109 protein-coding genes, 7 tRNA genes and 1 pseudogene (2 of these 117 cut by a window edge) are annotated in these 113861 nt (G+C 63.7%); 53 read left to right on the top strand and 64 right to left on the bottom strand.

Annotated features, from left to right (window positions below; translation table 11 throughout):
- The 7 genes from C513_RS0100260 to uvrC all read right to left on the bottom strand — a co-directional run.
- Window positions 1-375, bottom strand: the 5' portion of a protein-coding gene (locus C513_RS0100260) for a response regulator (RefSeq protein WP_018714022.1). The gene continues 288 nt to the left of window position 1, outside the view; the window shows 375 of its 663 coding nt (coding positions 1-375); its start codon is at window positions 373-375; its stop codon lies beyond the left edge, outside the window.
- 61 nt (window positions 376-436) lie between these two features.
- Window positions 437-1237: an SDR family oxidoreductase gene (locus C513_RS0100265; protein WP_018714023.1), complete on the bottom strand. Its 801-nt coding sequence runs from the start codon at window positions 1235-1237 to the stop codon at window positions 437-439.
- 319 nt (window positions 1238-1556) lie between these two features.
- Window positions 1557-1632 (bottom strand) — tRNA-Val (locus C513_RS0100275).
- 8 nt (window positions 1633-1640) lie between these two features.
- A complete protein-coding gene (locus C513_RS0100280) occupies window positions 1641-1949 on the bottom strand; it encodes an HU family DNA-binding protein (RefSeq protein WP_018714025.1) in 309 nt (102 codons plus the stop codon).
- Between the two features lie 150 nt (window positions 1950-2099).
- Entirely contained in the window at window positions 2100-3194 is a 1095-nt protein-coding gene (locus C513_RS0100285; protein WP_018714026.1) for a tartrate dehydrogenase, read from the bottom strand.
- 12 nt (window positions 3195-3206) lie between these two features.
- Complete coding sequence (gene pgsA / locus C513_RS0100290) at window positions 3207-3773, bottom strand: CDP-diacylglycerol--glycerol-3-phosphate 3-phosphatidyltransferase (protein ID WP_018714027.1); 567 nt, start codon at window positions 3771-3773, stop codon at window positions 3207-3209.
- 63 nt (window positions 3774-3836) lie between these two features.
- Complete coding sequence (uvrC, locus tag C513_RS0100295) at window positions 3837-5867, bottom strand: excinuclease ABC subunit UvrC (RefSeq protein WP_051084360.1); 2031 nt, start codon at window positions 5865-5867, stop codon at window positions 3837-3839.
- 46 nt (window positions 5868-5913) lie between these two features.
- Here uvrC and earP point away from each other — a divergent pair, with 46 nt between their 5' ends.
- Complete coding sequence (gene earP / locus C513_RS0100300; RefSeq protein ID WP_026320375.1) at window positions 5914-7011, top strand: elongation factor P maturation arginine rhamnosyltransferase EarP; 1098 nt, start codon at window positions 5914-5916, stop codon at window positions 7009-7011.
- Between the two features lie 20 nt (window positions 7012-7031).
- Here the strand turns inward: earP and coaBC are convergent, their stop codons facing one another.
- The 5 genes from coaBC to C513_RS0100325 form a co-directional block, all read right to left on the bottom strand.
- A complete protein-coding gene (gene coaBC, locus C513_RS0100305; RefSeq protein ID WP_245552777.1) occupies window positions 7032-8282 on the bottom strand; it encodes a bifunctional phosphopantothenoylcysteine decarboxylase/phosphopantothenate--cysteine ligase CoaBC in 1251 nt (416 codons plus the stop codon).
- An 11-nt stretch (window positions 8283-8293) separates the two neighbouring features.
- Complete coding sequence (aroQ, locus tag C513_RS0100310) at window positions 8294-8761, bottom strand: type II 3-dehydroquinate dehydratase (protein ID WP_018714031.1); 468 nt, start codon at window positions 8759-8761, stop codon at window positions 8294-8296.
- Window positions 8762-8815: 54 nt separating this feature from the next.
- The gene (locus C513_RS0100315) at window positions 8816-10072 is read right to left on the bottom strand and encodes a Y-family DNA polymerase (protein WP_018714032.1); all 1257 of its coding nucleotides are present in this window, start codon (window positions 10070-10072) and stop codon (window positions 8816-8818) included.
- Between the two features lie 78 nt (window positions 10073-10150).
- Window positions 10151-10597, bottom strand: a complete 447-nt coding sequence (gene rnhA, locus C513_RS0100320; RefSeq protein ID WP_018714033.1) for a ribonuclease HI — start codon at window positions 10595-10597, stop codon at window positions 10151-10153.
- 35 nt (window positions 10598-10632) lie between these two features.
- The gene (locus C513_RS0100325) at window positions 10633-11454 is read right to left on the bottom strand and encodes a class I SAM-dependent methyltransferase (RefSeq protein ID WP_018714034.1); all 822 of its coding nucleotides are present in this window, start codon (window positions 11452-11454) and stop codon (window positions 10633-10635) included.
- 27 nt (window positions 11455-11481) lie between these two features.
- On the opposite strand from C513_RS0100325, the gene gloB reads away from it, so the two are divergent.
- Window positions 11482-12288 carry a hydroxyacylglutathione hydrolase gene (gene gloB / locus C513_RS0100330; RefSeq protein ID WP_018714035.1) on the top strand — a complete coding sequence of 269 codons (807 nt, stop codon included), beginning with the start codon at window positions 11482-11484 and terminating at the stop codon, window positions 12286-12288.
- Between the two features lie 42 nt (window positions 12289-12330).
- Window positions 12331-14409 (top strand): transglycosylase SLT domain-containing protein, encoded by a 2079-nt coding sequence (locus C513_RS12310; RefSeq protein ID WP_083927321.1) that lies wholly within the window; start codon window positions 12331-12333, stop codon window positions 14407-14409.
- Window positions 14410-14429: 20 nt separating this feature from the next.
- Here C513_RS12310 and C513_RS0100340 read toward each other — a convergent pair whose 3' ends face one another.
- Entirely contained in the window at window positions 14430-14873 is a 444-nt protein-coding gene (locus C513_RS0100340; RefSeq protein WP_018714037.1) for an HIT family protein, read from the bottom strand.
- A gap of 109 nt (window positions 14874-14982) precedes the next feature.
- Between C513_RS0100340 and C513_RS0100345 the strand changes: the two genes are divergently transcribed.
- Together C513_RS0100345 and C513_RS0100350 are read left to right on the top strand one after the other, a co-directional pair.
- Complete coding sequence (locus tag C513_RS0100345) at window positions 14983-15555, top strand: YceB family lipoprotein (protein ID WP_018714038.1); 573 nt, start codon at window positions 14983-14985, stop codon at window positions 15553-15555.
- 83 nt (window positions 15556-15638) lie between these two features.
- A complete protein-coding gene (locus C513_RS0100350; RefSeq protein ID WP_018714039.1) occupies window positions 15639-16241 on the top strand; it encodes a class I SAM-dependent methyltransferase in 603 nt (200 codons plus the stop codon).
- Window positions 16242-16337: 96 nt separating this feature from the next.
- Here the strand turns inward: C513_RS0100350 and C513_RS0100355 are convergent, their stop codons facing one another.
- Together C513_RS0100355 and C513_RS12315 are read right to left on the bottom strand one after the other, a co-directional pair.
- Window positions 16338-20294: a DUF3683 domain-containing protein gene (locus C513_RS0100355; RefSeq protein WP_026320377.1), complete on the bottom strand. Its 3957-nt coding sequence runs from the start codon at window positions 20292-20294 to the stop codon at window positions 16338-16340.
- A 154-nt stretch (window positions 20295-20448) separates the two neighbouring features.
- Window positions 20449-20778, bottom strand: a complete 330-nt coding sequence (locus C513_RS12315; RefSeq protein WP_018714041.1) for a hypothetical protein — start codon at window positions 20776-20778, stop codon at window positions 20449-20451.
- Between the two features lie 71 nt (window positions 20779-20849).
- Between C513_RS12315 and hemA the strand changes: the two genes are divergently transcribed.
- The 6 genes and pseudogenes from hemA to paeA all read left to right on the top strand — a co-directional run bounded on the left by hemA (window position 20850) and on the right by paeA (window position 26649).
- Complete coding sequence (gene hemA / locus C513_RS0100365; RefSeq protein ID WP_026320378.1) at window positions 20850-22136, top strand: glutamyl-tRNA reductase; 1287 nt, start codon at window positions 20850-20852, stop codon at window positions 22134-22136.
- Window positions 22133-22771 carry a DUF805 domain-containing protein gene (locus C513_RS14075; protein ID WP_018714043.1) on the top strand — a complete coding sequence of 213 codons (639 nt, stop codon included), beginning with the start codon at window positions 22133-22135 and terminating at the stop codon, window positions 22769-22771. The genes hemA and C513_RS14075 overlap by 4 nt, the downstream gene beginning before the upstream one ends.
- Window positions 22772-22850: 79 nt before the next feature.
- Window positions 22851-23954, top strand: coding sequence for a peptide chain release factor 1 (prfA, locus tag C513_RS0100375; RefSeq protein ID WP_018714044.1), 1104 nt, complete (start codon window positions 22851-22853; stop codon window positions 23952-23954).
- A complete protein-coding gene (gene prmC / locus C513_RS0100380) occupies window positions 23951-24802 on the top strand; it encodes a peptide chain release factor N(5)-glutamine methyltransferase (protein WP_018714045.1) in 852 nt (283 codons plus the stop codon). Before prfA ends, prmC begins: the two co-directional genes overlap by 4 nt.
- Window positions 24803-24904: 102 nt before the next feature.
- On the top strand, window positions 24905-25237 hold the full coding sequence (grxD, locus tag C513_RS0100385) for a Grx4 family monothiol glutaredoxin (protein ID WP_018714046.1): 333 nt from the start codon (window positions 24905-24907) through the stop codon (window positions 25235-25237).
- A gap of 115 nt (window positions 25238-25352) precedes the next feature.
- Window positions 25353-26649: pseudogene (gene paeA, locus C513_RS13500) on the top strand (polyamine export protein PaeA).
- 3 nt (window positions 26650-26652) lie between these two features.
- Here the strand turns inward: paeA and C513_RS0100395 are convergent.
- The gene (locus C513_RS0100395) at window positions 26653-27306 is read right to left on the bottom strand and encodes a DUF1345 domain-containing protein (RefSeq protein ID WP_018714047.1); all 654 of its coding nucleotides are present in this window, start codon (window positions 27304-27306) and stop codon (window positions 26653-26655) included.
- A gap of 87 nt (window positions 27307-27393) precedes the next feature.
- On the opposite strand from C513_RS0100395, the gene C513_RS0100400 reads away from it, so the two are divergent.
- A tRNA-Ile gene (locus tag C513_RS0100400) sits at window positions 27394-27470 on the top strand.
- 56 nt (window positions 27471-27526) lie between these two features.
- Here the strand turns inward: C513_RS0100400 and C513_RS0100405 are convergent.
- Window positions 27527-27790 carry a BrnA antitoxin family protein gene (locus tag C513_RS0100405; RefSeq protein ID WP_018714048.1) on the bottom strand — a complete coding sequence of 88 codons (264 nt, stop codon included), beginning with the start codon at window positions 27788-27790 and terminating at the stop codon, window positions 27527-27529.
- Between the two features lie 16 nt (window positions 27791-27806).
- Window positions 27807-28091 (bottom strand): BrnT family toxin, encoded by a 285-nt coding sequence (locus tag C513_RS0100410; protein ID WP_018714049.1) that lies wholly within the window; start codon window positions 28089-28091, stop codon window positions 27807-27809.
- Window positions 28092-28473: 382 nt separating this feature from the next.
- Here C513_RS0100410 and C513_RS0100415 point away from each other — a divergent pair, with 382 nt between their 5' ends.
- From C513_RS0100415 to C513_RS0100425, 3 genes are all read left to right on the top strand, one after another.
- The gene (locus tag C513_RS0100415; protein ID WP_018714050.1) at window positions 28474-31254 is read left to right on the top strand and encodes a class I SAM-dependent DNA methyltransferase; all 2781 of its coding nucleotides are present in this window, start codon (window positions 28474-28476) and stop codon (window positions 31252-31254) included.
- Between the two features lie 92 nt (window positions 31255-31346).
- Window positions 31347-33434: a DEAD/DEAH box helicase gene (locus C513_RS0100420; RefSeq protein ID WP_018714051.1), complete on the top strand. Its 2088-nt coding sequence runs from the start codon at window positions 31347-31349 to the stop codon at window positions 33432-33434.
- Window positions 33431-34615, top strand: coding sequence for a GIY-YIG nuclease family protein (locus C513_RS0100425; RefSeq protein ID WP_156815996.1), 1185 nt, complete (start codon window positions 33431-33433; stop codon window positions 34613-34615). Before C513_RS0100420 ends, C513_RS0100425 begins: the two co-directional genes overlap by 4 nt.
- A gap of 192 nt (window positions 34616-34807) precedes the next feature.
- Here C513_RS0100425 and C513_RS0100430 read toward each other — a convergent pair whose 3' ends face one another.
- From C513_RS0100430 to C513_RS0100460, 6 genes are all read right to left on the bottom strand, one after another.
- Window positions 34808-36220: a GntP family permease gene (locus C513_RS0100430; protein ID WP_018714053.1), complete on the bottom strand. Its 1413-nt coding sequence runs from the start codon at window positions 36218-36220 to the stop codon at window positions 34808-34810.
- A gap of 312 nt (window positions 36221-36532) precedes the next feature.
- Window positions 36533-36862, bottom strand: a complete 330-nt coding sequence (locus C513_RS0100440) for a thiosulfate oxidation carrier complex protein SoxZ (protein WP_018714054.1) — start codon at window positions 36860-36862, stop codon at window positions 36533-36535.
- Window positions 36863-36875: 13 nt separating this feature from the next.
- Window positions 36876-37367, bottom strand: a complete 492-nt coding sequence (locus C513_RS0100445; RefSeq protein WP_018714055.1) for a thiosulfate oxidation carrier protein SoxY — start codon at window positions 37365-37367, stop codon at window positions 36876-36878.
- Window positions 37351-38688: an FAD-dependent oxidoreductase gene (locus tag C513_RS0100450; RefSeq protein ID WP_026320381.1), complete on the bottom strand. Its 1338-nt coding sequence runs from the start codon at window positions 38686-38688 to the stop codon at window positions 37351-37353. The genes C513_RS0100445 and C513_RS0100450 overlap by 17 nt, the downstream gene beginning before the upstream one ends.
- A gap of 139 nt (window positions 38689-38827) precedes the next feature.
- On the bottom strand, window positions 38828-40120 hold the full coding sequence (locus tag C513_RS0100455; protein ID WP_018714057.1) for an NAD(P)/FAD-dependent oxidoreductase: 1293 nt from the start codon (window positions 40118-40120) through the stop codon (window positions 38828-38830).
- The gene (locus C513_RS0100460; protein WP_018714058.1) at window positions 40117-40485 is read right to left on the bottom strand and encodes a c-type cytochrome; all 369 of its coding nucleotides are present in this window, start codon (window positions 40483-40485) and stop codon (window positions 40117-40119) included. The genes C513_RS0100455 and C513_RS0100460 overlap by 4 nt, the downstream gene beginning before the upstream one ends.
- A 222-nt stretch (window positions 40486-40707) precedes the next feature.
- On the opposite strand from C513_RS0100460, the gene C513_RS0100465 reads away from it, so the two are divergent.
- Window positions 40708-40785, top strand: a tRNA-Arg gene (locus tag C513_RS0100465).
- Window positions 40786-40851: 66 nt separating this feature from the next.
- On the opposite strand, the gene C513_RS0100470 is transcribed toward C513_RS0100465, so the two are convergent.
- On the bottom strand, window positions 40852-42066 hold the full coding sequence (locus C513_RS0100470; RefSeq protein ID WP_018714059.1) for an MFS transporter: 1215 nt from the start codon (window positions 42064-42066) through the stop codon (window positions 40852-40854).
- 56 nt (window positions 42067-42122) lie between these two features.
- On the opposite strand from C513_RS0100470, the gene C513_RS0100475 reads away from it, so the two are divergent.
- A tRNA-Arg gene (locus C513_RS0100475) sits at window positions 42123-42200 on the top strand.
- Between the two features lie 65 nt (window positions 42201-42265).
- On the opposite strand, the gene C513_RS0100480 is transcribed toward C513_RS0100475, so the two are convergent.
- Window positions 42266-43588, bottom strand: coding sequence for an MFS transporter (locus tag C513_RS0100480; RefSeq protein ID WP_018714060.1), 1323 nt, complete (start codon window positions 43586-43588; stop codon window positions 42266-42268).
- Between the two features lie 158 nt (window positions 43589-43746).
- A complete protein-coding gene (gene hrcA / locus C513_RS0100485; RefSeq protein WP_018714061.1) occupies window positions 43747-44766 on the bottom strand; it encodes a heat-inducible transcriptional repressor HrcA in 1020 nt (339 codons plus the stop codon).
- 31 nt (window positions 44767-44797) lie between these two features.
- Between hrcA and C513_RS0100490 the strand changes: the two genes are divergently transcribed.
- From C513_RS0100490 to rapZ, 3 genes are read left to right on the top strand one after another with little or no spacing between them, the layout of a single operon-like run.
- Window positions 44798-45706, top strand: coding sequence for an NAD kinase (locus C513_RS0100490; protein WP_018714062.1), 909 nt, complete (start codon window positions 44798-44800; stop codon window positions 45704-45706).
- Window positions 45707-45708: 2 nt separating this feature from the next.
- Window positions 45709-47394, top strand: a complete 1686-nt coding sequence (gene recN / locus C513_RS0100495; RefSeq protein ID WP_018714063.1) for a DNA repair protein RecN — start codon at window positions 45709-45711, stop codon at window positions 47392-47394.
- A 16-nt stretch (window positions 47395-47410) separates the two neighbouring features.
- Window positions 47411-48307, top strand: a complete 897-nt coding sequence (rapZ, locus tag C513_RS0100500) for an RNase adapter RapZ (RefSeq protein ID WP_018714064.1) — start codon at window positions 47411-47413, stop codon at window positions 48305-48307.
- Here the strand turns inward: rapZ and mutY are convergent, their stop codons facing one another.
- Together mutY and mutM are read right to left on the bottom strand one after the other, a co-directional pair.
- Window positions 48308-49402 (bottom strand): A/G-specific adenine glycosylase, encoded by a 1095-nt coding sequence (gene mutY, locus C513_RS0100505; RefSeq protein WP_018714065.1) that lies wholly within the window; start codon window positions 49400-49402, stop codon window positions 48308-48310.
- Window positions 49399-50238 carry a bifunctional DNA-formamidopyrimidine glycosylase/DNA-(apurinic or apyrimidinic site) lyase gene (gene mutM, locus C513_RS0100510; protein WP_026320385.1) on the bottom strand — a complete coding sequence of 280 codons (840 nt, stop codon included), beginning with the start codon at window positions 50236-50238 and terminating at the stop codon, window positions 49399-49401. Before mutM ends, mutY begins: the two co-directional genes overlap by 4 nt.
- Window positions 50239-50395: 157 nt before the next feature.
- On the opposite strand from mutM, the gene C513_RS0100515 reads away from it, so the two are divergent.
- From C513_RS0100515 to pth, 7 genes are all read left to right on the top strand, one after another.
- Window positions 50396-52315: a tetratricopeptide repeat protein gene (locus C513_RS0100515; RefSeq protein WP_018714067.1), complete on the top strand. Its 1920-nt coding sequence runs from the start codon at window positions 50396-50398 to the stop codon at window positions 52313-52315.
- Between the two features lie 4 nt (window positions 52316-52319).
- Entirely contained in the window at window positions 52320-52847 is a 528-nt protein-coding gene (locus C513_RS0100520) for a lipoprotein insertase outer membrane protein LolB (protein WP_018714068.1), read from the top strand.
- Entirely contained in the window at window positions 52844-53704 is an 861-nt protein-coding gene (gene ispE, locus C513_RS0100525) for a 4-(cytidine 5'-diphospho)-2-C-methyl-D-erythritol kinase (protein WP_018714069.1), read from the top strand. Before C513_RS0100520 ends, ispE begins: the two co-directional genes overlap by 4 nt.
- Window positions 53705-53746: 42 nt before the next feature.
- Window positions 53747-53823, top strand: a tRNA-Gln gene (locus C513_RS0100530).
- Window positions 53824-53912: 89 nt separating this feature from the next.
- Window positions 53913-54881, top strand: a complete 969-nt coding sequence (locus tag C513_RS0100535) for a ribose-phosphate pyrophosphokinase (protein ID WP_018714070.1) — start codon at window positions 53913-53915, stop codon at window positions 54879-54881.
- A gap of 102 nt (window positions 54882-54983) precedes the next feature.
- Window positions 54984-55598 (top strand): 50S ribosomal protein L25/general stress protein Ctc, encoded by a 615-nt coding sequence (locus tag C513_RS0100540; RefSeq protein WP_018714071.1) that lies wholly within the window; start codon window positions 54984-54986, stop codon window positions 55596-55598.
- A 91-nt stretch (window positions 55599-55689) separates the two neighbouring features.
- Entirely contained in the window at window positions 55690-56262 is a 573-nt protein-coding gene (pth, locus tag C513_RS0100545) for an aminoacyl-tRNA hydrolase (protein ID WP_018714072.1), read from the top strand.
- 6 nt (window positions 56263-56268) lie between these two features.
- Here pth and C513_RS12325 read toward each other — a convergent pair whose 3' ends face one another.
- Together C513_RS12325 and C513_RS0100555 are read right to left on the bottom strand one after the other, a co-directional pair.
- On the bottom strand, window positions 56269-56511 hold the full coding sequence (locus C513_RS12325; RefSeq protein ID WP_018714073.1) for a hypothetical protein: 243 nt from the start codon (window positions 56509-56511) through the stop codon (window positions 56269-56271).
- A 38-nt stretch (window positions 56512-56549) separates the two neighbouring features.
- The gene (locus C513_RS0100555; RefSeq protein ID WP_026320386.1) at window positions 56550-56807 is read right to left on the bottom strand and encodes a YfhL family 4Fe-4S dicluster ferredoxin; all 258 of its coding nucleotides are present in this window, start codon (window positions 56805-56807) and stop codon (window positions 56550-56552) included.
- 108 nt (window positions 56808-56915) lie between these two features.
- Between C513_RS0100555 and C513_RS0100560 the strand changes: the two genes are divergently transcribed.
- From C513_RS0100560 to C513_RS0100575, 4 genes are read left to right on the top strand one after another with little or no spacing between them, the layout of a single operon-like run.
- Window positions 56916-57875 (top strand): ABC transporter permease, encoded by a 960-nt coding sequence (locus C513_RS0100560; RefSeq protein ID WP_018714075.1) that lies wholly within the window; start codon window positions 56916-56918, stop codon window positions 57873-57875.
- The gene (locus tag C513_RS0100565) at window positions 57872-58753 is read left to right on the top strand and encodes an ABC transporter permease (RefSeq protein WP_018714076.1); all 882 of its coding nucleotides are present in this window, start codon (window positions 57872-57874) and stop codon (window positions 58751-58753) included. Before C513_RS0100560 ends, C513_RS0100565 begins: the two co-directional genes overlap by 4 nt.
- Before the next feature lies 1 nt (window position 58754).
- Entirely contained in the window at window positions 58755-59735 is a 981-nt protein-coding gene (locus tag C513_RS0100570) for an ABC transporter ATP-binding protein (RefSeq protein ID WP_018714077.1), read from the top strand.
- Window positions 59732-60517, top strand: a complete 786-nt coding sequence (locus C513_RS0100575; RefSeq protein ID WP_018714078.1) for an ATP-binding cassette domain-containing protein — start codon at window positions 59732-59734, stop codon at window positions 60515-60517. The genes C513_RS0100570 and C513_RS0100575 overlap by 4 nt, the downstream gene beginning before the upstream one ends.
- A gap of 4 nt (window positions 60518-60521) precedes the next feature.
- On the opposite strand, the gene C513_RS0100580 is transcribed toward C513_RS0100575, so the two are convergent.
- Together C513_RS0100580 and C513_RS0100585 are read right to left on the bottom strand one after the other, a co-directional pair.
- Entirely contained in the window at window positions 60522-62069 is a 1548-nt protein-coding gene (locus C513_RS0100580; protein ID WP_018714079.1) for an ABC transporter substrate-binding protein, read from the bottom strand.
- Window positions 62069-62767: a histidine phosphatase family protein gene (locus C513_RS0100585; protein ID WP_018714080.1), complete on the bottom strand. Its 699-nt coding sequence runs from the start codon at window positions 62765-62767 to the stop codon at window positions 62069-62071. The genes C513_RS0100580 and C513_RS0100585 overlap by 1 nt, the downstream gene beginning before the upstream one ends.
- An 81-nt stretch (window positions 62768-62848) precedes the next feature.
- Here C513_RS0100585 and C513_RS12330 point away from each other — a divergent pair, with 81 nt between their 5' ends.
- The 8 genes from C513_RS12330 (at window position 62849) to C513_RS0100625 (ending at window position 70156) form a co-directional block, all read left to right on the top strand.
- Window positions 62849-64054: a GspE/PulE family protein gene (locus C513_RS12330; RefSeq protein WP_018714081.1), complete on the top strand. Its 1206-nt coding sequence runs from the start codon at window positions 62849-62851 to the stop codon at window positions 64052-64054.
- Window positions 64038-65234 carry a type II secretion system F family protein gene (locus C513_RS0100595; RefSeq protein ID WP_018714082.1) on the top strand — a complete coding sequence of 399 codons (1197 nt, stop codon included), beginning with the start codon at window positions 64038-64040 and terminating at the stop codon, window positions 65232-65234. Before C513_RS12330 ends, C513_RS0100595 begins: the two co-directional genes overlap by 17 nt.
- Complete coding sequence (locus C513_RS0100600) at window positions 65231-66076, top strand: prepilin peptidase (RefSeq protein WP_018714083.1); 846 nt, start codon at window positions 65231-65233, stop codon at window positions 66074-66076. Before C513_RS0100595 ends, C513_RS0100600 begins: the two co-directional genes overlap by 4 nt.
- 80 nt (window positions 66077-66156) lie before the next feature.
- Window positions 66157-66792: a dephospho-CoA kinase gene (coaE, locus tag C513_RS0100605; protein WP_018714084.1), complete on the top strand. Its 636-nt coding sequence runs from the start codon at window positions 66157-66159 to the stop codon at window positions 66790-66792.
- A complete protein-coding gene (zapD, locus tag C513_RS0100610) occupies window positions 66789-67544 on the top strand; it encodes a cell division protein ZapD (protein WP_018714085.1) in 756 nt (251 codons plus the stop codon). Before coaE ends, zapD begins: the two co-directional genes overlap by 4 nt.
- A gap of 12 nt (window positions 67545-67556) precedes the next feature.
- A complete protein-coding gene (locus C513_RS0100615) occupies window positions 67557-67802 on the top strand; it encodes a DNA gyrase inhibitor YacG (protein WP_018714086.1) in 246 nt (81 codons plus the stop codon).
- Window positions 67803-67847: 45 nt separating this feature from the next.
- Complete coding sequence (gene nadB, locus C513_RS0100620) at window positions 67848-69524, top strand: L-aspartate oxidase (protein WP_018714087.1); 1677 nt, start codon at window positions 67848-67850, stop codon at window positions 69522-69524.
- Window positions 69524-70156 (top strand): LysE family translocator, encoded by a 633-nt coding sequence (locus C513_RS0100625; protein WP_018714088.1) that lies wholly within the window; start codon window positions 69524-69526, stop codon window positions 70154-70156. The genes nadB and C513_RS0100625 overlap by 1 nt, the downstream gene beginning before the upstream one ends.
- 15 nt (window positions 70157-70171) lie before the next feature.
- Here the strand turns inward: C513_RS0100625 and sstT are convergent, their stop codons facing one another.
- The 15 genes from sstT to C513_RS0100700 form a co-directional block, all read right to left on the bottom strand.
- Window positions 70172-71380, bottom strand: coding sequence for a serine/threonine transporter SstT (gene sstT / locus C513_RS0100630; protein WP_018714089.1), 1209 nt, complete (start codon window positions 71378-71380; stop codon window positions 70172-70174).
- A 239-nt stretch (window positions 71381-71619) separates the two neighbouring features.
- Window positions 71620-72489 (bottom strand): carboxylating nicotinate-nucleotide diphosphorylase, encoded by an 870-nt coding sequence (gene nadC, locus C513_RS0100635; RefSeq protein WP_018714090.1) that lies wholly within the window; start codon window positions 72487-72489, stop codon window positions 71620-71622.
- Window positions 72490-72499: 10 nt separating this feature from the next.
- On the bottom strand, window positions 72500-73636 hold the full coding sequence (gene nadA / locus C513_RS0100640) for a quinolinate synthase NadA (protein ID WP_018714091.1): 1137 nt from the start codon (window positions 73634-73636) through the stop codon (window positions 72500-72502).
- A 99-nt stretch (window positions 73637-73735) separates the two neighbouring features.
- Window positions 73736-74209 (bottom strand): NUDIX domain-containing protein, encoded by a 474-nt coding sequence (locus C513_RS0100645; RefSeq protein WP_018714092.1) that lies wholly within the window; start codon window positions 74207-74209, stop codon window positions 73736-73738.
- Window positions 74206-75090 (bottom strand): ATP-binding protein, encoded by an 885-nt coding sequence (locus C513_RS0100650; RefSeq protein WP_018714093.1) that lies wholly within the window; start codon window positions 75088-75090, stop codon window positions 74206-74208. Before C513_RS0100650 ends, C513_RS0100645 begins: the two co-directional genes overlap by 4 nt.
- Window positions 75091-75208: 118 nt before the next feature.
- On the bottom strand, window positions 75209-75661 hold the full coding sequence (gene rplI / locus C513_RS0100655; RefSeq protein WP_018714094.1) for a 50S ribosomal protein L9: 453 nt from the start codon (window positions 75659-75661) through the stop codon (window positions 75209-75211).
- A 17-nt stretch (window positions 75662-75678) separates the two neighbouring features.
- Window positions 75679-75954 carry a 30S ribosomal protein S18 gene (rpsR, locus tag C513_RS0100660; RefSeq protein ID WP_018714095.1) on the bottom strand — a complete coding sequence of 92 codons (276 nt, stop codon included), beginning with the start codon at window positions 75952-75954 and terminating at the stop codon, window positions 75679-75681.
- Between the two features lie 21 nt (window positions 75955-75975).
- Window positions 75976-76326, bottom strand: coding sequence for a primosomal replication protein N (gene priB, locus C513_RS0100665; RefSeq protein ID WP_018714096.1), 351 nt, complete (start codon window positions 76324-76326; stop codon window positions 75976-75978).
- A 20-nt stretch (window positions 76327-76346) separates the two neighbouring features.
- Window positions 76347-76718, bottom strand: a complete 372-nt coding sequence (gene rpsF, locus C513_RS0100670) for a 30S ribosomal protein S6 (RefSeq protein ID WP_018714097.1) — start codon at window positions 76716-76718, stop codon at window positions 76347-76349.
- A 138-nt stretch (window positions 76719-76856) separates the two neighbouring features.
- Window positions 76857-77309, bottom strand: a complete 453-nt coding sequence (locus C513_RS0100675) for a carboxymuconolactone decarboxylase family protein (protein WP_026320390.1) — start codon at window positions 77307-77309, stop codon at window positions 76857-76859.
- Window positions 77310-77445: 136 nt separating this feature from the next.
- Complete coding sequence (gene ppsA, locus C513_RS0100680) at window positions 77446-79839, bottom strand: phosphoenolpyruvate synthase (protein WP_018714099.1); 2394 nt, start codon at window positions 79837-79839, stop codon at window positions 77446-77448.
- A gap of 249 nt (window positions 79840-80088) precedes the next feature.
- Window positions 80089-80574, bottom strand: coding sequence for a copper resistance protein NlpE N-terminal domain-containing protein (locus C513_RS0100685; protein WP_083927324.1), 486 nt, complete (start codon window positions 80572-80574; stop codon window positions 80089-80091).
- Between the two features lie 101 nt (window positions 80575-80675).
- On the bottom strand, window positions 80676-82103 hold the full coding sequence (gene thrC, locus C513_RS0100690) for a threonine synthase (RefSeq protein ID WP_018714101.1): 1428 nt from the start codon (window positions 82101-82103) through the stop codon (window positions 80676-80678).
- 1 nt (window position 82104) lies between these two features.
- Window positions 82105-83430 carry a homoserine dehydrogenase gene (locus C513_RS0100695; protein ID WP_018714102.1) on the bottom strand — a complete coding sequence of 442 codons (1326 nt, stop codon included), beginning with the start codon at window positions 83428-83430 and terminating at the stop codon, window positions 82105-82107.
- 36 nt (window positions 83431-83466) lie between these two features.
- Window positions 83467-84699, bottom strand: a complete 1233-nt coding sequence (locus C513_RS0100700) for a pyridoxal phosphate-dependent aminotransferase (protein WP_018714103.1) — start codon at window positions 84697-84699, stop codon at window positions 83467-83469.
- Window positions 84700-84824: 125 nt separating this feature from the next.
- On the opposite strand from C513_RS0100700, the gene C513_RS0100705 reads away from it, so the two are divergent.
- The 4 genes from C513_RS0100705 (at window position 84825) to pabB (ending at window position 89881) form a co-directional block, all read left to right on the top strand.
- Entirely contained in the window at window positions 84825-85205 is a 381-nt protein-coding gene (locus C513_RS0100705) for an Mth938-like domain-containing protein (RefSeq protein WP_018714104.1), read from the top strand.
- A gap of 204 nt (window positions 85206-85409) precedes the next feature.
- Window positions 85410-85898, top strand: coding sequence for a peroxiredoxin (locus C513_RS0100710; protein WP_018714105.1), 489 nt, complete (start codon window positions 85410-85412; stop codon window positions 85896-85898).
- 239 nt (window positions 85899-86137) lie between these two features.
- On the top strand, window positions 86138-87973 hold the full coding sequence (locus C513_RS0100715; RefSeq protein WP_026320391.1) for a PhoH family protein: 1836 nt from the start codon (window positions 86138-86140) through the stop codon (window positions 87971-87973).
- A 3-nt stretch (window positions 87974-87976) separates the two neighbouring features.
- Window positions 87977-89881, top strand: a complete 1905-nt coding sequence (gene pabB / locus C513_RS0100720) for an aminodeoxychorismate synthase component I (protein WP_018714107.1) — start codon at window positions 87977-87979, stop codon at window positions 89879-89881.
- 3 nt (window positions 89882-89884) lie between these two features.
- On the opposite strand, the gene dnaB is transcribed toward pabB, so the two are convergent.
- A complete protein-coding gene (gene dnaB / locus C513_RS0100725; protein ID WP_026320393.1) occupies window positions 89885-92311 on the bottom strand; it encodes a replicative DNA helicase in 2427 nt (808 codons plus the stop codon).
- A 258-nt stretch (window positions 92312-92569) separates the two neighbouring features.
- Here dnaB and C513_RS0100730 point away from each other — a divergent pair, with 258 nt between their 5' ends.
- The 7 genes from C513_RS0100730 (at window position 92570) to C513_RS0100760 (ending at window position 99491) form a co-directional block, all read left to right on the top strand.
- Window positions 92570-94369, top strand: a complete 1800-nt coding sequence (locus tag C513_RS0100730; RefSeq protein ID WP_018714109.1) for a nitrite/sulfite reductase — start codon at window positions 92570-92572, stop codon at window positions 94367-94369.
- 8 nt (window positions 94370-94377) lie between these two features.
- Window positions 94378-94788, top strand: coding sequence for a DUF934 domain-containing protein (locus C513_RS0100735; RefSeq protein WP_018714110.1), 411 nt, complete (start codon window positions 94378-94380; stop codon window positions 94786-94788).
- Window positions 94785-95540 (top strand): phosphoadenylyl-sulfate reductase, encoded by a 756-nt coding sequence (locus C513_RS0100740; protein WP_018714111.1) that lies wholly within the window; start codon window positions 94785-94787, stop codon window positions 95538-95540. Before C513_RS0100735 ends, C513_RS0100740 begins: the two co-directional genes overlap by 4 nt.
- A gap of 33 nt (window positions 95541-95573) precedes the next feature.
- The gene (cysD, locus tag C513_RS0100745) at window positions 95574-96509 is read left to right on the top strand and encodes a sulfate adenylyltransferase subunit CysD (protein WP_026320395.1); all 936 of its coding nucleotides are present in this window, start codon (window positions 95574-95576) and stop codon (window positions 96507-96509) included.
- Window positions 96509-97861, top strand: a complete 1353-nt coding sequence (locus tag C513_RS0100750) for a sulfate adenylyltransferase subunit 1 (RefSeq protein ID WP_018714113.1) — start codon at window positions 96509-96511, stop codon at window positions 97859-97861. Before cysD ends, C513_RS0100750 begins: the two co-directional genes overlap by 1 nt.
- 144 nt (window positions 97862-98005) lie before the next feature.
- Window positions 98006-98335 carry a ferredoxin FdxA gene (gene fdxA / locus C513_RS0100755; RefSeq protein WP_018714114.1) on the top strand — a complete coding sequence of 110 codons (330 nt, stop codon included), beginning with the start codon at window positions 98006-98008 and terminating at the stop codon, window positions 98333-98335.
- Window positions 98336-98423: 88 nt separating this feature from the next.
- Window positions 98424-99491: an NAD(P)/FAD-dependent oxidoreductase gene (locus tag C513_RS0100760; protein ID WP_018714115.1), complete on the top strand. Its 1068-nt coding sequence runs from the start codon at window positions 98424-98426 to the stop codon at window positions 99489-99491.
- On the opposite strand, the gene thiD is transcribed toward C513_RS0100760, so the two are convergent.
- From thiD to pgeF, 6 genes are all read right to left on the bottom strand, one after another.
- Window positions 99492-100331, bottom strand: a complete 840-nt coding sequence (gene thiD, locus C513_RS0100765; protein ID WP_018714116.1) for a bifunctional hydroxymethylpyrimidine kinase/phosphomethylpyrimidine kinase — start codon at window positions 100329-100331, stop codon at window positions 99492-99494.
- Between the two features lie 114 nt (window positions 100332-100445).
- A tRNA-Asn gene (locus C513_RS0100770) sits at window positions 100446-100521 on the bottom strand.
- Window positions 100522-100565: 44 nt separating this feature from the next.
- A tRNA-Asn gene (locus C513_RS0100775) sits at window positions 100566-100641 on the bottom strand.
- A 161-nt stretch (window positions 100642-100802) separates the two neighbouring features.
- On the bottom strand, window positions 100803-101540 hold the full coding sequence (phbB, locus tag C513_RS0100780) for an acetoacetyl-CoA reductase (protein WP_026320396.1): 738 nt from the start codon (window positions 101538-101540) through the stop codon (window positions 100803-100805).
- A gap of 99 nt (window positions 101541-101639) precedes the next feature.
- Window positions 101640-103397, bottom strand: a complete 1758-nt coding sequence (locus C513_RS0100785; protein ID WP_018714118.1) for a PHA/PHB synthase family protein — start codon at window positions 103395-103397, stop codon at window positions 101640-101642.
- Between the two features lie 154 nt (window positions 103398-103551).
- Window positions 103552-104364, bottom strand: coding sequence for a peptidoglycan editing factor PgeF (gene pgeF, locus C513_RS0100790; protein ID WP_018714119.1), 813 nt, complete (start codon window positions 104362-104364; stop codon window positions 103552-103554).
- A 105-nt stretch (window positions 104365-104469) separates the two neighbouring features.
- On the opposite strand from pgeF, the gene C513_RS14220 reads away from it, so the two are divergent.
- Entirely contained in the window at window positions 104470-105066 is a 597-nt protein-coding gene (locus C513_RS14220; RefSeq protein WP_076342687.1) for an NUDIX hydrolase, read from the top strand.
- A 51-nt stretch (window positions 105067-105117) separates the two neighbouring features.
- On the opposite strand, the gene glmM is transcribed toward C513_RS14220, so the two are convergent.
- From glmM to C513_RS0100815, 4 genes are all read right to left on the bottom strand, one after another.
- The gene (glmM, locus tag C513_RS0100800) at window positions 105118-106458 is read right to left on the bottom strand and encodes a phosphoglucosamine mutase (RefSeq protein ID WP_018714121.1); all 1341 of its coding nucleotides are present in this window, start codon (window positions 106456-106458) and stop codon (window positions 105118-105120) included.
- 95 nt (window positions 106459-106553) lie between these two features.
- Window positions 106554-107468, bottom strand: a complete 915-nt coding sequence (folP, locus tag C513_RS0100805; protein ID WP_018714122.1) for a dihydropteroate synthase — start codon at window positions 107466-107468, stop codon at window positions 106554-106556.
- A 73-nt stretch (window positions 107469-107541) separates the two neighbouring features.
- Window positions 107542-109500, bottom strand: a complete 1959-nt coding sequence (gene ftsH / locus C513_RS12340; RefSeq protein WP_051084361.1) for an ATP-dependent zinc metalloprotease FtsH — start codon at window positions 109498-109500, stop codon at window positions 107542-107544.
- Window positions 109501-109638: 138 nt separating this feature from the next.
- A complete protein-coding gene (locus tag C513_RS0100815; protein WP_018714124.1) occupies window positions 109639-110307 on the bottom strand; it encodes an RlmE family RNA methyltransferase in 669 nt (222 codons plus the stop codon).
- Between the two features lie 50 nt (window positions 110308-110357).
- On the opposite strand from C513_RS0100815, the gene C513_RS0100820 reads away from it, so the two are divergent.
- Together C513_RS0100820 and C513_RS0100825 are read left to right on the top strand one after the other, a co-directional pair.
- Window positions 110358-110831 carry a YhbY family RNA-binding protein gene (locus C513_RS0100820; RefSeq protein WP_018714125.1) on the top strand — a complete coding sequence of 158 codons (474 nt, stop codon included), beginning with the start codon at window positions 110358-110360 and terminating at the stop codon, window positions 110829-110831.
- A gap of 5 nt (window positions 110832-110836) precedes the next feature.
- On the top strand, window positions 110837-111571 hold the full coding sequence (locus tag C513_RS0100825; RefSeq protein ID WP_018714126.1) for a hypothetical protein: 735 nt from the start codon (window positions 110837-110839) through the stop codon (window positions 111569-111571).
- Between the two features lie 72 nt (window positions 111572-111643).
- Here C513_RS0100825 and tatC read toward each other — a convergent pair whose 3' ends face one another.
- From tatC to C513_RS0100850, 5 genes are all read right to left on the bottom strand, one after another.
- Window positions 111644-112432 carry a twin-arginine translocase subunit TatC gene (tatC, locus tag C513_RS0100830; protein WP_018714127.1) on the bottom strand — a complete coding sequence of 263 codons (789 nt, stop codon included), beginning with the start codon at window positions 112430-112432 and terminating at the stop codon, window positions 111644-111646.
- Between the two features lie 59 nt (window positions 112433-112491).
- The gene (gene tatB / locus C513_RS0100835; RefSeq protein ID WP_018714128.1) at window positions 112492-113040 is read right to left on the bottom strand and encodes a Sec-independent protein translocase protein TatB; all 549 of its coding nucleotides are present in this window, start codon (window positions 113038-113040) and stop codon (window positions 112492-112494) included.
- A 30-nt stretch (window positions 113041-113070) separates the two neighbouring features.
- Complete coding sequence (tatA, locus tag C513_RS0100840) at window positions 113071-113307, bottom strand: Sec-independent protein translocase subunit TatA (RefSeq protein WP_018714129.1); 237 nt, start codon at window positions 113305-113307, stop codon at window positions 113071-113073.
- Window positions 113308-113382: 75 nt separating this feature from the next.
- Window positions 113383-113742 (bottom strand): histidine triad nucleotide-binding protein, encoded by a 360-nt coding sequence (locus C513_RS0100845; RefSeq protein WP_026320398.1) that lies wholly within the window; start codon window positions 113740-113742, stop codon window positions 113383-113385.
- A 70-nt stretch (window positions 113743-113812) separates the two neighbouring features.
- Window positions 113813-113861 carry the 3' portion of a DUF4870 family protein gene (locus C513_RS0100850; protein WP_018714131.1) on the bottom strand. It continues 389 nt past the right edge of the window, so 49 of the gene's 438 nt are visible here — the last part of the coding sequence; its start codon lies beyond the right edge, outside the window — the gene reads right to left on this strand; its stop codon occupies window positions 113813-113815.

A 113861-nucleotide genomic window follows, 5' to 3' on the forward strand; every position in this document is an offset into this window, starting at 1 on the left:
CGGTTGCGGGCGGCCAAAGCTGCGGCGCAGCAAGGCGCGCAGACGCGCCGTGAGTTCGCCCACTTCGAATGGCTTGATCAGGTAATCGTCGGCACCGGCATCCAGCCCCTGGATGCGGTCACTGGTGGCATCGCGCGCGGTCAGGACCAGCACCGGCACCGCCTGCTGGCGTTCGCGCAGGCGGCGCAACACGTCCAGCCCGTCCATATCGGGCAGGCCCAGATCCAGTATCGCCAGGTCAAAGCGTTCATGCGTCAACGCATGCAGCGCGCTGCGCCCGTCCTGCACCCAGTCCACGGTATAGCCTTCGGGCTTGAGGGCGACGCGGATGCCTTCGCCAAGAGCAGGATCATCTTCAACAAGCAGCAGGCGCATGGTGGGCAGCAACAAAAGGGGAAACTGCCCGCCAGTATAGGACTGTCAGCGGCTGCGCGGATCAGGACACGACGCGCGACGGCCCGGCCTCCTGGCGGATTTGCGGCAGTTTCTTGCGCATGGCCTTGTCAACAACGCCGGGCAGGATCTGGTTGATGCGCACGAACAGTTTTTCCGGCCAGCCCAGATAGCGCTCGTGGCGCGTCCCCTGCATGGCCTGCAGCACCTGTTGCGCCACCCGCTGCGGCGTGTCCATGGTGCTACCAAGCTGCTCGTTCATGCGCACGGCGGCTGCCGTATGCATGCTGGTGCGGGTGGCGCGCGGAGCCACATAGCGCACCTGTACGCCGGTATCCGCCAGCTCGCGCCGCAGCGCTTCGGCGAAGCCGCGCAGGGCAAACTTGCTGGCGCAATAAGTGGCATAGCCGGGGTGACCAATGGAGCCTAGCACAGATCCCAGCAACACCACCACGGCCTGCGGTTGCTGCTGCAGCATCGGCAGCAGCCGGCGCGTGAGTTGCAGCGTGGCCGTGACATTGACGCTCAGCAAGGCCTCTATGCTCTCTTCATCCTGGGCCGCAAAGCTGATCAGCTCGTTCAGCCCCGAGGCATGCAGCAGCACGCTGGCACCACCCCAATCGCGTACCGCAGCCTCGACCGCATCGCGGCCGGCGCGTGTGGCCAGATCCGCCTCGACCGTGCGCATACGCTGCCACCGCCCTGCCGCCAGGGCATCCAGCGCCGAACGGCGGCGACCCACAATCAGCACCTGCGCCCCAGCGGTCAGCAACTGCTCCAGCAATTCCTGACCGATGCCGCCGGTGGCTCCGGTCAGCACGACACGTGCATGCTGCAGTTTCATGCGGCCAGCTCCTGCGGCAGCGGCAGAAAGCGCCCGGTCACACAGAATTCGATCCGGTAGCGCGATGCTGGCGCTTGCGTTGCGGACTGCAGGGGAAAATCCATCATCTACTCCTTCGCCCATCGGGGCTCGGGAAGGATGATGCGGATGAAGGCTTAGCGGAAGCTTAAGATCGACGCCGTTTCAGGGAAAAGCTCTGGTGCTTGGAACCTCTTTGTGGTTGCCCGAGACTCCCCCTGCCGGATGCGTTCAGACAAAGAAAAACGGCCTAGAGTTTCCTCCAAGCCGTTGTTTTCATTGCCATTTTCAATTGAAAGGGTGGTGGGTGCTGACGGGGTCGAACCGCCGACCTACGCCTTGTAAGGGCGCCGCTCTACCAACTGAGCTAAGCACCCCACGCCGATCAATTCAGGGCATCTTTCAGTCCCTTGCCGGGACGGAATTTCGGAATTCTAGCAGCTTTGATCGGGATTTCCTCGCCGGTCTGCGGATTTCTGCCTTTTCTTGCCGCGCGCTTGGCCACATCAAAGGTACCGAAGCCCACCAGAGTCACGCTGCCGCCTTTTTTAAGGGTGGTGGTCACGGCCCCTAGGGTGGCCTCCAGCGCGCGCGCTGCAGCCGCCTTGGAGATGCCAGCCTGTTTGGCGATATGTTCGATCAACTCTGTCTTGTTCACGGTAGTCCCCCGATGGTTTGCTTGTATGGAGCGCATGTCTGGAGCCTGGACGGGTGCATGGACAGTCCGGGGCATACATGCGTTACGCCACCAGGGCACAGTCGTCCTATCCGATCCATTGTAGCGAGCTTGCCCGGGGCACTCCATGTTCCATTTGGCGACGTGTCGCGTTTTCGTCGTCAGGGCTTACCCCGCCAGCAACTGCGCCACTGCCCGGCCCATGTCTTCGGTGCTTGCCAGGCCGCCGTGCAGATCCGGCGTGCGTGGCAAGCCGTTCTGCGGGTCCAGTACCTGCTCGATGGCGTGCACGATGGCATCGTGCGCCTCGCGGTGACCGAGGAAATCCAGCATCATGGCGCCAGCCCAGATCTGCCCGACCGGATTGGCGATGCCCTTGCCGGCAATGTCCGGAGCGGATCCGTGCACCGGTTCGAACAGCGAAGGAAAGCGCCGCGTCGGATTCAGGTTGGCGCTGGGTGCGATGCCGATGGTGCCGGTACAGGCCGGACCCAGATCGCTCAGGATGTCGCCAAACAGGTTGCTGGCAACCACCACGTCAAAGTAGTCGGGTCGCTGCACGAAGTGCGCCGTGAGAATGTCGATGTGGAACTTGTCCACCACCACGTCCGGATACTGCCTGGCCATCAGCGCCACGCGCTCGTCCCAGTAGGGCATGGTGATGGCAATGCCGTTGGACTTGGTGGCGCTGGTCAGGTGCCGGCGCGGGCGCGACTGCGCCAGCTCGAAGGCAAAGCGCAGCACGCGATCCACGCCCAGGCGCGTCATCACGGTTTCCTGCATCACCATTTCGCGTTCGGTCCCCTCGAACATGCGGCCGCCGATGGAGGAATACTCGCCCTCGGTGTTCTCGCGCACAATCAGCATGTCGATCTCGCCAGGCTGGCGCGGGCTGCCGTCGCGGCGCACTACTGGCGCCGTCACGCCCGGCATCAGGCGCGCCGGACGCAGGTTGATGTACTGGTCGAATTCGCGGCGGAACAGCAGCAGCGATTCCCACAACGAGATGTGATCGGGAATCTTGTCCGGCCAGCCCACGGCACCAAAGTAGATTGCATCGTGTGTGCCGATCTGCTGTTTCCAGTCTTCCGGCAGCATGCGGCCGTGCTGCCGGTAATAGTCCCAGCAGGCGAAATCGAAATGGTCGAACTGCAGGCCGATGCCAAAACGCCGGGCTACTGCCTGCAACACGCGCAGGCCTTCGGGCATGACCTCCTGGCCGATGCCGTCACCGGCGATGACGGCAATGCGGTGCGTCTTCATGGGGCAGCGCGCTCAGCGGATGCGCTGGCGGATTTCGGGAATCGCCTTGCGCATGTAGTAGACCATGGACCAGACCGTCAGCACCACCGCCAGCCACAGCAGGATGTTGCCCCAGAAACGGGTATCGATCAGGCCGAACAGCTGGCCGTTGAACAGCAGGAAGGGAATCGCCGTCATCTGCACCGTGGTCTTGAGCTTGCCGATCATGTGCACCGCCACGCTGCGCGAGGCACCGATCTGCGCCATCCATTCGCGCAGCGCCGAAATGGCTATTTCACGGCCAATGATGATGAGCGCGGCAAAGACATCGGCCCGCTGCAGGTGCACCAGCACCAGCACGCTGGCGCAGACCAGGAACTTGTCAGCCACCGGATCCAGAAAGGCACCGAAGGCCGAGGTCTGGTTGAGCTTGCGCGCCAGATAACCGTCAAACCAGTCCGTCATGGCAAAGATGATGAACATCAGCGCCGCCACCAGGTTCTGCGTCTGCTCTGCCAGCGGCAGGTAGAACACCGCCATCAGCAGGGGAATGGCCGCAATGCGCGTCCAGGTCAGGGCGGTGGGAATGGTGAGGAACATGGCTTGCAAGGGGAAACGGTATCCTGCCGATTGTGGCATGGAAACTCCGCGGCCCCGGCAGCGTCAGTGCAATGCCCGGTAGATCTGTGCTGCCAGCTCGGAAGAGATGCCCTCGACGCTGGCCAGATCCTCTTCCGAGGCCTTGGCGACACCGGCCACGCCACCAAAGCGCTGTAGCAGGCGTGCACGCCGTTTCGGGCCGATGCCGGGAATCTCCTCCAGCCGGCTGCCGCCGGTGCGCACACGGGCGCGCTTGGCACGCATGCCGGTGATGGCAAAGCGGTGCGCCTCGTCCCGGATCTGCGCCACCAGCATCAGCGCCGCCGAGTCCTGACCAAGCCAGATCTTCTCGCGGCCATCGGCAAACACCAGCTCTTCCAGACCGACCTTGCGGCCCTCGCCCTTTTCCACGCCGACGATGCGCGACAGATCCATGCCGAGATCGCCGAAGACCTCGCGCGCCACGCCGACCTGGCCCTTGCCGCCATCGATCAGCACGATGTCCGGCCAGCGCGGAGCCTGGCTGCCCTCGGCCGCTTCACCTGTTGCACCCGATTCCGCCGCCTGCTCCTGCCAGGCGCGGATCTGTTCGGCCAGCTTGCCGTAACGGCGCTGCAGCACCTGGCGCATGGCGGCGTAATCGTCACCGGGCGTGATGCCCTCGATGCCGTAGCGACGGTAGCGCGAAGGCTGCATGGCGTGGTTCTGGAACACCACGCAGGAGGCCTGGCTGGCTTCGCCGGCGGTGTGCGAAATGTCGAAACACTCGATATGCAGGCTGTCGAGTTCCTCGCGCTCCAGGCCGAGCGCCTCGGCCAGCGCACGGGTGCGCGCGCGCTGCGAGCCTTCTTCGGCCAGCAGGCGTGCCAGCTGCAGGCCGGCATTCTGCTCGGCCATCTGCAGCCAGGTGCGGCGCAGCTCACGCGGCTGGTGCACCGCAGTGATCTTGCGGCCGGCCTGGGCCGACAGCGCCTCGACCAGCGCCGGCTGCAGCGGCACGCTGGTCACCAGCACGGACGGCATGTCCGAACCCAGGTAGTGCTGCGCGACAAAGGCTTCGAGCACGGCCTGCTCCAGCTGTCCGTGCGTGGCCTCGATGCCGCCCTCCTCGCCCTCGACCAGCTTGCGCGCATCATCGAGCTGCGACGGAAAATGCGGCTTGTCGCCCAAATGGCGGCCACCGCGCACCATCGCCAGGTTGACACAGGCCTTGCCGCCCAGCACCTTGACTGCCAGGATGTCGACATCCTTGTCGGAGGTGGATTCGACCGCCTGCTGGTGCAGGATATCGCTCAGCGCCGACAGCTGGTCGCGCACCAACGCCGCCTGCTCGTATTCCATGCGTTCGGAGTGTTCCATCATGCGCTGCTGCAGCTGGCGCATGACATCGTCGGCAGAACCGTCGAGAAAGGCTTCGGCATGGGCCACATCGGCGGCATAGGCTTCCGGGCTGATCAGGCCGACACAGGGGCCGGTACAACGCTTGATCTGGTACAGCAGGCAGGGCCGCGTGCGGTTGCTGAATACCGAATCCTCGCAGGTGCGCAGCCGGAACACCTTTTGCAGCAGCTGGATGGTTTCCTTGACCGCCCAGGCATTGGGGTACGGACCAAAATAGCGGTTGTGCCTGTCGGTGGCTCCCCGGTAATAGGAGATGCGCGGAAACGCGCCGGCTTGCGGCCGGTCATCCGGCTGGCTGCCGGGACGGCTGCCGCTGAAACGCAGATAGGGGTAGCTCTTGTCATCCCGGAACAGGATGTTGTACTTGGGCTTGAGCGTCTTGATCAGGTTGTTTTCCAGGATCAGCGCCTCCGCTTCGGATCGCACCACCGTCACTTCGAGCCGGCGGATCTTGCCCACCATGAAGCCGATGCGGGTACCGCCATGGTCCTTCTGGAAATAGCTGGAAACGCGCCGCTTCAGGTGGATTGCCTTGCCGACATACAACACCTGGTCATCGGCATCGAAATAGCGGTACACGCCAGGCAGCGCCGGCAGCGCCGCCACCTGCTCCAGCACGGCGGGATCATGGCCGCTGCTGGCCGCTGGCACCGGCTGGTCCGGCTGCTGGGGTGGCTGGGAAGATGCACTCATGCCTGCATTGTAGAGTTGCCGCATGGAGATGACGGACAATGCGGACATGCCTGACACCACTGCCCTGCCCGCCCTGCAATGGGACATTTTCTGCACCGTGATCGACAACTACGGCGATGCCGGTGTCTGCTGGCGGCTCGCCAGCCAGCTGGCCAGCCGCGGCCAGCGCGTACGCCTGTGGATCGACCAGCCGCAGGTGCTGGCCTGGATGGCGCCGGCGCCGGGCGATGTGGAAGTGCGCCATTGGGCCAGCCCGCTGCCGGCTGCCGCCCTGCCCGCCACACCGGGCGACGTGCTGATCGAGGCCTTTGGCTGCCAGCTTGATGACAGCGTGCAGGCCTGGTGGGCGCAGCACCATGGCACGGACGGCGGCCTCTGGCTGAACCTGGAATACCTGTCGGCCGAGGACTATGTGCTGCGCTGCCACGGCCTGCAGTCGCCCGTCATGAGCGGACCGGCCGCCGGCTGCAGCAAGCGCTTTGTCTATCCCGGCCTGGTACCCGGCACCGGCGGGCTGCTGCGTGAAACGGATCTGCTGCAACGGCAACAGGCACTTGACCGCGCCGGCTGGCGGCAGCGCATGGGCGTGGCGGCGGACAGCCAGCTGGTGCTGAGCCTGTTCTGCTACGAACCACCGGCACTGGCGACCCTGCTGCAGCAGCTGTCGGCTGATGCCGCACCCGGCAGCTGGCTGGTGTTCCAGGGCCGTGGCCGCGTGCTGCTGGAGCAGTTGGTGGGCCACAGCCTGCCGGTGCAGCACGGCAACAGCCAGCTGCTGCCGCTGCCCTGGCTGGATCAGGCCGGCTTTGACGAGGTGCTGTGGGCCAGCGATTTCAATGCCATGCGCGGCGAGGATTCGCTGGTGCGCGCACTCTGGGCCGGCCAGCCCTTTGTCTGGCACATCTATCCGCAGGACGACGACGCCCACCACGCCAAGCTCGATGCCTTTCTGGACTGGCTGCAGGCGCCAGACGACTGGCGCGCCTTTCACCATGCCTGGAACGGCATCGGCGATGCCGCGTTGCCGGCGCTGACCCCGGCGCGGCTGGCGCGCTGGCGTGCCTGCGCGCTGGAGGCGCGTGCGCGTCTGCTGGCGCAAGCGGATCTGGTCAGCCAGCTGCTGGCACTGGCCACAGCCGGCTGAATATCCGGCCAGCCCGGGACTCAGGCGCTGCGCGTATCGGGCAGGCGACGCGCAATCTCGGCCACCAACTGCTGCGCCAGCACACGCTTGCTGGCATGCGGCAGCTCGGTGGTGCCCTCGGCATCGACCAGCAGCAAGGCGTTGTCATCCTTGCCGAACGTGGCCGGTCCGATATTGCCAACCAGCAGCGGCACCTGCTTGCGCACGCGCTTGGCCTGGGCATTGGCTTCCAGATCCTGGCTTTCGGCGGCAAAGCCGACGCAGAACAGCGCGCCATTCTGCGCCTGCGGCGTCTGCGCCACCGTGGCCAGGATATCCGGGTTCTCGACAAAGGCCATGGCCGGTACCTGGCCGCTGCCATCCTTCTTGATCTTGTGCTCGGCGGCTTCGGCCGGACGCCAGTCGGCCACGGCAGCGGTAGCCACGAAAATGCCGTACTCGGGCAGATGCAGGCGTACCGCCTCCAGCATCTGCCGGGCACTCTGCACATCGATGCGGGTCACGCCTTCGGGCGTGGGCAGGTGCACCGGGCCGGCCACCAGCTTGACCGTGGCACCGGCTTCCTGCGCCGCGCGCGCAATGGCAAAGCCCATCTTGCCACTGGAATGGTTGGTGATGCCGCGCACCGGATCGATGGCCTCGAAGGTCGGGCCGGCGGTGACCAGCACCTGCTGGCCGGCCAGCACCTTGGGGCTGAACCAGGCCACCACCGCCTGCAGCAGCTGCTCCGGCTCCAGCATGCGGCCATCGCCGACTTCACCGCAGGCCTGGTCGCCATGGCCGACGCCCAGCACCTGGGCCCCATCGGCCGCCACCTGCGCCAGATTGCGCTGCGTGGCCGGGTGGGCATACATCTCGCGATTCATGGCCGGGGCAATCAGCAGCGGCTTGCCGGCCGGTCGGGCCAGGCAGGTCAGGCTGAGCAACTCGTCGGCGCGGCCTTGCACCAGGCGCGCGATGAAATCGGCGCTGCACGGAGCCAGCAGGATCAGGTCAGCATCGCGGCCCAGGTGGATGTGCGGCATGTTGTCGGCAGTGCGCGCGTCCCACTGGCTGAGTACCACCGGGCGGCCGGACAGCGCCTGCATGGTGACCGGCGTGATGAACTGGCAGGCGGCCTCGGTCATCATCACCTGGACCGTGGCACCGGCCTTGATCAGCAGGCGGCACAGCTCGGCCGACTTGTAGCAGGCCACCCCACCGGTCAGGCCGAGCAGGATATGGCGGCCCTGCAGGTCACCGGCGGCTGGCATAACGGAACAGCTGTCCATGGAATCCTCCTTCAATCCTGCCAGTGCTGCAGGCCGTCAATGGCCATGGCATAGCCCTGCACGCCCCAGCCGCACATCACGGCGCGTGCCGCCGGCGAAATATAGGAATGGTGGCGGAAGGCCTCGCGCGCAAACACATTGCTGATGTGCAGTTCGACCAGCGGCACTGCCGTGCCCTTGATGGCATCGAGCAGGGCCACGCTGGTATGGGTATAGGCACCGGCATTCAGCACCACACCGGCCAACAGGCCTTGCGCCTGCAGGCGGCCAGCCTCATGGATGGCATCCACCAGATCACCCTCGTGGTTGCTCTGGCGGAAATCGAGCGTCCAGCCATGGCGTGCGCAGGCCTGCCGGCACAGTTGCTCGACATCGGCCAGCGTGGACGAGCCATACACCGCCGGCTCACGCGTGCCAAGCAGGTTGAGGTTGGGGCCGTTGAGCACGACCACGGTCTTGGTACTGGGTGCAGTTGTCATCAGAAGATCCTGTCTGCGGGCCGGGCCCGCCTGTCTGCGCATGATACCGCGCGCTCAGGCCTCGGTGTCCAGGTCGGGGATGCGGCTGAAGGCGATGCGCATGGGCGCATGCTCCAGTGCCTCATGGGAGGTCGCGAAATAGACGGCATTGCGGCCAAAGCGCTGGTTCAGCGCATCCACCGCTCGCAGCAAATCGTCGCGCGCACGCGGCGTGATGCCGGGCAGCTCGCCCGGATCCTCGAACAGGTCCGGCGTGTGCTGTTGCTGCGGCACCAGTCCGTGCAGCAGCACCCCGACCTGTTGCGGCACGGACACGGCACCCAGGCCGTTGCCCCAGGCCAGATCCAGCAGACGCAGCAGCGCGGCAGTGTCCCGCGTTTCCTGGAAATGCAGGTCGCGCATGGCGGTACTGGCCTCGGGCAGCATCATGCCCAGATAGCCCTGCACCCAGACCTGCATCGCCTGCGCATAAAAGCCCTGCCGACGCAAGCGCATGGCAGCCTTCTGCAGCAGGCGGTGCAGCACGGCACGTGCCGCCTCCGGATGGCGCATGGCTGGCGGCAGCACATGGGAATGGCTGATGGAACGCGCCGGGGCTTCCGGGGCCAGGTGCCATTCGCCGCGCAGCTTGTCGTACATGGCACTGCCCTCGACACTGCCCCAGACAGTGCGCAGCAGATCGCGCGGAGCGGCATACAGCTGTTCTACCGTGTGGATGCCGCAGGCCTGCAGCCGGCGCTCCAGCCGCCTGCCAATGCCGTGGATGTCGCGCAGCGCCAACGCCAGCATGCGCTGCGGCAGCTCCTCACGCGTGATGACGGTCAGGCCATCGGGCTTGTGCATATTGGAGGCCTGCTTGGCCAGCAGAATATTCGGCCCGATGCCGATGGAGACCCGGAGGCACTCGCCCAGATCGTCATGCAGACGCTGCCTGAGCTGCCCGGCCAGCCAGCGCGCGCGTTCCGGCGTACGCCAGCTGCCCGTGAGCTCGCACGCCATTTCGTCAATCGACATCACGCGCAGTACCGGCACCAGGCTGTCAACCACGGCCACGGCGCGGTGGTGCATCTGCACATACAGCTCGGGCCGCGCCTCGCGCACGATGAGCCTGGGGCAGAGCCGGCGCGCCTCGCTGATCCGGGTACCGGTGCGAATGCCGTGCTCGCGCGCCTCGTAGCTGACCGCAATGCAGCAGCTGGTTTCGGCCAGCACCGGTGCCACCACCACCGGCTTGCCACGCAGGGACGCATCCAGCTGCTGCTCTACCGAAGCAAAGTAGGCATTGAAATCAATAAAGAGGATGCGCAACATGCCGATGCAAAATGGTTACTGTACGGAATAACAGTATTCTGCACCAGATTGCACCGGCTGAATAGCATTTTTTCACGCTCAGCGGGACTGCACCTGCTCCACGCCACGATTCGCCAGCGCATCGGCTTTCTCGTTGCCGGGATCACCTGCGTGGCCCTTGACCCAATGCCAGCTGATGCGATGGATGCCGCCATGCACCAGCGCATCCAGCTGCTGCCACAGCTCGGCATTCTTCACCGGCTGCTTGCTCGCCGTGACCCAGCCTTTCTTCTTCCAGTTGTGGATCCACTCGGTAATGCCCTGGCGCACATACTGGCTGTCCAGGTACAGATCAATCTGGCAGGGCCGCTTGAGCGCCTGCAGGCCACGGATCACCGCCGTCAGCTCCATGCGGTTGTTGGTGGTCTCGGCTTCACCGCCGAACAGCTCCTTGCTGTGCGATCCGGACTGCAGCCAGACCCCCCAGCCGCCCGGCCCCGGGTTGCCCTTGCAGGCTCCATCGGTATATATGGTCACGTGTTGCATGCTTGTACTCTCCCGATGCTTCCGAAGGTCCGGGATCATACACGCCGGCGCGATGGGCCGGCCTGCTGTGCCACCGGCACCTGGCTGCGCTGGCGCTTGATTTCCTTCCAGCGCGGCTGCAGCATGCGCATGCCGCGCACGCGCTTCACCGCCGTCAGCAGATAGACCCCGCCCAGCACCGGCCACCAGCGATCGCCGGCACGCTCCATCCACTCCAGCCGCCCGAACCAGCGCGCACTGTCCATGCCGGGGCGGTAGCAGCCAAAGCGGCCCCCTTCCACCTCCAGGTTCAGCAGACGCAGCCAGTCACGCAGCCGACGATGCCCGATCAGGTCATCGACATCGGGAATAAAGGGTTCCAGCCGGCCTCCCATGCGGTGCGCCAGCATGCTGTAGTGCTGCTGCGCTCCCCACAGACTGGTCGGGTTGAAGCCGATCACCAGCAGCCGTCCCTCGGGCACCAGCACGCGTGCCACCTCGCGCAGCGTGGCGTGCGGATCGGCGCTGGCTTCCAGCGTATGCGGCAGCACCACCAGATCGACGCTGTTCTCGGCAAACGGCAAGGCTGTCGGGTCCAGGATCAGGTCAGGTTGCGGCTGCGGCACGCCGGCAGCCTGCACTTCCTGCGGCGTCAGCGTGGCCGGTTCGTCCTGCCAGCAGGCCTCCACGCCGGCCAGCCAGCGATGCTGGATACGCGAGTTGCGCAGCAGCTGCAGATACTCGCAGCCGATCTGCAGCGCATGGTAGCCAAAGCAGTCGGCCACCACCTGATCGCCATGTTCCAGTTCCCAGGCGTGCAGATATCTTCCGGCCGGCGAGCGGAACCATTGCGCAAAATCTATAATCTCTGAGGACATTTCCCTTGATCAGCCTGTTTGAACCTCATGCACCTGCTGGCGCTACCTGCTTTCGATGACAACTATATCTGGATCCTGCACGACGGCGCAGCTGCCGTGGTGGTGGATCCGGGCGATGCCGCACCGGTCATCGAAACCCTGCGCGCGCAGCAACTGGCCCTGGCCGCCGTGCTGGTCACGCACCACCATGCCGACCATGTCAGCGGGCTGGACGCGCTCTGGCAGGCCTGCGGCAACGCTGCCACGACAGTGTACCTGCCTGCCGGCGACGGCGTGCCGGCCAGTGCCCACGCCAGCATTCCGGCGTCCGCCATCCACTCCGTCCAGGGCGATGATCACATCACCCTGCTCGGCAGCGCCTTCCGCGTGATCGACGTGCCCGGCCATACCGCCGGCCATGTGGCCTATGCCAGCGACACCGTCCCCGGCCAGCCACCACTGCTGTTCTGCGGCGATACCCTGTTTTCCGGCGGCTGCGGTCGCCTGTTCGAGGGCACGCCGGCACAGATGCTCGATTCGCTCGATCGCCTGGCTGTCCTGCCCGCCAGCACCCTGGTGTGCTGCGCGCACGAGTACACGCTGTCCAACCTGCGCTTTGCACAAGCGGCCGAGCCCGGCAATGCCGAGCTGGCCCACTATCTGCAGCAGTGCGAGGCCCTGCGCGCCAAGGGAAAGCCGACCGTCCCGTCCACCATCGGACGGGAACTCCAGATCAACCCCTTCCTCCGGGTGCGGGAGCCTGCGCTACAGCAGGCCGCGCAGGCACAAGGTGCCGCCAGTACCGGCCCGGTGGACACCCTGGCAGCCCTGCGGGAATGGAAAAACCGATTCTGATTTCCTCCCCGGCTGCATCGGGTTTCCCGACACCGACTGTTCATGCCGACATTCCGATACCTGTGCGCCGCCCTCATGCTGGTCCTGCTGGCAGGCTGTGCCTCCACCAGCCAGACCTCTTCCACCGGTACCGGCCTGCGCGTCCCTGACCTCGATCGTGGCCGTACCAGCCTCGGCCTCAACAACCCGAACAACGTCTGGGATCGCCTGCGCCAGGGCTTTGCCATGCCGGATCTCGACAATGCCACCGTGCGCGACCGCGAGGCCTGGTATACGCGCAACCCGTCGTCCATCCAGCGCCTGATCGGCAGCTCCGACAAGTACATCTACCACGTGATCGAGGCACTGGAAAGCCGCAACATGCCGACCGAGATCGCGCTGCTGCCGTACGTGGAAAGCTCGTTCAACCCGCTCGCCGTCAGCAGTGCCAAGGCAGCCGGCATGTGGCAGTTCATGCCGGCCACCGGCAAGCAGTACGAGCTGCACCAGAACCTGTTCCTGGACAACCGGCGCGACGTGGTGCAGTCCACGCGTGCCGCGCTCGACTACCTGCAACGCCTCTACAACATGTTCGGTGACTGGCACCTGGCACTGGCCGCCTACAACTGGGGCGAAGGCAATGTGCAGAAGGCGATCCGCCGCAACCAGGCCGCCGGCCGTGGCACCAGCTTTTCCGAGCTGACCATGCCGCAGGAAACCCGCATGTACGTGCCCAAGCTGCAGGCCCTCAAGAACATCGTGCGCAACCCGGCCACCTTCAATACCGCGCTGCCCAATATCGCCAACCACCCGTATTTCGACCAGGTGCGCATCACGCGCGACATGGACACCAGCACGGTCGCCCGGCTGGCCGGCATCTCGCTGGAAGATTTCCGTGCCCTCAACCCTTCGCTCAACCGGCCGCTGGTGATTGCCTCGCTCACGCCCACGCTGCTGCTGCCCTGGCAAAGTGCCCCGCGCTTCCGCCAGAACCTGGCCAACGCCCGGGATCAACAGCTGGCCAGCTGGACACTGTGGACCGCCCCCGCCGACATGAGCGTGACCGAAGTGGCGCGACAGCACGACGCCGATGAAGACGAGCTGCGCAGCATCAACAGCATTCCCTCGCGCATGCGTGTGCGCCGCGGCTCCACCCTGCTGGTGCCGCGCCATGACCAGCATGCCGATGAAATCGCGCCACATGTGGCACGCAGCGGCAACATCAGTTTCGTGCCCGAAGTCGTGCTGCAAACCACCACGCTCAAGGCCGAAGCCGGAGACACGATTGCCAGCTTTGCCGAACGCTTCGGCCTGCCGGTCAGCTCGGTCGCCAGCTGGAACAATGCCAGCCCGGGCACACGTCTGAGCGCCGGCCAGGAAGTCACGGTGCAGCTGCCACGCCAGCAGGCCAGCCAGCTGCGTCAACAGCAACAGGCCCAGGCCGCCATCGAACGCCGCGCGCGTGAGGCGGAAGAACAGCGCGCCACCGCTGCCGAGCGCAGCGCCCGTGCCTCCGAACAACAGGAGCGGGCAGCGCGCAGCCAGCCGCAGACAGACACGGCCAGCACCAGCAGCCGTCGCGCTGCCCCGGCAGCAGAAACACGCGCCAGCCGGGCCACACCTCCGGCCGCCAGGACCGAAGCAGCCACAAGCACCCGCGCGAAGGCCGCTGACGACAGCCGCAAGCGCAGCAGCCAGACCGAGACCGCAGCCCCCGTCAGAGGCAAACGTAACAGCCGGCAGGAAGAAGCCGCTCCCGCCAGAGGCCAGCGTGCCGCCAGGGCAGAAGACAGCAGCGCCGACAAGCGTGCAGGTGCCGGCAAGGCGGCCAGCCGTACAAGCAGCAAGGCGGAATCCGCCGACAGCAAGAGCGGCAACCGCAGCAACACCCGGTCCGCCAAGGCTGAAGCAGAGCCCGCCAAACGCACGCCCACTACCGGCAAGCCGGTACGCGCTGCCGAGACGGCCGATACCCAACCAGCCCGAGGCAAGCAGGCGGCCGACAAGAAGCCCGCTGACAACAAGGCCGCCGACAGCAAGCCCAGCGGAAAAACTCCGGCAGCCGGCAAGCAACCCGCCGATAAAAAGTCGGCAGACAAGAAGCCCGCTACCGACAAGAAAGCTGCTGCCAAATCACGCTAAGCGCGTGATCGGGATCGATTTCAGGCAAACTGCTGCTGCAGACGCGCAGCCAGCGCCTGCTCCAGCGCGGATAGCTGTGCCCTGACCGCCGCCACACGCGCTCCGGGCGAAGGCCGCTGCACCCCGCCCCAGACCGGGCCGGGGAAATGGCTGTCCCAGTCAAAACGCGCAATCACGTGCCAGTGCAGGTGCGGTACCACATTGCCCAGCGTGGCCAGGTTGATCTTGGTCGGGCGCAGATGTTCGCGCAACAGCTGCTCCACCAGCGTGACTGCTTCCATGCCCTGCTGACGCTCGCTGACCGACAAGTCACTCCACTCTGCCACATGGCGATTCCAGATCAGGCGGTAGAACGCCGGGAACGGCGCATTGGCCGCTTCGTCCGCATGCACCAGCCGCCACTGGCGGCCCTGCCACACGATCCGGCCACCGTCCTCGCGGCACAGCACACAATCCTGTTTCATGTTGTTGTTCCTTTCCTGTTGCAGGCACATCCTGTCGCAAAGCCACGTGCCGTGCGCCTCCGGACCTGCTATCTTCGGGAATTATCGTACGCCCTTTGCTGCTCCTGCCATGCCCGCTTCCGTTTCCCGCCGCCACTGCCTGCAACTGATTCCTGCCCTGGGCCTGCTCGGACTGAGCGGCTGCTCGGCCGCTTCGCTGATCCGCAGCATTGATCTGGATGGCGATGACCTGCAGCGCAAGCTGGCCGCACGCTTTCCCATGCAGCAACGCCTGCTCGGCATGGCCGAAATCACGCTGCGCCATCCGCGCCTGAGCTTCCACCCCGACACCAACCAGATCGGCACCCGGGTGCAGGTCGATGTGCCCTCGGTCTTCGGCATCACGCCCACACTGTCCGGCACGGTGGACCTGCGCTACGGCCTGCGCTTCGAGCCCTCGGACAACAGCGTGCGCATCACCGATCTGCGCGTACAGGCGATTGATTTGCGTGATCCGGCCGGCCGCAGCCAGCTGCGCATCAGCCAGGCCGTCAGCCTGCTTGGCGAGCAGCTGTTCAGCGATTACAGCGTCTACCAGCTGAGCGCATCCGATCTGGCCAAGGCACGCCAGCTGCGCCTGAAACCCGGCAAGGTCACGGTCAAGCGCAACGGCCTGGAAATCGAATTGCTGCCCGGCAGCTAAACTAAACCCTGCAGGCCATGCCGGAATCGGCTCTCTCCTAGAATCATTTAATCAAATAATGAATTGATGCACACAGGAGAACCATGAACCATTGGGACCAGGCCTATAGCGATGTCGAGGGCTACAAGTATGGCGAGCAGCCCAACGCCTTTCTGAAGGAGCAGGCACACCGCATTCCGGCCCGGGCCCGGGCGCTGCTACCCGGAGATGGCGAAGGCCGCAACGGTGTCTGGCTGGCCGAACAGGGCCACCAGGTCTGCGCGCTCGACAACTCGGCAGTGGGTCTGGCCAAGGCCGAGGCTCTGGCACACCGCCGTCAGGTGACGCTGCAGACCGTGCTGGTGGATCTGGCCGACTGGCAGCCGGAACCCGCCAGTGCCGATGCCGTGGTGCTGACCTATCTGCACCTGCCGCCGCCACTGCGCACGCCGGTGATGCACAAGCTGGTGCAGGCGCTGAAACCCGGCGGCGTGCTGCTCCTCGAAGCCTTCCACCCACGCCAGCTGCAATACAGCAGCGGCGGCCCGAAGAACGAGGCCATGCTGTACACACTGGACATGCTGCGCGGCGACCTGGCCGCAGACATGCAGGAGTTGCTGGCAAGCGAATCGGAAATCCTGCTGGACGAAGGCCCGGGCCACCAGGGACCGGCCTACGTTACACGCTGGATCGGCCAGAAAATCTGATTTTCATCCTGATCAGGAACAAATCCTGATTTGACAGACAAAAAACAGGCCTGGCAATCGCCAGGCCTGTCTTGTCATGGGTAACGCAGAACCGGCTTACACTAGCACGCGCTCGATCCCGCCGCTGTTGGCGGCATCCACATAGTCCTTCATCCAGCTTTCGCCCAGGATCTGTTTGGCCATCTCGACCACGATGTAGTCGGTTTCCATCAGACCGTTGGGCAGATCCTCGTTGTAGCGGCTCAGACCCTGGAAGCAGCTCGGGCAGCTGGTCAGCATCTTGACCGGCTGCTTGCCCTGCGACGGTGCCAGGCCGTTGGCCTGCTGCAGCTCGGCCAGCTGGCCGGCGTTCTTGCGGATTTCCTCGGTCTTGCGGAAGCGCACCTGGGTCGATACATCCGGGCGGCTCACGCCCAGCGTACCGGATTCACCACAGCAGCGGTCGCTCTTGACCACCGCCTCGCCCAGCAGGCCCTTGACCGTCTTCATCGGATCCTGCAGCTTGAGCGGCGTATGGCAGGGATCGTGGTACAGATAGCCTTCCGGCTTCGGCAGCGTGATGCCCTTTTCCAGCAGGAATTCGTGGATGTCGATGATGCGACAACCCGGGAAGATCTTTTCGAACTGGTAATCCTGCAGTTGGTCATAGCAGGTGCCGCAGCTCACCACCACGGTCTTGATGTCCAGGTAGTTGAGTGTGGTGGACACGCGATGGAACAGCACGCGGTTGTCGGTAATCATCTTCTCGGCAATGTCGAACTGGCCGGAGCCGCGCTGCGGGTAACCACAGCAGACATAGCCTGGCGGCAGCACGGTCTGCACGCCGGCATGCCACAGCATGGCCTGCGTCGCCAGGCCAACCTGGCTGAACAGACGCTCCGAACCGCAGCCCGGGAAGTAGAACACCGCCTCGCTGTCCACCGTACTGTTCTGCGGATTGCGGATCACCGGCACATAGGCACGATCCTGGATGTCCAGCAGCGCCCGGGCCGTCTTGGTCGGCAGGCCGCCCGGCAGCTTCTTGTTGACGAAGTGGATCACCTGCTCCTTGAGCGGAGCCGTGCCGACCGAAGCCGGCGGATGCGCGGTCTGCTGCTTGCCGGCCATGCGGAACATGTCCACCGCCGCCCGCTGCGCCTTGAAGCCGACATTCACCATGGCCGAGCGCATCAGGTTGATCCTGCCCGGCTCGGTGGCGTTCAGCATGGTCATGGCCAGCGCCTTGCCGGGGCGGAAGCTCTGCTTGTCCATCTTGCGCAGCAGGTTGCGCATGTTCATGGAAACATCGCCAAAGTCGATATCCACCGGGCACGGCGCAAAGCACTTGTGGCACACCGTGCAGTGCTCGGCCACGTCCTCGAACTCGCTCCAGTGGCGCAGGCTGACGCCGCGGCGCGTCTGCTCCTCGTACAAAAAGGCTTCGGCCAGCAGCGAAGTCGCCAGAATCTTGTTGCGCGGGCTGTACAGCAGGTTGGCGCGCGGCACGTGCGTGGCACACACCGGCTTGCACTTGCCGCAGCGCAGGCAGTCCTTCACGCTGTCCACGATCGAGCCGATATCGCTCTGCTGCATGATGATGGACTCGTGCCCCATCAAGCCGAAGCTGGGCGTGTAGGCATTGGTCAGGTCGGCCAATGCCGTGGTGCCGGCATAGACGGCCCGCTGGGAATCGCTCATCACCACCGGACGCAGCAGCTTGCCCTTGTTGAAGTGGCCTTCGGGGTCGATGCGCGCCTTGTAGTCGGCAAACGGTGCCAGTTCCTCGTCGGTCAGGAATTCCAGCTTGGTGATGCCGATGCCGTGCTCGCCCGAAATCACGCCGTCCAGGCTGCGCGCCAGCGCCATGATGCGCTTGACCGCCTCGTGCGCCAGTTGCAGCATGTCGTAGTCATCGCTGTTGACCGGGATGTTGGTGTGCACGTTGCCGTCGCCGGCGTGCATGTGCAGCGCCACCCAGACACGGCCCTTGAGCACGCGCTGATGCACGGCATCGATGGCGTCGAGCAGCGGCTTGTAGGCTTCGCCCAGGAAAATCGCCTGGAACGGCTTGCGCAGCTGGGTTTTCCAGCTGGCGCGCAGGGAATGGTCCTGCAGCTCCAGGAAATGGGCATCAATATGGTCGGACCAGTCCTGCCATTGGGCGCGCACCTCGGTCACCAGTTGCCTGGCCTTGGCCACGCGGCCCGGCAGCAGGTCACGCGCATCACCGCTTTCCATGGCGGCGGCTTCGGCATCGAACTTGCCCAGCGGCAGCACCGGCTGGTCAAAAAAGGTCAGCAGTTCGTCACACAGCTGGATCTTGTTGCGCAGGCTCAGCTCGATGTTGATACGCTCGATGCCATCGGTGTACTCGGCCATGCGCGGCAGCGGAATCACCACGTCCTCGTTGATCTTGAAGGCGTTGGTGTGGCGGCTGATGGCCGCCGTCCGCTTGCGATCGGCCCAGAATTTCTTCGCCGCTTCGGGCGTGGTGGCAATAAAGCCCTCGCCGGCACGGCTGTTGGCAATGCGCACTACCTCGCTGGTGGCGCGGGCCACGGCATCCGGATCGTCACCCACGATGTCGCCAATCAGCACCATCTTGGGCAGGCCGCTGCCGCCCAGCTCACCGCTGGAGCCGCGCTGGCTCTTGGTCGCATAGCCCACGGCCTTCAGGTAGCGGTCGTCCAGGTGTTCCAGGCCAGCCAGCATCACGCCGCTGCGCTTCTGCTCCTCGAACATGAAGTCACGGATCTCGACGATGCTGGGCACGGCCAGCTTGGCGCTGCCGAAAAACTCCAGGCAAACGGTGCGGCTGTGCGCCGGCATGCGGTGCATGACCCAGCGCGCGCTGGTGATCAGGCCGTCACAGCCCTCTTTCTGGATGCCGGGCAGACCGCTGAGGAACTTGTCGGTCACGTCCTTGCCCAGACCTTCCTTGCGGAAGGTAGCGCCCGGAATATCCAGGCGCTCGGTGCGCAGCGGCGTCTTGCCATCGGCCTCGAAATAGCGCAGCTCGAAGCTGGCCACCTCGGCATCATGGATCTTGCCCATGTTATGGCCAATGCGGTGCACCTCCAGCCACTTGGCGTCGGGCGTGACCATGCGCCAGCTGGCCAGGTTGTCCAGCGCCGTGCCCCACAGCACGGCCTTCTTGCCACCGGCGTTCATGGCGATGTTGCCGCCAATGCAGGAGGCCTCGATGCTGGTGGGATCCACCGCAAACACCAGGCCGGCGCGCTCGGCCGCCTCGGCCACGCGGATGGTCACCACGCCGGCACCGGACCACACGGTAGGCACGGCATGGTCCATGCCGGGCAGCTGCACCATCTCGACCTCGGTCAGCTGGTCGAGCTTTTCGGTGTTGATGACGGCACTCTTCCAGGTCAGCGGGATGGCGCCACCGGTGTAGCCGGTACCGCCGCCACGCGGCACGATGGTCAGGCCCAGATCGACACAGCCCTTGACCAGTTCGGCCATTTCGGCCTCGGTATCGGGGGTGAGCACGACCAAGGGATACTCGACGCGCCAGTCGGTCGCATCGGTCACATGGCTGACACGGCTCAGGCCGTCAAACTTGATATTGTCCTTGCGCGTATGGCGGCCCAGGCGGCGCTGCACCTGCTGGCGCAGCTCCAGTGTCACGCCGAAGGAGCGCTCGAAGCTGTTGACCGCCTCGTGTGCCAGCCCCAGCAGCTCGGCCACGGCAGCATCACGGCGCTCGTCGTGGCCGGACTTGCCGCCACCACGGCGCTTGTCGATCTCGCCCAGGCGATGGCGCATGGCCTCGATCAGCATGGCACGGCGCTTGGGGTTGTCCAGCAGGTCGTCCTGCACATAGGGGTTGCGCTTGATCACCCACATGTCACCCAGCACCTCGTACAGCATGCGGGCGGAACGGCCGGTTTCACGCTCGCTGCGCAGTTCGGTCAACAGCTCCCAGCCATGGTGGCCCATCAGGCGTTCCACGATCTCGGCGTCAGAGAAGCTGGTGTAGTTGTAGGGAATCTCGCGGATACGCTGGCGGCCATCGGTGGCGGCCAGCAGGTTCTTGTGCATTACGGGTGCATTCATGGCGATCAGGGCCTCATGACGCATCGCGCCTGGAGCGGGCGGGACGCTGGGTGAAATCTGGCGCAAACAAGGATTTTAGTCCAAGGGGCTGCACCGGATGTCCGTGTGGATACTGCACCGCAACAAGGATGCAGCAAAAGCCGCTGCCCCGGGCTCAGCGGGGATCGGAATGATCTGTATTACTTGCGGGCACATCTGCCAAAGGCAAGGCCGGCCGGTAGCGGCGCAACAGCCAGACCTGGCAGGCCCCTGTCACCACGGCCAGCGCGATATAGGTCGTCATGGCCCCATCCCCCAGCAACACCGCCCCTGCCAGCAGCACCAGGGCACCGGCCAGGAACAGGCGCAGCCACTGCTGCCTCCAGCCCAGGGTAATGGCATGGCGGCGCGCAAACAGGCGATGCCAGAGCTGCAGCACGCTGGCCATCCAGATGGCCGGCAGCAGCAGGTTGAACAGGTGGTTGAGCAGATCGACAGGTCCCATGGTGTAGTGGCTTGTGCGACTGTTGTACGGCTGTGCAGACAGAAGCAAACAGGGATTTTATAATGCTGCGCATGTCAGTATGGGCCTTGGGCATCAACCACAATACCGCGCCGCTGGATTTGCGTGGCCGTTTCGCATTTGCCGTCGAGCAAATGGGACCGGCCCTGCATGGTCTGCGCCAGACGTTTGCGCACCATCCGGAAGCCGCCATCATCTCCACCTGCAACCGCACCGAGGTGTATTGCGCGAGTGACCGCATCGATATCGCACACACGCTGGACTGGCTGGCCCAGGCCGGCGGCGTCAGCAGCGATGCACTGCGCCAGTACACCTACACGCTGCAGAACGATACCGCCGCGCGCCACGCCTTCCGCGTCGCCAGCGGGCTCGATTCCATGGTGCTGGGCGAGGCCCAGATCCTGGGCCAGATGAAGGACGCGGTGCGCGCCGCCGAAGCCGCCGGCAGCCTGGGCACCACGCTCAACCAGCTGTTCCAGCGCAGCTTCTCGGTCGCCAAGCAGGTGCGCAGCAGTACCGAAATCGGCGCCCACAGCATCAGCATGGCCGCCGCCGCCGTGCGCCTGGCCTCGCAGCTGTTCGAGGACATCGGCAAGATCCGCATCCTGTTCGTCGGTGCGGGCGAGATGATCGAGCTGGCCAGCACCCACTTTGCCGCGCGCAATCCGAAGCAGATCGTGATTGCCAACCGCACCATGGAGCGCGGCGAGGCCCTGGCCAGCCGCTTTGGCGGCAGCGTGATGAAACTGGCCGACATTCCCGATCGCCTGCACGAGTTCGATGCCGTCATCAGCTGTACCGCCAGCACCCTGCCCATCATCGGCCTGGGAGCCGTAGAGCGCGCGCTGAAGAAGCGCCGCCACCGCCCCATGTTCATCGTGGACCTGGCCGTGCCGCGCGATATCGAGCCCGAGGTCAAGGCCCTGTCCGACGCCTACCTCTACACCGTGGACGACCTGGCCAGCGTGGTACAAACCGGCCAGGCCCAGCGCCAGGCCGCCGTGTCGCAAGCCGAGGCCATCATCGATGAAGGCGTGCGCAACTTCATGCACTGGCTGCAGCAACGTGATCCGCACTATGGCGTGGTATCGTTGATCCGTGAAGTACAGGACCAGACCGAGCAATGGCGTGCGCTGGAGCTGGCCAAGGCCCGCAAGCGCCTGGCCAAGGGCGATGACATCGACGCCGTGCTCGAGGCACTCAGCCGCGGCCTCACGCAGAAGATGCTGCACGGTGCCCTGTCCGAACTGCGCCAGCCCGATCTGGCGACCCAGGTGCACGCCAGCGATGCGGTGCGCCGTTTCTATCTCCGCAGCAACAGGAATCAAGCCAAGGCATGAGTGATACAACGCAGGACCGCATCTGGTGGTTTGCCGTCGACCAGCAGAAATCCGGCCCCTACACCCGCGCCGAATTGCAGGAGCAGGCCCGTCAAGGCCGCTTCGGCATGAACGACCATGTCTGGCACAACGGCCTGACCGAGTGGATGCCGGCGCGTGATGTCCCCGGCCTGTGGCAGTCCGCCGGACTGCAGCCGGTTGCCGATGCCGCACCGCCCCCGGCGCCAGTCGGCTGGAGCCCCTCCGCTGCCCCACTGGCCGCACAGGGCACGCAGCGCATGGGCTTTATCACCGCAGTCCAGACCTGCCTGCGCAAGTACGCCGATTTCTCCGGCCGTGCTTCGCGTTCCGAGTATTTCTGGTTCCTGCTGTTCTACTACATCGTCGCCCTGCCCGCCGCCCTGCTGCTGAGCGAGGAACAGGCCACGGCGCTGACCCTGCTGTCGGCCGTGGCCGTGCTGGCCTTTTCGCTGCCCATGTACGCCGTGGGCGCGCGCCGCCTGCACGATACCGGCCTGAGCGGCTGGTGGCAGCTGCTGCATGTGTTCAGCATCATCGGCAGCGTGATCGTGCTGGTCCTGACCCTGCGCCAGGGCGAGCCGGGCAGCAACAAGTACGGTCCGCCGCTGATCTAGCGCCGCACGCTCCCCCTGCCCCGCCTTCCAGGCCTGCCCGCGCAGGCCTGTTGTCCGATTCCCGCCGGCCCGTCTTGCCATGAAGCCCTTTCTCCGCACCCAGCTGCAGCGCTACGCCGAACGCCAGCACGAACTCGATTTCCTGCTCAGCCGCGAGGACATCATGCAGGACATGGACAAGTTCCTGGCGCTGTCGCGCGAGCACAGCCAGATCACGCAGATCGCCGGCCGCTGGCAGCGCTACCAGCAGGTCGAGACCGATATCGCCACCGCGCAAGAGTTGCTGGACGATGCCGACATGGCCGAGATGGCCGAAGAGGAAATCCAGTCCGGCCAGGCCGAGCTGGCCACGCTGGAAAACGAGCTGCAGCGCCTGCTGCTGCCCAGGGATCCGGACGCCGAGCGCCCGGCCTATGTGGAAATCCGCGCCGGCACCGGCGGTGACGAATCCGCCCTGTTTGCCGGCGACCTGGCGCGCATGTACACGCGCTACGCCGAAACCCAGGGCTGGCGCGTGGAAACCATGAGCGAATCGCCGGCCGAACTGGGCGGCTACAAGGAAATCGTGCTGCGGCTGGAAGGCCCGGACAGCAGCGATACGCATCTGGGCGTGTACGGCACGCTGATGTTCGAATCCGGCGGTCACCGCGTGCAGCGCGTGCCAGTCACCGAATCGCAAGGTCGCGTGCACACCAGTGCCTGCACCGTGGCCGTGATGCCCGAACCCGACCCGGCCCAGGCCATCACGCTCAACCCGGCCGATCTGCGCATCGATACCTTCCGCGCCAGCGGCGCCGGCGGCCAGCACGTCAACAAGACCGATTCCGCCGTGCGCGTGGTGCATCTGCCTACCGGCATCGTGGCCGAATGCCAGGACGGTCGCAGCCAGCACAGCAACAAGGCCAAGGCGCTGCAGGTGCTGCAAGCGCGCATCCAGGAGCAGGAGCGCAGCGCCCGTGCCGCCAAGGAGGCCGCGCTGCGCAAGGGCCTGGTCGGCAGCGGCGACCGCAGCGACCGCATCCGCACCTACAATTTTCCGCAGGGCCGCCTGACCGACCACCGCATCAACCTGACGCTGTACAAGCTGGCCTACGTGATGGAGGGCGACCTGTCCGAAGTGCTGCAGGCGCTCTGCCATGCGCGCGAGGCCGAACTGCTGGCCGAGCTGGAAGTCAACCAGTGACAGCCGCCACCCTGCCCAGCCTGGCCCAGGCGCTGCAGCAGGCCGCACGTGCGGGCCTGCCACGCATCGATGCGCAATTGCTGCTGCTGCACGCCATTGGCCAGGACGATGCCGACCGCGCCTGGCTGCTGGCGCATGACGAGCAGACCTTGACCGCGCAACAACTGGCGCACTGGCAACAGCTGGTGCAGCGCCGGCTGGCCGGCGAGCCGGTCGCCTATCTGCGCGGTTTTCATGCGTTTTACGGCCTGCAGCTGGCAGTGGATGCGCGCGTGCTCGATCCGCGCCCCGATACCGAAACCCTGGTCGACTGGGCACTGGAGCTGCTGCCCGGCCTGCCACAGCAGCCGCTGCTGGCCGATCTGGGCACCGGCAGTGGCGCCATTGCCTGCGCACTGGCCGCCAATGCGCCGCAGGCCGAGGTATATGCCTGCGATGCCAGCGCCGACGCCCTGCAAGTGGCGCAACACAATGCCCGCACGCTGCAATTGCCGATTCGTTTTGCCCATGGCAGCTGGCTGCAGGCCTTTGGCGACCTGCGCTTTCACCTGATCGTCAGCAACCCGCCCTATATCCGCAACGACGATCCGCATCTGGCCGCGCTCACGCACGAACCGCTGCAGGCGCTGACCAGCGGCAGCGATGGCCTGGAGGACATCCGCCAGATCATCGCGCAGGCGCCACGGCACCTGCATGCCGGCGGCTGGCTACTGCTGGAACATGGCTACGATCAGGCGGAGGCCGTACAGCAGCTGCTGCGCAAGCAGGGCTTCAGCCAGGTGCAATCGCGCCGGGATCTGGCCGGCACGGCCCGCTGCACGGGTGGCTGCCTGGAGGAGACGCCCTAAGCAACCTTGCCGATTTCAGGACACCCGAATTGGCCGATAATCTCCCCCATGCACCCAGCTTCGGGTGCGCTGTATTGAGACTTTTTTAGCAGGATTTTTCCCATGAGCGATACCCAGCAACAGATCGACGAACTGGTCAAGAGCCACCCCATTGTGCTGTTCATGAAAGGCAACGCCAGCTTCCCCATGTGCGGCTTCTCCGGCCGTGCCATCCAGATCCTGAAGGCGATCGGCGTGGACCCGCGCCAGGTGGCTACCGTCAACGTGCTGGAAGACGATGAGCTTCGCCAGGGCATCAAGACCTACAGCAACTGGCCCACTATTCCGCAGCTGTACGTGAACGGCGAGTTCATCGGCGGTTCCGACATCATGATGGAAATGTACGAAAACGGCGAGCTGCAGCAAATGGTGCAGGCCCTGCCCCAGCAGGACTGATCCCGCTGCCCCTGCCGCCTGAGCGGCGGCGGGGCCGCCTCGTGGTACGGACAGCCGGGCCGGTAGCCCGCTGCACACGCTGTCCGCTACCGGTGTGCCACCCACCCTCTCCTGTATGACGCTTGCCCAAGCCCTGTTGCTGATTGCGCTGATCCTGGCATCGGCGTTTTTTTCCATGGCGGAAATCTCGCTGGCGGCCTCACGCCGCGTCCGCCTGCGGCAACTGGCCGATGATGGCGAGGCCCGTGCCCATGTGGTGCTGGGCATTCAGGAACAGCCCGGCGACTATTTCACCGTGGTGCAGGTGGGCCAGAATGCCATCGCCATCCTGGGCGGTATCGTGGGCGAAGGCAGCCTGACACCGGTGTTCAGCCAGCTGCTGGCACGCGTGTTGCCCGCCACACAAGCCGCCAGTCTGGGCTTCGCCCTCTCCTTTCTGGTGGTGACGTCAGCCTTCATCCTGTTTTCCGATCTGCTGCCCAAGCGCATCGGCATGAACGAGCCGGAAAAATTTGCCATCCGCCTGGTGCGGCCCATGCAGCTGGTCACGCTGCTGCTGCGGCCGCTGGTGTGGTTCTACAGCAAGACGGCCGATGTGCTGCTGCGCCTGTTCGGCATGCCGACCCAGCGCGATGACCGCGTCACGCCCGATGACATCCTCTCGCTGGCCGAGGCCGGTGCCCAATCCGGCCTGCTGGCACGCAACGAGCAGCAGGTGATCGAGAACGTGTTCGAACTCGACAGGCATCACCGTGACCAGCGCCATGACCCCGCGTGACCGCATCGCCTGGTTTGATCTGGACGAACCCGATGCCATCATCCGTGCCCGCATCACGGCCGAGCCTTTCTCCACCTACCCGGTGATGGACGAGGACATGGACCGCGTGGTGGGCTATGTGGATGCCAAGGACCTGTTCCAGCGCGCCATGCGCAACGAGGCCATCCAGCTGCGCGACCCGACCCTGCTGCAAAAGGTGCTGGCCGTGCCCGACCGCCTGACGCTGGCCGAGGTGCTGGACCAGTTCCGCCAGGTGCACGAGGACTTTGCCGTGGTGGTGAACGAATACAGCATGGTGGTGGGCGTGGTAACGCTGAATGACGTGATGAGCACGGTCATGGGCGATCTGGTGTCCATGGACGAGGAAGACCTGATCGTGCGCCGTGACGACCATTCCTGGCTGATTGATGGCGTCACGCCGATCAGCGATGTGGAACGCGCCCTGCACCTCCAGGACGACCTGCCGCACGAGGGCGATTACGAGACCATGGCCGGCTTCATGATGGTGATGCTGCGCCGCATGCCGCGCCGCACCGACCGCGTGGTGTGGGGCGAATACACTTTCGAAGTGATGGACGTGGACAACTACCGCATCGACCAGGTGATGGTGACGCGGGAAACTGCACCCGAGTAAGGCTCAGAAAAAACCGGCCGCAATATTGATGGCCATGGCCAGCACGATGGCGTTGAAGGCATAGGCCAGCACGCAGTGCAGCAGGCCGGTGCGGCGCATGCGGGTGCTGGTAAAGCTCACGTCAGCCGTCTGGCCCGAGGTGGCGATCACGAAGGCGAAATAGAAGAAATCCAGATAGCCGGGCTGCCGCGTGTCCGGGAACGCCAGACCGGGCTGGCCGTGCAGGCGCTCCTGCTCGTAATAATCATGCGCGTACAACTGCGCAAACAGGGTGTGGATGAACACCCAGGCCAGCGATACCGTCAGCATCGCCAGCGCCACATGCAGCCCCTTGGCTGTGCCCTGCAACGCGCGCGCCGCTGCCATTTGCGTGACCACGGCCACCAGCGCCAGCACAATTGCCAGCAGGGCCAGCCCCAGCGCCATGCCATGGCCCTCGGCCTGCACACGGGCCCGCCGGCGGATACTGTCCACACTGGCATCGGCCTGACACATGTGCCACACCGACAGCAGATACACCACCGCCCCCATGCTCCAGGCCACCAGCACATGGGCATGCAGATCGGCATGCCAGACAAAGGGCAACAGGCCACCGGCCAACACGCCCACGGCAATGCTGGCGGCGAGTCGGGGATGGGTACGGATCAGGGTGAGCATGGCGTTATGCTACAGGAGGCGATGGGGTCGTGGCATGCCCCTGCCCTGCCATTGGCGGATACAATACGCGATTGCGTGGAACGCAGGGGGGCGTTAGCTCAGTTGGTTAGAGCAGGGGACTCATAATCCCTTGGTCGCAGGTTCAAGTCCTGCACGCCCTACCAGATGCCTTCAGGGCAAGCGCTTCTGCCGGGTGCAGCACAGCAGCACCTGCCCCGCATCACGCATGGTGTTTCACCCAGCTTTTCAATACCTCATTGATGCGCGTCTGCCAGCCAGCGCCCGTGGCCCTGAAGGCCTCCAGTACGGCGCTGTCAATGCGCAAGGTGACTTGCGTCTTGCTGCCACTGCCCGGCGGACGCCCGCGACGCAGCTGTGGCCTGACCTGCTCCCATTCGGCATCTGTGAGCGGACGTGCATCGGGGTCAACCTGAGCGGCAGTCGTGATGGCGGCATCTTCGGCTGGTGTCGGCAGTTGCAGCACTCTGCCAGTGCGGCTTTTAATATTCCGTGACATAACGGTGTACCTCTCTCAGGTTCGCTTTTCTCAGGCTGATGATGCGGCGCTCTGCAGGAGCGGCTGGTGGCCTGTCTACATAGGCTACAAAGTACAGGCGATCCTCCATGGGCACCAGGGCGCACATCCGCTTTTCTCCATAGTCTTTCCGCGAATCCTCCCAGCCCAGGGCTTCGTCCCATGCAAGTTCACCGGCTACACCCAATGCCATGCCATGCTTTTGCTGGTTGATGGCATCCTTGATCGAGTCAAACGTCAGGATTGGCATAAATTATTGTAGTTACGATTAATGGTTTGTCAAGCATTTTTTGTAGTTACGAAATAACTGTCTCTCATGACAGCATTCAGGGATCGCCTTGCTGGTCCACACCAATACGCAGTTGCGCAAGCATGGCTCTCACACATCAATATTGGATTGTATTTCATTATATTTATTAAAAATAATAATTCATTGGGTCTATATTTTTATTGTGCCGAGTTGGTGACACCGACTGACAACCTGCCATGTCATGCGGAGCCGCAGCATGAGCCATGCACAAAGCAGCCAAGGACCAACCAGCAGGAACACAGTCCACATCACCCCATGGGAACCACCGCCATGACTGCCCAACCCAGCCTCGGCGGTATGGCTGCGGTGATAATCTCCCTCCATGAACGCCGTAGAAATCGAAGCCGCCCTCTCCGACCTGGCCCTGCAGGACTTTGACGCTGCGGAGTTTCCGTTTGCGTTTCTGGCTGCGTTTGGCAACAAGGAAACTGCGCTCAAGCGCCTGCGCAGCGGCAACAACAATGCCTCGGATGTAACAGGCGGCGTTCTGCAGCGCAACAACATCCATCTGGCCGTGTGCGAGGCTGGTCAGGTAAGCCAGACCTTGCAGGCGCTACGTAGCAGCCCGGCCACGACCAGGGGCAAGGCCCGCTACATCCTGGCCACCGATGGCGACACACTGGAAGCAGAAAACCTGCTGGAAGGCGACACCATTGCCTGCGCCTACCCGCAATTTGCCGACCATTTCGGCTTTTTCCTGGCGCTGGCGGGCATTTCCACCATTCAGGAAATCAAGGACAACCCGGTCGATGTGCGCGCCACGGGCCGCCTGAACAAGCTGTACCTGGAGCTGCTGCGCGAGAACCCGGATTGGGCTGGCGAAGACCGCCGCGCTGACATGAACCACTTCATGGCTCAGCTCATCTTCTGCTTTTTTGCCGAAGACACGGGGATTTTCAGCCGAAACGGCCTGTTTACCCAGACCGTGGAGCAGATGAGCGAGCGCGACAGCAGCAACACGCATGCGGTGCTGGCAGACATCTTCCGCGCCATGAATCTGCGCCATTCGGATCGCGGCAACGACCTGCCCCGCCTGCCCGGCTGGGCCGATGCCTTTCCCTACGTCAACGGTGGCCTGTTTGCCGGTACACCACAGGTGCCGCGCTTTACCCGCATGGCGCGCACCTATCTGCTGCACGCTGGCGCGTTGAACTGGAAGGAGATCAACCCCGATATCTTTGGCAGCATGATCCAGGCCGTGGCCGATGACAATGAACGCGGCGCGTTGGGCATGCACTACACCAGTGTGCCGAACATCCTGAAGGTGCTCAATCCGCTGTTTCTGGATGAGTTGCGCAGCCAGCTGGAAGCAGCAGGCAACAACGAGCGCAAGCTGCTGAACCTGCGCAAGCGCATGGCGCGCATTCGCGTATTTGATCCGGCCTGCGGCAGTGGCAACTTTCTGGTGATTGCCTACAAGCAGATGCGCGCGATCGAGGCCGAGATCAACCGCCGCCGTCAGGAGCCCCACCTGGGCAGCGTGATTCCGCTGACCAATTTCCGCGGTATCGAACTGCGCGATTTTCCGGCGCAGATTGCCCGGCTGGCGCTGATCATTGCCGAGTTTCAGTGTGATGTGCTGTATCGCGGGCAGCAGGATGCGCTGGCCGAATTTTTGCCTCTGAATGCCGAAAACTGGATTGTCAGCGGCAACGCCCTGCGACTGGACTGGCTGAGCATTTGTCCGCCCACCGGCACCCATGTGCAACTGGTGGCGGATGATCTCTTTGAAATTCCGCTGGATCAGGCCGAAATCCACTTCGACAACGAAGGTGGTGAAACCTATATTTGCGGCAACCCACCGTACTTGGGCTCCACCTGGCAAAGCGATGAGCAAAAGGCCGATCTGGAGGCGGTGCTGGCACGCCATGCGCGACAGTGGCGCTCACTGGATTACGTGGCCGGCTGGTTCATGAAGGCTGCCGAATACGGAACGCAAACCCCGTCAGTTGCGGCCTTTGTAACGACCAACTCCATTTGCCAGGGGCAGCAGGTGCCGATTCTGTGGCCGGCCATTTTTGCCACCGGCAGTGAAATCGCCTTTGCCCATACCAGCTTCAAGTGGGCCAATCTGGCCAGCCACAATGCGGGCGTGACGGTGGCCATTGTGGGCATTTCCAGCCAGCCACCGGCAACGCGGCGCCTGTACTCCCTGCCTGCCGATGGCAACAAGGATGCTGTGGATGTCAAGGAAGTCAGCCATATCAATGCCTATCTGGTACCTGGTGCCAATGTGACAGTGAGCAAGGCCACTCGCCCCTTATGTGGTCAGGCAGACATGAACTTTGGCAACAAGCCTGTCGATGGCGGCCATCTGCTGCTGACCAGGGATGAGGTAGCAGCGCTGCAACTGACGCCCGCGCAGCGCGAACGCTTTATTCGCCGCATTTATGGTTCTGCGGAGTTTATTCGTGGGCTGGAACGTTACTGCCTGTGGATTAGCGACGAAGACCTACCGGAAGCCATGCAGATTACCACCATTGCCCACAGAATTGAAGGTGTGCGTGCAATGCGCCTGGCTAGCTCTAAAGCAGCCACCGTGACACTGGCTATTTCGCCTCATCAATTCGGAGAGGTACGCCAAACAGGGCACGAAACGCTCATAGTTGTGCCAAGCGTTTCATCGGAAAATCGTGATTATCTTCCTTGCGGCTTTGAACCCATCGGAACGCTTATCAACAACGCAGCCTTCGCCCTCTACGACGCCCCCCTCTGGAACATGGCCCTGATCGCCTCCCGCCTGCATCTGGTCTGGATCGGCGCGGTATGTGGCAAGCTGGAAACCCGTTACCGCTATTCCAACACCCTGGGCTGGAACACCTTCCCCGTCCCCCTGCTGACGGAGCAGAACAAGATCGACCTGACGCGCTGCGCCGAAGACATCCTGCTGGCGCGCGAGGTGCATTTCCCCGCCACCATCGCGGATCTGTACGACCCGGACAAGATGCCCGACAACCTGCGCCACGCCCACGAACGCAACGACGAAGTGCTGGAACGCATCTACATCGGCCGCCGTTTCCGCAACGACACTGAACGGCTGGAGAAGCTGTTTGACCTGTACACCCGGATGACCACCAGTGGCAACAAGCGCAAAGCCCGCTGACAGCCTGATGAGATGCCTGCCGGGCCACATCAGGGCGGTTTGAAGCCTCTCTTTTTTACATCCACCCATTCCTGCCCGCCTACACTCCAGACATGACCCAAGACAGCAACCCGGCCAACGCCCGCATCATCCCTGCAGTGTCCATCACCACCGCACGCACAGGCGCGTCCAGCAAGTCCAATGCCCTGGGCATGCGCCCCATGCAGGAGCGCGCCTATGCCAAACGTGGCGAGCAATACCTGCTGATCAAGTCCCCGCCCGCCTCCGGCAAGAGCCGTGCGCTGATGTTTATCGCCCTGGACAAACTGCACCATCAAGGCCTCAAACAAGCCGTCATTGTGGTACCGGAACGCTCCATTGGCAGCAGCTTTGCCGATGAACCCCTGAGCCAATTCGGCTTCTTTGCCGATTGGCAGGTCGCCCCGCAATGGAACCTGTGCAATGCACCCGGTATTGATGAACCGCGGGTAGCCAAATCCAAGGTGGAGGCGGTTCGCCACTTTCTGGCCAGTAATGACAAGGTGCTGGTTTGCACCCACGCCACTTTCCGCTTTGCAGTGGATGAACTGGGCATCGAGGCCTTTGACGACCGCCTGATTGCCATCGACGAATTCCACCATGTATCCAGCAACCCGGACAACAAGCTGGGCCAGCAACTGGGCGCATTCATTGCCCGCGACAAGGTGCATCTGGTCGCCATGACGGGCTCCTATTTCCGGGGCGATAGCGCCGCCGTGCTGACACCCGCTGACGAAGCGCGCTTTGAAACAGTGACCTACACCTATTACGAGCAGCTCAATGGCTATCGTTGGCTGAAGTCGCTGGATATTGGCTACTTCTTCTATACGCGCAGCTATGTGGAAGCCATCCACCATGTACTGAATCCGGCTTTCAAGACCATTGTCCATATTCCCAACGTCAATTCGCGTGAAAGCCTGCAGGACAAGGAACGCGAGGTCAACGAGATCATGCACGCGCTGGGGGAATGGAAAGGGGTTGATGCAGCCACCGGCTTTCATCTGGTGCAAACGCCGGAGGGCCGCATACTGAAAATTGCCGACCTGGTGGATGACAGTGACCAGGCCCGCCGCTCCAGCGTGCTGAGCGCCTTGAAAAATCCGGCGCAGAAGCACAACCGCGACCATGTGGACATCATCATCGCGCTGGGCATGGCCAAGGAAGGCTTTGACTGGATCTGGTGCGAACACGCGCTGACCATTGGCTACCGCAGCAGCCTGACCGAAATCGTGCAGATCATTGGCCGTGCCACCCGCGATGCCGAAGGCAAGGAGCGCGCCCGCTTTACCAACCTGATTGCCGAACCTGCGGCAGACCAGAGCATCGTGACGGAAGCCGTGAACGACATGCTCAAGGCCATTTCCGCCAGTTTGCTGATGGAACAGGTACTTGCGCCCCGTTACGAGTTCACGCCAAAGAATCAAGGCCCCAGGGATGGCTATGACTATGGCCCGGAGGGCTACCAGGAAGGCCGCAGCAATGTGGGGGTGAACGAGGCTACCGGCCAATACCATATCGAAATCAACGGCCTGGCCAGCCCGTCAACACCCGAGACCACGCGCATCTGCCGCGAAGATCTGAATGAAGTCATTACCAGTTTCCTGCAGGACAAAACGGCACTCGAACGCGGCCTGTTCGACCAGGAAAATACCCTGCCAGAAGACCTGACCGTGCTGCGCATGGGCAAAATCGTGCGGGAACGCTACCCGGAGCTGAGCACCGAAGAACAGGAAGCCATTCGACAGCACGCAATTGCCGCCATGAACATCACCCAGCAGGCCAAGTTGGCGCTGGCTCAGGGCGATGCCCATGGCGGCGGCAATACCGCACTGATCGATGGCGTACGCAAATTTGTCAACGTGCGTGACCTGGACATTGACCTGATCGACCGCATCAACCCCTTTGAAGCAGCCTACGCCGTGCTGGCCAGGACCATGGACGAAAAAACCCTGCGCCAGGTACAAGCCAGTATTGCCGGCAAGAAAATCACCTTGTCCGAAGAGGAAGCACGCGAGCTGGCCATGCGGGCCCTGATGTTCAAGAAGGAACGCGGACGCCTGCCGGACATTAACTCGTCCGACGCCTGGGAACAGAGGATGGCCGAAGGCGTTGCGGCACTGGCACGCTACCGCGCCAAGGCGCAACGGGAGGCTGCACAGTGAATCACATGGATGATGATGCCCTGCTGGCGGCCCTGGGGGTTGAAGTTGTACCAATCAAGGCAGAGCAACACTCCCCACGCGAAGAACGCATCATGGCGGGCTTCGAGGATATTCTGCGCTTTTACCAGGCGCATGGACGTGCTCCGGCGATGACAGAAGAAGCGGATATTTTCGAGCGCCTGTATGCGGTACGCCTGGAACAGTTGCGCAAACTGCCGGAAGCTCAGGCGCTGCTAGTGGAGATGGATACGCCTGGTTTGCTGCAACCAGGCGCCGCCACCACTGTCGATCCGGACAGCCTGGATGATGACGCCCTGCTCTCCCAACTTGGCGTGGAAACCACCTCTGACAACCCTGATGACATCAGCGTGCTGCGCCATGTGCGTTCCAGTGCCACCAAGCGCGCCGCAGAAGACATTGCGGAACGCAGCGCCTGTGATGACTTTGATCGTTTTGCCCCCCTCTTTGAACAGGCTGAACAGGAGCTGCAAGCCGGCATCCGCAAGGCACTGCGCTTTGGGCGTGATACCAGTGTGGAGCAAGGCAACTTCTTTATCGTGGGTGGACAAATGGCTTACGTGGCCGAAGTTGGGGAATCTTTCAAGGCTCCCAATGGCAAGAACGATGCCCGCCTGCGCGTGATCTTTGCCAATGGCACGGAAAGCAACCTGTTGCTACTCTCCCTGCAGCGAGCCCTGTACAAGGACGATACCGGTCGCCGCCTGAGCGAACCAGACATGGGGCCACTCTTTGGCGACGCTCCGGAACCAGACGACCTGGCAACAGGCACCATCTACGTGCTGCGCAGCCTCTCCAGCCACCCGTTTGTGGCCGAACATCGCGAGATCATCCACAAGATTGGTGTCACCGGTGGCAAAGTGGAAACCCGCATTGCCGCTGCCAGCAAGGACGCCACCTATCTGCTGGCAGATGTGGAAGTAGTTGCCACCTACAAGCTGCACAACCTCAACCGCACCCGCCTGGAAGCCATCTTTCACCGCGTCTTTGCTGCTGCGCAGCTGGATCTGATGATCGAGGACCGGTTTGGGCAGCCGGTCAGGCCCAGGGAGTGGTTTCTGGTGCCGTTGCAGGTAATTGATGAGGTGGTCGAGCGGATCAAGGACAAGTCCATAACAGGCTATGTCTATGATCCAACGAACGCACGACTGGTTTCCGCATAAGTAGCCATAAAGGGGCAATAGCATAAGCCAAAAAGCAGAGCAGCCAGCTATCGGCTGGGGCTTCATCGACAAGCGAGACCGGAGCATTGAAGCCCTGATCTGGCTTGACGTAGAACCCTTCGAGACTGAAGAGGAAGGCAGGCGGCGCGCAGCTGAGTTGCAGGCCGCAGCCCAGGACCTCATCTCACTCCATCAGAACGACCCAAACATCGTCCCCAGCGCAATCACCACCGACAGCGCCATCAGCGGAATCACGATCGTCATCGCCGCAATGTTCAGGTACGACTCCTTGTGTGTCAGCTTGCAGATCGACAGCAGCGTGATGATGGCGCCGCAGTGCGGCAGCGAGTCGAACACGCCAGCCGACATCACCGCCACGCGGTGCAGCAGGTCCGGGCTGATGCCGGCTTCGGTCGCCATGCGCAGGTAGTCGGCACCCAGCGTCTGCAGCGCAATCGACAAACCGCCCGACGACGAACCGGTGATACCCGCCAGCACGTTCATCGCCACCGCCTCGGAAATCAGCGGGTTGCTGGACACGTTCAGCACCGCATCACGGATGATGGCAAAGCCGGCCAGGCTGGCAATCACCGCGCCATAGCCCACCTCGGAAGCGGTGTTGAAAATCGGCAACATGGAACCCAGCACGCCCTTGTTGATGCTCTCCTGCAGATTGCTCCAGCGGCCGATGCTCACCAGCAGCAGCGTCACGATCGCCACCACCAACGCAATGATCAGCGCCCACATGCCGGTCTGCTTGGTCGCATCCATGGTCGGGAAACGTTCCTTGAGGAAGCTCCACTCCATGCCCGGGAAAATGCCGTAGGTGAACAGCGCGTTCACGCCAATCACCAGCACCAGCGGCAGCAACGCCAGCAGCAGCGGCATGGTCTTGTTGATGTCGCCGCCCATGTCGGCCTCGCCCACCATGCCACGCAGGCCCACTTCGTGGTCGTTGTGGTTGCCATAGCCCTCGCCGGCAACACGCGCCTTGTGTTCGCGTGAACGCAGCCACAGCATGCCCAGCGCAAACATGATCAGGCCGCCAATCAGGCCCAGGCCCGGGGCCGAGAAGGTATTGGTACCAAAATACTTGATCGGGATCGCGTTCTGGATCGAAGGCGTGCCCGGCAGCGCCGTCATGGTGAAGGTGAACGATCCCAGCGCAATCGCCGGAGCCACCAGTCGCTTGGGAATGTCGGCATCACGGAACAGCGACTTGGCAATCGGGTAAATCGCAAACGCCACCACGAACAACGACACGCCGCCATAGGTCAGGATGCCGCAGGCCAGCACCACGGTCAGAATCGCGTGCTTGCTGCCCAGCGTGCGCTCGATCCAGCGCGCAATCGAGGTCGCCGCACCCGAATCCGCCATCAATTGGCCAAACAGCGCGCCCAGCAGGAAGATCGGGAAAAACGCCAGCATGTAGTTGCCCAGCGCCCGCATGAAGGTTTCGGTATAGATCGGCAGCATCTGGCTCACATCGCCAGACAGGATCACCGCCAGCGCCGCCATGATGGGCGCCAGCAGCAGTACGGTGTAGCCACGGTATGCCAGGAACATCAGCAATACCAGTGACAAGACAATCGCAAAAGTGCTCATGAAAGGTTGTCCCCCTAGTAAAAACCCGCATTATCCCGAGCGACTTGACGGTAAGCTGACACAGCCTTGGAATCCGTACAGGATTGCTGCAGCACATGTGCTCCACGTACTTATATCACTATGTGAAATAAGTAATTTTCAAAATACGCTGCAGATTCAAAGATTTGCATGGCTGGAAGTCGACATCTGGCGATGCAAAATGCATGAAATTCTTGATTGTCGCTTTTTGCAATCATGGAAAACCCCTAGCGATGGCGCGCAAAAAAACGCCGCAGCTCCAGGCTGCGGCGCTGCTGCGACAGGCGGCAAGCTTCAGCCAGCCACAAGCACTTCGCGTGCTGCCGACTGCGTCTTGCCGGCATCATCGGTCCACACCATGTTCAGCGTACCCGACTTGCCGGCCACGAACACGAACTCGATGTAGGGGTCAATCGCCACCGAGATTTCCGGGTTCCAGACGAACAGCCGCTGGCCGCCCAGGGAAGCCTCGAACTTGTTGACGATGTTGCGCAGAATGGTCTTGCCGCCTTCATCCGAGCGCAGCCCGGTTTCCATGCGGTGCGTGGTCTGGGCGCGCACGCGCACCTTCTCGCCCTTCTTGGGCGTGGCGTTGCTGATCCAGATGCGGGGGGGTCTGATCATGGCGATTTCTCCTTTACAGGCCGCAGCTGCCCGGTGCCACTTCAATGAACTGGCGCGTCATCAGCAGGCGGCCATCGTTCATGCGTGCCAGCGCACGGATGTTCTGCGATGCAATCAGGCGCAGGCGGATAGCCGCCTCTGCCGTGCCCATGGCCGGGAAAAAGAAGAAACGGCTGGCCAGCGGCACCGGATTGCTCTCGGCGATCACGATCAGCTCCTCGCACCAGTTCTGCTCGTTGACCGGCAGCGTGATGCGCACCTTGATCGGCACCGAGGACGGGTTGTCGCCCAGCACCGGCAAGTCCAGCTTCAGGCCATCGGCCAGCGGCTTGCCGCCTTTCAGGAAGTCATTCACCAGCTTGGTCACCTGCGGGCTGACCGGGGCATCGGCGTTTTGCGCCAGCAGCACCGGCGACAGCACACCCAGCCCCGCACCTGCGGCAGCGCCCTTGATCAGCTGGCGACGCGACGGCAACGCCAGCCCATGTTCAGAACAGGAAATCATCAAATCGTCCCTTGATCCAGGCAAAGTCCTCCTTCACCATTTCCGTGGTACGCACATCGATGTCGATCTGCGTCTGGTGCACATGGCCGCTGGCCTTGTCCACCTCGTACTCGAACTTGACCGCAATTTCCTCCTGCGGTTCGCCGTTCACCATCATGAAGCACAGGTTGTCGGGCAGCACCGCCACCACTTCCTTGCCGGCCACGCGCTCGGAGATGTTGCGCGCCACGATCTTGCCAATGGCGTTGGCCACGTGGCCGCTCTTGGGGTAATAGCCGAATTGCGGCGAGATCGCGCCCATCAGGTCGCCCACGAAATACACGCGGTCATCGCTGCGCGCGGTGTAGTAGCGCGGATCCATGTCCGCCCAGCCGGTCGGCTTGCCGTCCTCGCCCTTGCCGATCAGGCCGGCCTGCCAGACCATGTCGGCCGCCTGGTGCGGCGGCATCAGGATGGCATCGTCAAAGTCGTAATCACCAGCCGCGGTGGAAATGCGCTTCTTGTACGGGTCAAGCGACTTCACGCCGGCATTCGGCACGTGCGTGATGATCTCGGGATACAGCTCCTCGAACGCCTGACGGTAGCCTTCGCCAATCGGGCCGATCTTGGGCTTGGGGTCCAGGATCAGGATCTTGCCGGGGATCTTGTTTTTCTTGATGTGCCAGGCCATCAGGCAGGCGCGCTCGTACGGCGACGGCGGGCAGCGGTGCGGCGGCGGCGGCAACGTCATCACCATGGTGCCGCCCTTGAAGTTCTTCAGCTTGGCCTTGACCGCATGCATCTTGGCATTGGGAATGTAGGCGCTGTTGAAGTGGTTGCTGGTGTAGCTAGCCGCTTCGCGGTCATCGCCAAACCAGGCCTCGAAGTTGTCGCGGATGCCGCCTGACAGAATCAGGTAGTCGTAATCCACCACGCCATGCGCGGTGCGCACCTCGCGCTTCTGGCGGTCAAAACCGTTGACCTCGGTCTGGATCAGGCGATAGCCGTACTTGTTGGCGGGATGTGTCATGTCGTGATGGACAAAGTCGGTGTTGACGATGTCCACCAGCCACTTGTTGCTCATCGGGCCGGACCAGAAGGTGGGGTTGCGTTCCAGCACCACCACATCGGCCTTGGGTATCCACTGTCGCAGGTAGCGTGCCGCGGTCAGGCCGCCCCAGCCACCGCCACAGATGACGATGCGCGGGCCACCGCCATGGCGCGGCAACAGGCGCGTTTCGGCGTTGATGATGGAGGGTGCCGCTACGGCGGACAGGGGCAAGCCGGCGGCCGCACCCAGCGCCAGGGCCGACGGCGCGGCCATGAAGGTTCTGCGTTTCATGTCAAGAATGAAGTCAAGTGCAAAAAAGGGGCGACAAGGCAGCTGGCCAGAGCCAGATTGCAAGCTTGTCGCCCCCGATGATACCGGAGTAAGCGTTTGGAGAACGTCTGCCCCTGGTATATACCCCTTCAGTTCCTCTTTACGCGCCCCAGATATCGTCCGTGATGGCGCGATACCAACCTTCGCCATACAGCGCCTCCTGGCGGCGGAAACGCGCATCGGCATCCAGCGGACTCACACCACCCGAATCCGGCATTTCGATCACCTTGTTGCCTTCGGCCTTGTAGACACCGGCCACGGAAATGCCGTAATCCGTCCCGATCAGGCTGTAGCAGGTATTGGCAAACGAGGCCTGCGGCAAGGCCTGGCCACGCAGCTGCGCGCTGATGACGGCCGCCACCAGCTTGCCCTGGGTGTTGGCAGCAAAGCCGGACTTGGGCATGGGGGCGGCAATCGTGGCGTCGCCCACCACAAACACATCCCTGACCTGGCTGGACTCGAAAGTCGCGCCGTTCACCGGCACCCAGCCACTGCCATTGGTCACACCGGCACGCTCGGCGATAAAGCCGGCCTTCTGCGGCGGAATCACGTTGAGCACATCGGCCTGGTGGATCTGGCCAAAAGCGGTTTCGACTTGGCGCTTGCGGGCATCCACGCGCACCACTTCGCCATCATCGATCTGGCCCACCCATTCGATCATGTCGCCATACAGCGCCTTCCAGCCCTGCATGAACAGCGCCTGCTTGGAGAATGCCGTCTTGGCATCGAGCAGCAGGATCTTGGATTTCGGCTTGTGCTGCTTGAAGTAGTACGCCACCATGGCGGCGCGCTCGTACGGGCCGGGCGGGCAGCGGAACGGGTTTTCCGGAATCGTCATGACGAAGGTGCCACCGTCCTTCATGGCTGCCAGCTGGCGCTTGAGCAGCTGCGTCTGCGGGCCGGCCTTCCAGGCGTGCGGCGCCAGTTCGGCGGCGGCCTCGTCATAGCCCTGCAGCTTGTTCCACTGCATGTCCACGCCGGGCGACAGCACCAGCTTGTCCCAGCGCAGCGTGGCACCGTTGGACAGTTTTACCGTCTTTGCCGTGGCATCCACCTGCTCGGCGCTGGCATGTATGACCTCGATGCCCAGCTTGCGCAACCCATCAAAGCCGTGGCCCAGGCTCTCCCACTCCTTCAGGCCGGCCAGGTACAGGTTGGAAAACGGGCAGGTATAAAAGCGCCGTGCCGGCTCCACCAGCGTGATCTTCACGTCCGGCTGGTAGCGGCGCAGATAGCGCGCTGCCGTGGCACCACCAAAGCCACCGCCCACCACCACCACATGGGCCGATGCCTGTTGCGCCCGCACCAGCGCCGGTGCGCCCAGCAGCAGGCCACCGGCAGCCAGGCCGCCCAGAATCTGGCGGCGGGAATAGCTGTTGTCATGCTGGCTCATCGCGGCACCTCCGAAAAATATTTCGCCAGACCCTGCAGCTCGGCATCGCTGTAGCCCTTCATCAGGCGCGTCATCACAGTGACGTGCGGAGCCTGGCCCGCCTTGAAATCCTGCATGCGCTGCAGCAGGAAGTGCTCGGGCTGGCCGGCAATCGAGGGAATGAAGCTGCTGGCCCGGCCATCCGTGCCATGGCAGTTGAAGCAGGTGGCGGCGGCCACGGCGATATCCTGCAGCGCAGGCTGCGCCAGCGCCGGCGCGGCCGCCGTCAGGGAAGCCGCCAGCACGGCAGCGACAGGCAGCAGACGCAGACGCGTGCTGTCCGCAGGGAGTGTTTCATTCCTGAAACGGGATGATTGCAGATCCAACTGGACACCTCATGATCATGGTTCAAACAGGAAGGCAGGTGCTGCGCACCCCACCCGCATCAGCCCTGACAGGCCGTTTGCAAGAGCATAATAGCCAACAAGCCTGTTTCGCCTTTGGGTTTAGACAATGAAGGTATATGGATATGTCTGCGCCGCATCTGGCCCCCAAAATGCAAAAAACTTGCAGGCACCAAAAAAATGCTGCTACAATGCGTGTCTTCAGCGGCTGTAGCTCAGTTGGATTAGAGTACTTGGCTACGAACCAAGGGGTCGTGGGTTCGAATCCTGCCAGCCGCACCATACAGAAACCCGTTGCAGTCCTGCTGCAACGGGTTTTTCTTTGGCCGCCTTCTGCGCGGCCCCGGCTCAGCGCATGCGTCGGCCATGCAGCCAGAGCAGGCCAAGCGCCAGCACGCTGAACAACGCCCCGGCATAAAAAGTGTAGGCCGCTCCCCAGCTATCCCACAGCAAGCCGGCCAGCACACTGGCCACCAGCATGGCGATGCCGCTCACCAGGTTGAAAAAGCCGTAGCCGGTACCACGCAGGTCAGCCGGCACCGTATCAGCCACCAGTGCTGCCAGCAGGCCTTGCGTCATGCCCAGATGCACGCCCCACAGTGCCACGCCAGCCAGCACCACCGCCCAGTGCGCACTGCTGGCCAGCACCAGATCGGCCGCCAGCAGCAGCACCAGCCCGCCAGCCAGCAAACCCTTGCGGTTGACGCGATCCGACAGCTTGCCAAACGGATAGGCCGACAGCGAATACACCGCATTCATCGCCACCATCACCAGCGGAATCAGCGCCAGCGCCATGCCGCCCTGCTCTGCGCGCAGAACCAGAAAAGCCTCGCTGAAACGTGCCAGCGTGAACACCGCGCCAATCAGCACCACCCACCAGTAGGCCCTCCCCAGCCGCCGCAGGTTCTCGCGGCGGATCGGATTGACGCGTTTTTCGCGCACCGGGCTGGCCGGTTCGCGCAAGCCGAACAGCAGCAACAGCACCGCCAGCGCGCCCGGAATCACGGCTACCCAGAACACGGCACGAAAATCGTTCGCCCACAACAGCATCAGCCCCACCGCCAGCAGCGGCCCGAGGAAGGCACCCACGGTATCGAGGGATTGCCGCAGCCCGAATGCAGCACCCCGGATCTCGGGCGGCGTCAGGTCAGCCACCAGCGCATCGCGCGGCGCGCCGCGAATGCCCTTGCCAACACGGTCCAGCAGCCGCGCCGTCAGCACCAGGCCTGAGCTGCCGGCCATGGCAAACAGCGGCTTGGTCAACGCACCCAACCCATAACCGATCACCGCCAGCCCCTTGCGCCGCCCCAACCAATCGCTCAGCACACCGGAAAACACCTTCACGATCAGCGCGGTGGCCTCGGCCAACCCCTCGATGATGCCGACCGTGGTGGCCGAGGTGGCCAGCACCGTCACCATGAACAGCGGCAGCAGGCTGTGGATCATCTCCGAGGAAATATCCATCAGCAAGCTCACCAGCCCCAGCACCCAGATGCCGGCCGGCATGCCACGCAGGCCCTGCGGTTTCACCGGCATGTCCTTGCCGCCGCCGGAACTTGTCATTTTTTTATCCAGATCTTGCAACATCAGAAATTTCCGGTATATAATTTCATCTTTCAGCGGCTGTAGCTCAGTTGGATTAGAGTACTTGGCTACGAACCAAGGGGTCGTGGGTTCGAATCCTGCCAGCCGCACCATACAGAAACCCGTTGCAGTCCTGCTGCAACGGGTTTTTCTTTGGTCGTCGCACGGGAATCGGCCTTCATGGCTGCTGCCGGTAGGAGGCCTGGCCCTGCTTCATGCCCCACCAGGACAGCACGGCCACCAGCATCAGCAGCACGGGCGAGGCATAAAACGCCGGCACAAAGCTGCCGCTGATATCGCGCACCAGGCCCCAGATCGGCGTCCCCACGGCCATGCCGATGAAGTAACCGGTGCCAAAAAACGACCAGATCTTGCCAAAGTCACGCTGCCCTACGGCGCCCGCCACCAGCAGCGGCGGCTGCACCGTGCCATTGGACATGCCGGCAGCCATGAACATCATGGCCACGAACATCAGCATGGTCGAGCTGCCATACACCATGTGCGGCAGATAGAGAAAGGTCAGTGCCTGCATGCCCAGCGACAGCAGCATCGTCGCCAGCATGCCGATGCGGTCATTCAGCCAGCCCAGCAGCGGCTTGAAGGCCAGCAGGCCCAGCGTCCAGCTGATCATCAGCATCGAGAAGAACGCCGTCTCGTCAGCCGGTTGCGCCTTCAGCGGCAAACCGGGATCGGAATAGACCGACACATCCTGCAGGTAGATCGCCAGCACCTGCGAACCGGCATGCACCATGCCCAGCACGATGATCATCGCGTACACCAGCCACAGCCAGGGTGAGCGCAGCGCCTGGCGATACAGCAGCCCCGGCTGGCTGGCCGGATCAGGCGATGCCGCGGACGGGTCGAAGCCGTGCGGCAGCAACCCCAGCTCCTGCGGGGTATTGCGCATCAGCAGCCAGGTGGACAACACCGGAATCACGCACACCACCACCGCAACCAGCAGCATGGCGCTGCGCCAGCCGGCCCCGGAAGAAATCATGGGCACCAGCAGCGACCACAGCATGCCCCCCACTCCGGTACCGCCCATCACGATACCGATGGCCGTCCCCTTGCCGCTCACGAACCAGTTGTTCACCCAGATGATGGGCACCAGCTGGAAACTCAGGCCATAGCCAATGCCGAGCACCGTGCCCGCCAAGTAGAAATGCCAGGCCTGGCTGCTGAAGGAGAACAGCACCATGCCCAGCGTCACCAGGCCGACACCCAGGTACATCATGCGCTTGGCCCCCAATCTGGGATACAGCCCCTTGCCCAGCAGCATCATCGACAGCACGATGGAAACCAGCGTGAAGGTGTAGTACCAGAGAAAAACGCCGTTATTGCCCGGAAACAGCTCCTGGATGATGTACGGATGGAAAAACGACATGCCAGACAGCACGATCGAACCGCCAATCATCACCAGGCAAGCGCCCAGCATGATGCGCCAGTGCCAGCGGCCGAAACCTTGCGAGGGGCTGCCCTGGGTGGGAGTGGAAGTCACCATGGGATTTCCTTGTTCGTATTGCGCTCTTGATGATTGTAAATTTCAACTATCAAGATGGCCAGGCCATCTGCAGACTCTCTGATCTGGCGCAAGAAACTGCTGGCCGCTGCTGCATTCTTGCCCGCAGCAACGCACTTGGCAACAGGAAAATCGGCGACTCAGCTGCGCGGGCTCAGGGCATTGCCCAGCAGGCGGGCGGTGATATCCACCACCTCCACCATGCGCGCATACGGCATGCGGATCGGGCCGATCACGCCCAGTGTGCCAACCACCTGGCCGTCCACGCTATACGGGGCCGTCACCACCGACAGCTCCTCCACCGGCACCACCTGGCTTTCGCCACCGATATAGATGTGCACGCCTTCGGCCTGGCTCGATTCGTCCAGCAGGCGCATCAGCAGCGTCTTCTGCTCGAACAGGTCAAAGGCCCGGCGCAGCTGCGACATGTCGGAGGAAAAATCGCTGACCGACAGCAGATTGCGTTCACCGGCAATCACCACATCCTGTTCGGCAGCGGATTGCATGGCTTCGGTGCTGGCCTGGATGGCGGCCTGCATCAGGCCGGCGATTTCACTGCGCAAACTTTCGACTTCAGTCTTGAGGCGCGCCCAGACCTGCTCCATGGCCATGCCGCTGTAATGCGCATTCAGGTAGTTGGAAGCCTCGACCAGCTGGCTCTGGTCAAAGTCGGATTCGGTGAACAGCACGCGATTCTGCACATCGCCATCGGGCGAGACGATGATCACCAGAATGCGCTTTTCGGACAGACGCAGGAACTCGATATGGCGGAATACCGATCCCCGGCGCGGACTCATTACCACGCCCACGAATTGCGACAGGCTGGACAGCATGTTGGCTGCACTGGCGATCACCTTCTTGGGCTGCTCCGGGGCCAGTGCCAGCTGCGGCGCAATGTCCTGCAACTCGCGCGGCTGCACCGTGAGCATGGTGTCCACGAACAGGCGCAGGCCGCGGCTGGTGGGAATGCGCCCGGCAGAGGTGTGCGGGCTGGCGATCAGGCCCAGGTTTTCCAGGTCCGCCATGACATTGCGGATGGTGGCCGCCGACAGCTCCAGCCCCGAGGCCTGCGACAGGGTGCGGGAACCGACCGGCTGGCCGTCAGCCAGGTAGCGGTCGACCAGGGTTTTGAGGAGCAATTTGGCGCGTTCATCCAGCATGGCATGTCATTTTAATGGTTTAATTCCAATCATGAAGAAACAGTTTCACCACGTTGCCCTGATCGGCAAATACCTGCAGGCACCCGGCCCGCATGCGGCTGTCTCCGAGGGGACACCACAGGCGGTGTTACGCTCTGTCATCGGCTGTCTGCTGGCCCATGGCTGTCAGGTATCGGTAGAAGCCGCCACGGCAGAACGTAGTGGTTTGGGTGACATGTTTCCGACCCTGGCGCTGGACCAGATTGGCCGCCACTGCGATCTGGCCGTGGTTGTCGGCGGCGACGGCACCATGCTGTCCGCCGCACGCCAGCTGGCCCCGTGCGAGGTCCCGCTGATCGGTATCAACCAGGGCCGGCTCGGCTTCATCACGGACATCTCGCTGACGCGCATCAACGAGACGATTCCGCCCATGCTGCGCGGCGAATACCAGGAAGACCGCCGCGCCATGATCCAGGGCCGTGTCATGCGCGAGGACGAAGTCGTGTTCGAGGCCCTCGCCTTCAACGACGTGGTGATCAACCGCGGCAGCACGGCCGGCATGGTCGAACTGCGCATCGAGGTGGACGGCCACTTCGTGTCCAACCAGCGCGCCGACGGCCTGATCATTGCCACGCCCACCGGCTCCACCGCCTACGCGCTGTCCGCCGGTGGTCCGCTGATGCACCCCTCGGTACCGGGCTGGGTGCTGGTACCGATTGCGCCGCACACCCTGTCCAACCGCCCTATCGTGCTCAGCGGCAGCTCCGAAATTGCCGTGCGCGTGGTGGCCGGTCGCAAGGCCAGCGCCAACTTCGATACGCAATCGCTGTCGCAGCTGCAGCCTGATGACCGCGTGGTGGTCACGCGCTCGCGCCACGAGGCCCTGTTCCTGCACCCGGTGGGCTGGAACTACTACGACACGCTGCGCGAAAAACTGCACTGGAACAGCGGGAGCAACTGACCATGGCGCTGCGACGCATCATCCTGAAGGATTTTGTCATTGTCGAAGCGCTGGATCTGGAGCTGGCGTCCGGCTTTACCGTGCTGACTGGCGAGACCGGTGCCGGCAAGTCGATCCTGATCGATGCGCTGCAACAGGTCATGGGCGCGCGCGCCGATGCCGGCCTGGTCCGTGAAGGCTGCGACAAGGCGGATATCAGCGCCCTCTTCGACACCACGCCACAGTTGCTGCAACTACTGGAAGAATACGGTATTGATCCCGATGAGGATCAGATCCTGCTGCGCCGCACGATCGACAGCCAGGGCAAGAGCCGTGGCTGGATCAACGGCACTCCCGCCACTGCCACCCAGCTGCGCACGCTGGGCGCCCTGCTGATCGATATCCATGGCCAGCATGCCTGGCAGGGGCTGATGCAGACCGGCAGCATGCGCGCCCTGCTCGACGGCTATGGCCGCATCGCAACCGACACCATCCGCCAGCACTGGCAGGACTGGCGCACCCGTCAGCAGCAGCTCGAATCTGCCAGTCAGGGCCAGGCCCAGCGCCAGCAGGAGCGCGAGCGTCTGCAGTGGCAGATTGCCGAAGTGGACAAACTGGCCCCTGCTGCAGACGAATGGGAGCAGCTCAATGCCGAACACCAGCGCCTGGCACATGCCCAGCAACTGCTGGATGCCGTGCAACAGGCCCTGACCCTGCTGGATGGCGATGGTCAGGGCATACAGCACAGCCTGCACCGCGCCAACCATGCGCTGCAGGAGCAGTCGCATATCGAACCTGCCTTCCAGGACTGGATCACGCTGATCGCCGGCAGCCAGGACCAGCTGCAGGAAGTACAGCGCGGCCTGTCCAACTACCTGGACCGCGCCGATCTGGACCCGCAGCGGCTGGAGCAGCTGGACCAGCGCCTGTCGGCCTGGATATCGCTGGCGCGCCGCTTCCGCCTGCAGCCGCAGGAACTGCCCGGCCACTGGGAGGGCTGGAAACAGCAACTGCTGAACCTGGATGCCGAAGACGATCTGGAAGCCCTGCAGGCCGCTGCCGACCAGGCTGCCGCCGCCTATGCCCGCGAAGCCGAACAGCTGACCCAGGCCCGCCAGCAGGCAGCCGCCCGATTGGGCCGACAGATCAGCGATGCCATGCAGCAGCTCGGCATGGAAGGTGGCCGTTTCGAAGTCACCATCAGTCCGGCTACCCAGCCCGGTGTCAGCGGTCAGGATGCCATCGACTTTCTCGTTGCCGGCCACGCCGGCAGCACACCGCGCCCGATCGCCAAAGTGGCCTCCGGCGGCGAACTGTCGCGTATAGCGCTGGCGATTGCCGTCACCACCAGCCAGCTGGGCAGTGCGCCCACGCTCATCTTCGACGAGGTCGATGCCGGAGTCGGCGGCCTGGTGGCGCATACCGTGGGCCGCCTGATGCGCCAGCTCGGCAGCGATCGCCAGGTACTGGCCGTCACCCACCTGCCGCAGGTGGCCGCGCATGGTCACCACCATCTGCGTGTCTCCAAGGCCGTATCGCTGCATGATGGCCGCCAGGCCACCGTCAGCCAGACCCAGGCGCTGGATACCCGTCAGCGCGTACAGGAACTGACGCGCATGCTGGGCAGCACCTCCGATTCAGCAGCTACACTGTTACACGCAACGGAAATGCTGCAGGCGGCCCATGCCAGCAGCAGCCCCACCCCCTAGCGTTACAGGACATGCCATGACGACCAACCATCCGACTCCCGCCGAAGCCGACATGCACCTGGTCATCATCAGCGGCATGTCGGGCTCCGGCAAATCCATCGCGCTGCAGGCACTGGAAGATGCCGGCTATTACTGTGTCGACAACCTGCCGCCCGAGCTGCTGCTGCCCTTTATCGAAATCGAGAAGCAGCACCAGTCGAAACGCATTGCCGTCGCCATGGATGCGCGTAGCGCCAAGTCGCTGCCGCTGATCCCGATGCAGGTCGAGGCGCTACGCCGCAACGGCATCCTGGTCACCGCCCTGTTCCTTGACGCCTCCGACCCCATGCTGATGCGGCGCTTTTCCGAAACGCGCCGCAAGCATCCGCTGACCGTGGTGGCCACCAACGACCAGACGCACGATCTCGAAGCCGCCATCGCGCTGGAACGCAGGCTGCTGGCCGATTTCCGACTGCAGGCGCACGTGATCGAGACCACCTTGCGCCGCCCGGCCCAGTTGCGCAGCCAGATCAAGAGCCTGATCGCGGTAGACCCGCAGCAGCTCACGCTGATTTTCGAGTCCTTCGCCTTCAAGCGCGGTGTCCCGGCCGATGCCGACTATGTGTTTGATGTGCGCATGCTGCCCAATCCGCACTACGAACCCGGCCTGCGCGAGCTGACCGGCCGTGATCAGCCGGTGATCGATTTCCTCGCGCAGCAGCCTGACGTGGAGCTGATGCGCACCCATATCCGCAGCTTTCTGCAGCACTGGCTGCCCGAACTGTCCCGGGACCACCGCAGCTATGTCACGGTGGCCATCGGCTGCACCGGCGGCCAGCACCGCTCGGTCTATCTGGTCGAAAAGCTGTTCCAGGATTTCCGCGGCAGCTGGGGCTCGGTGCTCAAGCGTCACCGCGAGCAGGACGACCGCTGATCACAACGCCTGCAGCCACTTGCGCAAGGGCGCCGGCAGGCCGCGCGCGGCCCAGTCGGCATGCCACTCGCCGGCCAGGGCCGGCAACTGCCCTGGAGCCACATCGATCAGGACCGGATGCAGGTACAGATCCTTGTGCGTCAGCACATGGCGGAACATCGGCGCATGCTGCGCCTCGCCCAGCCCCTGCGCAGCCGCCAGCGCCCCGGCTTCCGAACTGAACAGCGGCACGCAGTGCAATCCGGCCCAGATGCCCTGCTGCGGACGCCGCTCCAGCCAGATGCCCTGCGGACTGCGCAACACCAGCAACCACCAGGATTCTGCCGTGCGCCTGAGTTTTTTCGTCTTGCGCGGCAGCTCCACAGCCAGATCCTGACCCGCCACGGCGCACAAATCCGTCATCGGGCAGGCAGCGCAGTGTGGCTGGCGCGCCGTGCACACGGTGGCTCCCAGGTCCATCAGGCCCTGGGTGTAGGACACCATCGCGGCAGCATCCGCATCCGGATGCACCAGCTGCTGCGCCATGTCGTGCAATGCCCGCTGCGCCGCAGCCGTGGCCAGATCCTCGCCAAAGCCCAGCAGCCGGGCCAGCACGCGTTGCACATTGGCATCAAAAATCGACACCCGCTCGCCAAAGCAGAAGGCAGCGATCGCTGCTGCGGTAGACGGCCCGATGCCCGGCAGCGTCACCAGGGCAGCGCTGCTGCGCGGAAATGCGCCCCCGTGCAGATCCCGCACCTGCTGCGCGCAGGCATGCAGATTGCGTGCGCGGCTGTAGTAGCCCAGGCCGCTCCACAAGGCCATCACTTCTTCCTGCGCCGTATCGGCCAAGGCGCGCACATCAGGAAATGCCTGCAGAAAACGCGTGTAGTAATCCAGCACCGTGAGCACCTGGGTTTGCTGCAACATCACTTCCGACAGCCAGACGCGGTAAGGATCCCGCTGCTGCTGCCAAGGCAGGCCATGGCGACCATGCTCGCGCTGCCATGTCACCAGCCGCGGAAAGAAGGCAGCACGGACCTGCTGCAAGCGCTGCTGGCTGGCCAACAGGCTGGTATCGCAGGTCGCCAGCGGGAACAGGGAGGCGCTATTCATGTCTTCGGAAAGCGCGAACGCGGCATTTTCTGGCATTTGGCACAGACATAAGTGGAACGCTGGCCCTGGCGCAGCATGCGGATTGGCGTGCCGCAGACACGACAGGGCTGGCCGGCTCGGTCATACACCATGGCCTGCAGCTGGAAATAGCCGTTGCGTCCTTCCGCGCTGGAAAAATCCTTGAGCGTGCTGCCGCCCTCGTCAATCGCCCACTGGATGATGTAACGGATTGCCTCCCACAGGCGGCGCACCTGCGCCGGCTTGAGCGCGCAGGCCGGCAACAGGGGATCGATACCGGCGCGGAACAGGGCTTCCGAGCAGTAGATATTGCCCACTCCCACCACGATATCGCCGGCCAGCAGCGCCTGCTTGACCGGAGCCTTGCGCCGGCGCAGGCCGTCGGCCAGGTGCTGCAGCGTGAACTGTTCCTCCAGCGGCTCCACCCCCAGATGGTCCAACAGCTTGCGCGCCCGCGCATCGTGTTCGCCCTCCATGTGCATGATTGCGCCAAAACGGCGCGGATCATTCAGCCGCAACACGCCCTGGGTGGTATTCATCTCGAAGTGGTCATGCGGGCCGGCCGGCGGCAGCCGGCTGTCAAAGCGCAGGCTGCCCGACATGCCCAGATGCAGCATCAGCAGCCCCTGGTCCAGATCCATCAGCAGATACTTGCCGCGCCGGCGCACCTCCTGCACCACACGCCCCTGCAGATCGTCCGGGTCCACGCCCAGCGGCCAGCGCAAGGGCTTGCCCAGCTGCACCTGGCGGATCGTGGCGCCGCGGATGCGGTCGGCAAAGCTGCGGCGGGTCACTTCAACTTCGGGCAATTCAGGCACGGGGTTCAGTCTCTCGGAAAATGGTGCCTGGCACCGTTGCATCTGCATACCGGACGATGCCCCTGATAGCGGGGGACGCGCCCAACATCCTTTATTATCCACAGACAGGCCGCCGACCGGCCGGCCCGATTCCGCCAGTATTTCCGAGGACATTCCCTTGCAGCGCTTCACCATTCTTGCCCTGAGCCTGACGGCCGCCCTGGCCACGGCTCCGGCACTGGCCGCCACCTCCGAAGGCATCGAGGCCATCAACGCCCCGCGCAGCGCCGCCCAGCAGGCTGCCGACCGCACGGCCCTGCAGGCCATCATCGAGAACTCCACTGCGCTCTACGACACCCTGGCCGGCGAGCTCTACGTCCAGCACAACAACCCCTCGCGCGGCTTCATCTACCTGATGGATGCCGCACGTCGCACCCAGGACGGCCGCCTGTATGCACGCGCCGTCGAGATCGCACTGCAGGGACGCGCCCCGGATGCCGCCCTGACCGCCATCCGCTCCTGGCAGAGCGCCCTGCCCGATGACCCGAATGCCGACACCTACCAGTTGCAGGTCCTGTTGCTGCTGGAGCGTATTGAGGAAACCGCCGATCCGCTGCGCCAGGCCCTGGCCCATGCCAGCGGCGACAAGCGCCAGACCCTGATCCACAACATTCCGGGCTACTACCTGAACGTGCAGGACCACCAGCGTGCGCTGGGCATCGTGCGCGAACCGCTGCAACCCTATGTCAGCCAGCCCGATACCGCCTTTGTGGCAGCACTGGCCATGGCCCGCATGCAGATGCTGGCACGCGATTTCGACGGCTCCCTGCAGATGCTCGAACGCAGCCAGCAGGCCACGCCGCCCCAGTTGTCACTGGGTTCGCTGCTGAGCAACCGCGAACTGCCGGCGCTGGTCGCCATGGACCTGATGCGCGCTGCGCGCCAGGAACAGCCCGATGTGGCACGCCGCGCCGAAACGCTGGCGCGCAAGCTCGCCACTGCCCCGCATGCCACGCGGGAAATCGGCCTGGCCTATGCCAAGACCCTGATCGAAATCCGCCGCCACGACGATGCCCTGAAACAGCTGGGGCTGGTGCTGCGCAAACACCCCGATTACGCCATGGCCTGGATGCTGCAGGGCGGCCTGCAGCTGCAGGAGCAGCAGTGGGCGGCAGCCGAACAGTCGCTGCAGCAGTATTTCCGTGTGCGCAAGGCCGAGGACCCGGTGCCCGGCCCGCGCGAGGATGGCAATATCGCACTCAGCATCCTGCAGGCCAACCTGACCGTGAGCAGCGACATGCAGGCCAACATCATGATGGCCGAGATCGCCGACCACAAGAATGACCCGACGGCCGCTGCGCGCTGGCTGGAACGCGTCCAGCCGGAAAGCGCTCGCCACGCCGCCATGGTGCAGCGCGCCGAAACCCTCAACAGCCAGGGCAAGTACGATCTGGCCCTGCAGCAGATCCGCGCCCTGCCCTCCGACACCGACGAGCAGCGCCATGTGCGCCATCTGGCCGAAGTCCAGCTGCTGGATCGCGCTGGCCGCCACGCCGAAGCCCTGGCCGTGCTCGATGCCAGCATCAGCCGCACCCCGGACAATGCCGAATTGCTCTATGCCCGCGGCATGACGCACGAGCGCATGGACAACTTCCCCGCCGCCGAGCAGGACTTGCGCAAGGTGATGGCGCTGCGCCCGGATTCGCCGAATGCCTTCAACGCGCTCGGCTACACCCTGGCCGATCGCAACCAGCGCCTGCCCGAAGCCAGAGAACTGATCAGCAAGGCGCTGGCCCTGTCGCCTGACAGCGGTGCCATCCAGGACAGCATGGGCTGGGTCGAATACCGCCTGGGCAATCTGAAGGAAGCACGCCGCTGGCTGGAAAAGGCCTTTGTGGCCGAACCACAGGCCGAAGTCGCCGCCCACCTGGCTGAAGTACTCTGGCAGCTCGGCGAACGCGAACAGGCCGGCAAGATCCTCGAGGAAGGCTTGGTGCTGGACCGCAACGACACCGTCCTGCTGGAGACCATGCAGCGCCTCGGCTATACGCCACGTGCCGCCACGCCCACCGCTCCCGCCTCCTCTACACGCCCCTGACACCATGAGCGATTCCCTTTCCCGCCGCCGCAGCCTGCAGCTGGGTGCCGCCCTGCTGCTGGGCACAGCCCTGGCCGGCTGCGCCTCCACCCCGGCTACCCCGATCCCAGATGGCTCGATCCGCGCCTGGAGCGGTCGCCTGTCGCTGGTACTGGACCAGGATCCGCCGCAATCCTTCATTGCCGGCTTCGAGCTGGCCGGCAATGCCCGCCGTGGCACGCTCGGCCTGTTCAATCCGCTGGGCAGCCAGATGGCCCAGATCCGCTGGATGCCGGGCGTCGCCGAGCTGCAGCAGGGCAACCACACGCGCGCCTACCCGGACCTGGACACCCTGGTCACCGAAGTCACCGGCACCAACGTCCCGGTCACCTCACTGTTCGACTGGCTGGATGGCCGACCGACCCCGGTGCCCGGCTGGGAGCCCGACCTGTCACAGCGCAGCCAAGGCCGCCTGATCGCCAAGCGCCTGCATCCGCAGCCCACGGCGCGCCTGCAACTCGTCATCGAATCGGTGGATGCAGACGCCCCATGACCGAACTGCATGACATCCCGGCCCCCGCCAAACTGAACCTGTTCCTGCACATCACCGGCCGGCGTCCGGACGGCTACCACCTGCTGCAATCGGTGTTCATGCTGATCGACTGGCAGGACACGCTGGATTTCCGCCTGCAGCCAGACGGCCGCATCACGCGCAGCGATGCCGATCCGCACAGCCAGCTGCCGGCCGAGGACCTGTGCGTGCGAGCCGCGCGCAAGCTGCAGCAATACACCGGCTGCACGCTCGGCGCGCATATCCACTTGCACAAGCAGATTCCTTCCGAAGCCGGCATGGGTGGCGGTTCCTCCGACGCTGCCAGCTGCCTGCTGGCGCTCAATCGTCTATGGGATCTGCGCCTTGCACCGGAACAGCTGGCCGCCATCGGTCTGGAGCTGGGTGCCGATGTGCCGTTTTTCCTGTTTGGCCGCAATGCCTGGGTCGAGGGCATTGGCGAGCAGCTGCAGCCGGTTGAACTGCCCCCGGCACGCTTTCTGGTGGTCAAGCCCGAGGAAGGCGCCCCCACCGCAAAAATTTTTACCGATCCGGCACTGAAAAGGGATACAAGTGCTGCTACAATCGCAGACTTCGTTGCAAGCACAAGCCCGTACCAGTACGGACGCAATGACCTGCAACCGGTTGCCCAGGGCCTCTGCCCTTCCATCACCCAGGCACTGTCCTGGCTGGAGCAGCACAAGCTGCAAGGGCGCATGACCGGTTCCGGCACTGCCGTGTTTGCTGAGCTGCCTACCAGCTTCCATGATGCAGATTTACAACATCCTGCAACAAAAAACTGGAAAGCAAGGGTTTGCAGCAATATAGCCCTTCATCCTCTGCTACAATGGAGGGCTTAACGAACAGCATAACGCTGATTGTTCATGACAGTCAGCGTGTGTAGGGGAGTAGCCAAGTTGGTTAAGGCACCGGATTTTGATTCCGGCATGCGAGGGTTCGAATCCTTCCTCCCCTGCCATCCATTCTGTCCAGAGCACACCACACCGTTTAACGGCCATCGCCAGTGTACGATCCTGCCGATGGCTTTTTTCATTTCCGGAATCCGAAATGACTTCTTCCGCCTCTGACTTCCTCGTCTTCACCGGCAACGCCAATCCCCGTCTTGCCGAAGAAGTGGTCCAGTGCCTGGGCACCACACTTGGCGAGATCCAGGTCGGCCGTTTCTCCGACGGCGAAGTCACCGTGGAAATCAAGCAGAACGTGCGCGCCCGAGATGTCTTCATCATCCAGCCCACCTGCGCCCCCACCAACGACAACCTGATGGAACTGCTCATCATGGTGGACGCGCTCAAGCGCGCCTCCGCCGAGCGCATCCAGGCCGTCATCCCCTACTACGGCTACGCCCGCCAGGATCGCCGTCCGCGCTCCTCGCGCGTGCCGATTTCGGCCAAGGTCGTCGCCAACCTGCTGCAGACCATGGGCGTGCACAGCGTCCTCACCATGGACCTGCACGCCGACCAGATCCAGGGCTTCTTCGATATTCCCGTGGACAACATCTACGCTTCCCCGGTGCTGCTGAGCGACCTGCGCCAGCAGAATTATGATGACCCGATCGTGGTCTCTCCGGACGTTGGCGGCGTGGTGCGTGCCCGCGCACTGGCCAAGCAGCTCGGCTGCGACCTGGCCATCATCGACAAGCGCCGTCCGCGCGCCAACGTCAGCGAGGTGATGAACATCATCGGTGACATCGGCAACCGCAACTGCATCATCATGGACGACATGATCGACACCGCCGGCACCCTGGTAAAGGCGGCCGAAGTGCTCAAGGAGCGCGGTGCCAAGAACGTCTATGCCTACTGTACCCACCCGATCTTCAGCGGCCCGGCCATCGAGCGCATTGCGCGCGGTGACGCCCTGGACGAGGTGGTGGTCACCAACACCATTCCGCTGTCGCCTCAGGCGCGGGAATGCTCGAAGATCCGCCAGGTGTCCGTGGCTCCCCTGATCGCCAAGACCATGCAGCACATCGCCAACGGCGATTCCGTGCTGGGCCTGTTCAGCGACGACCAGAGCTGATCTTCCGGCAAGAAAAAACGTCCCCTGCACACGTTCAAGTGCAGGTTTTTTTATCAACCCAGGCAGTCACTGGTCGCGGTGCTGCCATCAATGGAGAAAACCATGAAAGTCGTCGCTTTTGAGCGCGCCCTGCAAGGTACGGGTGCGAGCCGCCGCCTGCGCAATGCTGGCAAAACCCCCGGTATCGTCTACGGCGGCAACGCTGATCCGGTCGCTATCGAACTGGACCACAACGCCCTGTGGCACGCCCTGAAGAAGGAAGCGTTCCACTCTTCCGTGCTGGATCTGGAAGTCGCCGGCAAGGTGACCCCGGTGCTGCTGCGCGATGTGCAATACCACCCCTACAAGCAGCTGGTGCTGCACGTGGACTTCCAGCGCATTGTTGCCGGCGAGAAGCTGACCCTGAAGGTGCCGCTGCACTTCGTGGGCGCTGACGAGTCCGACGCTGTCAAGCTGGACCGTTGCGTGGTCAACCACGTCCAGAACGAACTGGAAATCACCTGCCTGCCGAAGGATCTGCCCGAGTCCATCACCGTGGACCTGAGCAAGGCCGTCAAGGGCGATGTGGTGCTGGCCAGCCAGCTGACCCTGCCCGAGGGTGTGGAATTCGTCGCCCAGGGCGGTGAAGCCGACCCGGTGCTGGTGACCATCGTTGGCCCGGCCGGCGGTGCTGCTGCCGCTGCAAGCGAAGGCGAAGGCGAAGCTGCTGCCGAATAATCCCGGCACACGCGCACAGGAAAACCCACTTCGGTGGGTTTTTTCATGGGCGCTGCCGTATCCTCTTTTCTTTTTCCACGCAGGATATCGCATGATCCAGCTCATCGTCGGCCTCGGCAACCCCGGACCGCAATACGAAGACACACGCCACAACGCCGGCTTCTGGTGGACCGATGCCGCGGCACGCAAGCTGGGCCTGTTCCTGAACATGGAGCGGAGCTACCACGGCCTGATGGCCCGCACCACGCTCAACGGCAAGCCGGTCTGGCTGCTGCAGCCCCAGACCTTCATGAACCGTTCCGGCCAGTCGGTGGCGGCACTGGCGCGCTTCTTCAAGATTCCGCCGGAAAATATCCTGGTGGTGCACGACGAACTGGATCTGGAACCGGGTCAGGTCAAGCTGAAGAAAGGCGGCGGTCACGCCGGCCACAACGGTCTGCGCGATATCCATGCGCAGCTGGGTTCACCGGATTACTGGCGGCTGCGTATCGGTATCGGCCATCCGGGCGTGAAATCGGAAGTGGTGCACTGGGTGCTGAAAAAGCCCTCTCCCGATCATCGCATTGCCATCGAGCAGGCGATTGACCATAGCCTCAAGGCCCTGCCCGACCTGCTGGCCGGCGACATGACCAAGGCCACCAAGGATATCCATACAGCGCCCTGAACCGGCTCAGCTGTCGTCCCCGACGCTGTACTGCTCCTTTTCGCGCCGGGTCAGGCGATAGACCAGACGCGGGAAAATCGCAAACACCACCATGGTGATGCCACAAAGCAGAAACACCAGGCCCGCCTGGGTATCGGCCAGCAGGGGGTGAATGGCTGCGCCCAGCGGTGTCAGGGACAGCCCGGCCAGGACAAAGGCCACGACGGCTGCCATCCAGGCGAAATAGATGACGATATTGGCTACGGGCATGCGGCGACCTCCTGTGACAGGGAGCCGCCCTGCACGGATCAAGCGTCCTGCTTGTTCTGCAGTTGATGGAACTTGTCCATCAATTGTTCCCGGGTTTCGACAAATTCAGGGTTTATCGGGATGCAGGCAACCGGACAGAGCTGAACGCACTGGGGCTCATCGAAATGCCCCACGCATTCGGTACATTTGGCCGGATCTATCTCGTAGATTTCCTCGCCCAGGTAGATGGCATCATTCGGGCACTCCGGCTCGCACACATCACAGTTGATGCAGTCATCGGTGATCATCAGTGCCACTGGCCAAACCTCTTCTTGCGCTGCGGCCTGGCCGACAGCTGTGTTAAAACCCGTATTATCCGGTTTTGCGCCTTGCGCGTCAGCCCATAACCCCATTCCCATGCCTGCATGAGCGCCTATCTTGTCCAACGCCTGTCCAGCCTGCTGCTGACACTGCTGCTGACCTCGCTGGTGGTCTTTGGCGTGCTGGAAATCCTGCCCGGCAATGCCGCGCAGGTGATGCTGGGCCCGGATGCCAGCCCCGAAGCCGTGGCCGAACTGGCGCGTCAGCTCGGTCTGGACCAACCGCTGCTGAGCCGCTATGGCAGCTGGATTGGCGGCCTGCTGCAAGGCGATATGGGCATCAGCCATGCCTATGGCCGTCCGGTCTGGCCGCTGATTGCCGAACGGCTGGCGCTGACCGTGCCGCTGGCACTGCTGGCGATGCTGATCACCAGCATCGTGGCGCTGGTGGTGGGCATTTATGCGGCGTCACGTCACAACAAGCCCGGTGACGTGGTGGTGATGGGACTGGCGCAGATCGGCATGGCGGTTCCCAACTTCTGGTTCGCAATCCTGCTGATCCTGCTGTTTTCGGTGCATCTGCAATGGTTTGGTGCCGGCGGTTTCGATGGCTGGCGCGCCGGCATTCTGCCCGGCCTGCGGGATCTGCTGCTGCCGGCGCTATCGCTGGCGGTGGTGCAGACCGCCATCCTGGCGCGCATCACGCGCTCCTCGGTGCTGGAGGTGATGCAGGAAGACTTCGTGCGCACCGCGCGCGCGCGCGGCATGAGCCGGCGTGCCGTGCTCTACCGCCATGTGCTGCGCAACGCGATGATCCCGGTGCTGACCATCATGGGGCTGCAGTTTGCCAGCCTGCTGGCCGGCACCATCGTGGTGGAGAACGTGTTTTTCCTGCCCGGTCTGGGCCGGCTGATTTTCCAGAGTATCACCAACCGCGACCTGATCGTGGTGCGCAATTGCGTGATGCTGCTGGCGACCATGGTGATCGTGGTCAACTTCCTGGTCGATGTGCTGTATGCCCTGATCGATCCGCGCCTGCGCACGCGCAACCGGAGCGGCTCATGAACAGTAGCGTGGCCGTTCCGCACCAGCCCGATACACCGGGTCGCCGTTTCCGCCGGCGTGCGCGCCGCCATCCCGGACTGTGGATTGGCGGGCTGCTGACCTTGCTGCTGCTGGGAGCGGCACTGCTGTCCTATGTCTGGACACCGCACCCGCCGCTGGAAATGGACCTTGCGAACCGGCTGGCCGGCCCGGGAGCCTCGCACTGGCTCGGTACCGACGTGATGGGCCGCGATGTGGTGTCGCAGCTGCTGGTGGGTGCGCGCAGCTCGATCTTTGTCGGCGTGATTGCGGTCGGCATCGGCCTGACCGTGGGGACGGCGCTGGGCCTGCTGGCGGCAGCACGGCGCGGCTGGCTGGAAGAAGTGATCCTGCGCCTGACCGATGTGACCTTTGCCTTTCCCGCCCTGCTGACAGCCATCATGCTGGCCGCGGTCTGGGGGCCGGGCATGGTCAACGCCATGATCGCCATCGGCATTTTCAACATCCCCACCTTTATCCGCGTCACGCGCGCCGGCGCACGCGCGCTGTGGACGCGCGAGTTCGTGCTGGCGGCACAGGCCTGCGGCAAGAACCGGCTGCGCATCACGCTAGAGCATATCCTGCCGAATATCGCGGCGATCCTGATCGTGCAGGCCAGCATCCAGTTCTCGGTGGCGATCCTGGCCGAAGCCGCCCTGTCCTATCTGGGCCTGGGCACGCAGCCACCGCAGCCCAGCTGGGGCCGCATGCTGGCCGATGCCCAGACCCTGCTGTTCAGCCATCCGATGCTGGCGGTCTATCCCGGCGTGGCGATCGCGCTGGCGGTGCTGGGTCTGAACTTCCTGGGCGATGCCCTGCGTGACCTGCTGGATCCGCGCATTTCCGAAGGAGGCCGTTGACATGGCGCTGCTTGAAGTGAACGATCTGAGCGTGCTGCTGCACACCCACCGGGGCAGCGCTGCCGGCGTGCGCAATGTCAGCTTTTCGCTGGAGCGCGGCCAGACGCTGGGCGTGATCGGCGAATCGGGCAGTGGCAAGACACTGTGCATGCTGGCGCTGATGGGCCTGCTGCCCAACAACGCCGAAGCGCAGGGCAGCATCGTGTTCAACGGCCAGCAACTGGTCGGGACCAGCGAAGAAGCGCTGTGCGCACTGCGCGGTGACGATATCGGCATGGTGTTCCAGGAACCGATGACGGCACTCGATCCGCTGCAGCGCATTGGCGATCAGGTGGCCGAACCGCTGCGCCTGCACCGCGGCATGCGCCGCCGCGAGGCGCTGGAGCATGCGGCAGCGCTGCTGGAACGCGTCGGCATTCCCGATGCGCAGCAGCGCCTGAAGGACTATCCGCACCAGTTTTCCGGCGGCCAGCGCCAGCGTGTCATGATTGCCGCCGCCCTCGCCTGCGACCCCGATGTGCTGATTGCCGATGAACCGACCACGGCACTGGACGTGACGGTCCAGGCGCAGATTCTGGACCTGCTGCGCGATCTGGTGGCCGAACGCGGCATGGCGCTGATCCTGATCAGCCATGATCTGGCAGTCATTGCGCGCTACACGCAGCAGATGCTGGTGCTGTACTCCGGCGGTGTGGTCGAATCCGGTGCCACGGAGGCGGTGTTTGCGCGCATGGCACACCCCTATACACGCGCCCTGCTGCAGGCCCGGCCACGGCTGGATGCCGCGCGCGGCAGCCTGTTACCCACCATTCCGGGCCAGGTGCCGGACCTGTTTGCCGCACCCGCCGGCTGCCGCTTTGCCGACCGCTGCCACCGGGTGCAGGACGACTGCCGCCAGGCCGAGCCGCCCATGGTCACACTGCCGGCCAGCGGCCCGATTCCGCATCTGGCACGTTGCCTGCACCTGGAGTCCGCAGCATGACGACGCCGCTGCTGCAGGTACAGCACCTGTCCCGCCACTACCGCCAGCGCCGGCACAGCCTGTTCGAACCGCCACGCATCACCCGGGCGCTGGACGATGTCAGCCTGGAACTGCAGGCCGGGCACAGCCTGGGCATCGTGGGCGAATCGGGCAGCGGCAAGACCACGCTGGCACGCCTGATCATGGCACTGGACCAGCCCGATGCCGGCAAGGTGCTGCTGCTGGGCCGTGACCTGCATGCACTGCCGCCCCGTGAGCTGCTGCAGGCACGCAAGGACTTCCAGATGGTGTTCCAGGATCCGTATGCCTCGCTGGATCCGCGCCAGACGGTGCTGCGCATCGTCACCGAACCGCTGCACATGGACGGGCTGGATCGCGCCACGCTGCGCCAGCGCGCGCTGCTGGCGCTACAGGAAGTCGGCCTGCGCGAGCCCGACCTGGACAAGTATCCGCACGAGTTTTCCGGAGGCCAGCGCCAGCGCATTGCCATGGCGCGCGCCCTGATCAGCCGGCCGCGCCTGATCGTCGCCGATGAACCGGTCAGTGCGCTGGATGTATCGGTGCAGGCCCAGGTGCTGAACCTGATCTGCCGCCTGCAGCAGGAGCATGGCATCAGTTTTGTGCTGATCAGCCATGATCTGGCCGTGGTGCACCATGTGTGCCACCAGATTGCCGTGCTGTATCGCGGCCAGCTGGTGGAGTACGCGCCGGCCGAACAGCTGTTCAGCGCGCCGCAGCACCCCTACACGCAGAAACTGCTGTCGGCGGTGCCACGGCTGTAGCCGCTTACGCGAAGCGGATCGCTGCCAGGTCGTTGACGAATACCGGCATGTCCTGCCACAGGCCCTCGATGTCGCTGCGCGCCACCGTGATCCACTGCGGCTGGTAGAGATAGGCGCTGACGGCATCGTTGGCGGCCAGCTGCTGCGCCTCGCCCAGCAGGCGGTTGCGCTCGGCCTCGTCGGCGGTGCGCGTGATGCGGGTGTAGAGCTGCTGGAACCGCGGCGAATCGTAATGCCAGTAGTAATCGGGCTTGGCCAGATTGTCCAGGTCAAACGGTTCGACATGGCTGATGATGGTCATGTCGTAATCCTGGCTGCCGCCATAGACATGGCTCAACCACTGCGCCCACTCGATGTTTTCCAGTTTGGCGGTTATGCCGACCTTGGCCAGCATCGCCGCGATGACCTCGCCACCCTGGCGTGCATACGGCGGCGGCGGCAGCTTGATGGTCAGCGTCAGCTTGTCCACACCAGCCTCTTTCAGCAGTGCCCTGGCGCGATCGGGATCATAGGGGTTGATGCCGGTGGTATCGACATAGCCCGGTGCCCCCGGCACGTAGTAGCTGCCGATCGGCACGCCAAAGCCATCGGCGGCTCCGGTGATGACGGCCTGGCGGTCGATCGCGGCGCTGATGGCACGGCGCACACGCACATCGTGCAGCGGCTTGCGCGCGTGGTTCATGGCCAGAATCGTCTTGGCCCGCGATCCGCCCACCAGTACCTGGAAGCGCGGGTTGTTGCGGAACTGCTCCAGGCTGCGCGCCACCTGCACACGCGGGAAGAGGTCGATATCGCCCGACAGCAGCGCGGCTGCCTGTGCAGCGGTATCGGAAATGAAGCGGAAAGTCACCTGCTCCAGGGCGATGTTGCCGGCATCGCGATAGTCCGGCCATTTCTTCAGCACCAGCGAGGCACCGCTACGCCAGTTGTCCAGCTGGTAAGGGCCGGTACCGACCGGGTGGATGCCATTGCTGGCCTCGCTGCCCGGTTCCACCATGATGGCGGTGGCCTGCCCCAGCAGGAAAGGCAAATCCGGATTCGGCTCGGACACCACCAGCTCCACCGTGTGGGCGTCCGGCGTCTCGACCGAGACAAAGCTGTTGAACAGGCGCTTGTCCTTGTTCGTGCTGCCCGATCCGGCCGCGCGCAAAAAGGCAAACTTGACGGTTTCGGACGAGAAGGCCTCGCCGTTGTGGAACTGGACTCCCTGGCGCAGGCGGAAGGTCCAGCGCAGCAAATCGGGCGTGTGCTCCCAGGATTCGGCCAACAGCGGGCTGACCTGGCCATCCGGGCCGATCCTGGTCAGCGTCTCGTAGACGTTGTACAGCGTGATCTCGCCAATCGCGGAGGCTGCGCCGATGGTCGGATCCAGACCCGGCGGCTCCAGCACCATGCCGAGCGTGAGAGCCGTCCGGCCACTCTTGCCGGTCGCAGCGGCAGCACCGCTGCCCGCCGTGGCCGGAGCCCCTGCCGGCTTGCAACCGGCCAGCCCGAAGCCTCCTGCCGCTGCCAGGCCCAGGCCGGACAGCAATACCGTGCGTCTATCCATCATCAGGAATTCTCCGTATCGGAAATGGAGCGCTGCAGCCGCGTCTGGTCATAGCGCGGCTGGCCGGGCAGATCGGCCACATGGCGTGCATCGGCCCAGTGCAGCAGCTGGAATTGCGCCCCGTCCCAGCGCATGTGGTTCAGGCCCACATTGGGAATCTCAACCGTGCGCGGCCCTGCCAGCGACTGGCCGGTGAGCGTGCGCCAGGCCATGTCCACCACGCCACCGTGCGAAAACACCAGAATGACGCCATCTGACGGCATATCGGCATGCCCCTGGGCGATACCGGTCAGCGCGCCCAGCGTGCGCTGGTGAAAGCGGCGCAGGCTCTCGCCATGCGGCAGCTGGTAGTCGGGATCGAAACGCAGCCAGTCATGCAGCACATTGGCGTGCTGCAGGCGGGCCTCGTCCATGGTCAGGCCTTCGAGAATGCCAAAACTCTGCTCACGCAATTCGGTCAGCAGGCGCGCCTGCAGGGGCAGGTGGCGCAGCGCCGTGTCGGCGGTTTGCGCGGCACGCTGCAGGTCACTGCTGTAGGCCGCCACCACGCGATCCAGGATGCCGTTGTCGCGCAAGGCCTGCGCCAGCCGGTCGGACTGCAGCTGGCCCATGGAATTCAGCGGAATATCGGCATGGCCCTGGAAACGCAGGGCCTTGTTGGCGTCAGTCTCGCCATGTCGGATCAGGATCAGCTCGGGCATGTGGACATTCTAAGCCTCATGGCCGGCAACAGGCAGGACATTCATGACATAATAATACTTAAATACTAATATCATCCTGCCATGCTTGAGCCTCTTACCGATGCCACCCTGCCCTCGGCCGATGACAGCAGTGCCGTGGCCTGGCTGCAGACACTGCTGGTGTCTGCCCAGGCACGCGGTGCCTCCGACCTGCATTTTGAACCCTATGAGCACAGCTACCGGGTACGCCTGCGCATCGACGGCCAGCTGCAGCCGGTCGCCGCACCACCCGCCAGCCTCAAGGAGCGCATCGCCAGCCGCATCAAGGTGCTGGCCCGGCTCGATATCGCCGAAAAGCGCCTGCCGCAGGATGGCCATTTCCGGCTGGAACTGCAGCCAGGCCAGGCCAGCGACCTGCGCGTCAGCACCCTGCCCACGCTGTTTGGCGAAAAAATCGTGATCCGCCTGCTGCCCACCGATCACAGCCGGGTACAGCTGGAAGCGCTCGGGCTGGAGCCGCTGCAGCTGCAACAGCTGGTCGATGCCATCCGGCGGCCACAAGGCATGCTGCTGGTCACCGGCCCGACCGGCTCCGGCAAGACTGTCACGCTCTACAGCTGCCTGCAGCAGCTGAACCGCCCCGAGGTCAATATCGCCAGCGTGGAAGACCCCTGCGAAATCCGCCTGGAGGGCATCAACCAGGTACACCTGCACGAGAAAGCCGGGCTCAGCTATGCCAGCGTGTTGCGCGCCTTTCTGCGCCAGGATCCGGACATCCTGATGGTGGGCGAGATCCGCGATCCGGCTACCGCCGATATCGCGCTGAAAGCCGCACAAACCGGCCATCTGGTGCTGTCCACCCTGCATACGCTCGATGCCCCGGGCGCACTGACACGGCTGCAGCACATGGGCGTGCCGCCGTACCAGCTGGCGGCCAGCATCAGCCTGGTCGTGGCGCAGCGGCTGGTGCGCCAGCTGTGCCCGCACTGCCGCCAGCCGCAGCAGCTGCATCCGGCCCAATGGCTGGCCGCCGGCCTGCCGGAAGCACAGGCCAGCGCGCGGCCGCAGGCCTGGCAAGCGGTCGGCTGCGCCCGCTGCCACCAGGGCTATCGTGGCCGTACCGGCATCTTCCAGCTGATGCCGATCGACAGCAGCCTGCAGGATGCGATGCTGCAGCAGGCGGCCAGTCACCAGCTGCAGGCACTGGCCCGCCAGGCGGGCATGGACAGCCTGCGCCACGCCGGGCTGCGCAAGGTACTGCAGGGTGACACCACGCTGCAGGAGGTGCTGCATGCCACCACCGACTGAGCGCCTGTTCCACTGGCATGGGCAGAATGCCGCAGGCCAGCCGCAACAGGGACAAATCCGGGCCAACAATGCGCGTGCGGCGCGTCTGCAACTGCTGCTGCAGGGCATACAGCCCCGGCGCATCGGCACGCGCCCGCAGCAGCCGCATGGCCAACCGCGTCGCGCTGCCCTGACGCGCAGCATGCGCCAGCTCGGTACCCTGCTGCATGCCGGCCTGCCGCTGCTGCAGGCGCTGGAGATGACCGCTGCCGGTAGCCCGCCCGCCATGGCCCACGGCTGGCAGCAGGTACGCCAGGAGGTGGAATCCGGCCATGCCCTGCATCAGGCGCTGCGCCAGCAGTCCTGGTGCGATAGCGCCAACGCCAGCCTGATCGAGGCCGGCGAAGCCTCCGGCACGCTGGACCAGATCCTGCTGCGTCTCGCCGCGCATCTGGAGCAGGTCCAAATCATGCGCAGCCGGCTGCGCGCAGCACTGGCCTACCCGCTGCTGGTCCTGTTCACGGCCTGCATCGTGCTGGCCGCCATGCTGGTTTTCGTGGTCCCGACTTTCGCCCAGATGTTTGCCGGCTTCGGCGCCGAATTGCCCTGGCCGACCCGGCTGGTGATCCGCCTGAGCCAGGCCGCCATCGCCTGGGGCTGGCTGCTGCCACTCATCACGCTGCTGGCCGGCCTGCCACTGCTGCGACTCTGGCAGCGCCATGCCACAATGCGGCTTGTCATGGATGCCCGACTGCTGCAACTCCCCCTGCTTGGCCCGCTGCTAACCCAGGCCGCCACCGCGCGCTGGGCGCGCGTGCTGGCCACGCTGGTCCGCGCCGGGCTGCCGCTGGCCGACGCCCTGCCGATCGCCGGTCAGGCCAGCGGCAACCGCTGTCTGGCTGACCGCAGCCAGCGTCTGCGTGAACAGCTGCTGCAAGGCTCGGCGCTGGCTGCGGCCATGCAGCAGCAGGCTGTTTTTCCGCCGCTGGCACTGCAACTGGTGCAGACTGGCGAAGCCTCCGGCACGCTGGAGCAGATGCTGGCACGCATTGCCGAACTGTGCGAAGCGGAACTGCAGCAATGGCTGCGCACGCTTTCCACCGTGGCCGAGCCGGCCCTGATGCTGCTGCTGGGCCTGCTGGTTGGCGGTCTGGTGCTGGCCATGTACCTGCCGATCTTCCAGCTGGGGCAAGTGCTGTGACGCTGTTCCTGCTGCTCCTCGGCCTGCTGCTGGGCCTGCTCACCGGCAGCTTTCTGAATGTGGTGATACACCGCCTGCCGCGCATGCTCGAAGCGGCCTGGGAAGCCGACCAGGCCGCCTGGCAGGCCGAGCGCCAGGGCCTGCCGGCACCACCCGCCGGCCCGCGCTACGACCTGGCCCAGCCGCCTTCACACTGCCCTTCCTGTCACACGCCGATCCGCTGGTACCAGCTGATTCCGCTGCTGAGCTGGCTCTGGCAGCGTGGTCGCTGCGCCCATTGCGGCCAGCGCATCAGCCTGCGCTACCCGCTGGTGGAACTGCTCACCGCCGGTTTCGGTGCCTGGTGCGCGCTGCACTACGGCCTCACGCCCGCCGCCCTGCTCTGGTTCGGCTTTGCCTGCCTGCTGCTGGTGATGGCACTGATCGACTGGGACACCACCTACCTGCCCGACTCGCTCACGCTGCCGCTGCTCTGGCTCGGTCTGCTCGGCAGCAGCCTGGGCTGGCTCGCATTGCCCCTGCAACAGGCAGTCTGGGGGGCCGCAGCGGGCTACGGCATGCTCTGGCTGGTCAGCACCCTGTTTCGCCTGTTCACCGGCAAGACCGGCATGGGCAGCGGCGATCTCAAACTGCTGGCCGCGCTGGGAGCCTGGTTCGGCCTGCCGGCACTGCTGCCCTTGGTGCTGCTGTCCGCGCTGGCTGGCAGCGTGGCCGGTCTGTTGCTCCTGGCCAGCGGACGGCTGCGCGAAGACCGCCACGTGCCCTTCGGCCCGTTCCTGGCGCTGGCCGGCTGGACCTGCTGGCTGTTGCCGCTGCCAGTCTGGCTACAATGGCCGCTATAGGTCCGCCACTGGCGGGCACTCCGGGACACGGCCTGCCACAACAGGCAGTGCCACACGATTCCCCGCACCGCAGCGCATCCATGCACACCTGGCATATCGGACTCACGGGCGGCATCGGCAGCGGCAAAAGCACCGTCAGCCAGATGTTCCAGCAATTCGGCGCCTGCGTCATTGACGCCGATGCCATCTCGCGTGCCACCACGGCCGCGGGCGGCGCAGCCATTGACGCCATCCGCCACCAGTTTGGCGACAGCTTCATCACGCCAGACCAGGCGCTCGACCGCAGTGCCATGCGCGATCTGGCCTTTCGCCATCCGGATGCGCGCAAGCAGCTCGAAGCCATCATCCACCCGCTGGTACTGCAGCAGGTACGCCAGCAAGCGCAGGCCGCCATCGCCAGCGGTACCCGCGTCATCGTCTACGACATCCCGCTGCTGACCGAATCCGGCCACTGGCGCCAGCGCCTGCAGCAGGTCGTGGTGGTCGATTGCGACACGGAGACGCAGATTGCCCGTGTCATGCAGCGCAACCAGCTGGAGCGTCCTGCCGTCGAAGGCATCATCGCCTCGCAGGCCACGCGCACGCAGCGTCGCCAGATCGCCGATGCGGTGCTCTGCAACGGGGCCGGCATCAGCCTGGCCGCACTGCAGGCGCAGACGCGTGCGCTGGCACGGCGTTTCGGACTTATCATTGACGCCAAAGGAAACCCGGCGTGATCCAGTACGAATACCCCTTCAACGAACGCATCCGCACCTATTTGCGGCTGGAACACCTGTTTGGCCATTACGCCGAACTGTCTGTGCGGGACACGCCGGTCGATCACCACTACGCGCTCTACAGCCTGTTCGAGATTCTCGAAATCACCAGCCGCTCCGACCTGAAAAAGGAGATCATGCTGGATCTGGACCGGCTGCGCCACCAGCTCGCCGGCTGGCGCGACAACCCGGCCGTGGCACAAGGCACGCTGGACCGCCTGATGCGCGAAGCCGATGTCTGCTTCCGCCTGCTGGAACACATGCCGGGCAAGATCGGCCACAGTATCACCAGCAACGACTGGCTGATGGCGCTGCGCAGCCGCATCGCGATTCCCGGCGGCACCTGCGAATTCGACCTGCCGGCCTACCACGCCTGGCAGCATCTGCCCGAAACCCGGCGCAAGACCGATCTGAAGCACTGGATGGCCGGCCTCCACCCGGTATCCGACAGCATCCGGCTGCTGCTGAGCCTGGTGCGCAACGGTGGTCACACCCAGCGCATGACGGCGCAAAACGGCCAGTTCCAGCTCAACCTGCCACAGGCGCGCAGCTTCCAGCTGCTGCAGCTCGCGCTCGACCCGGTGCACCAGGTGATCCCGGAAATCAGCGCCAACCGCCTGCTGGTCTCGGTGCGCATGATGCGCCAGGATGCCGATGGCCACCTGACGCTGCACCCGATTGATGTCAGCTTCGAGTTGACGCTGTGCGCCTGACCCAGACTGCCCATGTCCCGACCTGATTCCGACTCTGATCCCTCTTCCGGTGCCACGCCCGCTTTCAGCGAGCGCATCGTGCGCTGCCCGCAATGCGGTGGCGACAGCGTCTACGCCCCGTCCAACCCCTGGCGCCCGTTCTGCAGCGAACGCTGCCGCAAGATCGATCTGGGCGCCTGGGCCAACGAGGAGTACCAGATGCCGGACAACACCCCGCCGGACGGCCTGCTGCCCGATGAACCCATGCCCCGGCACTGATCGCCTGCCGCGCCCCAGCCCCCTGCCCTGACTCCCTGACCGACCATGCCCGAACCGATCACCATGTCCTCCCCGGAGGCCCATCTCCCCGTCGTCATCGTCGGAGCCGGCCTGGCCGGGCTGGCCGTCGCCCTGCATCTGGCCGAATCGGTCCCCGTCATCATGCTGGCCAAGCGCAAGGTCGAGGAATCGGCCACCACGCGTGCGCAGGGCGGCATTGTCGGCGTGCTCGGCTCCGACGACAGCATCGAAAGCCATGTGCACGATACCCAGGAAGCAGGTGCCGGCATCGTCGATGAAGACACCGCACGCTTCATCGCGCAGAACTCTGCCGATGCCATCGAGTGGCTGGTACAGCAAGGCGTCCCGTTCACCGAAGACCCCACCGGCCCGCTCGGCCTGCACCTGACGCGCGAAGGCGGCCACACCGTGCGCCGCATTGCCCACGCCGCCGATGCCACCGGCAAGGCGATCCACGAATCGCTGCTGGCGCGGGTGCGCGAGCATCCCAACATCACGCTGCATGAACGCTGGATGGCGATCGACCTGATCACCGACAAGCATCTGGGCGAACAGGGCCACTCCCCGATCAAGCACTGCTATGGCATTTACGTGCTGGATATCGACAGGGATCAGGTCATGACGCTGCCGGCACGCGCCGTGGTGCTGGCCTCGGGCGGCGTCGGCAAGGTGTATCGCTACACCACCAACCCCGAAACCTCGACCGGCGATGGCATTGCCATGGCCTGGCGCGCCGGCTGCCGCGTGGGCAACATGGAGTTCATCCAGTTCCACCCGACCTGCCTGTACCACCCGGCAGAACGCAGCTTCCTGATCACCGAGGCACTGCGCGGCGAAGGCGGCATCCTCAAGCTGCCGCTGAAGGACGCCGACGGCAATATCCACGCCGAGCGCTTCATGCCGGGCCACCACCCGATGGCCGAGCTGGCCCCGCGTGACGTGGTGGCACGCGCGATCGACTTCGAGCTCAAGAAGCACGGCCTGGACTATGTCTGGCTGGACGCTACCCATCTGGGTGCCGATTTCCTCAAGTCGCATTTCCCGACCATCTACCAGCGCTGCCTGGAACTGGGTATCGACATCACCAAAGACCCGATTCCGGTGGTGCCGGCAGCGCACTACACCTGTGGCGGTGTCGTCACCGATCTGGATGGCCGCTCCGACCTGCACCATCTGTATGCAGTTGGCGAAACCACCTATACCGGCCTGCACGGTGCCAACCGCCTCGCCAGCAACTCGCTGCTGGAATGCGTGGTGCTGGGCAAGAGCTGCGCCCTGGCCATCATGCAGCAGGATACCCATCACAATCCGCTGCTGCCCGGCTGGGACGAAAGCCAGGTCGAGGATGCCGACGAACAGGTGGTGATTGCCCACAACTGGGACGAGCTGCGCCTGGTGATGTGGAACTACGTCGGCATCGTGCGCACCACGCGCCGGCTGGAGCGTGCCAAGCACCGCATCCTGCTGCTGCGCGCCGAGATCGATGACTATTACGCCAATTTCCGCGTCAACCGCGACCTGCTGGAGCTGCGCAATCTGGTGGACTGCGCCGAGCTGATCGTGCGCAGCGCCCTGAGCCGGCACGAAAGCCGGGGCCTGCACTATATCCGCGACTACCCGGACCTGTTGCCGGCCAGCTTCCCCACCATCCTGTTCAAGAATCTGGATCGCCGCAGCGGCAAGAAGAAAAAGGTGCGCTGATGCCGCTGCTGCCACCGGATGTCTTGTTGGGGTTTTTCGGCGTGGCCGTGCTGCTATCGCTGTCGCCGGGACCGGACAACCTGTTCGTGATCACGCTGTCGGCCACGCGCGGCGTGCGTGCCGGGTTGTGGGTGGTGCTGGGGCTGTGCAGCGGCCTGATCGTACACACGCTGGCAGTAGCGCTGGGCGTGGCGGCGCTGGTGGCGGCTTCGGCCACGGCCTTTACCGTGCTCAAGCTGGCCGGTGCGGCCTATCTGCTGTATCTGGCCTGGGGAGCTTGGCGCGCACCCGTGGGCCCGGCTGGCCAGCTGGCCGCCCCCAGCCTGACGCCGCTGCAGGCCTGGAGTCGCGGCGTGCTGATGAACCTGAGCAACCCCAAGGTGATCCTGTTCTTTCTGGCGCTGCTGCCACAGTTTGCCAGTGCCAACCGCGGCAGCGTGGCCCTGCAGACCTTCTGGCTTGGCCTGGTCTTCATTGCGGCGGCAGGGCTGATCTTTTCCATGCTGGCCCTGCTGGCAGGCGGTATCGGGCAGAAGCTGCAGCGCTCCGCCAGGGCCCAGCGCTGGCTCAATCGCAGCGCCAGCGTGGTGTTTGTGGGCATGGCGGCCAAGTTGCTGGTGTCACAGCGCTGATTGCTAAGCCGACATTCAGCGTGCCCGCATCACCGGATCAGCCGCGGCAGTGAACAGCACATCGGTGGACGAGTTCAGCGCCGTCTCGAATGCATCCTGCAGCACACCGATCACAAAGCCGACACCCACCACCTGCATGGAAATGTCGTTCGGAATGCCAAACAGGCTGCAAGCCATGGGAATCAACAGCAGCGAGCCACCGGCCACGCCGGAAACGCCACAAGCAGCAATGGATGCCACCAGGCACAGCAGCAGCGTGGTACCGAAATCGACCGGGATTCCCAGCGTATGCACGGCAGCCAGCGTCAGCACGTTGATGGTCACCGCTGCTCCGGCCATGTTGATGGTTGCACCCAGCGGCAGCGAAATGGCATAGGTGTCGCGGTTCAGCCCCAGGCGCTTGGCCAACTCCATGTTCACCGGGATGTTGGCCGCGGAACTGCGCGTGAAGAATGCCGTCACGCCGCTTTCGCGCAGACAGGTGAACACCAGCGGGAAGGGATTACGGCGCGTCATGAACCAGACGATCAGCGGATTCACCACCAGCGCCACGATCAGCATGCAGCCGATCAGCAGGCCCAGCAGCTGCACATACTGCTTCAGCACATCCCAGCCGGAAGTCAGGATGGCGTCGACCACCAGGCCCATCACGCCAAACGGTGCAAAGCGGATCACCAGCCGCACCACCCAGGAAACAGCATCCGACACATCGCCCAGCAGCTTGCGCGTGGTGCCATCCGCATGACGCAGACCCAGACCGATCACCACTGCCCAGGTCAGCACCCCGATGTAGTTGGCATGCATCAGCGCCTTGACCGGGTTGTCGACCATGCTCAACACCAGGTTTTTCAGCACCTGCAGCACGTCACCGGGCGGCGACAGTGCTTCAGCCACCGGCTTCAGGGTGAGCTCCATCGGGAACAGGAAACTGCCGCCGGCTGCCACCAGCGCCGCAGCAAAGGTGCCGACCGCATACAGGATCAGGACCGTCCCCATATTGGTCTCCACGCCCTTCTGGTGGTTGGCAATGGAAGACATCACCAGCACGAACACCAGCAGCGGTGCCACCGCCTTGAGCGCCCCCACGAACAGGGTACCAAACAGGATGGTGGCGCGTGCCGCCTCCGGCCACAGCATAGCCAGCGCAATGCCGACCACCAACCCCATGAAAATCTGCACCACCAGCGAACCATGCCGAATGAAATGCCTGATCGAATCCATCATCAAACTGCTCCTCCCAGGACAGCGACCGGATCACGGCACGCCATCACGTCTTGTGGCCGGCCTCTTCCGCTTGGGACAAGGCCGGGGAAGCCGCAATTCTAGGAGAAAGCGGATAGCTGGCGTACAACTTGCCACGTCGGAAGCAGTGCCATCTGTGGCATTCGCGCCACCCTCGAAAGCCCATGCCTGGCAATGCACAGGCATGCAAAAGTGTCTTCAGGCCTGTTTTCCGGAAAATATCATCCGAAAGAGCTCAGCCCGACGATACGCAGCGAGTAATCCGTCGCCACCACATCCTTGGTCAGCTTGCCGATGGAAATACGATCCACACCGGTAGCGGCGATGTTGCGCAAGGCATCAAGGCTGATGCCGCCCGATGCTTCCAGCAAGGCCCGGCCAGCCGTCAGTGCGACCGCTTCGCGCATCGCTTCGAGCGTGAAGTTGTCCAGCAGCACGCTGGTGGCACCCGCGTCCAATGCCTGCTGCAGCTGATCCATGCGTTCCACCTCGATCTGGATCTCGACGCCGGCATTCAGCGCGCGGGCATTCTCCAGCACCTGCGGGATGCCGCCGGCTGCCGCAATATGGTTTTCCTTGATCAGAATGCCATGCCACAGTGCCAGGCGCTGGTTCTGGCCACCACCCACGCGCACGGCATACTTCTGTGCCTGGCGCAGGCCGGGAATCGTCTTGCGCGTATCCAGCACGGCGCAGGCGCGGCTGGAGGCGCCTTCAATCGCTGCGGCATAACGGCGCGTGACGCTGGCCGTGCCGCTCAACAACTGCAGGAAATTGAGCGAAGCACGCTCGGCCGTCAGGATGGAGCGCGCATCGCCGTGGATATGGCACACATCGGTATCGGCCTGCATCAGCTCGCCTTCGGCATAGTGCCAGTCCATGCGCAGCTCCGGATCCACTCCGTGCATGCAGCCCTCGAACCAGTCGCGGCCACACAGCACGGCCTGTTCGCGTACCAGCACGCGTGCCTGCACCGGACGCGGGCTCGGCACCAGCTGGCCGGTCCAGTCACAGACACCGATATCCTCCATCAGCGCATCACGGATGTTGCGTGCGCGCGCCTGTTCCAGGCTTTCGTTGCATTCGAACATGCGGCCTCCCTTACGCTGCACCAATACCCGGCGTCATGCCACTCAGACGGCCACCGTCCCTGACCACCAGCGCATCCGGATTCGCCTTGACGAAATCCAGCATGCGCGTAATGCAGCCCTCGGCCTTGCGACCGATGTCGGGATCGACAAAGACTTCGCCGCTGCCTTGTTCCAGGCAATCCACCACGCCCTGCAGCGCGTTCATGGCCATCCAGGGACAGTGGGCGCAGCTCTTGCAGGTGGCGCTGTTGCCGGCAGTGGGCGCCTCGATCAGATTCCGCCCCGGAGCCAGCTGGCGCATGCGATGCATGATGCCCTTGTCCGTGGCAACGACAAAGGTGTCGCCTTCGGCACCGTCGATCACTGCCTTGAGCAACTGTGAAGTCGAGCCAACCACATCGGCCTGCTGCACCACGCTGGTAGGCGATTCGGGATGCACCAGAATCTTCGCCCCGGGGTACTGCTGGCGCAGCAGCTCCAGCTCCAGCCCCTTGAACTCGTCATGCACGATGCAGGCACCCTGCCACAGCAGCATGTCGGCGCCGGTCTGCTGCTGGATGTACTTGCCCAGATGGCGATCCGGAGCCCACAGGATTTTTTCGCCCTGCTCTTTCAGGTGGTTGACGATGGCCAGTGCACAGGAGCTGGTGACCATCCAGTCGGCACGCGCCTTGACGGCTGCGCTGGTGTTGGCATACACCACCACCTTGCGGTCCGGATGGGCATCGCAGAAGGCGCTGAATTCGTCGATCGGACAGCCCAGATCCAGCGAACAGGTGGCATCCAGATCGGGCATCAGCACGGTTTTTTCCGGGCTCAGGATCTTGGCCGATTCCCCCATGAAACGCACGCCAGCCACCACCAGCGTCTGCGCCTCGTGGTCACGGCCAAAACGCGCCATCTCCAGCGAATCGGACACGCAGCCACCCGTGGCCAGCGCCAGATCCTGCAAGTCGCCATCCACATAGTAGTGCGCCACCAGAACGGCGTTGCGGGCCTTGAGCAGCTCGGCGCTCTTCTGCATCAATGCATCGCGTTCGGCCGGACTCAACTGCGGCGGCACCTTGGCCCAGGCATGGGCGGTGCAGGTCGCGCCTTCGGCGTCCTGCAGCGGAAAATCAAACTGGCGGACAGGGGATTCAGTCATGATAGGTCTCTCACTTTCACTGGGGGCGTGCCGGAACAGGCCTGCAACGCCATTGCCGCGTATTGTCGCGCAGATTGGAGTCTGTCCGGGGCAGCAAGTTCAACCGGCACGCTCCTGCGTCAACCAGTCCAGCACCGGAATCGTGCCCGGCAGCACCGGATCGACCTGCACCGGCAACTGCTGCCAGCTGTAATGCTGGCCTTCATGCATGCACAACTCGCCCTCCCAGGCCGTCACCTTGCAAAAATGCAGCTGCACCAGCGCATGCGGGTAATCGACCACGCTGTCGCGCCAGCGCTGTACCGCCGTGATGCGTACACCGATTTCTTCCTGCAGCTCGCGGCACAAGGCCTGCTCCACCGATTCGCCCTGCTCCAGCTTGCCACCCGGAAACTCCCAGTAGCCGGCATAGACCTTGCCCGGCGGGCGACTGGTCAGCAGAAAACGGCCATCAGGCTGCAGCAGCACGCCAACAGCCACCTGCACCAGCTTCCGCGGTTCGCCGGCGGCAGCATCGCCACGCGGCCGATCCGCATCGGCCACCAGCGGCCGGGCTTCGGTATAGGTACTCATGCCGACTGCCTCCCGGCATAGTCCTTGGCAAACTGGAAGGCCACACGGCCACTGCGCGAACCGCGCTCCAGCGCCCAGACCAGCGCTTCGGGTCCGGCTGCCTCCAGCGCCGCCTCCGCCACGCCCAGGCTGCGCAGCCACTGGCGCACAATCGCCAGATACTCGTCCTGGCTGAACGGATAAAAGCTGATCCACATGCCAAAGCGCTCCGACAGGGAGATTTTTTCTTCCACCACTTCGCCGGGGTGCACCTCGCCATCAGCGGTGTGCTGGTAGCTGAGGTTTTCCTTCATGTACTCGGGCAGCAGATGGCGACGATTGCTGGTGGCGTAAATCAGCACATTCGGCGTGGCAGCTGCCACCGAGCCATCGAGCATCGATTTGAGCGCCTTGTAGCCGATTTCGCCCTCGTCAAAACTCAGGTCATCGCAGAAGATGATGAACTTTTCCGGGCGCTGTGCCACCAGCTCGGCAATGTCCGGCAGGTCCACCAGATCGGTCTTGTCGACCTCGATCAGGCGCAGGCCGCGATCGGCATAAGCGTGTAGGCAGGCGCGCACCAGGGATGACTTGCCGGTCCCGCGCGAACCGGTCAGCAGCACGTTGTTGGCCGGTCGGCCAGCCACGAACTGCTCGGTATTGCGCACCAGACGCTCCTTCTGGCCGTCGATTTCCTGCAGGTCCTGCAGCGCCATGGCCGCCACGTGCCGCACCGGCTCCAGCACTCCGACCTGCCCCATCATGCCGCGCGCACGGCGGCGGTAGCGGAAAGCGATGGAGGCATCCCAGTCCGGTTGCTGCAAGGGCTGCGGCAGCACCTGCTCCAGTCGCTCCAGCACGGATTCGGCACGCATCAACAGTTTTTCAAAGGCTACATTCATCTTCTTGCACGGGTGATTGGCTACAGGGAATCAAGCATACATCAGTCGCCGGCATGACAAAGGCCGCCGGGTTTCCCCTGGCGGCCTGTGTCTGTGTGCTAGCGCTGGTGCGCGTGTATCAGGCGGTTTCGCCGTACACGACCACGTTCACGTCCACCACCACGTCGGTGTGCAGAGCCACCTGGACCGTGTTGTCGCTCACGGTCTTGATCTGACCGTTGGGCATGCGGATCTGGGACTTGTGCACTTCGTAGCCTTGCTTGACCAGTTCGTCAGCAATGTCGTGGTTGGTCACGGAACCGAACAGGCGGCCATCCACACCAGCCTTCTGGGTCAGCTTGATGGACAGACCTTCCATCTTCTGGCCCTGGGCTTCGGCAGCAGCCAGCTTCTCGGCAGCGGCCTTCTCCAGTTCGGCGCGCTTGGCTTCGAACTCTTTCAGGGCAGCTTCGGTAGCACGGCGGGCACGACCGGAGGGGATCAGGAAGTTGCGGGCGAAGCCGTCCTTGACCTTGACCACATCACCCAGGTTGCCCAGGTTCACGACTTTGTCGAGCAGAATGATTTGCATGATTGGGACTCCTTGGCTTAGATCTTGTGCTGATCGGTGTAGGGCAGCAGGGCCAGGAAACGGGCGCGCTTGATGGCGGTGTTCAGCTGGCGCTGGTAGATCGCGCGGGTGCCGGTCAGGCGGGCCGGGATGATCTTGCCGTTTTCGGCGATGAAATCACGCAGCGTGTCCACGTCCTTGTAGTCGATTTCCTCGACCTTGGCGACGGTGAAACGGCAGAAACGCTTGCGCTTGAACAGCAGGGATTGGGTGTTGCGCTTGGGACGCTTGTCTTTGTTGCTCTTGAAGGCCATGATGGACTCCTGAAAATCTGTTTAAAAAGGGTTGTCTCGTGCAATCGGCATGAAGCCCTGAAGGTGGAATACCAGCCGCGTACTGCTGCTGACACCTGCCCCGCGACGTACCGGCGTGGTCAGAAAGCCGCTGAACCGTGCCGGTTGACCCAGACTGAGGCGATTCAACTGTTCTGCCATCGGCCCGATAGCGACACACGCCACGCGGGCACTGACCTTGCGCACACTGCCGGCTTCTGGCTGTTCGGAAGTGTGCATCAGCACACCATCGACAACCGGGACGCCGGCGGGCGTCATTCGCAAGGGGCCACGTTCGACCAGTTCGGCCGTCAGTTCCAGCTGGTTGACGGCGACAGGTACGGGGGATTCCACTCGCGCTTCTTGACCTGTGATCAGGAAGCGTCAGCCTCGCTGGCTTGCGCGCTCTTGCGCGCTTCTTCGCGTTCGACGGCCTTCATCATGGTGGAAGGAGTCGTCTCGGCCTTCTTCTTCTGCACAGTCATGTTGCGCAGCACGGCGTCGTTGAACTTGAACGCGTGTTCCAGTTCTGCCATCACGGCCTGGTCAGCTTCGATGTTCAGGCACAGGTAGTGCGCCTTGTTCAGCTTGTTGATCTGGTAAGCCAGTTGACGGCGGCCCCAGTCTTCGACGCGATGGATCTTGCCGTTGCCAGCAGTTACCATGCCCTTGTAGCGTTCCAGCATGGCGGGAACCTGTTCGCTCTGATCCGGGTGGATCAGCAGAATGATCTCGTAATGACGCATGAAAACTCCTTGTGGAAGTAAGCTGCCCGCAGCGCCAGGATGCAGTGCAGCAAGGTGAAACCGTGCATTATAGCCCTTTTATCCGCCAGGGCACAAGGGGTCCATACGCAGACACGCGGCATGCACTACAGGCCGTGGCTACGCCCTGACAGGATAACGGCTGGAAATGGCAACGCGGTTCCAGGCATTGATCACAATGGCAAGCCACTCGATGGCCGCTATTTCCTCACTGGAAAGGCTGGCCGCTGCCTGCTCATAGACCGCATCGGGAACCTGGCCGTCAGACACCAGCGTCACGGCCTCCACGAGCGCAAGTGCAGCGCGCTCCTTGGGGCTGAAATACCCGGTTTCTTGCCATGCTGGCACCACTGCCACGCGGTCAGCAGATTCTCCGCAAGCCAGCGCATCCCGCGCATGCAGCCTGACACAAAACGCACATTGGTTGATCTGGGAGGCGCGCAGGCGCAAGAGGTGCGAAAAGCCCTCGGCAATGCCGGCGTTGCTCAAGGCCTCGGAAGCCAGCCGGTCAAGCTCGACAACCGCCTGGTAGAGCACAGGTGCGGATTTGCCAAGATTCACTCTTTCTGTCATGTCCATTCTCCTCATGAGGTCGGTCAAGATGGCAGATCAGCTGCCAATGGGATGGGTGCACCATTGCCGGCAGCGCTCCGGCCGGCAAGCAAAAGGGCTGCCTTGGCAGCCCTTTTGCATCAGGTCCGGAAGGACATCAGGCCTTCGCCAGACCCTTCCAGGTATCGATCACCGTATCCGGGTTCAGCGAAATGGACACAATGCCTTCCTGGGCCAGCCACTGGGCAAAGTCCGGATGGTCGCTGGGGCCCTGGCCACAGATGCCGACGTACTTGCCCTGCGCCTTGCAGGCCGCGATGGCGCGGCTCAGCAGCGCCTTGACGGCCGGATCGCGCTCATCAAAGTCGGCAGCCAGCAGCTCCAGACCGGAGTCGCGGTCCAGGCCCAGCGTCAGCTGGGTCAGGTCGTTGGAACCAATGCTGAAACCGTCGAAGTACTCCAGGAACTGCTCGGCCAGGATGGCGTTGCTCGGCACTTCGCACATCATGATCAGGCGCAGGCCGTTTTCGCCGCGCTTCAGGCCTTGCGCCGCCAGCAGCTCGGTCACCTTGGCCGCCTGGCCCAGGGTACGCACGAACGGGATCATGATCTCGACGTTGCTCAGACCCATGTCATTGCGCACGCGCTTCAGGGCTTCGCATTCCATGGCAAAGGCTTCGGCGAAGTCCTCGCTCACGTAGCGCGCAGCACCACGGAACCCCAGCATCGGGTTCTCTTCTTCCGGCTCGTAGCGGCTGCCACCGATCAGCTTGCGGTACTCGTTGCTCTTGAAGTCCGACATGCGCACGATCACCGGCTTGGGCCAGAAGGCCGCTGCGATGGTGGCGATGCCTTCGGCCACCTTGTCGACATAGAAGGCACGCGGAGAAGCATGGCCACGCGCAACGGATTCGACCGCCTTCTTCAGGTCGGCATCGATGTTCGGGTAGTCCAGGATCGCCTTGGGGTGCACACCGATGTTGTTGTTGATGATGAATTCCAGACGGGCCAGGCCGACGCCGGAGTTGGGCAGTTGGCAGAAGTCGAAGGCCAGTTGCGGGTTGCCCACGTTCATCATGATCTTGGTGTCGATCTCGGGCATGGTGCCACGCTCGACTTCGGTCACTTCCATTTCCAGCAGGCCGTCGTAGATGCGGCCGGTGTCGCCTTCGGCGCAGCTCACCGTCACCAGGGTGCCGTCCTTCAGCAGGTCGGTGGCATCGCCACAGCCGACCACGGCCGGAATGCCCAGTTCACGCGCAATGATGGCTGCGTGGCAGGTACGGCCGCCACGGTTGGTCACGATGGCGCTGGCGCGCTTCATCACCGGCTCCCAGTTGGGATCGGTCATGTCGGTCACCAGCACGTCGCCGGCCTGGACCGTATCCATCTGGCTCACATCGCTCACCAGACGCACCGGGCCGGTGCCGATCTTCTGGCCAATGGCGCGGCCTTCGGTCAGCACCGTGCCCTGGCCCTTCAGCTTGTAGCGCTGCTCGACCTTGCCTTCGGCCTGGCTCTTCACGGTTTCGGGGCGGGCCTGCAGGATGTACAGCTGGCCATCGGTGCCGTCCTTGCCCCACTCGATGTCCATCGGGCGGCCATAATGCGCCTCGATGATCATGGCGTAGCGCGCCAGCTGCTCGACATCGGCATCGGTCAGCGAGTAGCGGTTGCGCAGCTCGGTCGGCACGTCGATCGTTTTCACCAGCTTGCCGCTGGCGGCCTTTTCCTCGGGGGTGGCAAACACCATCTGGATCAGCTTGCTGCCCAGGTTGCGACGGATCAGCGCCTGCTTGCCAGCCTCCAGCATGGGCTTGTGCACGTAGAACTCGTCGGGGTTGACGGCACCCTGCACCACGGTCTCGCCCAGGCCATAGCTGGAGGTGATGAAGACCACGTCACGGAAACCGGATTCGGTGTCCATGGTGAACATCACGCCAGCGGCACCGGTATCGGAACGCACCATGCGCTGCACGCCGGCCGACAGGGCCACGTCGACGTGGGCAAAGCCCTTGTGCACGCGGTAGCTGATGGCGCGGTCGTTGTACAGGCTGGCGAACACTTCCTTCATCTTGTGCAGCACGTCCTCGATGCCCACCACGTTCAGGAAGGTTTCCTGCTGGCCGGCAAAGGAAGCATCGGGCAGGTCTTCTGCGGTAGCGGAAGAACGCACGGCAAAGCTGGCCTTGTCATTGCCTTCGCTCAGGGTGGCGAAAGCGTCACGGATGGCATTTTCCAGATCCGCCGGGAACGGCTGGTTCTCGACCATGGCACGGATTTCGGCACCAACGGCCGCCAGGGCGTTCACGTCATCGACGTTGAGCGCGTCCAGCTTGGCATTGATGCGGTCATTCAGGCCATCGTGCTTGAGGAATTCACGGAAGGCGTGCGCCGTGGTGGCAAAGCCCGTGGGCACTTTCACACCCTGCGGCAGCTGGGAGATCATCTCGCCCAGGCTCGCATTCTTGCCGCCGACGTACTCGACATCGTCCATGCGCAGTTTTTCGAAAGGTACGACCAGGTCGGTCGCGCTGAATTGCTGAGTCATAGCATGCTCCAAAAGTTAAACCGGTACCGGGCCTGACCTTTGCTTGTTCTGGTTATGGAGGCAGAAACCCATGGCAATACGCGACCGGGTTGCGGTCGCGTATTGTCAAAGCCTGATTGTAGTCCGACTGGGTTTTTTGCGGCAACCCGATCGGGAACGCGAATGGCCCATGAAAGGAAAAACCTGCACTTGCAGCGAGAAATGCAATGCAGGCTTACCCGGGATAGTTGCCAATAAACGACGATTGGCTTACTTGCGCAGCAGGAAGCGGTGGGCCTCGGGACCGGTGATGACCTGGCCATCCTTGTCCAGCATGCGCAGCATGGTGTTGGAAATGATGTCGAAGCTGCGGCGCTGGCCCTGCGGATCCAGCGTGATGCGGGTTTCGTTGGCGTTGAAGGTGAACTGGCCACGCAGCAACTGCTCCGAACCTGAACCCGGCTTGCTGCGCAGCTCGTAGGTAGAGTCCGAGAACAGCGTGAGTGCCAGTGTCAGGTTCTGCGTGGGATCGGCACAGAGCGGACAGGGCAAGTCACCGCGATAGGTACCAGGCCAGGTGGCAACATCCGTCCCACCGGGAACACGCTCTGTCTGCGGAATGCGCATCAGGCCGATGGAGCCGAGCACGCTGTCCGTCATGCCCTGCATGCCGGTACAGCCCGCGAGTGCCAACGACATGACAGCCAGACCTGCAAGCTGCCAGCTGCGACCCTGTTTTCCAACACGTTTAGACATGACGATCTCCCTTTATGCAGTTTTTGGCCGATTCTACACAGACTGACACCCCCGTCCGTGTCGGACGGGAGCGCAAGTGTGCACTACGGCACGAAACCGCTTCAATCGCAGGCAGCGACGATCAGCTGCTGGATGCGGGCGGCATCTGCCGGCACCACCTGTACGCGGCGCGGCAGGGCTTCCAGGCCGGCGAAACGTTCCGGCATGTCCGGCTTGCGGCCCAGGGCTTCCTCGATGGTCTCGGCAAACTTGATCGGCAAGGCGGTTTCCAGCACGATCATGGGCACGCCCTGCTCCAGGTGTTCGCGCGCCACCTTCACGCCATCGGCAGTGTGGGTATCGATCATCTGGCCCAGACGCTGGTAGCAGTCGCGGATCGTGTCCAGGCGGTCGGCATGGGTACTGGAACCGCTGACAAAACCGTAACGCTGTGCCGCCAGCGGGAAAGCCGGATCCTGGCTCAGATCAAACTGGCCCTGCTGGCCCAACGCCTTGCCGAACAGCTCGGCAGTACGCCTGGCATCGCGGCCCAGCAGGTCGAACACGAAGCGCTCGAAGTTGCTGGCCTTGCTGATGTCCATGGACGGGCTGGAGGTTTCGTGCGTATCGGCACTGCCGCGCACGCGGTAGACGCCAGTGCGGAAAAACTCGTCCAGCACATCGTTTTCGTTGGTGGCCACCACCAGCTGGCGGATCGGCAGGCCCATCATGCGCGCCACATGGCCGGCACAGATGTTGCCGAAGTTGCCACTGGGCACGGTAAAGCTGACCTGCTGCTGGCTGTTCTGCGTCACCTGGAAATAGCCGGCGAAGTAGTACACCACCTGCGCCAGCAGACGCGCCCAGTTGATCGAGTTGACGGTACCGATCTTGTACTGGCGCTTGAACTCCAGGTCGTTGCTCACGGCCTTGACGATGTCCTGGCAGTCATCGAACACGCCTTCGACCGCCAGGTTATGGATGTTTTCGTCCTGCAGGCTGAACATCTGGGCCTGCTGGAAGGCGCTCATGCGGCCATGCGGGCTCAGCATGAACACGCGCACGCCCTGTTTGCCGCGCATGGCGTACTCGGCTGCACTGCCGGTATCGCCGCTGGTGGCTCCCAGGATGTTGAGCTGCTCGCCACGGCGACCCAGTTCGTATTCGAACAGGTTGCCCAGCAGCTGCATCGCCATGTCCTTGAAGGCAATCGTCGGACCGTTGGACAGGCCCTCGATGTACAGATCGCCTTCCAGCTGGCGTACCGGCGTGATCTGTTCGGTGCCGAAGACTGCAGCGGTATAGGTCTTGTCGCAGATCGCCTTCAGGTCATCAGCCGGAATGTCGCTGATGTAGCGCGACAGGATGGCAAAAGCCAGTGCGGCATAGCCCTGCTCGCGGTACAGCGTGCGCCAGGCTTCCAGCGTGGCGACATCGACTTGCGGGTAGGCCGTGGGCAGGTACAGGCCGCCATCGGGAGCCAGGCCTTCGAGCAGGATTTCGCAGAAGGTGCGCGGCACCGAGTTGCCGCGGGTAGACAGATAGTACATATCAGTTCAGCTCTTCCTTGCGGATACGCACGATGGGTTGCAGCACGCTGGGCAGGGCCTGCATGGCGGCCAGGGCCTGGTTCATGCTGGCTTCCTGGCATTCGTGGGTCAGGATCACCAGATCCGTCTGGTTGGTTTCCTCGCCGCCCACCTGGTCGGATTCGGCCTGGCGCATGGCGTCGATGCTGATGCCCAGATCGGACAGGATGGTGGCAATGCGCGCCAGCACGCCCGGCTCGTCGGACACGCGCAGGCGCAGGTAGTAGCTGGTCACGACCTCGTCCATTGGCAGGATTGCCAGATCCGTCTGCATGGCATCGTGCTGGAACGCCAGGTGCGGCACGCGGTTGGCCGGGTCGGAAGTGTGCATGCGCGTCACGTCGACCAGATCGGCGATGACGGCGCTGGCGGTGGGCTCGCTGCCGGCGCCCTTGCCGTAGTACAGCGTGGTACCGACGGCATCCCCGTTCACCACCACGGCGTTCATCGCACCTTCCACATTGGCGATCAGGCGCTTGGCCGGCACCAGCGTCGGGTGCACGCGCAGCTCCACGCCCTGTGCGGTGCGGCGCGTGATGCCCAGCAGCTTGATGCGATAACCCAGGCGCTCGGCATAGCGGATGTCGGCGGCGCCCAGTTGGGTGATGCCTTCGATATAGGCCTTGTCGAACTGCACGTCCACGCCAAAGGCGATGGCGCTCATCAGCGCGACCTTGTGCGCCGCGTCCACGCCTTCGATGTCGAAGGTCGGGTCGGCTTCGGCGTAGCCCAGACGTTGCGCCTCTTTCAGCACCACGTCAAAGTCCAGGCCCTTGTCACGCATCTCGGACAGGATGAAGTTGGTGGTGCCGTTGATGATGCCGGCAATCCACTCGATGCGGTTGGCCGTCAGGCCTTCGCGCAACGCCTTGATGATCGGAATGCCACCGGCCACGGCCGCCTCGAAGGCCACCATCACGCCCTTGCGCTGGGCCGCAGCAAAGATCTCGGTGCCATGCACGGCCAGCAGCGCCTTGTTGGCCGTGACCACATGCTTGCCGTTCTCGATCGCCTGCATGACCAGGTCCTTCGCCACGGTGTAGCCACCGATCAACTCGATCACGATATCGATATCGGGACGCTGGACCAGTTCGAAGGCATCCGCCACGACCTCGGTGGAAGCGTCCACCAGGCTACGCGCACGCTCGACATCGCGATCGGCGACAACGGCAATTTCGATGCCGCGACCGGCACGTGCCTTGATGACAGACTGGTTGCGATTCAGGACGTTGTATACGCCACTGCCTACCGTGCCAATGCCCAGCAGGCCCACTTTGATCGGATTCATGTTTCTAGCTTCTGGTTGAAAAGTCGTTGGAGAAAATCAGGATTTGGCACCATGGCGCTTGCGGTAGGCCTCCAGGAAACGCGCCAGGCGCTGGATGGCTTCGCGCAGCGCGTCTTCCTGCGGCAGGAACACGATGCGGAAATGCTGGTTGTCGTGGTAATTGAAACCGGAGCCCTGCACCAGCATCACGCGGGTGGCCTGCAGCACCTCGAGGAAGAACTGGCGGTCATCCTGAATCGGGTACACGTCAGGATCGAGCCTGGGGAACATGTACAGCGCCGCCTTGGGCTTGACACAGCTGACACCCGGAATCTGCATGATCAGCTCATAGGCCAGATCGCGCTGGCGGCGCAGGCGACCGCCCTCGCCTACCAGGTCCTTGATGCTCTGGTAGCCCCCCAGCGCCGTCTGGATCGCCCACTGGCCGGGCACGTTGGAGCCCAGCTTGATGTTGGCCAGCATGTTCAGGCCCTCGATGAAGTCCTGGGCCACCGACTTGTCACCGGAGATGACCATCCAGCCGGCACGGAAGCCGCAACTGCGGTAGGCCTTGGACAGCGAGTTGAAGGTCAGCGTCAGCACATCGGTGGACAGCGAAGCCATGGCGGTATGCCTGACACCGTCATACAGCACCTTGTCGTAGACCTCGTCGGCCATCAGTACCAGATTGTGCTCGCGCGCGATCTCGATGATGCCCAGCAGCAGCTCATTGGAATACAGCGCGCCCGTCGGGTTGTTCGGGTTGATGACGACAATGCCCTTGGTGCGCGGCGTGATCTTGCTGCGGATGTCGTCCAGGTCGGGCATCCAATCGTTGTTCTCGTCACACAGGTAATGCACCGGCTTGCCGCCTGCCAGCGAGGTGGAGGCGGTCCAGAGCGGATAGTCGGGCGAAGGCACCAGCAGTTCGTCACCGTCATTGAGCAGGGCCATGGTGGCCATGATGATCAGGTCGCTGGCACCGTTGCCCAGGTAGATGTCCTCGAGCGTGACACCCTGCACGCCCTGCTGCTGCGAGTAGTGCATCACCGCCTTGCGCGCGGCAAAAATGCCCTTGCTGTCGGAGTAGCCGGCGGAATCGGGCAGGTTGCGGATCATGTCGGCCACGATTTCCTCGGGCGGTTCGAAGCCGAACGGCGCCAGGTTGCCGATATTCAGCTTGATGATCTTCTGGCCCTCGTCTTCCATCTTGCGCGCCGCGTCCACGATGGGACCACGCACATCGTAGAGGACATTGGCAAGCTTGGAGGATTTGGCTATGGTCTTCACACCGGCTCCTGTAGGAAATTCAGGGGAAAACTATAATTTGACCACATTTTGACGATGGACTGCCGGCTTGCCGCTTCTTGACCGGCTGCCCGCTCCGCTTTCCCCGCCTCAACCGGACATCCTCCATGAAATTCGTACCCGACCAGATGGACGTACCCGCCATCACCGCCCATGGCCCGGGCTGGGTGGCCGTCAATGGCCAGCCGTTTGACCATCACCTGCTGCTGACGGCCCAGGGCCTGCTGCAACCCTGGGCCTGCCCCGGCTTTGACCAGCTGGATACGGAGCACTTCCGCCAGCTGGCCGACATGCCCTGCGAATTGGTGCTGCTCGGAACCGGCGAGCGCCTGCGCTTTCTGCACCCCTCGATCACGGCCCCGCTGATGGCACGCGGCATCGGCATCGAAACCATGGACACCGCAGCCGCCTGCCGCACCTACAACTTCCTGGCCGGCGAAGGCCGGCGCGTGCTGGCCGCCCTGCTGGTGGATGCCCCGGTGCTGTAACAAGGGCTTTCACCCTCGCATGCACTTGTGATGATTTTCGTTTAAAATAGAGGTTTCGATGGCGCTTGGCTGCCTCAGCCTGCGCCAGTCAGCTGGCCAAGGCTTGCCAGCTACAGTGCCACTCGTGCATCCCTACGGCGGCATGTCCGTGTCGCCGCATCCGACCATGCCCGAGTCGTCTTTAGGAAAGAGATCAATAACACAATGGCAATCGTCGTAGACAAGCTGATCCCCGAATTCGAAGCCAACGCCACGAACGACGTCAAGGTCAGCAATACCTCCCATACCGGCCAGATTCTGGTCCTGTTTTTCTACCCCAAGGACAACACCCCTGGCTGCACCACCGAAGCCATGGAGTTCCGTGACCAGTACGAAGCCTTCGAGCAGGCTGGTGCCGTGGTGTTTGGCGTATCGCGCGACAACATGGGTTCGCACGACGGCTTCAAGGAGAAGCTGGGCCTGCCCTATGAACTGATTGCCGATACCGAAGAGAAAATGTGCCACATGTTCGGCGTAGTCAAGAACAAGATCATGTACGGCAAGAAGGTCAAGGGCATCGAGCGCAGCACCTTCCTGATCGGCCCCGATGGCGTGCTGCGTCAGGAATGGCGTGGCGTCAAGGTCGCCGGCCACGTGGACGCCGTGCTGCAGGCCGTGAAGGAACTCAAGGAGTCCCTGGCAACCGCCGAGTAAACTCCATCTGGCTTCATTGCCAGATAGCCAAGAGCGCCTGCCCTGCAGGCGCTTTTTTCATGGGCATTTTCCCGCACACCATCCGGCCGGCCTGACGCCCGGTTGCAAATATGACTGCTGCATGACGGCATTCTGCAAGCCAGCATGTATATTAGGTCTGTGTGAAACGCCTAGCGTCGTGTTTCGCAGGGCGTGCGCCAGACGCATGCATGTTCAACCTGTTTTCCGCACACCTATACATGCCATTGCCACCCGCTCCCAAGAAGCGCGCCACCAAGCTGGATGCCGCACTTCTGACCCAGACTCCCCCCTCCCGCGCCAGCCAAGCCGAAGCCGGTGAAACGGCTGCCGACACGCTGCCGACGAGTCCTGTCACCGTTGCCGACACCGGTGTCAGTACCACACCATCCAAGCGCACGACCACGCGTCGCAGCAGCGCAGGCACTGCGCGCAAGACTGCGGCGGTCACGCCTTCGCTGGATGCCGCCGCTGCCGTTGCGGCTTCGGCACCGACACGTCGCCGTGCTGCGGCCAAACCGGTAGCGGCAGCGCCCGCCGAGACCCAGCCCACGCCGGCTGTGGCTGCCAGGCCCGTTGCCGCCAAACCGGTCGCCGCTGCCCCGGCTGCTGCAGCCAGCCCGGCACCTGCGCGCAAGAAAACGGCCAGTAGCACGCCTGAAGTACGCCGCCTGTTCGTGCTGGATACCAATGTGCTGATGCACGACCCGATGTGCCTGTTCCGCTTCGAGGAGCATGACATCTTCCTGCCGCTGATCGTGCTCGAGGAGCTGGACAGCCACAAGAAGGGCATGACCGAGGTATCGCGCAACGCACGCCAGACCAGCCGCACGCTGGACGCGCTGGTGGCTGCGGTGGCATCGCAGGACATGGGCCATGGCATGCCGCTGAACGCTACCGGCCACAAGGAGGCCACCGGCCGACTGTTCTTCCAGACCGAGGCGCTGGACTACAGCTTGCCGAGCTCGCTGCCGCAGGGCAAGGCCGACAACCAGATCCTGGGGGTGGTGCATGCGCTGGAGATGGCGCACAAGGACCGTCAGGTCGCACTGGTATCCAAGGACATCAACATGCGCGTCAAGGCACGCGCACTCGGCCTGCTGGCCGAAGACTACGAAAACGACAAGACACTGGACGACGACGAACTGCTGTACAACGGCATCCTCGCGCTGCCGGCCGACTTCTGGGATACCCAGGAGGGCGATATCGACAGCTGGCAGGAAGGTGCACACACCTACTACCGCGTGCATGGCCCGCTGACGCAGCAGATGTTGATCAACCAGTTTGTCTATTTCGAGCAGCCCGGCGAGACCAGCCTGTACACCCGCGTGACCGAAATCCGTGGCGATACGGCGGTGCTCAAGACGCTGCGCGACCACACCCACCCCAAGCTGGCAGCCTGGGGCGTGACGGCGCGCAACCGCGAGCAGAACTTTGCCATGAACCTGCTGCTCGATCCCGAGATCGACTTTGTCACGCTGACCGGCACCGCCGGCACCGGCAAAACGCTGCTCGCGCTGGCCTGCGGCCTGACCCAGGTGCTGGATGACCGCCGCTACACCGAGATCATCATGACGCGTGCCACGGTCAGCGTGGGCGAGGATATCGGCTTCCTGCCCGGTACCGAGGAAGAAAAGATGGGCCCCTGGATGGGCGCGCTGGACGACAACCTGGAGTTCCTGACCAAGGGGGGTGGCGACAACAGCGCCGGCGAGTGGGGCCGCGCCGCCACCAACGAGCTGGTCCGCAGCCGCATCAAGATCAAGAGCATGAACTTCATGCGCGGCCGCACCTTCCTGAACAAGTTCGTCATCATTGACGAGGCGCAAAACCTGACGCCCAAGCAGATGAAGACGCTGATCACGCGCGCCGGTCCGGGCACCAAGATTGTCTGCATGGGCAACCTGGCCCAGATCGATACCCCCTACCTGACCGAAGGCTCTTCCGGCCTGACCGCCGTGGTGGACAAGTTCAAGGGCTGGCCGCACAGCGGCCACATCATGCTGGCGCGCGGCGAACGCTCGCGCCTGGCGGACTTTGCCAGCGAGGTGTTGTAAATCGTGTCCTGGCAGCCCGATCCCGATCGGCTGGTCTTCGTCACCGATTTTCCCGATGCCAAGGGCAGCGTGCAGCGGCTGCACTTCAGCCAGCCGCTGGAGTTGCTGATCGCCTGGCGCGCCGATGAGGTAGCCGCCTTGCTGCGCACGCTGGATGCACGCGTGCGCGCCGGCTGCTGGGCAGTCGGCCAGTTGGCCTACGAGGCAGCGGCCGGCTTCGATCCGAAGCTGGCGGCATCGATGCAGATAGACGCCAGCGCCGTCCAGCCGGAGCCGCTGGCGGCTTTTGCGCTGTTCAGCGGGCCAGATGCGGTACCGGATTTCGCCTCGGGCGCGCGGCAGCCTCCCGCCACAGGCGAGGCGCATGCCGCTCCCGCCTGGCAGCTCAGTGAAACTGCCGCGCAGCACGGACAGGCGGTGGAAGCCATCCGCAGCGCCATCCAGGACGGCGAGGTCTACCAGGTCAACCACACGCTGCGCGTGCTGGCCGGGCGTGACGAACTGCCGCTGTGGCAATACCACGAAGCGCTGCGCTCGCGCCAGCAGGCCAGCTATTGCGCCTGGCTGGACTGGGGGGACTGGCAGGTGCTGTCGGCATCGCCCGAGCTGTTTTTCGACTGGATCCGGCCGACCGGACAGATCACGACCCGGCCCATGAAAGGGACGGCACCACGCGGCAGCACACCCGAGCTGGATGCCGCAGCAGCTCGCGAACTGCAGGCCAGCCCCAAGGAGCGCGCCGAAAACGTGATGATCGTCGACCTGCTGCGCAATGACCTGGGGCGTGTGGCCGTGACCGGCAGCGTCCAGACCACCGCGCTGTTCCAGGTCGAGCCCTACCCGACGCTGTGGCAGATGACCAGCACGGTGCAGGCGATCACGCGTCCGGACATCGATCTGCCTGCGCTGATGCAGGCGCTCTTCCCCTGCGGATCGATTACCGGCGCGCCCAAGCACAAGGCCATGGAAAAGATCGCGGCACTGGAAGGCAGTAGGCGCGGCGTGTATTGTGGTGCGATCGGGGTCATGAGCCCGTATCGTGCGGTATTCAACGTGGCCATTCGTACCGTGACGGCTTTGCCGGACGGACAGCTGCGCGGTGGTATCGGTGGCGGCATCACGCTGTCTTCCGCAGCGGCAGCGGAATATGCCGAAGCCGTGCTGAAGGCGCGATTCCTGCACACCGACAGTCTGCCGGTGCCGGATTTCGAGCTGCTGGAAACCCTGTTGCTGGACGAAGGGCGTTACGCCCTGCTGCCCTGGCATCTGCAGCGGCTGCAGGCTTCGGCGCGACAGTGGAACTGGCGACCGGTATCGGTGGCAGCCATTCAGCACTCCCTGCAACAGCTGGCGCAAGCACATGCCAGCGGGCGCTGGCGCGTGCGACTGCTGCTGTCGGCCAACGGACAGGTCACGACTACGGCCACACAGCTCGTCGAGCCCTCTGGCGATAGCGACTGGGATAGCTGCCAGCAACTTCCCGCGGACTGGCTGTGCCATCCCGATGCCACCAGCATGACGACACAGACGGTCGCGGTGGCCCCTGCCCCGCTGCCGGCTGAGCTGCAACCCTGGATCTGCCACAAGACCTCGCACCGCCAGCACTACGATGCCCTCACCGATGCCTTTCCGCAGGCCTGGGATGTGCTGCTGCATGACGACGCCGGCTTTGCGCTCGAGTGCACGCGCGGCAATATCGTGCTGCAGACAGCCGATGGCCGCTGGCTGACACCGGCCCAGCAGGGCCAGCTGCTGCCTGGTACTTTCCGCCAGGCGCTGTTGCAGCGCGGCCTGATCCGCGAAGCGGTGCTGCCGCTGTGCCTGTTGCAGCGCATGCTGCCGGGAGAGCAGCTCTGGTTCATCAACAGCGTGCGCGGCTGGGTGCCGCTGCAGCTGCTGCAAGCCTGATCCTCAGTAATCCTCGGACATGTGCGCGAGGGTTTCGAACTTGGTCAGCGGCTTGATGAAGGCCAGCTTGACGGTACCGGTAGGGCCGTTACGCTGCTTGCCGATGATGATCTCGGCCACACCGGGCTCCTTGCTTTCCTTGTTGTAATAGTCGTCGCGGTAGATGAACATGATCACGTCGGCATCCTGCTCGATAGCGCCGGATTCGCGCAGGTCACTCATCATGGGACGCTTGTCGGTGCGCTGCTCCACGCTGCGGTTGAGCTGCGACAGCGCAATCAGCGGGCATTGCAACTCCTTGGCCAGCATCTTCAGGCCACGCGAGATTTCGCTCAGCTCGGTGGCGCGGTTTTCGCTGCTGGCCTGGCTGCTGCCACTCATCAGCTGCAGGTAGTCAACCACGATCAGGCCCAGCTTGCCGCACTGGCGTGACAGCCGGCGCGCATTGGCACGCAGCTCGCTGGTGGTCAGGCCCGGGGTTTCATCGATGTGCATGGACACGTTGCGCAGGCGCTCGATGGCTTCGGTCAGGCGCGGCCACTCCTCGTCCAGCAGCTTGCCGGTACGCAGCCGGCCCTGATCGATACGGCCAATGGAGCCGACGATACGCACTGCCAGCTGGGCCGCGCCCATTTCCATGGAGAACACCGCCACCGGCAGGCCTTCGGTCATGGCCACGTGTTCGGCGATGTTGATGGCGAAGGCGGTATTGTGGGTGAGCACATCCTGATCGGTGATGTAAAGCTGATCCGGATGGCTGACGCTAATGCACTGACAGGCAGTCCGACGCGTCGGCGTAATCGACAGAATGTTCAGGCGCTTCTGACGCTGCCATTGCTGCGGCACACGCGTCAGCTTATCCGACATCAGGAACAGGCTGGTAGGCTCGGGATGGCGGATATGACAAACAAACGCCGGCAGTCCTGCCATGCGCATACCGGCGACCGTGTAATACGGCTGTTTTTCGGTGATGGAACACCAGCCTCCGAGCGACCGGACCAGCGTCGCCACGTCATGAGCCAATTGCTGGCTGCAGGTTGAAAACCGAACGCTGCCCCAGCGCTCAACCCAGCCATCGGTATCAAGCAGACCACGCAACACATCCTGGCGCACTTCCTTGCGTGCCGTCAGATAAAGCTGCGGCACGAATTTCTGGTCGCTGCTCAGACCGGACAGCTGCAGCGCCTCCAAGGCAACGCGCAGCGGGTTCGGTTGTGCCCCTGCCAGCCCGCTCACCTTGCCACGATCTCGTCGCACCACGCGCCAATCACAGCCTCCCGCATGGCTCATGACCATCCCCTGTCCGACACGCGCCTCCATGCGTGCCACGGTTTCCCCGCAGGTGCTGGCAAACCTGACCGCGCCTGTCCCGGTCAGATTGCCATCGCCCAGCAATGCCCCCAGCACCCAGGGATCTAGCGGCAATTCATCCTGATGGCCGAAGTCGCCCGTGGCGCACTCGATCCAGAGCCGATTCTGATAGCGCCTGACTTGCAGCATCTCGATCAAGCGCTCCGTAGACAGTACACGCGGCGCCTGCCAGCTGCGGAAATGTACACGCCAGAGATGCTCGGCACAGCATTCGGCACTACGGCCATCGGACAGGGTCACGCGGTAGACTTGGCGATCACCCTGCGGAAAGATGCCAGTGACGGCGGATGGAGCACCATCGCACGAAGCCAGCGCATCGCCAATCTCCAGCTCACCCATGCGCTTCCAGCCACTCAGTGTGCGCACTAGCGCATCCAGTGGCTGTGCCTTGCCCATGGACGGGCGCGCCGCCAGAATCACCAGATCGCCGGCCTGGAAGCCCGAGGTCATGCGGTCCAGATCGACAAAACCGGTCGGCACACCGGTGATGTCGTTGGGGTTCTGCGCCATTTCCTCGACCCGGTCGAGCAGGTCCACCACCAGCGATTCCATCGGCTGGAAGCCTTCCTTCATGCGCGAGCCTTCCTCGCCAATCTTGAAAATCTTCTGCTCGGCCTCGTCCAGCACTTTTTCCACCGCCATGCCTTGCGGGTTGAAGGCGCGGGTGGCGATCTCGTCGCTGGCGGTGACCAGCTTGCGCAGGATGGAGCGCTCGCGCACGATCTCGGCGTAGCGGCGGATATTGCTGGCGCTGGGCACGTATTGCGCCAGCTGGTTCAGGTATACCAGGCCACCGACTTCGCCATCCTTGCCCAGGCTTTGCAGCGCCTCGAACACGGTGATCACGTCGGCTGGACGCGAACCGTTGATCAGCTTGCCAATGGCTTCATACACCAGCTGGTGTTCGTAGCGGTAGAAATCGCTGGCCACCAGCAGGTCGGCCACGCGATCCCAGGCATTGTTGTCCAGCAGCAGTCCGCCCAGCACGCTGGACTCGGCCTCGTGCGAATGCGGCGGTACGCGCAACTGCGCGATCTCGCGATCCACGGGAGCATCCAGATAGTCGGGCGGGGGAGAGAAATAGTCGAGGTCTTGCACGGTGGAACCAGTTGAATAGCACCCTGCATGGTAGTGGATTGGCGCTTTTCCTGTGTGGACAAGGCTGTGGACAAGTTCGGGATAGCCGATGGACAAGTCTGCCTTATATCCGAGTGGAATATAAACATCCGGAAAATGTCGTTTGATTTCACATAAAGCACGGCTACAGTCACGGGATTCCAGTGTCGGGCATCCCGTCCGACCATGCAGACGTCCGACATGTATCAGTATTCCGATTTCGACCAGTCCTTTATCGAACAGCGTGCCGCCCAGTACCGCGAGCAGCTGGAACGCCACCTGGCTGGTGTCTTGCCCGATGCCGAATTCCGCCCGCTGCGGCTGCAGAACGGCTGGTATCTCCAGCGCTATGCGCCCATGCTGCGTGTGGCCGTGCCCTACGGCGAAGTCGCCAGCCGCCAGCTGCGCGCACTGGCCCGTATCGCGCGCGAATACGATCGCCCGTCTGAAGAGCTGCTGCAGCATGCGCAATCGACCCAGGACGCGCTGCAGGCGGCCCAGCCCGGTACGCTGAGCGCCCCGCTGCTGCGTTATGGCTACGGCCATTTCACCACCCGCACCAATGTGCAGTACAACTGGATTCCGCTGGAAAAAAGCGCCGATGTGATGGACCTGCTGGCCAGCGTGCAAATGCATGGCATCCAGACCAGCGGCAACTGCATCCGCAACCTGAATGCCGATGACCTGGCCGGAATCGCGCCCGATGAAGTAGCCGATCCGCGCCCGTTTGCCGAAATCCTGCGCCAGTGGAGCACGCTGCACCCGGAGTTTGCCTTCCTGCCGCGCAAGTTCAAGATCTCCATCACCGGCGGTATGGAAGACCGCGCCGCCACCCACTGGTACGACGTCGGCCTCAAGCTGGTACACAACGCTGCCGGCGAGCTGGGCTTTGCCGTGAGCGTCGGCGGCGGCATGGGCCGCACGCCCACCATCAGCCCCACCATTCGCGATTTCCTGCCCTGGAACCAGCTGCTGAACTATCTGGAGGCGGTGATCCGCGTCTACAACCAGTACGGCCGCCGCGACAACGCCTGGAAGGCACGCATCAAGATCCTGGTCAAGGCCGAAGGCCAGCGCTTCATCGATGCCGTCGAGGCCGAATACGCCAGCATCCTGGAGCAGGATGGCGCTCCGCACACCATCACCGAAGCCGAACTGGAGCGCGTCACCGCCTGCTTTGTGCAGCCGGAGCTGATCGCCGCCAACCTGGCCTCGGAAATCGATACCGGCAGTCCTGCCTACCAGCGCTGGCTGCAGCGCAACGTACGCCCGCACCGCCTGCCGCAGCTGCGCGTGGTCGGCCTGTCGTTCAAGCGCCCCGGCTTTGCCCCGGGCGATGCCGATGGCGACACGCTGGATGCGGTGGCACAGCTGGCCGACACCTTCAGTGCCGGCGAAGCCCGTCTGACGCACGAGCAGAATCTGGTGCTGCCCTGGGTCCACGCCAGCGATCTGCCAGCCCTGTACGAACAGGCGCGCGCACTGGGTCTGGCGCAGCCGAATATCGGCCTGCTGACCGACATGATTGCCTGCCCGGGCGGCGATTTCTGCGCCCTGGCCAATGCCCGCTCGATCCCGATTGCGGCAGCCCTGACCGAACGCTACCAGGACCTGGACGAGCTGTGGGATCTGGGCGAGATCGACCTGCATATCAGCGGCTGCATCAACTCCTGCGGCCACCACCACAGCGGCCACATCGGCATTCTGGGCGTGGACAAGGACGGCAAGGAGTGGTACCAGATCACACTGGGCGGTGCCGATGGCTCGCAGCTGTCCGGCCCGGCGACACCGGGCAAGGTGGTCGGCCCCTCGTTCAGCGCGGCTGAGGTCCCCGATGTGATCGAGGCCATCCTGGACACCTACCGCACACAGCGCGACACCGGCGAACCCTTTATCCACACGCTGCGCCGTGTGGGTCTGGACCCGTTCAAGACCGCCGCCAACGCCGCCCGCCACACGCCCACGGGCCATACCGCCCGCAGCGAAGCCACCACTGCCTGAGCCTTGCCATGACCACGTCTGCCTCTTCTTCCCTGCGGCTGATTGCCGCCGACCAGTACCAGCCCGATCCCGTGGCCCTGCTGACTCTGGCCAACGATGCCGATCCGCTCGCCGTGGATCTGGATGGCATCCATGTCATCGAACTGCAGTTTCCGGCTTTCACCGATGGCCGCGCGTTCAGCCAGGCCCAGCTGCTGCGCCGCCGCCGCGATTTTCGCGGCACGCTGCGCGCCACCGGCGATGTGCTGATCGACCAGCTGCAACAGCTGCAGCGCTGCGGTTTCGATGAAGCCGTGCTGCGTGCCGACCAGAGCCTGGAACGCGGCCAGCAATTGCTGGACCTGTACCAGCAAGGCTTTTACCAGGGCGATGCCAGCCATCCCGCACCGCGTTTCGCCCAGCAGGACACTCCGGCATGACGACCAGCAGCCTCCTGCCCACCGGGGCTGCGCAGCCAGCCACCACGCTGCACAACCAGCCTTCCCCCGATTACGCCCTGCATCTGCAACAGGCCCGCGATACCCTGCGCGCCGCTGTGGCCGAATTCGGCAGCGCACAGATCACGCAAGCCAACAGCCTGGGCGCTGAAGACGTGGTACTGCACCATCTGATCGAACAGGACGAACTGGGCATTGCCTCCTTCGTGCTGCAAACCGGCCAGCTGCATCCGGAAACCCTGGAACTGCTGGAGCACGTGGTACAGACCAGCCGCGTGCCAGTCAACGTGCTGGAACCGGTGCAGGAACAGGCCGTGGCCTTTGTCCAGCGCGAAGGCGCCAATGCCATGTACCAGAGCATCGCGCTGCGCAAGGCCTGCTGCCAGATCCGCAAGATGGAGCCGCTGGCCCGGGCACTGCAGGGCAAGTCGGCCTGGATCACCGGCCTGCGCCGTGAGCAGTCCGGCGCCCGCGCCGAAGTGCCGCTGCGCGATGCCAGCGACACCGGCAAGCCGGTCAAGTTCAACCCGCTGGCCAACTGGACCTGGGGCGACATCTGGCACTACATCGCCAGCCACGGCGTGCGCTACAACCCGCTGCACGACCGTTTTTACCCCAGCATCGGCTGCGCGCCCTGCACCCGCGCCATCAGCCTGGGCGAGGATTTCCGCGCCGGCCGCTGGTGGTGGGAGGACGAGAGCGCCAAGGAATGCGGCCTGCACGTCAAGTCCTGAGAGCCGGTCATGACCTTTACCCTGGAATCTGCCATGAATGCCCCCCTGCCCCCGCAGGCGCTGCACGCGCCCCTGAGCAACGCCCATCTGGATGCACTGGAAGAGGAAACCATTTTCCTGCTGCGCGAAGTTGCCGCCGTATTTGAACGCCCGGCCCTGCTGTTTTCCGGCGGCAAGGACTCGCTGGTGATGCTGCACTGTGCCGAAAAGGCCTTTGGTGCCGGCCGCATCCCGTATCCGCTGCTGATGATCGATACCGGCCACAGCTTCCCCGAAGTCACCGATTTCCGCGACCAGCGCGCCCGCGAACTGCAGGCCGACCTGATCGTGCGCAGCGTGGAAGACTCCATGGCGCGCGGCACGGTACGCCTGTCGCGGCCGGACGAAAGCCGCAACGCCCACCAGTCGGTCACGCTGCTGGAAGCGATCGAGGAATTCCGCTTCGATGCCCTGATCGGCGGTGCCCGCCGCGACGAGGAAAAAGCCCGCGCCAAGGAGCGCATCTTCAGCCACCGCGACAGCTTTGGCCAGTGGCAACCCAAGCAGCAGCGCCCCGAGCTTTGGACGCTGTTCAACACCCGGCTGCAACCGGGCGAGCACTTCCGCGTTTTCCCGATCAGCAACTGGACCGAACTCGACGTCTGGCAATACATCGCCCGTGAAAACATCGCCCTGCCCCCGCTGTACTACGCGCACCAGCGCGAGGTGGTGGAGCGCCGCGGCCTGCTGGTGCCGGTCACCCCGCTGACTCCGCCGCGCGATGGCGAAACCGTGCAGACCCGCACCGTGCGCTTCCGCACCGTGGGCGACATCACCTGCACCTGCCCGGTCGAGAGCCCGGCCGCCAGCGCCCTCGACATCGTGCGCGAAACCGTGCAAGCCAGCGTCAGCGAACGCGGCGCCACCCGCATGGACGACCAGACCAGCGACGCCAGCATGGAAAAACGCAAACTGGAAGGATATTTCTGATGCACACCCTGAGCACCGAACGCCCGGCCCTGGCCAACAGCCAGGCCAGCAGCACCGCCCCGGCGCTGCGCTTCATCACCTGCGGCAGCGTCGATGATGGCAAGAGCACACTCATCGGCCGCCTGCTGCTGGACAGCCGCAGCGTGCTGCAGGACCAGCTGGCCCACGTCACCCACCAGGCCAGCGGCCAGATCAACACCGCCGAACTGGCCCGCCTGACCGACGGCCTACAGGCCGAACGCGAACAGGGCATCACCATTGATGTCGCCTGGCGCTACTTTGCCACGCCCCAGCGCAAGTTCATCATCGGCGATGCACCGGGTCACGAACAGTACACCCGCAACATGGTCACCGCCGCCAGCCAGGCCGATTGCGCCGTGGTGCTGGTCGATGCCACCAAGCTGTCCTGGGCCGCCAGTGGCGAAGGCGCGCACACCCTGCTGCCACAAACCCGTCGCCATGCACTGCTGGCGCAGCTGCTGCGCGTGCCGCACATCGTGTTTGCCATCAACAAGCTGGATGCCGTGGCCGATGCCAGTGCCGCCTACCAGCGCATCCAAGCCGCGCTGCAGGCCTTCGCCAGCGAAGCCGGGCTGGACGTGCGCGCCACCATTCCCGTCTCGGCGCTGACCGGCTGGAACGTGGTGGACCCGCATCACGGCTGGTGCGATTACCAGGGTCCTGCCCTGCTGGAGCTGCTGGAACAACTGCCGCGTGAACCGCATGCCGCCGCCCTGCCCGCTGCCCTGCCGGTGCAGTGGGTGGAATCCAACGCCTCCAGCACCGCCACCGACCGCAGCCGCCGCGTGCTGTGGGGCCGTGTCTCCGAAGGCACGCTGCGCCCCGGCGACACGCTGCAGGCCTTCCCCAGCGGCCAGAGCGCCCAGGTGGTGGAGCTGCTGGACCACGGCCGTCGCCCGTTGGCGCAGGCCCAGGCACCTGCCAGCACCGGTGTGGTGCTGGACCGCGAACTGGACATTTCGCGTGGCGACTGGCTGCTGGGCCAGGGTGCCCCGCGCCCGCGCCGTGACATCACGGCCACCATCGCCTGGCTGGACCAGGAGCCGCTGCAGCCCGGCCGCGTCTACTGGGCCCTGCACGGCCACCGCTGGATCAAGGCCAAGGTCACGCGCATCGTGCACCAGCTCGATATCACCACCCTGCAAACGCAGCAGGCCGATTCCCTGGCCGCCAACGCCATCGGCCAGGTCCAGCTCGCGCTGCAAACCGCTCTTCCGGTGCAGGCCTATGCCGACAGCCGCAGCCAGGGGGCCATGATTCTGGTCGATACCGCCAGCCACGCCACCGCTGCCGCCTTGCTGATCGAACCAGAGGTCGAAGAAGACTTCTGAACCTTGATCCAGGACAAAAGCTGCTGCAACATCCCTTTACGGCATAGTCTTATCACGCGAAAGCCAAAGGCAGATCGTTAGAATACAGGGTAAACGGCAGCTGACCTGCCCTGTCTTTTTGTGTCCATTTTTTCGAGAATTGCCATGACCCACGTTGTCACCGAAGCCTGTATCCGCTGCAAATACACCGACTGTGTCGATGTCTGCCCGGTGGACTGCTTCCGCGAAGGCCCCAATTTCCTGACCATCGATCCCGACGAATGCATCGACTGCGCCGTCTGCATCCCGGAGTGCCCGGTGGGTGCCATCTACGCCGAAGAAGACACGCCGGCAGACCAGCAGCACATGATCAAGCTGAACGCCGAACTGGCACGTCTGCCCAACTGGAAGACCATCACCCGCCGCAAGGAGCCGCTGCCCGACCACGAAGACTGGAAGGACCGCACCGACAAGCTCAAGGAACTGGTCCGCTGATCGCGGTGCTTCTTTCCGCAGCTCCTCCCTGTGCGACGGCCTTGTCCGTCGCCATTTCATTTCTGGCGGCTACTCACCGCCCCCTGCCATGACTGCTGTACGCCCCTTCGCCAATCCGATCGAAACCGATGCCGTCATCATCGGTGCCGGCCCGGTCGGCCTGTTCCAGATCTTCGAGCTGGGCCTGCTTGAAGTCAAGGCCCATATCATCGACTCGCTGGCTTACCCCGGTGGCCAGCCGATCGAGCTCTACCCGGACAAGCCGATCTATGACATCCCGGCAATTCCGGTCTGTACCGGCCAGGAGCTAACCGATGCCCTGCTCAAGCAGACCGAGCCCTTTGGTGCCACCTACCATCTGGGCCAGGAAGTCAGCGTCGTCGAAAAGCAGGAAGACGGCCGCTTCCATGTCGAGACCAGCAAGGGCACGCGTTTCCTGACCAAGACCATCTTCATTGCCGCCGGCGTGGGTGCCTTCCAGCCCCGCACGCTCAAGGTCGAAGGCCTGGACAAATTCGAGGGCAGCCAGCTGTTCTACCGCGTACGTGACCCGCAGCAATACGCCGGCAAGAACCTGGTCATCGTCGGCGGTGGCGACTCCGCACTCGACTGGGTGCTGAACTTCGTCGAGGGCGAGCACAAGGCCGAAAGCGTGATCCTGATCCACCGCCGCGACGGTTTCCGTGCCGCACCGGCCAGCGTGGCCCGCATGAAGGAACTGTGCGAACAGTTCGAGATGCAGTTCATCGTCGGCCAGGTCACCGGCTACGAAGAAGACAACACCCTCAAGGCCGTCAAGGTCACGGGCGGTGACGGCGTGACGCGCTCGGTGCCACTGGACGTGCTGTTCGTCTTCTTCGGCCTGTCCCCCAAGCTCGGCCCGATCGCCGACTGGGGCCTGGAAATCGAACGCAAGCAGCTGGTGGTCGATACCGAAAAATTCTCCACCAGCGAACCCGGCATCTTCGCCGTAGGCGACATCAACACCTACCCCGGCAAGAAAAAGCTGATCCTGTCCGGCTTCCACGAATGCGCACTCGCCGCTTTCGGGGCCATGGACATCATCTTCCCGGAGAAAAAGGTGTTCCTGCAGTACACCACCACCAGCCCCAAGCTGCACAAGGTACTGGGCGTGGAAATGCCGAATTTCGACTGATTACAGCCGCATCAGGCGCATCGCCCTCGGATGCGAGGCATGGTTCAACGGGCCGTTATCGGCCTTGCCGGTGCGGACCTGGGCACCATTGGCCAGCGCATGGCGCACATAGACACGCGCCAGCGTCACCGCATCGGCCAGCTCCTCGCCCAGCGCCAGATAGCAGGCCATGGCTGACGACAGCGTGCAGCCCGTGCCATGCGTGTTGGTCGTGGCAATGCGTGTATCGCGGAACAGCAGCTCCGTGCCATCCTCCTGCAGCAGCACATCCACCACTTCAGCCCCTGCCAGGTGGCCCCCCTTGATCAGCACGGCACGCGCGCCCATGGCCTGCAACGCACGCGCCGCCTGCTGCATGTCGGCCACCGTTTCCAGCTTGCGCCCTAGCAGCATGCCGGCCTCATCCAGGTTGGGCGTGATGACGCTGGCCAACGGAAACAGCTGCTCCACCAGCACCGCCGTGCTGGCGTTTTCCATCAGGGCGGCACCGCTGGTAGCCACCATCACCGGGTCCAGCACGACAAACTCGCAGGGATGGCGGCGCAAGGCTTCGGCCACGCACATGACCACCTCGGGCGCATGCAGCATGCCGATCTTGACGGCCTCGTAGCCGATATCCTCGGCCACGGCATCGATCTGGGCGGCCAGCACGGCTGTCGGCACCGCATGGATGGCGCGCACGCCTTGCGTGTTCTGCGCTGTGATCGCCGTGATCGCCGTCATGCCATACACGCCCAGCGCCGAGCAGGTTTTCAGATCCGCCTGAATACCGGCACCGCCTCCGCTGTCGGAGCCGGCGATGCTGAGGACGCGGACATAGCTGTAGTCGTGAATGGGCATGGATGGCTGCACGGCAATACTCCTCTCTGGTCAGATCCTGTCATCTTGCCGCAAGGCACCGGCTGCAGCAAGCATGAGAAAAGCCCTGCAACATGGCTGCTGCAGGGCTTTGTCTGGCTCCTCAACCTGGGCTCGAACCAGGGACCTACGGATTAACAGTCCGGCGCTCTACCGACTGAGCTATTGAGGAATGTCGGTGTGGCAGCCGCCCGGGGGCAACTGCCGGAATTTTTCTGGCTCCTCAACCTGGGCTCGAACCAGGGACCTACGGATTAACAGTCCGGCGCTCTACCGACTGAGCTATTGAGGAACAGAAGCAAAGATTATATACCAGCTTTTTTCATTTTTCCAGCCCTTGCCCGTTTTTTGCAGACCAACCCGCAAGCCCGTGCCACAAAAGAAAAATCCTGCCGAAGCAGGATTCCGCGAGGGCTCTGGCATGGCCTGCGCACAGGCCATGCAGCTCACCCATCAGCTCATGTGCAGACCACCGTTGCAGGCGAATTCGGCACCGGTGGTGAAACCGGAGTCCGGACCTGCCAGCCAGCTCACGATGGAGCCGATTTCCTCGGGCGTACCCAGGCGCTTGACCGGGATCGTGGCCACGATCTTTTCCAGCACGTCTTCACGGATGGCGCGCACCATGTCGGTACCGATGTAGCCCGGGCTCACGGTGTTGACCGTCACGCCCTTGTTGGCCAGTTCCTGGGCCAGGGCCATGGAGAAGCCGTGCATGCCGGCCTTGGCGGCCGAGTAGTTGGTCTGACCAGCCTGACCCTTGGCGCCGTTCACGGAAGAAATGTTGACGATGCGACCAAAACCACGCTCCACCATGTCCGGCACGACCTGCTTGGTCACGTTGAACATGGAGTTCAGGTTGGTCTCGATCACGGCCTTCCAGTCATCCGGCGTCATCTTGATGAACATGCGGTCACGCGTGATGCCGGCGTTGTTCACCAGCACGTCGATCGGGCCGTGCTCTTCCTTGGCCTTGCCAAAGGCTTCGACGGTGGAATCCCAGTCACCCACGTTGCCCACGGAGGCATAGAAGGTGTAACCCTCGGCCTTTTGCTCGTCCAGCCACTTCTGGAAGTCACGGGTCGGGCCGCAACCTGCAATGACCTTGAAACCATCCTTGTGCAGGCGCTGGCAGATCGCGGTACCGATGCCACCCATGCCACCTGTCACATATGCCACTTTTTGAGTCATTGTCGTCTCCTCTTGTTGATGCTCATCTTCAGTGTAAGAGCCCGGCCGGGACTGTCCTGGCCGGACTAGGTAAAACTCCTGCTGCCAGAAACCCTGACATCAGACCACGGAGGCCTTGGCCTTCACGTAGCGGCCGGGTGCCGGCTCGATTTCCTTGTGCTGGGTGCTGCCGTAGCGCTTGGGCGCTGCCACCATGGCACCACCCTGCTGCGCCAGCCAGCCGGCCCAGTCCGGCCACCAGCTGCCCGTGTGCTCTTCGGAGCCGGCGATCCAGTCGTTGACATCTGCCGGCAGGGCGGCTTCGTTGGTCCAGTAGCTGCGCTTCTTCTTGGCCGGCGGGTTGATCACGCCGGCAATGTGGCCGGAAGCCCCCATCACGAAACGCTTCTCGCCCGGCAGTACCTGGGTGGAGGCGTAGGCACCCTCGATCGGCACGATGTGGTCCTCGCGCGAACCGTAGATGTAGACCGGGATGTCGATCTTGCCCAGATCCAGCTTCTGGCCGCAGACTTCCAGGCGGTTCGGCTTGATCAGGTTGTTTTCCAGGTACATGTTGCGCAGGTACCAGGAATACATCGGGCCAGGCAGGTTGGTGGAATCGCAGTTCCAGTACAGCAGGTCGAACGGCGGCGGGGTTTCACCCTTCAGGTAGTTGCCCACCACGTAGTTCCACACCAGGTCGTTGGGGCGCAGGAAGCTGAAGGTGGTCGACAGGTCGTTGGCCGGCATCAGGCCGCCCTGGCCAAACTGCATTTCGCGCATGCGCACGAAGGCTTCGTCGATGAACAGGTCCAGCACGCCGGTGTCGGTGAAGTCCATCAGCGTGGTCAGGAAGGTGGCGCTGTTGGCCAGCTTCTCGCCACGGCCGGCCAGCACGGCCAGCGCGTTGCTCAGGATGGTGCCGCCGACACAGAAGCCCAGCACGTTCAGATCCGGCTTCTTGGTGATGTCCAGCACCGTCTTCATGGCCGTGATGGCACCCTTCTCGACGTAATCGTCCCAGGTGACCTGGGCCAGCGAGGCGTCGGGGTTGCGCCAGCTCACCATGTAGGCGCGATGGCCCTGCTCCAGCACGTAGCGCACCAGCGAGTTGGCAGGCTGCAGGTCCATGATGTAGAACTTGTTGATGCAGGGCGGGATGAACAGGAAGGGGCGCTCATGCACCTTCTCGGTCAACGGCTTGTACTCGATCAGCTGGAACAGCTCGTTCTCGAACACCACGGCACCTTCGGTGGTGGCGACGTTGGTGCCGACCTCGAACTTGCTCTCGTCGGTCATGGAGACATGGCCCTGGCGCATGTCGTGCAGCATGTTCTGCATGCCCTTGGCAATGCTCTCGCCCTTGGTCTCGATGGCCTTTTTCTGGGCATCGGGGTTGAAGGCCAGGAAGTTGCTCGGGGCGGCAGCGGCAGCCCACTGCTCGACGGCAAAGTTGACGCGCGCCTTGGTCTTGGCATCGGCCTGCATGGCGTCGGCCATGCCCATCAGCATGCGGGTGTTGATCAGGTGCAGCGCGGCGGCAAAGCCGGACACCGGCTGGCGCTGCCATTCCTCGCTGGCAAAGCGGCGGTCGGTAGCGATGGTGGGCGGCACCATGCCCTGCAGCCACAGCTGGGACAGCTCCTGGGCATAGGTCTGCTGCAGCTGCTGCAGCTTGGTGGTATCGAAAGTGACCTGCGGGCCATTGGGCAGCGTCGGCACCATCTGCTGGAACATGCCCATCATTTCAGTAGCCGGCATGGGAGCGCCAAAGCCTCCGCTCTGCATGGCCTTGCCATATTGCTGCATGGCATTGGTCCACATGGCCTGCATGGGCGCGGCAACGGACTCCCAGGGGTTCTTGGGGGTTTGGCTCATCAGCTTGTCTCCTTGCATCGTTGTAGTGAAATCACCTCTGCATGATAACGGGCATGCAGGGTGTGTACTGGTATGAAAACCCTGTTTGTTCGGGCAACCAATTCACCATCATCCTAAGTCATTTTTTTGACAATATGAAGGCAATCTGCCGATGTCACACTGCGGAGAACGGGCATCCGTCGCGGATCCAGACCATGGCCGCCATGCGCCCGGTACGCGCCTGGCGCCGGTACGAGAAAAACCGCTGTTCCTGGCTGTAGGTACACCACGGCAAACCACCATCATTGCCATGGATGGCACCTATGCCCATGGCCTGCAGCCGCTGGCGTGCCAGCAGCGGCAAATTGGCCAGCCACTTGCCTTCGCGAGCGCCCGGCTGGAACGCGGCGGTCGCTGCCGCAGCATGACGGACAAAGGTGGCACGTACCTCGCTGCCCACCTCGAACGCCGTCGGACCGATGCACGGCCCGAGCCAGGCCAGCCAGTCGCTGCCGGCATCCTGCCCCCTGCCCTGTGCGACCAGCGTCTGCCGCATGCGGGCATGCAGTTGTTCGATCACGCCATCGGCCAGTCCGCGCCAGCCGGCATGCGCCGCGCCGACAATGGGGAAGCGGCGGTGCGCCAGCAGCACCGGCAGACAATCCGCCACCATCACGGTACAGCCGATGCCTGGCTGCTGCGTGAAACAGGCATCGGCCTGCGGCGCACAGCCCTGCACCTGTCCGGCATCGACCACCTGCACGCCATGCACCTGCTGCAGAAAACCCGGCTCCACACCGCTGCACTGTGCCAGCAGGGCACGGTTGTATGCCACGGCGGCAGCATCGTCCTGCACATGGTCACCCAGATTGAAGCTGTCAAATGGCGGCCGCGACACGCCGCCGGCACGGGTGGTAAACAGCGCACCCACCCAGGGCGGTGCCGGCCAGTCGGGAACGATCCAGTCACGGGACATATCGGTATTCATGCAAGCACTCCAGCGGATAAGCATGGCAGAACGCTGCCATCGGTACATCATGGTAAATTGGCAGGCATTCGCGCGCATGGTCGCGTGCCATTTTTACAGTCTGACGTGTTTACACCTACCTGCCAGCCTCCCCGCACCGAGCACTCCTTCTGCCGCCACTGCGGTACGCGCACCGACATGCGTGTCCCCGAAGGCGATGGCAGCGAACGTGCCGTCTGCCCGTCCTGCGGCACCATCCACTACGTCAACCCGCTGGTGGTGGTAGGCACGATTCCGGTACTGGGCGACAAGGTGCTGCTGTGCAAGCGCAATATCGAGCCGCGCTTTGGCAAGTGGACACTGCCGGCCGGCTTCATGGAACTGGGCGAAACCACGGCCCAGGGCGCTGCCCGCGAAACACGCGAAGAATCCGGTGCCAGTTTTGACATGGGTCCGCTGTTTGCCGTGATGAACGTGCCCGCAGCCAGCCAGGTGCACCTGTTCTACCTGTGCACACTGCAGCATGACCAGTTCGATCCCGGTATCGAGACACAGGAAGCACGCCTGTTTGCCGAAGACGAGATTCCCTGGGAAGAACTCTCCTTCCTGACCGTGCAGCACGCGCTGCAGGCGTTTTTTGCCGACCGCATACGCGGCCATTTCCTGGTACACACCGGCGATATCAGCGGCCGCGATTTCGTGCGCGATCACCCCGGGGCATGAAAAAACGTCCTGCCGCTTCCGGCAGGACGTCCGACAGATTCAGACAGGCGTTCAGCGCGTCGGCACCTGGCCGGCAATCGCCTCGGCCCAGCGCTGCGCCACCGCCGAATCACGCGCCTCGACCATCACGCGCAGTACCGGTTCGGTACCACTGGCACGGATCAGCACCCGGCCATCCTGACCCAGGGCCTGTTCGGCTTCGGCGATCGCCTGCTGCAACGCCTGGCTGCCCTGCCAGTCGGTGCCGGCCTCCATGCGCACGTTGATCATGGTCTGCGGGAACAGGCTGGCATCGGCCAGCATCTCGGCCATGCTGCTGCCACTGCGCACCACGGCGTTCAGCACCTGCAGCGCACTGACCAGGCCATCGCCAGTGCTGTGCTTGTCCAGTACCAGAATGTGGCCGGAGCTCTCGCCACCAATCAGCCAGCCATTTTTCTGCAGCTGTTCCAGCACATAGCGGTCGCCCACCTTGGCACGTATCAGCTCGATGCCCTTGGCGCGCAATGCGGTCTCGATGGCCATATTGGTCATCAGCGTGCCCACCACGCCCGGTACCGGCTGGTACTGCGCCAGGCGATCCATGGCCAGCAGGTAGACCAGCTCGTCGCCGTTGTACAGGCGACCGGAGGCATCGACCATCTGCAGACGGTCGGCATCGCCATCGAGCGCCACACCGTAGTCGGCCCCATGTTCGCGCACGGCGGCCACCAGCGCATCGGGATGGGTCGCTCCCACGCCCTGGTTGATGTTGACGCCATCCGGCTCGCAGCCAATGGAGATCACCTGTGCTCCCAGCTCGTGGAACACCATGGGCGCGATCTGATAGGCCGCACCATGCGCAGCATCGACCACGATCTTCAGCTCACGCAGGCTCAGGGCATAGTCGAAACTGCTCTTGCAGAACTCCACATAGCGGCCGACCGCATCCTTGAGACGCCAGGTACGACCCAGCTGCTCGGACGGCATGCACAGCATGGGCTCATCCATGCCCTGCTCCACCTCCAGCTCCCAGGCATCGGACAACTTGGCCCCCTTGTAGCTGAAGAACTTGATGCCGTTGTCGGCAAAGGCGTTGTGGCTGGCACTGATCACCACGCCAAGCGAGGCCCGCTGGGCGCGTGTCAGGTAAGCCACGGCCGGCGTGGGTACCGGCCCCAGCAGCACCACGTCCACGCCAGCAGCATTGAAACCCGATTCCAGCGCGCTTTCCAGCATGTAGCCGGAGATGCGCGTATCCTTGCCGATGATCACTGTGGGACGCTCGTCGCTGCGCTTGAGCACGCGACCCACGGCATTCGCCAGCCGCATCACGAAATCCGGTGTCAGCGGATATTGCCCGACCGGGCCACGGATGCCATCGGTTCCAAAATACTTGCGTTTGCCACTCATGCTGTCACTGACCTTGTTCTTGCCTGTTGCAGGCGATCTTTTGATATTAACTGATTCTGGTGAGGGCCCGGTGGTAGCAGATCACGCCCGCTGCCTCAGGATTCGGTGCGGTGCATGGCCTCCCACACGGCCAGCGCCTGGCGCGTGGCCGCCACATCGTGCACGCGCACGATGCGCGCACCGCGCTCTACCGCCAGCACATGGGCACTCACACTGGCCAGGCTGCGCTCGTGCGCCAGCAGATCGGACTTGTAGCTCACATCCATCACGCCGGGTGGCAGCGCCTCCAGCACCGCGCCCAGACTGGACTTGCGCGACCAGCCTGCCAGCACGGCATGACCACCCCGCATCAGCTCGCGCTGGTGCGCCAGCAGCGCCAGGTTCTGCGGCACGGTCTTGCCAAAGCCGATACCCGGATCCAGCACGATGCGGTCCTTGGTGACACCCAGGCTGCGCAGCACGTGCGAGCGCTGCTCCAGGAAGGCACGCACTTCCTGCACCGTATCCAGCAGGCTGCCCTGCATCGGCTGCACCTGCATGCTTTGCGGATCGCGGTGCATGTGCATCAGGCAGACGCCACAGCTCGGGTGACGTGCCACCACCTGCTCGCCATCCAGCCCGTCCGGGCCGGAGCGCCAGCGCAGCGCCCAGATGTCGTTGATGATGGACGCGCCGGCATCCAGCACCGCCTGCATCACTTCCGGCTTGTAGGTATCGACCGAGAGTGGCACCTTGTAGGCCGTGGCGGCCTTGACCACCGGCAGCACGCGCGCCAACTCCTCCTCCAGCGGCACCGCCGGTGAACCCGGACGCGTGGATTCGCCACCAATATCGAGAATGCTGGCACCCTGGTACAGCAGCTGCTCGGCGTGCAACAGTGCACTGCGCGTATCGGCATGATGACCGCCATCCGAAAACGAATCCGGCGTGACGTTAACGATGCCCATGATGTGCGGACGTTGCAGGTCCAGCACGTAGTCACCAGCTTGCCACAGGGTCTGTTCGGTCATGCAAATCTCCAGTCTCTTCAGAAAACAAAACAGCGGAGCACCAGGCTCCGCTGCAGCAATCACGCCGGCGTGATCAGGTCGGGTTGGACGCCGGCGGCGGCTTGACCTCGGGCGCCGGGGCAGCCGGCGGCGTGGCCGTGGCCGGTGCCGTACCACCACCCGCATCGCCATCCCCCTTGGTTGGGGTACGCGGCGCCCAGTCCTTGGGCGGCTGCGGCTCGCGGCCTTCCATGATGGCGTCCAGCTGCTCGCTGTCAATGGTTTCCCAGTCCAGCAGCGCCTTGGCCATGGCGTGCATCTTGTCGGCGTTTTCCTCGATCAGCTGACGCGCCAGGGCGTACTGCTCGTCGATGATGCGGCGGACTTCCTCGTCCACCCGGCGCATGGTTTCCTCGCTCATGTTGGTGGTCTTGGTCACACTGCGGCCCAGGAACACCTCGCCCTCGTTCTCGGCATAGACCATCGGGCCCAGTGCCTCGCTCATGCCGTAACGCATCACCATGTCACGCGCAATCTGCGTGGCCCGCTCGAAGTCATTGCTGGCGCCGGTGGTCATCTGGTTCATGAACACTTCTTCCGCGATACGACCGCCAAACAGCATGCTGATCTGGTTCAGCATGAACTCCTTGTCGTAGCTGTAGCGGTCCTTCTCGGGCAGGCTCATGGTCACGCCCAGCGCACGACCGCGCGGGATGATGGTGACCTTGTGCACCGGATCGCACTTGGGCAGCAGGCGACCGATCAGGGCGTGGCCGGACTCGTGGTAGGCCGTGTTGCGGCGTTCTTCCTCGGGCATGACCATGCTCTTGCGCTCGGGGCCCATGATGATCTTGTCCTTGGCCTTCTCGAAGTCCTGCATTTCCACCAGGCGCGCATTGCGGCGTGCCGCCATCAGGGCCGCCTCGTTGCACAGGTTGGCCAGGTCGGCACCGGACATGCCGGGCGTGCTGCGCGCGATGATGGCCGGATTCACGTCCGGACCCACCGGGATCTTGCGCATGTGCACGTTCAGGATCTGCTCGCGGCCACGGATGTCGGGCAGCGTCACGTACACCTGGCGGTCGAAACGGCCAGGGCGCAGCAGCGCGGCATCCAGGATGTCCGGGCGGTTGGTGGCAGCCACCACGATCACGCCCAGGTTGGTCTCGAAACCGTCCATCTCGACCAGCAGCTGGTTCAGCGTCTGCTCGCGCTCGTCATTGCCACCGCCCAGGCCGGCACCGCGCTGGCGACCGACAGCGTCGATCTCGTCGATGAAAATGATGCAGGGCGCGTTCTTCTTGGCGTTCTCGAACATGTCGCGCACACGGGCGGCACCCACGCCGACGAACATTTCCACGAAATCGGAGCCGGAGATGCTGAAGAACGGCACCTTGGCCTCGCCGGCAATGGACTTGGCCAGCAGCGTCTTGCCGGTACCGGGCGGGCCGACCAGCAGCAGGCCACGCGGAATGCGGCCGCCGAGCTTCTGGAACTTCTGCGGGTCACGCAGGTAGTCCACCACTTCCTTGACCTCTTCCTTGGCCTCGTCGCAGCCGGCAACATCGGCAAAGGTCACGGTGTTGTTGTTTTCATCGAGCATGCGCGCCTTGGACTTGCCAAAGCTGAAGGCGCCGCCCTTGCCTCCACCCTGCATCTGGCGCATGAAATAGACCCAGACGCCAATCAGCAGCAGCATGGGGCCCCAGCTGATCAGCAGGCTGCCCAGCAGCGAGCCTTCCTCGCGCTGCTTGATGTCGAACTTGACGCCGTTGTTCAGCAGGTCACCCACCAGACCGCGGTCCAGATAGGTGGCCGTGGTGCGGATGCGACGGTCATCGGTGGTGACCGCCATGATCTCGGTGGACCCGTTGCTGCCTTCCTGGATGGTGGCGCTCTTGATCTTGCGGTTCTGCACGTCCGCAATGAATTCGGAATAGGCCACCGTGCTGCCCGGCCCCGTTGCACCTGTCTCGAACTGTTTGAAGACGGTGAAGAGCACCATGGCTACCACGAACCATACTGCGACTTTTGATAGCAATTGCCTGTTCAAGCCTTACTCCATGACATTCCATGGCATGCAGAAGGCATGCCGATTTCCTCATATGGGGTCATTTTAGGTGTTTCAAGGCGCGCACAGGTCAGCAATTTGTGTCCACCCATGCCGGATACACGGGTATGGCGCAGGGAATCAGTCCTGCAGCGGCTGCTTCAGGCGCATGCCGACAATGAAGGTCTCGGACGATTTGTCGCGCGATGCCTTGGGCTTGACCGGCTTGACCACGTGGAAGGTTTCCTTGAACAGCTTGACCAGCTGACTGTAGCCGCTGCCGTGAAACACCTTGGTCACCAGCGCGCCCTCGGGCTTGAGGTGACGCAGCGAAAAATCGATGGCCAGTTCGATCAGGTGCGCCACGCGCGCCGCATCGGCCGATTCCACGCCGGACAGGTTGGGCGCCATGTCGGACACCACCACATCGGCCTGGCGTCCCTGCAGCTTTTCCTCCAGCTGCGCCAGCACCTCGTCCTCGCGGAAATCCCCCTGCAGGAATTCGACCCCCTCGATCGGCTGCATGGGAAGCAGGTCCAGTGCGATAATCCTGCCATTGAGCTCACCGACCGCCGCTCCGTCCGGAGACAGCTTGCGCCGTACATACTGGCTCCAGGCTCCCGGCGCGGATCCCAGATCGACCACCAGGTCGCCCGGGCGGATCAGGTGCAGCGTCTCGTCGATTTCCTTGAGCTTGTAGGCTGCGCGCGCACGATACCCCTCCCGCTGCGCCAGCTTGACGTACGGATCGTTGATATGGTCATGCAGCCATGACTTGTTGACTTTCTTGCTTTTGGTTTTGAATTTCATGTTTGCCGCCTGCATACTGCAGACACTCCCCTTTCAGGAATCATAGTCCAATGCCCCAGATTGTATTGACCACGCAGCAGCGCAAGGTCCATCGCGCGGAAGCCCATCACCTCTCTCCGGTCGTGATGATCGGTGCCGACGGCCTGTCGGCCGCCGTGCTGCGCGAAGCCGATGCCGCCCTCAACGCCCACGGCCTGATCAAGATCCGCGTGCTCGGCGACGACCGCGATGCACGCGAACAGATGTACCAGCAGATCGCCGACGAGCTCAACGCGGCCCCGATCCAGCACATCGGCAAGCTGTTCGTGCTCTGGCGCCCGATCCCCGAGAAGGAGCGCGAGATCGACGAGGACCGCATGCCCGGCCCGCGTGACATCAAGGTGATCAAGAACAGCCGCCGAGGCGGCCAGCGTCCCCAGGTCCGCACGGTGCGCGTGCTCGGCAACGAGCGCCTCACCTCCGGCGGCATCATCAAGCGCGCCAAGAAACGCCAGGTCTCGCCCAAGAAACGCCAGGGAGACTGAGACTGATGAGCAGCAGCGACCGCATCATCCTGTGCATGAAATGGGGTACCAAGTATGGCCCCGAGTACATCAACCGTCTGTATGCCATGGTGCGCCGCCACCTGACGGGCGATTTCCGCATGGTCTGCCTGACCGATGACAGCCAGGGCATCCGCGCGGAAGTCGAATGCTACCCGATTCCGCCACTGGAGCTGCCACCCGGCATCCCGGAGCGCGGCTGGAACAAGCTGACCACCTTCACGCGCGACCTGCACGGTCTGCAGGGCACCGCCCTGTTCCTGGATGTGGACGTGGTGATCACCGGCCCGCTGGACGATTTCTTCACCTATCCCGGCGATTTTGTCATCATCCATGACTACAAGCGTCCCTGGCGCATCACCGGCAACTCGTCCGTCTACCGCTTCCAGATCGGCGCCTACCCGGAAATCCTGGACAAGTTCCGCAAGGAGTTTGCCAGCATCCGCGAGCAGTTCCGCAACGAGCAGGCCTACCTGTCGGATGAAATACACAAGCTGGGCAAGCTGAGCTACTGGCCGAAAGCATGGTGCCCGAGCTTCAAGTACCACTGCATTCCGGCCTGGCCCACCAACTTCTGGAAACCGCCTTTCGTGCCCAGGGATGCGCGCATCGTGATCTTCCACGGTGAATGCAACCCGCCAGATGCCCTGGCCGGTCGCCGCAACCGCCGTTTCCGCCATATCGAGCCAGCCACCTGGGTGGCCGAACACTGGCGCGAATAAACCGCGCCAGCAGCATGTCAAAAGCCGGCAAGTTGCCGGCTTTCGCTGTTCATGGGTACGCGCGGAAGTCGCTTATTCGGACGCGCCTTCTTCCTCACTCTCCGGGTTGCGGCTCACCTTGTTGAACCAGCCGGAACCCCAGATGCCGACCTCGTAGAGCAGGCACATGGGAATCGCCAGCGCCAGCTGCGACAGCACATCGGGCGGGGTGACAATCGCTGCCACGATAAAGGCGATGACGATGAAGTAGCCCCGGAAGGACTTGAGTTGCACCACTGTCACCATGCCAAAGCGCACCAGCAGCATCACCACGATCGGCACCTGGAAGGCCAGCGCAAATGCCAGGTAGAGCGACAGGATCGCCTGCACGTAGGAGGCCACGTCGGGCGTGGCCGCCACCGAATCCGGCGTGAAATGCTGGATGAAGTTGAACATCTTGTCCAGCACGAAGAACTGCACGAAAGCGATGCCGGCATAGGCCAGCAGGCTGCCGAAAATGATCAGCGGAAACGCGAATTTCTTCTCGTGGTGGTACAGACCAGGCGCCACAAAGGCCCAGGCCTGGTACATCAGCCACGGTAGCGCCGCCAGCACGGCCACCATCATCAGCACCTTGAGCGGCACGAAGAACGGCGAGAACACGTCGACCGCAATCAGGCGCGAATCGGGCGGCATGTGGGCACGAATCGGCTGCGCAATGAAGTTCAGCAGACCGTCCGGACCGGGATAGAACGCCAGCACCAGAGCCACTGCCGCCACCCCGTACAGCATGTACAGGATACGGTCACGCAGCTCGATCAGATGCTCGACGAAGGGCTGCTCGCTGCCTGCGAGCTCGTCCTGCTTGTTGTCCTCAGCCATGGTTCCTGTTCAGATCGGAAAGATTGCCGTTGCCGGACAGGCCGGACAGCGGGGGCGCATCAGAAGCGCTTTTTGGGACGATGACGCGCCACGCGTGCCGCCGCCGACTGGATATGGGTGCGAACCCCTTGCTGCTGCTTGTACCAGACGGGCGTGGTTCCACGCTTGACGCGCCAGTTCTTGCGCGGATGGCGGTACGAGGCAGCAGGACGGGGAGAGTAGCCGGTATGGCCGCCTTCGGCAGACGCATAACTGTCATCGGACTGGAACACCGAGCCGGAGCCGGCAGGACTGCCGGAGGCGGTCTCTGCCGTGCTGCCGGTACTGCTGCCGTAACCGCCTTCGAGGTCGGACTGCACGCTGCGGCCGGTTTCGTGGACGCTGCGCTCGACATCGCGCGCCGCTCCCTCGACCGTGTCCTTCATCTTGCGCAGCTCGTCCAGCTCCATGCTGCGGCTGACCTCGGCCTTGACGTCACTCACGTAACGCTGCGCCTTGCCCAGCAGCGTACCGACGGTACGCGCCACGCGCGGCAGCTTTTCCGGCCCGATGACGACCAGCGCCACCACGCCAATCAGTGCCAGCTTGGAAATGCCGAGATCAATCACGTTGGCCTGCTCCTGTTACCGTCAGCGGCATCAGGACTTGTTCTTGGCTTCGACGTCGATGGTGTTGGCCTGGTCGGCCGTCTTGCTGGCCGTGACCTGCTGCTGGGCAGCGGCATCGGCAGACGCCTCGCCTTCCTTCATGCCGTCCTTGAAACCCTTGACGGCACCGCCCAGATCCTGGCCGATGTTCTTCAGCTTCTTGGTGCCGAATACCAGGACCACGATCAGCAGCACGATCAGCCAGTGCCAGATGGACAGAGAACCCATGTTGAACTCCTTGATGTGTGTTCAGTTCAGAAAAATGATTGTAATGTGCGGCGCAGCAAGGCAGATCGCCCGGGCTCAGCCTTTTTTCCACGGTCGCGGACCGCCGATCACATGCACGTGCAGATGGTGCACTTCCTGGCCGCCCTGTTCGCCGGTGTTGATCACCACGCGGAAACCGCCTTCGGGATACGGCTCGCAGCCCTGCTCCATGGCCAGCTTCGGGGCCAGCGTCATGATCTTGCCCATCAGCGCGGCATCAGCCTCGGTGAGCGCCGCCATCGACGTGATGTGGCGCTTGGGGATAATCAGGAAATGCACGGGCGCCCACGGGTTGATGTCATGGAAGGCGAAGATGTCTTCGTCCTCGTACACCTTGTTCGAGGGAATCTGCCCTGCGGCAATCTTGCAGAAAATGCAGTCGTCTTGCATGCTCATGTCCGGGTGGTACTACACAGAATCTGGTGATTATCACCCGGAACCGTGACACGTGGCTGACACTGCTGCGTCATGCACCTACCGGGCGGTTGTCATTCATGCGGGCCATGCCGCGCACG

This window comes from Allobrachymonas chironomi DSM 19884, assembly GCF_000374625.1.
Lineage (GTDB): Bacteria > Pseudomonadota > Gammaproteobacteria > Burkholderiales > Burkholderiaceae_C > Brachymonas > Brachymonas chironomi.

Bases quoted from the DNA above. Each gene is read 5' to 3' on its own strand.
- C513_RS0100265 (WP_018714023.1), bottom strand. From the start codon at position 1,237: ATGAAACTGCAGCATGCACGTGTCGTGCTGACCGGAGCCACCGGCGGC.
- C513_RS0100280 (WP_018714025.1), bottom strand. From the start codon at position 1,949: ATGCGCTCCATACAAGCAAACCATCGGGGGACTACCGTGAACAAGACA.
- C513_RS0100285 (WP_018714026.1), bottom strand. From the start codon at position 3,194: ATGAAGACGCACCGCATTGCCGTCATCGCCGGTGACGGCATCGGCCAG.
- pgsA (WP_018714027.1), bottom strand. From the start codon at position 3,773: ATGTTCCTCACCATTCCCACCGCCCTGACCTGGACGCGCATTGCGGCC.
- uvrC (WP_051084360.1), bottom strand. From the start codon at position 5,867: ATGAGTGCATCTTCCCAGCCACCCCAGCAGCCGGACCAGCCGGTGCCA.
- earP (WP_026320375.1), top strand. From the start codon at position 5,914: ATGCCTGACACCACTGCCCTGCCCGCCCTGCAATGGGACATTTTCTGC.
- coaBC (WP_245552777.1), bottom strand. From the start codon at position 8,282: ATGGACAGCTGTTCCGTTATGCCAGCCGCCGGTGACCTGCAGGGCCGC.
- aroQ (WP_018714031.1), bottom strand. From the start codon at position 8,761: ATGACAACTGCACCCAGTACCAAGACCGTGGTCGTGCTCAACGGCCCC.
- C513_RS0100315 (WP_018714032.1), bottom strand. From the start codon at position 10,072: ATGTTGCGCATCCTCTTTATTGATTTCAATGCCTACTTTGCTTCGGTA.
- rnhA (WP_018714033.1), bottom strand. From the start codon at position 10,597: ATGCAACACGTGACCATATATACCGATGGAGCCTGCAAGGGCAACCCG.
- C513_RS0100325 (WP_018714034.1), bottom strand. From the start codon at position 11,454: ATGTCCTCAGAGATTATAGATTTTGCGCAATGGTTCCGCTCGCCGGCC.
- gloB (WP_018714035.1), top strand. From the start codon at position 11,482: ATGCACCTGCTGGCGCTACCTGCTTTCGATGACAACTATATCTGGATC.
- C513_RS12310 (WP_083927321.1), top strand. From the start codon at position 12,331: ATGCCGACATTCCGATACCTGTGCGCCGCCCTCATGCTGGTCCTGCTG.
- C513_RS0100340 (WP_018714037.1), bottom strand. From the start codon at position 14,873: ATGAAACAGGATTGTGTGCTGTGCCGCGAGGACGGTGGCCGGATCGTG.
- C513_RS0100345 (WP_018714038.1), top strand. From the start codon at position 14,983: ATGCCCGCTTCCGTTTCCCGCCGCCACTGCCTGCAACTGATTCCTGCC.
- C513_RS0100350 (WP_018714039.1), top strand. From the start codon at position 15,639: ATGAACCATTGGGACCAGGCCTATAGCGATGTCGAGGGCTACAAGTAT.
- C513_RS0100355 (WP_026320377.1), bottom strand. From the start codon at position 20,294: ATGAATGCACCCGTAATGCACAAGAACCTGCTGGCCGCCACCGATGGC.
- C513_RS12315 (WP_018714041.1), bottom strand. From the start codon at position 20,778: ATGGGACCTGTCGATCTGCTCAACCACCTGTTCAACCTGCTGCTGCCG.
- hemA (WP_026320378.1), top strand. From the start codon at position 20,850: ATGTCAGTATGGGCCTTGGGCATCAACCACAATACCGCGCCGCTGGAT.
- C513_RS14075 (WP_018714043.1), top strand. From the start codon at position 22,133: ATGAGTGATACAACGCAGGACCGCATCTGGTGGTTTGCCGTCGACCAG.
- prfA (WP_018714044.1), top strand. From the start codon at position 22,851: ATGAAGCCCTTTCTCCGCACCCAGCTGCAGCGCTACGCCGAACGCCAG.
- grxD (WP_018714046.1), top strand. From the start codon at position 24,905: ATGAGCGATACCCAGCAACAGATCGACGAACTGGTCAAGAGCCACCCC.
- C513_RS0100395 (WP_018714047.1), bottom strand. From the start codon at position 27,306: ATGCTCACCCTGATCCGTACCCATCCCCGACTCGCCGCCAGCATTGCC.
- C513_RS0100410 (WP_018714049.1), bottom strand. From the start codon at position 28,091: ATGCCAATCCTGACGTTTGACTCGATCAAGGATGCCATCAACCAGCAA.
- C513_RS0100415 (WP_018714050.1), top strand. From the start codon at position 28,474: ATGAACGCCGTAGAAATCGAAGCCGCCCTCTCCGACCTGGCCCTGCAG.
- C513_RS0100420 (WP_018714051.1), top strand. From the start codon at position 31,347: ATGACCCAAGACAGCAACCCGGCCAACGCCCGCATCATCCCTGCAGTG.
- C513_RS0100430 (WP_018714053.1), bottom strand. From the start codon at position 36,220: ATGAGCACTTTTGCGATTGTCTTGTCACTGGTATTGCTGATGTTCCTG.
- C513_RS0100440 (WP_018714054.1), bottom strand. From the start codon at position 36,862: ATGATCAGACCCCCCCGCATCTGGATCAGCAACGCCACGCCCAAGAAG.
- C513_RS0100445 (WP_018714055.1), bottom strand. From the start codon at position 37,367: ATGATTTCCTGTTCTGAACATGGGCTGGCGTTGCCGTCGCGTCGCCAG.
- C513_RS0100450 (WP_026320381.1), bottom strand. From the start codon at position 38,688: ATGAAACGCAGAACCTTCATGGCCGCGCCGTCGGCCCTGGCGCTGGGT.
- C513_RS0100455 (WP_018714057.1), bottom strand. From the start codon at position 40,120: ATGAGCCAGCATGACAACAGCTATTCCCGCCGCCAGATTCTGGGCGGC.
- C513_RS0100470 (WP_018714059.1), bottom strand. From the start codon at position 42,066: ATGACAAGTTCCGGCGGCGGCAAGGACATGCCGGTGAAACCGCAGGGC.
- C513_RS0100480 (WP_018714060.1), bottom strand. From the start codon at position 43,588: ATGGTGACTTCCACTCCCACCCAGGGCAGCCCCTCGCAAGGTTTCGGC.
- hrcA (WP_018714061.1), bottom strand. From the start codon at position 44,766: ATGCTGGATGAACGCGCCAAATTGCTCCTCAAAACCCTGGTCGACCGC.
- C513_RS0100490 (WP_018714062.1), top strand. From the start codon at position 44,798: ATGAAGAAACAGTTTCACCACGTTGCCCTGATCGGCAAATACCTGCAG.
- recN (WP_018714063.1), top strand. From the start codon at position 45,709: ATGGCGCTGCGACGCATCATCCTGAAGGATTTTGTCATTGTCGAAGCG.
- rapZ (WP_018714064.1), top strand. From the start codon at position 47,411: ATGACGACCAACCATCCGACTCCCGCCGAAGCCGACATGCACCTGGTC.
- mutY (WP_018714065.1), bottom strand. From the start codon at position 49,402: ATGAATAGCGCCTCCCTGTTCCCGCTGGCGACCTGCGATACCAGCCTG.
- C513_RS0100520 (WP_018714068.1), top strand. From the start codon at position 52,320: ATGAGCGATTCCCTTTCCCGCCGCCGCAGCCTGCAGCTGGGTGCCGCC.
- ispE (WP_018714069.1), top strand. From the start codon at position 52,844: ATGACCGAACTGCATGACATCCCGGCCCCCGCCAAACTGAACCTGTTC.
- C513_RS0100535 (WP_018714070.1), top strand. From the start codon at position 53,913: ATGACTTCTTCCGCCTCTGACTTCCTCGTCTTCACCGGCAACGCCAAT.
- C513_RS0100540 (WP_018714071.1), top strand. From the start codon at position 54,984: ATGAAAGTCGTCGCTTTTGAGCGCGCCCTGCAAGGTACGGGTGCGAGC.
- pth (WP_018714072.1), top strand. From the start codon at position 55,690: ATGATCCAGCTCATCGTCGGCCTCGGCAACCCCGGACCGCAATACGAA.
- C513_RS12325 (WP_018714073.1), bottom strand. From the start codon at position 56,511: ATGCCCGTAGCCAATATCGTCATCTATTTCGCCTGGATGGCAGCCGTC.
- C513_RS0100560 (WP_018714075.1), top strand. From the start codon at position 56,916: ATGAGCGCCTATCTTGTCCAACGCCTGTCCAGCCTGCTGCTGACACTG.
- C513_RS0100565 (WP_018714076.1), top strand. From the start codon at position 57,872: ATGAACAGTAGCGTGGCCGTTCCGCACCAGCCCGATACACCGGGTCGC.
- C513_RS0100570 (WP_018714077.1), top strand. From the start codon at position 58,755: ATGGCGCTGCTTGAAGTGAACGATCTGAGCGTGCTGCTGCACACCCAC.
- C513_RS0100575 (WP_018714078.1), top strand. From the start codon at position 59,732: ATGACGACGCCGCTGCTGCAGGTACAGCACCTGTCCCGCCACTACCGC.
- C513_RS0100580 (WP_018714079.1), bottom strand. From the start codon at position 62,069: ATGATGGATAGACGCACGGTATTGCTGTCCGGCCTGGGCCTGGCAGCG.
- C513_RS0100585 (WP_018714080.1), bottom strand. From the start codon at position 62,767: ATGCCCGAGCTGATCCTGATCCGACATGGCGAGACTGACGCCAACAAG.
- C513_RS12330 (WP_018714081.1), top strand. From the start codon at position 62,849: ATGCTTGAGCCTCTTACCGATGCCACCCTGCCCTCGGCCGATGACAGC.
- C513_RS0100595 (WP_018714082.1), top strand. From the start codon at position 64,038: ATGCCACCACCGACTGAGCGCCTGTTCCACTGGCATGGGCAGAATGCC.
- coaE (WP_018714084.1), top strand. From the start codon at position 66,157: ATGCACACCTGGCATATCGGACTCACGGGCGGCATCGGCAGCGGCAAA.
- C513_RS0100615 (WP_018714086.1), top strand. From the start codon at position 67,557: ATGTCCCGACCTGATTCCGACTCTGATCCCTCTTCCGGTGCCACGCCC.
- nadB (WP_018714087.1), top strand. From the start codon at position 67,848: ATGCCCGAACCGATCACCATGTCCTCCCCGGAGGCCCATCTCCCCGTC.
- C513_RS0100625 (WP_018714088.1), top strand. From the start codon at position 69,524: ATGCCGCTGCTGCCACCGGATGTCTTGTTGGGGTTTTTCGGCGTGGCC.
- sstT (WP_018714089.1), bottom strand. From the start codon at position 71,380: ATGATGGATTCGATCAGGCATTTCATTCGGCATGGTTCGCTGGTGGTG.
- nadC (WP_018714090.1), bottom strand. From the start codon at position 72,489: ATGTTCGAATGCAACGAAAGCCTGGAACAGGCGCGCGCACGCAACATC.
- nadA (WP_018714091.1), bottom strand. From the start codon at position 73,636: ATGACTGAATCCCCTGTCCGCCAGTTTGATTTTCCGCTGCAGGACGCC.
- C513_RS0100645 (WP_018714092.1), bottom strand. From the start codon at position 74,209: ATGAGTACCTATACCGAAGCCCGGCCGCTGGTGGCCGATGCGGATCGG.
- C513_RS0100650 (WP_018714093.1), bottom strand. From the start codon at position 75,090: ATGAATGTAGCCTTTGAAAAACTGTTGATGCGTGCCGAATCCGTGCTG.
- rplI (WP_018714094.1), bottom strand. From the start codon at position 75,661: ATGCAAATCATTCTGCTCGACAAAGTCGTGAACCTGGGCAACCTGGGT.
- rpsR (WP_018714095.1), bottom strand. From the start codon at position 75,954: ATGGCCTTCAAGAGCAACAAAGACAAGCGTCCCAAGCGCAACACCCAA.
- rpsF (WP_018714097.1), bottom strand. From the start codon at position 76,718: ATGCGTCATTACGAGATCATTCTGCTGATCCACCCGGATCAGAGCGAA.
- C513_RS0100675 (WP_026320390.1), bottom strand. From the start codon at position 77,309: ATGACAGAAAGAGTGAATCTTGGCAAATCCGCACCTGTGCTCTACCAG.
- ppsA (WP_018714099.1), bottom strand. From the start codon at position 79,839: ATGACTCAGCAATTCAGCGCGACCGACCTGGTCGTACCTTTCGAAAAA.
- C513_RS0100685 (WP_083927324.1), bottom strand. From the start codon at position 80,574: ATGTCTAAACGTGTTGGAAAACAGGGTCGCAGCTGGCAGCTTGCAGGT.
- thrC (WP_018714101.1), bottom strand. From the start codon at position 82,103: ATGTACTATCTGTCTACCCGCGGCAACTCGGTGCCGCGCACCTTCTGC.
- C513_RS0100695 (WP_018714102.1), bottom strand. From the start codon at position 83,430: ATGAATCCGATCAAAGTGGGCCTGCTGGGCATTGGCACGGTAGGCAGT.
- C513_RS0100705 (WP_018714104.1), top strand. From the start codon at position 84,825: ATGAAATTCGTACCCGACCAGATGGACGTACCCGCCATCACCGCCCAT.
- C513_RS0100710 (WP_018714105.1), top strand. From the start codon at position 85,410: ATGGCAATCGTCGTAGACAAGCTGATCCCCGAATTCGAAGCCAACGCC.
- C513_RS0100715 (WP_026320391.1), top strand. From the start codon at position 86,138: ATGCCATTGCCACCCGCTCCCAAGAAGCGCGCCACCAAGCTGGATGCC.
- C513_RS0100730 (WP_018714109.1), top strand. From the start codon at position 92,570: ATGTATCAGTATTCCGATTTCGACCAGTCCTTTATCGAACAGCGTGCC.
- C513_RS0100735 (WP_018714110.1), top strand. From the start codon at position 94,378: ATGACCACGTCTGCCTCTTCTTCCCTGCGGCTGATTGCCGCCGACCAG.
- C513_RS0100740 (WP_018714111.1), top strand. From the start codon at position 94,785: ATGACGACCAGCAGCCTCCTGCCCACCGGGGCTGCGCAGCCAGCCACC.
- cysD (WP_026320395.1), top strand. From the start codon at position 95,574: ATGAATGCCCCCCTGCCCCCGCAGGCGCTGCACGCGCCCCTGAGCAAC.
- C513_RS0100750 (WP_018714113.1), top strand. From the start codon at position 96,509: ATGCACACCCTGAGCACCGAACGCCCGGCCCTGGCCAACAGCCAGGCC.
- fdxA (WP_018714114.1), top strand. From the start codon at position 98,006: ATGACCCACGTTGTCACCGAAGCCTGTATCCGCTGCAAATACACCGAC.
- C513_RS0100760 (WP_018714115.1), top strand. From the start codon at position 98,424: ATGACTGCTGTACGCCCCTTCGCCAATCCGATCGAAACCGATGCCGTC.
- thiD (WP_018714116.1), bottom strand. From the start codon at position 100,331: ATGCCCATTCACGACTACAGCTATGTCCGCGTCCTCAGCATCGCCGGC.
- phbB (WP_026320396.1), bottom strand. From the start codon at position 101,540: ATGACTCAAAAAGTGGCATATGTGACAGGTGGCATGGGTGGCATCGGT.
- C513_RS0100785 (WP_018714118.1), bottom strand. From the start codon at position 103,397: ATGAGCCAAACCCCCAAGAACCCCTGGGAGTCCGTTGCCGCGCCCATG.
- pgeF (WP_018714119.1), bottom strand. From the start codon at position 104,364: ATGAATACCGATATGTCCCGTGACTGGATCGTTCCCGACTGGCCGGCA.
- glmM (WP_018714121.1), bottom strand. From the start codon at position 106,458: ATGAGTGGCAAACGCAAGTATTTTGGAACCGATGGCATCCGTGGCCCG.
- folP (WP_018714122.1), bottom strand. From the start codon at position 107,468: ATGACCGAACAGACCCTGTGGCAAGCTGGTGACTACGTGCTGGACCTG.
- C513_RS0100815 (WP_018714124.1), bottom strand. From the start codon at position 110,307: ATGAAATTCAAAACCAAAAGCAAGAAAGTCAACAAGTCATGGCTGCAT.
- C513_RS0100820 (WP_018714125.1), top strand. From the start codon at position 110,358: ATGCCCCAGATTGTATTGACCACGCAGCAGCGCAAGGTCCATCGCGCG.
- C513_RS0100825 (WP_018714126.1), top strand. From the start codon at position 110,837: ATGAGCAGCAGCGACCGCATCATCCTGTGCATGAAATGGGGTACCAAG.
- tatC (WP_018714127.1), bottom strand. From the start codon at position 112,432: ATGGCTGAGGACAACAAGCAGGACGAGCTCGCAGGCAGCGAGCAGCCC.
- tatA (WP_018714129.1), bottom strand. From the start codon at position 113,307: ATGGGTTCTCTGTCCATCTGGCACTGGCTGATCGTGCTGCTGATCGTG.
- C513_RS0100845 (WP_026320398.1), bottom strand. From the start codon at position 113,742: ATGAGCATGCAAGACGACTGCATTTTCTGCAAGATTGCCGCAGGGCAG.